93 protein-coding genes and 1 pseudogene (1 of these 94 only partly in view) are annotated in these 115,343 nt (G+C 45.1%); 41 read left to right on the forward strand and 53 right to left on the reverse strand.

Features of this window, described 5'->3' with window-relative positions; all coding sequences use genetic code 11:
* Window positions 1-6, forward strand: the 3' end of a protein-coding gene (locus ACEN8J_RS20710) for a hypothetical protein (RefSeq protein WP_318628188.1). The gene continues 564 nt to the left of window position 1, outside the view; only the last 6 of its 570 coding nucleotides appear in the window; the start codon falls outside the window, past its left edge; the stop codon is at window positions 4-6.
* A gap of 205 nt (window positions 7-211) precedes the next feature.
* Window positions 212-757: a GNAT family N-acetyltransferase gene (locus ACEN8J_RS20715; protein WP_165149216.1), complete on the forward strand. Its 546-nt coding sequence runs from the start codon at window positions 212-214 to the stop codon at window positions 755-757.
* Between the two features lie 50 nt (window positions 758-807).
* Here ACEN8J_RS20715 and ACEN8J_RS20720 read toward each other — a convergent pair whose 3' ends face one another.
* Entirely contained in the window at window positions 808-1,140 is a 333-nt protein-coding gene (locus ACEN8J_RS20720) for a hypothetical protein (protein ID WP_029516858.1), read from the reverse strand.
* Window positions 1,141-1,327: 187 nt separating this feature from the next.
* Between ACEN8J_RS20720 and ACEN8J_RS20725 the strand changes: the two genes are divergently transcribed.
* Complete coding sequence (locus ACEN8J_RS20725; protein ID WP_340931204.1) at window positions 1,328-2,149, forward strand: alpha/beta fold hydrolase; 822 nt, start codon at window positions 1,328-1,330, stop codon at window positions 2,147-2,149.
* Window positions 2,150-2,254: 105 nt separating this feature from the next.
* Here ACEN8J_RS20725 and ACEN8J_RS20730 read toward each other — a convergent pair whose 3' ends face one another.
* From ACEN8J_RS20730 to abnB, 3 genes are all read right to left on the reverse strand, one after another.
* Entirely contained in the window at window positions 2,255-2,470 is a 216-nt protein-coding gene (locus ACEN8J_RS20730; protein ID WP_013308357.1) for a cold-shock protein, read from the reverse strand.
* A gap of 131 nt (window positions 2,471-2,601) precedes the next feature.
* Window positions 2,602-2,802, reverse strand: coding sequence for a cold-shock protein (locus ACEN8J_RS20735; protein ID WP_007428290.1), 201 nt, complete (start codon window positions 2,800-2,802; stop codon window positions 2,602-2,604).
* A gap of 386 nt (window positions 2,803-3,188) precedes the next feature.
* On the reverse strand, window positions 3,189-5,624 hold the full coding sequence (gene abnB / locus ACEN8J_RS20740; protein ID WP_495593909.1) for an arabinan endo-1,5-alpha-L-arabinosidase AbnB: 2,436 nt from the start codon (window positions 5,622-5,624) through the stop codon (window positions 3,189-3,191).
* A gap of 430 nt (window positions 5,625-6,054) precedes the next feature.
* On the opposite strand from abnB, the gene ACEN8J_RS20745 reads away from it, so the two are divergent.
* Together ACEN8J_RS20745 and ACEN8J_RS20750 are read left to right on the forward strand one after the other, a co-directional pair.
* On the forward strand, window positions 6,055-6,399 hold the full coding sequence (locus ACEN8J_RS20745) for a DUF805 domain-containing protein (RefSeq protein WP_318628183.1): 345 nt from the start codon (window positions 6,055-6,057) through the stop codon (window positions 6,397-6,399).
* Window positions 6,400-6,718: 319 nt separating this feature from the next.
* On the forward strand, window positions 6,719-7,117 hold the full coding sequence (locus ACEN8J_RS20750) for a hypothetical protein (RefSeq protein ID WP_029516862.1): 399 nt from the start codon (window positions 6,719-6,721) through the stop codon (window positions 7,115-7,117).
* A gap of 128 nt (window positions 7,118-7,245) precedes the next feature.
* Here ACEN8J_RS20750 and pyk read toward each other — a convergent pair whose 3' ends face one another.
* Entirely contained in the window at window positions 7,246-8,661 is a 1,416-nt protein-coding gene (gene pyk / locus ACEN8J_RS20755; protein ID WP_029516863.1) for a pyruvate kinase, read from the reverse strand.
* 179 nt (window positions 8,662-8,840) lie between these two features.
* Between pyk and ACEN8J_RS20760 the strand changes: the two genes are divergently transcribed.
* Entirely contained in the window at window positions 8,841-9,629 is a 789-nt protein-coding gene (locus ACEN8J_RS20760) for a helix-turn-helix domain-containing protein (RefSeq protein ID WP_029516864.1), read from the forward strand.
* A 351-nt stretch (window positions 9,630-9,980) separates the two neighbouring features.
* On the opposite strand, the gene ACEN8J_RS20765 is transcribed toward ACEN8J_RS20760, so the two are convergent.
* The 9 genes and pseudogenes from ACEN8J_RS20765 to ACEN8J_RS20805 form a co-directional block, all read right to left on the reverse strand.
* The gene (locus tag ACEN8J_RS20765; RefSeq protein WP_025722578.1) at window positions 9,981-10,928 is read right to left on the reverse strand and encodes an NAD(P)-dependent oxidoreductase; all 948 of its coding nucleotides are present in this window, start codon (window positions 10,926-10,928) and stop codon (window positions 9,981-9,983) included.
* A 101-nt stretch (window positions 10,929-11,029) separates the two neighbouring features.
* Window positions 11,030-11,296 (reverse strand): annotated as a pseudogene (locus ACEN8J_RS20770) (transposase); the annotation flags it as partial.
* Window positions 11,297-11,341: 45 nt separating this feature from the next.
* Window positions 11,342-11,572 carry a transposase gene (locus tag ACEN8J_RS20775; protein WP_307353791.1) on the reverse strand — a complete coding sequence of 77 codons (231 nt, stop codon included), beginning with the start codon at window positions 11,570-11,572 and terminating at the stop codon, window positions 11,342-11,344.
* A complete protein-coding gene (locus ACEN8J_RS20780) occupies window positions 11,569-11,904 on the reverse strand; it encodes a hypothetical protein (protein ID WP_340931199.1) in 336 nt (111 codons plus the stop codon). The genes ACEN8J_RS20775 and ACEN8J_RS20780 overlap by 4 nt, the downstream gene beginning before the upstream one ends.
* Before the next feature lie 192 nt (window positions 11,905-12,096).
* On the reverse strand, window positions 12,097-13,515 hold the full coding sequence (locus ACEN8J_RS20785; protein ID WP_029516869.1) for a sucrose-specific PTS transporter subunit IIBC: 1,419 nt from the start codon (window positions 13,513-13,515) through the stop codon (window positions 12,097-12,099).
* 67 nt (window positions 13,516-13,582) lie between these two features.
* Window positions 13,583-15,058 carry a glycoside hydrolase family 32 protein gene (locus ACEN8J_RS20790; RefSeq protein WP_495593911.1) on the reverse strand — a complete coding sequence of 492 codons (1,476 nt, stop codon included), beginning with the start codon at window positions 15,056-15,058 and terminating at the stop codon, window positions 13,583-13,585.
* Between the two features lie 180 nt (window positions 15,059-15,238).
* Entirely contained in the window at window positions 15,239-16,261 is a 1,023-nt protein-coding gene (locus ACEN8J_RS20795) for a LacI family DNA-binding transcriptional regulator (protein ID WP_165149230.1), read from the reverse strand.
* Window positions 16,262-16,428: 167 nt separating this feature from the next.
* Window positions 16,429-17,271, reverse strand: a complete 843-nt coding sequence (locus ACEN8J_RS20800) for an aldo/keto reductase (RefSeq protein WP_495593912.1) — start codon at window positions 17,269-17,271, stop codon at window positions 16,429-16,431.
* A 31-nt stretch (window positions 17,272-17,302) separates the two neighbouring features.
* Window positions 17,303-18,499 carry an MFS transporter gene (locus ACEN8J_RS20805; protein ID WP_029516873.1) on the reverse strand — a complete coding sequence of 399 codons (1,197 nt, stop codon included), beginning with the start codon at window positions 18,497-18,499 and terminating at the stop codon, window positions 17,303-17,305.
* Between the two features lie 189 nt (window positions 18,500-18,688).
* On the opposite strand from ACEN8J_RS20805, the gene ACEN8J_RS20810 reads away from it, so the two are divergent.
* On the forward strand, window positions 18,689-19,054 hold the full coding sequence (locus ACEN8J_RS20810) for a winged helix-turn-helix transcriptional regulator (RefSeq protein ID WP_013368959.1): 366 nt from the start codon (window positions 18,689-18,691) through the stop codon (window positions 19,052-19,054).
* A 78-nt stretch (window positions 19,055-19,132) separates the two neighbouring features.
* Here ACEN8J_RS20810 and adhP read toward each other — a convergent pair whose 3' ends face one another.
* Complete coding sequence (gene adhP / locus ACEN8J_RS20815) at window positions 19,133-20,149, reverse strand: alcohol dehydrogenase AdhP (RefSeq protein ID WP_318628177.1); 1,017 nt, start codon at window positions 20,147-20,149, stop codon at window positions 19,133-19,135.
* Window positions 20,150-20,366: 217 nt separating this feature from the next.
* On the opposite strand from adhP, the gene ACEN8J_RS20820 reads away from it, so the two are divergent.
* Complete coding sequence (locus ACEN8J_RS20820; RefSeq protein WP_341038387.1) at window positions 20,367-21,203, forward strand: carbonic anhydrase; 837 nt, start codon at window positions 20,367-20,369, stop codon at window positions 21,201-21,203.
* 111 nt (window positions 21,204-21,314) lie between these two features.
* Here ACEN8J_RS20820 and ACEN8J_RS20825 read toward each other — a convergent pair whose 3' ends face one another.
* Window positions 21,315-22,601: a Gfo/Idh/MocA family protein gene (locus tag ACEN8J_RS20825; RefSeq protein WP_449292521.1), complete on the reverse strand. Its 1,287-nt coding sequence runs from the start codon at window positions 22,599-22,601 to the stop codon at window positions 21,315-21,317.
* Between the two features lie 138 nt (window positions 22,602-22,739).
* On the opposite strand from ACEN8J_RS20825, the gene ACEN8J_RS20830 reads away from it, so the two are divergent.
* From ACEN8J_RS20830 to ACEN8J_RS20845, 4 genes are all read left to right on the forward strand, one after another.
* Window positions 22,740-23,576, forward strand: a complete 837-nt coding sequence (locus tag ACEN8J_RS20830; RefSeq protein ID WP_495593914.1) for a helix-turn-helix transcriptional regulator — start codon at window positions 22,740-22,742, stop codon at window positions 23,574-23,576.
* A 491-nt stretch (window positions 23,577-24,067) separates the two neighbouring features.
* The gene (locus tag ACEN8J_RS20835; protein ID WP_318628174.1) at window positions 24,068-24,763 is read left to right on the forward strand and encodes a response regulator transcription factor; all 696 of its coding nucleotides are present in this window, start codon (window positions 24,068-24,070) and stop codon (window positions 24,761-24,763) included.
* A 1-nt stretch (window position 24,764) separates the two neighbouring features.
* Window positions 24,765-25,820: a HAMP domain-containing sensor histidine kinase gene (locus ACEN8J_RS20840; RefSeq protein WP_495593915.1), complete on the forward strand. Its 1,056-nt coding sequence runs from the start codon at window positions 24,765-24,767 to the stop codon at window positions 25,818-25,820.
* 222 nt (window positions 25,821-26,042) lie between these two features.
* On the forward strand, window positions 26,043-27,203 hold the full coding sequence (locus ACEN8J_RS20845; RefSeq protein ID WP_307353774.1) for an alpha/beta hydrolase family protein: 1,161 nt from the start codon (window positions 26,043-26,045) through the stop codon (window positions 27,201-27,203).
* A gap of 282 nt (window positions 27,204-27,485) precedes the next feature.
* On the opposite strand, the gene ACEN8J_RS20850 is transcribed toward ACEN8J_RS20845, so the two are convergent.
* The 3 genes from ACEN8J_RS20850 to ACEN8J_RS20860 form a co-directional block, all read right to left on the reverse strand.
* Window positions 27,486-27,635 (reverse strand): hypothetical protein, encoded by a 150-nt coding sequence (locus ACEN8J_RS20850; RefSeq protein WP_322252990.1) that lies wholly within the window; start codon window positions 27,633-27,635, stop codon window positions 27,486-27,488.
* A gap of 38 nt (window positions 27,636-27,673) precedes the next feature.
* Entirely contained in the window at window positions 27,674-28,972 is a 1,299-nt protein-coding gene (locus ACEN8J_RS20855; RefSeq protein ID WP_495593916.1) for an ABC transporter substrate-binding protein, read from the reverse strand.
* Between the two features lie 251 nt (window positions 28,973-29,223).
* Window positions 29,224-29,781, reverse strand: coding sequence for a GNAT family N-acetyltransferase (locus tag ACEN8J_RS20860; RefSeq protein WP_340931191.1), 558 nt, complete (start codon window positions 29,779-29,781; stop codon window positions 29,224-29,226).
* 164 nt (window positions 29,782-29,945) lie between these two features.
* On the opposite strand from ACEN8J_RS20860, the gene ACEN8J_RS20865 reads away from it, so the two are divergent.
* Together ACEN8J_RS20865 and ACEN8J_RS20870 are read left to right on the forward strand one after the other, a co-directional pair.
* Entirely contained in the window at window positions 29,946-30,821 is an 876-nt protein-coding gene (locus ACEN8J_RS20865; RefSeq protein WP_029516883.1) for a S16 family serine protease, read from the forward strand.
* Window positions 30,814-31,428, forward strand: a complete 615-nt coding sequence (locus tag ACEN8J_RS20870; protein WP_340931188.1) for a hypothetical protein — start codon at window positions 30,814-30,816, stop codon at window positions 31,426-31,428. The genes ACEN8J_RS20865 and ACEN8J_RS20870 overlap by 8 nt, the downstream gene beginning before the upstream one ends.
* Before the next feature lie 69 nt (window positions 31,429-31,497).
* Here ACEN8J_RS20870 and ACEN8J_RS20875 read toward each other — a convergent pair whose 3' ends face one another.
* From ACEN8J_RS20875 to ACEN8J_RS20915, 9 genes are all read right to left on the reverse strand, one after another.
* Entirely contained in the window at window positions 31,498-31,953 is a 456-nt protein-coding gene (locus ACEN8J_RS20875) for a hypothetical protein (protein ID WP_340931187.1), read from the reverse strand.
* A gap of 49 nt (window positions 31,954-32,002) precedes the next feature.
* Entirely contained in the window at window positions 32,003-32,971 is a 969-nt protein-coding gene (locus tag ACEN8J_RS20880) for an ABC transporter ATP-binding protein (RefSeq protein WP_318628167.1), read from the reverse strand.
* A complete protein-coding gene (locus tag ACEN8J_RS20885) occupies window positions 32,958-33,995 on the reverse strand; it encodes an ABC transporter ATP-binding protein (RefSeq protein ID WP_165149269.1) in 1,038 nt (345 codons plus the stop codon). The genes ACEN8J_RS20880 and ACEN8J_RS20885 overlap by 14 nt, the downstream gene beginning before the upstream one ends.
* A 75-nt stretch (window positions 33,996-34,070) precedes the next feature.
* Window positions 34,071-34,916 (reverse strand): ABC transporter permease, encoded by an 846-nt coding sequence (locus ACEN8J_RS20890; RefSeq protein WP_165149271.1) that lies wholly within the window; start codon window positions 34,914-34,916, stop codon window positions 34,071-34,073.
* Between the two features lie 4 nt (window positions 34,917-34,920).
* On the reverse strand, window positions 34,921-35,871 hold the full coding sequence (locus tag ACEN8J_RS20895; protein ID WP_165149273.1) for an ABC transporter permease: 951 nt from the start codon (window positions 35,869-35,871) through the stop codon (window positions 34,921-34,923).
* 73 nt (window positions 35,872-35,944) lie between these two features.
* Complete coding sequence (locus ACEN8J_RS20900; protein WP_318628166.1) at window positions 35,945-37,564, reverse strand: ABC transporter substrate-binding protein; 1,620 nt, start codon at window positions 37,562-37,564, stop codon at window positions 35,945-35,947.
* Between the two features lie 157 nt (window positions 37,565-37,721).
* Window positions 37,722-38,084 (reverse strand): DUF1304 domain-containing protein, encoded by a 363-nt coding sequence (locus ACEN8J_RS20905; RefSeq protein ID WP_013308326.1) that lies wholly within the window; start codon window positions 38,082-38,084, stop codon window positions 37,722-37,724.
* A 130-nt stretch (window positions 38,085-38,214) separates the two neighbouring features.
* A complete protein-coding gene (locus tag ACEN8J_RS20910; RefSeq protein WP_318628165.1) occupies window positions 38,215-39,726 on the reverse strand; it encodes a methyl-accepting chemotaxis protein in 1,512 nt (503 codons plus the stop codon).
* A gap of 258 nt (window positions 39,727-39,984) precedes the next feature.
* Entirely contained in the window at window positions 39,985-41,238 is a 1,254-nt protein-coding gene (locus ACEN8J_RS20915) for a cation:dicarboxylate symporter family transporter (protein ID WP_069010145.1), read from the reverse strand.
* Window positions 41,239-41,450: 212 nt separating this feature from the next.
* Between ACEN8J_RS20915 and ACEN8J_RS20920 the strand changes: the two genes are divergently transcribed.
* Together ACEN8J_RS20920 and ACEN8J_RS20925 are read left to right on the forward strand one after the other, a co-directional pair.
* A complete protein-coding gene (locus ACEN8J_RS20920) occupies window positions 41,451-42,755 on the forward strand; it encodes a sensor histidine kinase (RefSeq protein ID WP_029516894.1) in 1,305 nt (434 codons plus the stop codon).
* Between the two features lie 5 nt (window positions 42,756-42,760).
* On the forward strand, window positions 42,761-43,690 hold the full coding sequence (locus tag ACEN8J_RS20925) for a response regulator (RefSeq protein WP_013308322.1): 930 nt from the start codon (window positions 42,761-42,763) through the stop codon (window positions 43,688-43,690).
* Between the two features lie 81 nt (window positions 43,691-43,771).
* Here the strand turns inward: ACEN8J_RS20925 and ACEN8J_RS20930 are convergent, their stop codons facing one another.
* Both ACEN8J_RS20930 and ACEN8J_RS20935 read right to left on the reverse strand, forming a co-directional pair.
* A complete protein-coding gene (locus ACEN8J_RS20930; protein ID WP_495593917.1) occupies window positions 43,772-44,275 on the reverse strand; it encodes a MarR family transcriptional regulator in 504 nt (167 codons plus the stop codon).
* Between the two features lie 103 nt (window positions 44,276-44,378).
* Window positions 44,379-45,878 carry a monooxygenase gene (locus tag ACEN8J_RS20935; RefSeq protein WP_165149282.1) on the reverse strand — a complete coding sequence of 500 codons (1,500 nt, stop codon included), beginning with the start codon at window positions 45,876-45,878 and terminating at the stop codon, window positions 44,379-44,381.
* Between the two features lie 307 nt (window positions 45,879-46,185).
* On the opposite strand from ACEN8J_RS20935, the gene ACEN8J_RS20940 reads away from it, so the two are divergent.
* Window positions 46,186-46,683, forward strand: a complete 498-nt coding sequence (locus tag ACEN8J_RS20940) for a DinB family protein (protein ID WP_165149284.1) — start codon at window positions 46,186-46,188, stop codon at window positions 46,681-46,683.
* A gap of 205 nt (window positions 46,684-46,888) precedes the next feature.
* On the forward strand, window positions 46,889-48,088 hold the full coding sequence (locus tag ACEN8J_RS20945; protein ID WP_495593918.1) for an MFS transporter: 1,200 nt from the start codon (window positions 46,889-46,891) through the stop codon (window positions 48,086-48,088).
* A gap of 20 nt (window positions 48,089-48,108) precedes the next feature.
* Here the strand turns inward: ACEN8J_RS20945 and ACEN8J_RS20950 are convergent, their stop codons facing one another.
* On the reverse strand, window positions 48,109-48,930 hold the full coding sequence (locus ACEN8J_RS20950; protein WP_495593919.1) for an endonuclease/exonuclease/phosphatase family protein: 822 nt from the start codon (window positions 48,928-48,930) through the stop codon (window positions 48,109-48,111).
* A 5-nt stretch (window positions 48,931-48,935) separates the two neighbouring features.
* Window positions 48,936-50,600: a PTS transporter subunit IIBC gene (locus tag ACEN8J_RS20955; RefSeq protein ID WP_029516898.1), complete on the reverse strand. Its 1,665-nt coding sequence runs from the start codon at window positions 50,598-50,600 to the stop codon at window positions 48,936-48,938.
* A gap of 242 nt (window positions 50,601-50,842) precedes the next feature.
* Here ACEN8J_RS20955 and ACEN8J_RS20960 point away from each other — a divergent pair, with 242 nt between their 5' ends.
* The 9 genes from ACEN8J_RS20960 to ACEN8J_RS21000 all read left to right on the forward strand — a co-directional run bounded on the left by ACEN8J_RS20960 (window position 50,843) and on the right by ACEN8J_RS21000 (window position 64,244).
* Window positions 50,843-51,850 (forward strand): LacI family DNA-binding transcriptional regulator, encoded by a 1,008-nt coding sequence (locus tag ACEN8J_RS20960; RefSeq protein WP_029516899.1) that lies wholly within the window; start codon window positions 50,843-50,845, stop codon window positions 51,848-51,850.
* 154 nt (window positions 51,851-52,004) lie between these two features.
* Window positions 52,005-54,287: a glycoside hydrolase family 65 protein gene (locus ACEN8J_RS20965; protein ID WP_029516900.1), complete on the forward strand. Its 2,283-nt coding sequence runs from the start codon at window positions 52,005-52,007 to the stop codon at window positions 54,285-54,287.
* A gap of 25 nt (window positions 54,288-54,312) precedes the next feature.
* Complete coding sequence (gene pgmB / locus ACEN8J_RS20970; RefSeq protein WP_483594985.1) at window positions 54,313-54,978, forward strand: beta-phosphoglucomutase; 666 nt, start codon at window positions 54,313-54,315, stop codon at window positions 54,976-54,978.
* A gap of 236 nt (window positions 54,979-55,214) precedes the next feature.
* Complete coding sequence (locus ACEN8J_RS20975) at window positions 55,215-56,693, forward strand: spore germination protein (RefSeq protein ID WP_029516902.1); 1,479 nt, start codon at window positions 55,215-55,217, stop codon at window positions 56,691-56,693.
* Window positions 56,694-56,697: 4 nt separating this feature from the next.
* Window positions 56,698-57,855 carry a Ger(x)C family spore germination protein gene (locus tag ACEN8J_RS20980; RefSeq protein WP_340884051.1) on the forward strand — a complete coding sequence of 386 codons (1,158 nt, stop codon included), beginning with the start codon at window positions 56,698-56,700 and terminating at the stop codon, window positions 57,853-57,855.
* Window positions 57,855-58,973 (forward strand): GerAB/ArcD/ProY family transporter, encoded by a 1,119-nt coding sequence (locus ACEN8J_RS20985; RefSeq protein ID WP_069010152.1) that lies wholly within the window; start codon window positions 57,855-57,857, stop codon window positions 58,971-58,973. Before ACEN8J_RS20980 ends, ACEN8J_RS20985 begins: the two co-directional genes overlap by 1 nt.
* Window positions 58,974-59,170: 197 nt before the next feature.
* Complete coding sequence (locus tag ACEN8J_RS20990) at window positions 59,171-60,826, forward strand: SWIM zinc finger family protein (protein ID WP_029516905.1); 1,656 nt, start codon at window positions 59,171-59,173, stop codon at window positions 60,824-60,826.
* Window positions 60,823-63,786, forward strand: coding sequence for a DEAD/DEAH box helicase (locus ACEN8J_RS20995; protein ID WP_495593920.1), 2,964 nt, complete (start codon window positions 60,823-60,825; stop codon window positions 63,784-63,786). The genes ACEN8J_RS20990 and ACEN8J_RS20995 overlap by 4 nt, the downstream gene beginning before the upstream one ends.
* Before the next feature lie 113 nt (window positions 63,787-63,899).
* Window positions 63,900-64,244, forward strand: a complete 345-nt coding sequence (locus ACEN8J_RS21000; protein ID WP_016820169.1) for a hypothetical protein — start codon at window positions 63,900-63,902, stop codon at window positions 64,242-64,244.
* Between the two features lie 90 nt (window positions 64,245-64,334).
* Here the strand turns inward: ACEN8J_RS21000 and ACEN8J_RS21005 are convergent, their stop codons facing one another.
* Window positions 64,335-66,428: a pectate lyase family protein gene (locus tag ACEN8J_RS21005; protein ID WP_209949926.1), complete on the reverse strand. Its 2,094-nt coding sequence runs from the start codon at window positions 66,426-66,428 to the stop codon at window positions 64,335-64,337.
* A gap of 375 nt (window positions 66,429-66,803) precedes the next feature.
* On the opposite strand from ACEN8J_RS21005, the gene ACEN8J_RS21010 reads away from it, so the two are divergent.
* The 8 genes from ACEN8J_RS21010 (at window position 66,804) to lacZ (ending at window position 78,255) form a co-directional block, all read left to right on the forward strand.
* The gene (locus ACEN8J_RS21010; protein WP_029516908.1) at window positions 66,804-67,325 is read left to right on the forward strand and encodes a ClbS/DfsB family four-helix bundle protein; all 522 of its coding nucleotides are present in this window, start codon (window positions 66,804-66,806) and stop codon (window positions 67,323-67,325) included.
* Window positions 67,326-67,400: 75 nt separating this feature from the next.
* On the forward strand, window positions 67,401-68,036 hold the full coding sequence (udk, locus tag ACEN8J_RS21015; RefSeq protein ID WP_013308305.1) for a uridine kinase: 636 nt from the start codon (window positions 67,401-67,403) through the stop codon (window positions 68,034-68,036).
* A gap of 259 nt (window positions 68,037-68,295) precedes the next feature.
* Window positions 68,296-69,855, forward strand: coding sequence for a response regulator transcription factor (locus ACEN8J_RS21020; protein ID WP_318628149.1), 1,560 nt, complete (start codon window positions 68,296-68,298; stop codon window positions 69,853-69,855).
* A 38-nt stretch (window positions 69,856-69,893) separates the two neighbouring features.
* Window positions 69,894-71,708 carry a cache domain-containing sensor histidine kinase gene (locus ACEN8J_RS21025; RefSeq protein ID WP_029516910.1) on the forward strand — a complete coding sequence of 605 codons (1,815 nt, stop codon included), beginning with the start codon at window positions 69,894-69,896 and terminating at the stop codon, window positions 71,706-71,708.
* 340 nt (window positions 71,709-72,048) lie between these two features.
* Window positions 72,049-73,338 (forward strand): ABC transporter substrate-binding protein, encoded by a 1,290-nt coding sequence (locus tag ACEN8J_RS21030; protein ID WP_029516911.1) that lies wholly within the window; start codon window positions 72,049-72,051, stop codon window positions 73,336-73,338.
* A 101-nt stretch (window positions 73,339-73,439) separates the two neighbouring features.
* Window positions 73,440-74,336: a carbohydrate ABC transporter permease gene (locus tag ACEN8J_RS21035; protein WP_013308301.1), complete on the forward strand. Its 897-nt coding sequence runs from the start codon at window positions 73,440-73,442 to the stop codon at window positions 74,334-74,336.
* Window positions 74,333-75,157, forward strand: a complete 825-nt coding sequence (locus tag ACEN8J_RS21040; RefSeq protein ID WP_013308300.1) for a carbohydrate ABC transporter permease — start codon at window positions 74,333-74,335, stop codon at window positions 75,155-75,157. The genes ACEN8J_RS21035 and ACEN8J_RS21040 overlap by 4 nt, the downstream gene beginning before the upstream one ends.
* Before the next feature lie 53 nt (window positions 75,158-75,210).
* A complete protein-coding gene (lacZ, locus tag ACEN8J_RS21045) occupies window positions 75,211-78,255 on the forward strand; it encodes a beta-galactosidase, LacZ type (protein WP_495593921.1) in 3,045 nt (1,014 codons plus the stop codon).
* A 181-nt stretch (window positions 78,256-78,436) separates the two neighbouring features.
* On the opposite strand, the gene ACEN8J_RS21050 is transcribed toward lacZ, so the two are convergent.
* From ACEN8J_RS21050 to ACEN8J_RS21060, 3 genes are all read right to left on the reverse strand, one after another.
* The gene (locus tag ACEN8J_RS21050; RefSeq protein WP_069010160.1) at window positions 78,437-79,255 is read right to left on the reverse strand and encodes an alpha/beta fold hydrolase; all 819 of its coding nucleotides are present in this window, start codon (window positions 79,253-79,255) and stop codon (window positions 78,437-78,439) included.
* Between the two features lie 229 nt (window positions 79,256-79,484).
* Window positions 79,485-80,423, reverse strand: coding sequence for a YwqG family protein (locus ACEN8J_RS21055; protein ID WP_340931174.1), 939 nt, complete (start codon window positions 80,421-80,423; stop codon window positions 79,485-79,487).
* Window positions 80,424-80,576: 153 nt separating this feature from the next.
* Complete coding sequence (locus ACEN8J_RS21060) at window positions 80,577-81,470, reverse strand: AraC family transcriptional regulator (RefSeq protein ID WP_029516915.1); 894 nt, start codon at window positions 81,468-81,470, stop codon at window positions 80,577-80,579.
* A gap of 130 nt (window positions 81,471-81,600) precedes the next feature.
* On the opposite strand from ACEN8J_RS21060, the gene ACEN8J_RS21065 reads away from it, so the two are divergent.
* Window positions 81,601-83,859 carry a beta-L-arabinofuranosidase domain-containing protein gene (locus ACEN8J_RS21065; protein WP_495593922.1) on the forward strand — a complete coding sequence of 753 codons (2,259 nt, stop codon included), beginning with the start codon at window positions 81,601-81,603 and terminating at the stop codon, window positions 83,857-83,859.
* A gap of 160 nt (window positions 83,860-84,019) precedes the next feature.
* Here ACEN8J_RS21065 and ACEN8J_RS21070 read toward each other — a convergent pair whose 3' ends face one another.
* Together ACEN8J_RS21070 and ACEN8J_RS21075 are read right to left on the reverse strand one after the other, a co-directional pair.
* Window positions 84,020-85,168 carry an RDD family protein gene (locus ACEN8J_RS21070; protein WP_495593923.1) on the reverse strand — a complete coding sequence of 383 codons (1,149 nt, stop codon included), beginning with the start codon at window positions 85,166-85,168 and terminating at the stop codon, window positions 84,020-84,022.
* A complete protein-coding gene (locus ACEN8J_RS21075; protein ID WP_340953758.1) occupies window positions 85,152-86,018 on the reverse strand; it encodes a LysR family transcriptional regulator in 867 nt (288 codons plus the stop codon). The genes ACEN8J_RS21070 and ACEN8J_RS21075 overlap by 17 nt, the downstream gene beginning before the upstream one ends.
* Window positions 86,019-86,153: 135 nt before the next feature.
* On the opposite strand from ACEN8J_RS21075, the gene ACEN8J_RS21080 reads away from it, so the two are divergent.
* Entirely contained in the window at window positions 86,154-87,143 is a 990-nt protein-coding gene (locus tag ACEN8J_RS21080) for a zinc-binding dehydrogenase (RefSeq protein WP_495593924.1), read from the forward strand.
* 87 nt (window positions 87,144-87,230) lie between these two features.
* On the opposite strand, the gene ACEN8J_RS21085 is transcribed toward ACEN8J_RS21080, so the two are convergent.
* The 3 genes from ACEN8J_RS21085 to ACEN8J_RS21095 form a co-directional block, all read right to left on the reverse strand.
* The gene (locus tag ACEN8J_RS21085) at window positions 87,231-88,622 is read right to left on the reverse strand and encodes an MATE family efflux transporter (protein ID WP_069010166.1); all 1,392 of its coding nucleotides are present in this window, start codon (window positions 88,620-88,622) and stop codon (window positions 87,231-87,233) included.
* Window positions 88,623-88,897: 275 nt separating this feature from the next.
* Window positions 88,898-90,268 carry a glycoside-pentoside-hexuronide (GPH):cation symporter gene (locus tag ACEN8J_RS21090; RefSeq protein ID WP_029516920.1) on the reverse strand — a complete coding sequence of 457 codons (1,371 nt, stop codon included), beginning with the start codon at window positions 90,266-90,268 and terminating at the stop codon, window positions 88,898-88,900.
* Between the two features lie 27 nt (window positions 90,269-90,295).
* The gene (locus tag ACEN8J_RS21095; protein WP_495593925.1) at window positions 90,296-92,239 is read right to left on the reverse strand and encodes a glycoside hydrolase family 127 protein; all 1,944 of its coding nucleotides are present in this window, start codon (window positions 92,237-92,239) and stop codon (window positions 90,296-90,298) included.
* Between the two features lie 193 nt (window positions 92,240-92,432).
* On the opposite strand from ACEN8J_RS21095, the gene ACEN8J_RS21100 reads away from it, so the two are divergent.
* Complete coding sequence (locus tag ACEN8J_RS21100; RefSeq protein ID WP_209949919.1) at window positions 92,433-93,308, forward strand: helix-turn-helix transcriptional regulator; 876 nt, start codon at window positions 92,433-92,435, stop codon at window positions 93,306-93,308.
* A gap of 110 nt (window positions 93,309-93,418) precedes the next feature.
* Window positions 93,419-94,816: a phytase gene (locus ACEN8J_RS21105; RefSeq protein WP_495593926.1), complete on the forward strand. Its 1,398-nt coding sequence runs from the start codon at window positions 93,419-93,421 to the stop codon at window positions 94,814-94,816.
* A gap of 102 nt (window positions 94,817-94,918) precedes the next feature.
* On the opposite strand, the gene ACEN8J_RS21110 is transcribed toward ACEN8J_RS21105, so the two are convergent.
* From ACEN8J_RS21110 to ACEN8J_RS21145, 8 genes are all read right to left on the reverse strand, one after another.
* Window positions 94,919-98,668, reverse strand: a complete 3,750-nt coding sequence (locus ACEN8J_RS21110) for an alpha-L-arabinofuranosidase family protein (RefSeq protein WP_495593927.1) — start codon at window positions 98,666-98,668, stop codon at window positions 94,919-94,921.
* Between the two features lie 223 nt (window positions 98,669-98,891).
* Window positions 98,892-99,884 carry an SPFH domain-containing protein gene (locus tag ACEN8J_RS21115; RefSeq protein WP_029516925.1) on the reverse strand — a complete coding sequence of 331 codons (993 nt, stop codon included), beginning with the start codon at window positions 99,882-99,884 and terminating at the stop codon, window positions 98,892-98,894.
* Window positions 99,885-100,025: 141 nt separating this feature from the next.
* Window positions 100,026-100,820, reverse strand: a complete 795-nt coding sequence (locus tag ACEN8J_RS21120) for a TPM domain-containing protein (protein WP_495593929.1) — start codon at window positions 100,818-100,820, stop codon at window positions 100,026-100,028.
* Complete coding sequence (locus ACEN8J_RS21125; protein ID WP_495593930.1) at window positions 100,817-101,851, reverse strand: TFIIB-type zinc ribbon-containing protein; 1,035 nt, start codon at window positions 101,849-101,851, stop codon at window positions 100,817-100,819. Before ACEN8J_RS21125 ends, ACEN8J_RS21120 begins: the two co-directional genes overlap by 4 nt.
* 26 nt (window positions 101,852-101,877) lie before the next feature.
* A complete protein-coding gene (locus ACEN8J_RS21130; protein ID WP_495593931.1) occupies window positions 101,878-102,537 on the reverse strand; it encodes a PspA/IM30 family protein in 660 nt (219 codons plus the stop codon).
* A 184-nt stretch (window positions 102,538-102,721) separates the two neighbouring features.
* On the reverse strand, window positions 102,722-103,564 hold the full coding sequence (locus ACEN8J_RS21135) for an aldo/keto reductase (RefSeq protein WP_495593932.1): 843 nt from the start codon (window positions 103,562-103,564) through the stop codon (window positions 102,722-102,724).
* 273 nt (window positions 103,565-103,837) lie between these two features.
* On the reverse strand, window positions 103,838-106,222 hold the full coding sequence (locus ACEN8J_RS21140) for a phosphoketolase family protein (RefSeq protein WP_495593933.1): 2,385 nt from the start codon (window positions 106,220-106,222) through the stop codon (window positions 103,838-103,840).
* Between the two features lie 294 nt (window positions 106,223-106,516).
* Window positions 106,517-107,239: a GntR family transcriptional regulator gene (locus ACEN8J_RS21145; protein ID WP_023986502.1), complete on the reverse strand. Its 723-nt coding sequence runs from the start codon at window positions 107,237-107,239 to the stop codon at window positions 106,517-106,519.
* A gap of 352 nt (window positions 107,240-107,591) precedes the next feature.
* Between ACEN8J_RS21145 and ACEN8J_RS21150 the strand changes: the two genes are divergently transcribed.
* On the forward strand, window positions 107,592-108,743 hold the full coding sequence (locus tag ACEN8J_RS21150) for a glycosyltransferase (protein ID WP_495593934.1): 1,152 nt from the start codon (window positions 107,592-107,594) through the stop codon (window positions 108,741-108,743).
* Between the two features lie 118 nt (window positions 108,744-108,861).
* On the opposite strand, the gene ACEN8J_RS21155 is transcribed toward ACEN8J_RS21150, so the two are convergent.
* The 4 genes from ACEN8J_RS21155 to ACEN8J_RS21170 all read right to left on the reverse strand — a co-directional run bounded on the left by ACEN8J_RS21155 (window position 108,862) and on the right by ACEN8J_RS21170 (window position 113,011).
* Complete coding sequence (locus tag ACEN8J_RS21155) at window positions 108,862-109,812, reverse strand: ring-cleaving dioxygenase (RefSeq protein ID WP_495593935.1); 951 nt, start codon at window positions 109,810-109,812, stop codon at window positions 108,862-108,864.
* A 74-nt stretch (window positions 109,813-109,886) separates the two neighbouring features.
* Window positions 109,887-110,285: a DoxX family protein gene (locus tag ACEN8J_RS21160; RefSeq protein ID WP_029516933.1), complete on the reverse strand. Its 399-nt coding sequence runs from the start codon at window positions 110,283-110,285 to the stop codon at window positions 109,887-109,889.
* Window positions 110,286-110,351: 66 nt separating this feature from the next.
* Window positions 110,352-110,579 (reverse strand): DUF896 domain-containing protein, encoded by a 228-nt coding sequence (locus tag ACEN8J_RS21165; protein ID WP_029516934.1) that lies wholly within the window; start codon window positions 110,577-110,579, stop codon window positions 110,352-110,354.
* A 344-nt stretch (window positions 110,580-110,923) separates the two neighbouring features.
* Window positions 110,924-113,011 carry a carboxypeptidase regulatory-like domain-containing protein gene (locus ACEN8J_RS21170; RefSeq protein WP_208332763.1) on the reverse strand — a complete coding sequence of 696 codons (2,088 nt, stop codon included), beginning with the start codon at window positions 113,009-113,011 and terminating at the stop codon, window positions 110,924-110,926.
* 1,557 nt (window positions 113,012-114,568) lie between these two features.
* Here ACEN8J_RS21170 and ACEN8J_RS21175 point away from each other — a divergent pair.
* Window positions 114,569-115,309, forward strand: a complete 741-nt coding sequence (locus ACEN8J_RS21175) for a hypothetical protein (protein WP_495593937.1) — start codon at window positions 114,569-114,571, stop codon at window positions 115,307-115,309.
* The last annotated feature ends 34 nt before the right edge of the window (window positions 115,310-115,343 follow it).

The following is a 115,343-nucleotide window of genomic DNA, read 5'->3' on the forward strand; positions in this document are numbered from 1 at the left end:
AAATAGCTACAGCTCCCGTTTGGGCACATCCACTCATGTATAATAAATCTCCGTCCGGCTTCCCTGTACGGATAGAGACGACAATAAGCCTGTCCCCTGCTGCGATACAACATAAGGAGATAGGCTTATTTATCATGTAAATAAGATAATATGGTAGACTAACATGATCCAGAATTCATTTTTCACTCTAATCCATAAAAAGGAGAACGTAATGAAAATAAATCAACAGGAATTTGATGTGCAAGGAATGCGCTATACGATCAGATCAGCCATGATTCAAGATGCGAAGAATTTGTCTGAAATCCGTTTGCTGATTGATGGAGAAACTGAAAATTTAGACAGAGAGAAGGGAGAAGCATTTATAAGTACATCCGGTTTTGAACAGCTCATCGAAACGGATACAGAGAATAACAGAAACCTATTTTTAGTTGCAGTAGTTCATGATAAAATCGTCGGATTTTCAAGATGTGAGGGCCATGTTCTGAGCAGATTCTCTCATAAAGTTGAATTCGGCGTATGTGTACTAAAGGATTTTTGGAGTTACGGGATCGGGACGAATCTTTTAAAAAAATCTATTTCCTGGGCTGAATCCAATGGCATCAAGAAAATGACTCTACAAGTTTTGGAAACGAATGATAAAGCCATTGAGCTTTATAAAAAACATGGTTTTGAAATCGAAGGGTTATTAAAAAACGATAAGGTTCTTTCAGATGGCAAATACTACAACACCATTATCATGGGGAGATTTCATAAATAAAAAAAGACCCTGTTCAACAGGATCTTTCATCTTCGTATCAATCACTTACCCTAGTAGCGATAATCATCATAAGGATTGCGATTACGATACTGATCACGCGGCTGCTGAGCTGCGGTAATCATCAAAAATATGCCTGAGAGCAAATGCATCAACCAGCCCACAATCGGAATCCATCCAATAACCGAGGTCACGATCCCTAAAATAGATCCATAATAAGACTCTCTATTCGTCACCGATAGTACCAACGTAACAATGTGGAAAATCAGCATAAAGAACAATATAGTATACGCGGAATTTACGACGAGTAGCCCGCCCAAAACGGGAATAGCTAAAAATAGCTCCAATCCGCCTGTAATCCATTTTAATGTTTTTGATGGTGTCATTGTTCCACTCTCCCGATGCTGTTTCATTCCATAATTATATCCTATCCCTATACAGGATGACATACATTTTTTAACATACTATATGCTTATATCGTGACAGTCCCATCCCTTTCTCGAATGAGCTAAGCCCTGGCTACATATATGTGAGAGAGAACGAAATTCCGTGATTTCTAAAGGGGTGAACACGATGGGATATTATATTGAGGTGGGACGCGGCGTGAAGCTGTATGTCGAGGATATTGGAGAAGGCATCCCTGTTCTGATGGTGCACGGCTGGCCGCTGGATCACCGAATGTACGAATACCAGGCCGCCTTGTTGCCTGCTTACGGGTATCGCTGTATTCAGGTCGACCTTAGGGGGTTCGGCAAGTCTGATCGACCATGGCATGGATACAATTATGATCGATTGGCAGACGATCTGCTGGCTGTGATGCAGGCACTTCAGTTAAACCAGGTACGGCTGATCGGTTTTTCCATGGGGGGAGCTGTGGTTACACGCTACATGAGCAGGCACCGGGGATTTGGCGTCAATCAGTTGATCTTGATCGGAGCAGCTACGCCTCGATTCACCCCAACCAGCGACTTTCCTTATGGTACTCCTGTCACAGAGGTAGATAAACTCATCAAACAAGCCTATACAGATCGTCCACAACTGGTAACTTCTTTTGGCGAAATGTTGTTTGCTAATCCCGTCAGCCAGAGCTTACGCGACTGGTTACGTGACCAGGGCTTTGCGGCAACAGTTCATAGCATGGCTTGTACTTTGTACTCACTACGTGACTCTGATTTGCGCCCTGATTTGCCATGTATACACGTGCCCACCTGGATTCTACACGGCAAGCTGGATCGGGTCTGTCCTTTCCCCCTGGCTGTCCAAACTCAAAAAGGAATTGCCGGATCAAGACTTATTCCTTTCGAACGAAGCGGCCACGGTGTGTTTTACGAAGCGCTACCCGAATTTAACTCTATCTTACTGAGCATACTAGCCCCATCCTCCGCACATAATTGAAAACCTGTTCATCCTTATGTATAATTTATATTTATAAAAAACAAAAAAGACGCCTCAGCGCCGTTAATGGCTATGGGGCATCTTTCACTACAAACATTTATCCGCTTAGGATTGTTTGGTATGGTTGAAGCTCGTATTATTTAAAACAGCCAGCTTTTTCTCGCCCTTCACCATGGCAGAACCGCAAATGGGGCATGTCGGCTCGACAGAAAAAGCGAAGTTATCTCGCATCCAGCCGTTACATGTATCGCTGGCGCAATTCCAGACAGTTGTAATTTCCTCAGGAATCTCATCCATTGGCTTTTTCCGTGAATTGTACATAAACATCCCTCTTTCTTCATGATTTATAAAGCGATAAGATGTAATCAGTTCAAAAACGGTCTTATGAACAGATAAAAACAAATGCCCCAAACGCTATGTTCGGGGCATCTGAAGTAGGCTGTAATTTAAAATTACAGTTTTACAACGTTCTCAGCTTGTGGTCCACGGTTTCCTTCAACTACGTTGAATTCTACGCGTTGGCCTTCGTCCAAAGATTTGAAACCTTCGCCTTGGATTGCGGAGAAATGTACGAATACGTCGCTTCCACCTTCAACCTCGATGAAACCGAAACCTTTTTCTGCGTTAAACCATTTAACTGTACCTGTTTGCATGGAATTACCTCCAAAATGTATTTATATGACCTTTATTTTTTACAAATAAAAATTCACATATTGCACAAGGTTATTTCAACCTAAAACAATAGCCCTCTACAATATGCGAATCTCAGGTCACAATCTCAATATACTCATATTACCATAAGTGTATTGAAAACGCAAGCACTGGTGAATTTAATTTATGCAGAGTGCTTATGTTCTCTATTGCTGCTTCAAAGCTGTGTTCATTCGGCGGGAGCGAGTCATTAACGCCTACTTAAAACATTATATCCGCAGTTGCTACCTATTATACCAGCAATCAAGAAATAAATATACAAAACATTGCGCAGGAGACGAACTTCTTAATAAAAGCCCATCTCCTGCGTTTATTTGCTTATTTTGAACTACAATTCTGCCAGTGCTTTAATTTCCTCTGCTGTCAGCGCTTTGTTATACAATTGAACTTCATCCAGGCTGCCATTGAAGTAAGCATCGGCGGCAAAGCGGCTTTTGCCGAGATAAGCCTCGCTCGTCAGCAACTCATTGGGATTAAAGGTAATACCGTCATTAACAGCTACTTCCTCACCATTTACATACAATTTCCCTGTATTCCCTTCCAGTGTAACCGCTACATGTGTCCACTGGTTTAGCGGTAATGATGATTTGGAAAGCAAGCTTTGATCCGTACCTTCATGGATTGTAAACTGGAGTACACCGCTACCTTGGGAAGGGGTAAGAAACATATGCCGGGCTTGGCCGTTGCCGAAGTCAAAAATCCGTTGCCAAGCTGCACCGCCCTTCCAGTTCACCCAAGCGGAAAAGGTAAAATCCTTCGCATCTGTTACTGTATTTGGTAGTTGCACGTAACCATCCTTACCGTTTAGGACAAGCGCACCGCCAAGCTTCCCGTCTTTATCCCATGCAGCACCACCATAGGTCTTACCATCAAATTGATTGTATGTGCTGTCGACAACCGTAGTTCCTTGATCTTCATTCCACGAATAGCGTGCGAGCTGAGGACCTTGGGCCTGCCCGGGAACAATGGCTGTAAAGCTTTTCTTAGCGGTGGCTTTGTCCTTTTTAATGGTCGCCGTCAATGTAACTGTTACAGGCTGAGAACCGGCTTCTGGACGGTATACATCACCTGTCACAGAAATATTCTCCGGGTGGGTGGACTCCCATGAAATAGTGGTATCTTGTGCTGCTTGAGTAGGTAGCGTCAGATTATAAAGAACATTGCTCGTATCGCCCAGACTAAGGTCCTTCTGCACAGCAGTTACAATCTTGCTGGCCTTCAGGTCAGGCTTTAGCGAACCCCATACCGCAACACCCTTGGAGGACAACGCGGTAAAAGCAAGCGTCTTGGCACCTGTGTCTGGATCACGGTGCCGCAGGAATACACCTTTGTACTTCGTGCCCTCTGCTGTAATTTCCAACTGATTGTCTGCCCCCAACTTCCATGTACCGTTCACTCCACCAGACAGTTTGCCACCGCGATCCAGATTGACGATAACAGCTTGCTTAATATTTGCCGAAATTTCCTTTCCATGATTTACATACGAGTATTGACCGAGGACATCTTTTTCTGACAGCCTTTTCAGTGAATCCTCATCTCCCGAATAACGATAAGGAGCAACCACAGGCCAACCGTCAGCGTTCATGAACATTTCATGTACCCGCACTTCAAACTGTTCGCCTCTCCCAGGGAAACGTGAATGAAAAATGACAAAATGCTTTTTCGTCTTGGGATCATAATAAGCCGAGTTGTGTCCGGGCGACACATAGCCTGCACCCAGTCCTGTACCCGGATCACCAATTTCTCTTGGAATCAGGTAATTACCTATCAGTTTGACACCGTATGGTTCAATGGAGGCGTCATCAAAAAGTGGTTTGTCCGGATTCGCCTTGACCTTGATCATATCGTTGCCTTCAGCATCGTAGAAAGGACCATCCGGTGTTTTGGACCGAGCCACCCGCAGGTTGTATCCGCCATCCGCTGACAATCCACCATACGATAGGAACAAGTAATAGTAGTCCGTTTGCGGACTGTATTGTATGTACGGCCCTTCCATACGAGCATGGTTGCCGCCTGTCAGCTTTTTCCCGTAGCCTTGACCTGGGAGCGGCTTCCCTGTTTTTTCATCCATCTGCATAATGAAGATGCCTCCTGAGTAGGAGCCATATACCATCCACAGCTTGCCGTTCTTATCGTAAAAGGTGTCCGGGTCCACGGCGTTCGGATGCTTGGTTGCGTCATAGATCGTCCCATCCTCACTCGGTTGGTCCCACATACCGGATTTTAGAAAAATCCCTTTATTCTTATACGGCCCTTCAATTTTATCAGCAACTGCTAGGCCCATTGCTGAACGAGGGGAGTCACCTTTACAAGCGTTATAATACATATAGAACTTGCCATCTGCCAGTTGAATGACATCAGCTGCCCACAGCGTGTCTGTCTGCGCCCAATCCAGTGCTTCCTTTAATTCTTCTTTAACGTTGGGAATTAATGCATTACCATTCGCCACTCCTGTAGCAATCGTATCCCAATTCATGAGGTCTTTGGACTTGGCAGCCGCCAGATGGGAGCCAAAAATGTAAAATGTGTCTTTCACTTTCAGGATGGATGGATCATGTACGGAAGTCTCCTTGAAGGAAACGACCTTTTTACTTTGGATTGAAAGGTTCCCCATATCTTGAGCTTGAAGGGAGGTTTGACCCACACTTTGAGCCTCAACTGTATCTAAATTGAGTGTTTGCTCGGCGCCTACCAAAGAAGCAGGCAACAACAGCGCACCTGCGAGTGAAGCTGCCGTTACTTTACGAACAAATAAATGCTTCATAAATTAATCTCCTCTCGTTTTGAACATCCCTGATAACATAAAACAATTTTGGGAAAGCGGTCAGGATTATGTTTGTATTAACTTCTTCGCCCTCGAATTTAAAGTTACTTATCCCTCCTGTCCAATTTAAAGCGCTTTCAATAGATTTGAAAAATAAAAGCACCTTCTGTTAAGAAGGCCTATTCAAACCCGACGGTTAACCGTACCTCTATATTATTCAATGGATATGGAAAATTCAATATGTAATTTTATATTTTTATAAATTATTCACTGTATTATTAATTATAATAAATGTATTGCTTTAATTCCTAGTTTAAAGTTATAATTTGACAAGTAAAATTCTATATGTTACCTGCCGATATATTTAAAAACAACTGTTTTATGATGATTATAATACAAATATTTACATTTTATGAGGAGGTGAAAATATATGCAATGGTATTTAAACGGATTAAAAAACTATGTAGGATTCCAAGGTAGAGCAAGACGTACCGAATATTGGATGTTTGTTCTATTTAGCGTAATTGCCAGCTTTATAGTCGGTCTGATCGATGGTCTTGTGGGCTTAACTCCGATATTGACGTACATTTACTCTCTGGCAGTCTTGCTGCCATCCTTGGCCGTTCTGGCCCGTAGACTGCATGATACAGGCAGAAGCGGATGGTGGATTCTAATCGCTCTGATTCCTCTTGTAGGGTCAATTATTTTGATTGTATTCGCATGCCAAGACAGTCAGCCTAACGACAATAAATATGGAAAAAACCCTAAATTGTAATGGTTGTAGTTGTCTAAAAACCTCCTTCACTTTTGTGAAGGAGGTTTTTTTCATATCCGGCAGAATTCAAAGGGTAAAATTACTTCCATTATTCACATCCGTGAATTTTTTTAGCTTTACCTGTTTACATTCTCCTCTTTTAGTTTATTTTAAACGAGTATTAAGCTGGCACTAAGATTGGGTGTGTATGATGTATATTAGAATCTGGTAACTACATAAGCCGGATCGGCTAAAGGCATAAACATTACTCCCGTTGGATATCCATATAAGGCTCCACTCTGTCAGAAATTGAATGAAACACAAAGGAGATTTTACACTTATGAATCGAAAACGAATGTTGGTCATCTGTACACTGTTGCTGGCGTTGTCTATTGGGCAATCTTCTACTTGGGGAAGTCGGGCTAATGCTGCTACACTGGCTCCAGAGAGAGCCCCTCAGGTACAGGATAATGAAGCTTCCAAGGATGATGAACTGTTGAAAACATTGGGCGCATCCTCGGATGAGCAATTATATGAAGCGTTGTATAACGGTCAAACCTTGGCAGATATTGCACACACCAATAATCAGGATGCACAGGCTGTCGTTGATTTACAAGTAGCTCAGTTAACGGAGCAGTTGGATCAACGACTGGCTAATAAGAGCATTACGCCTGAGCAATATCAAGCCCATAAAGCAGAATTGACACAAGTCGTTGCTAAAAGTGTGTTCGGGCTGTAAGTCAGTGACGTACGTGGCCAGCTATACGCCGTAGTTCATGACACCCTCAGAGGTGCTTCTTAATTCATGTCAAAAAGGCGCTCCCCCGACGGGATGGCGCCTTTTTGCTGTCTATATTTTGTTGTAAATTACACTTGGTATACTCGGATCAAGTTAGTGGTGCCCGCCTCAGCGACTGGAACACCCGCCGACAGGACTACAGTGTCACCTTTATGGATATATCCTGCATTCAGAGCGTTACGGATGGAGGATTCGAACATTTCATCCGTTGTAGCTACTTTATCCCCTTTGATCGGGAACACACCGGATAACAGGCAAATTTTAGCGAATACCGTATTATTCGGAGTAACCGCAATAATAGGCGCCTTCGGACGATATTTGGATACCATACGTGCCGTGAATCCACTGGCAGTCGAGGTAATAATCGCTTTGGCATCCAGCTCCAGAGACGAACTTACCGCACCCTGACTAATCACTTCGGTAATGTTGGTGCTCTGACGTGCTCTGCGCTTATCGAACTGCTCCTGATAATCCAATTGTGATTCTGCACTGGCAGCTACCGCAGCCATGGTCCGTACAGACTCGACAGGATATTTACCTGCAGCAGATTCACCTGACAGCATAACAACATCGGCTCCTTGCATAACGGCATTAAACACGTCACTAACTTCAGCTCTCGTCGGACGCGGGTTCACCTGCATGGATTCCAGCATGTGGGTAGCTACGATAACGGGCTTGCCGACCAGATTACACTTGTCGATCATTTCTTTTTGCATCACAGGCACATCTTGAATCGGCACCTCGACGCCCAGATCGCCACGGGCTACCATAATGCCATCGGAAGCTTCGATAATATCATCCAGGTTTTCCATGCCTTCAGCATTTTCAATTTTGGAATAAATTTGGACATGCTCCGCATGATGGCCCTTCAAAATCTCACGGATTTCGCGGATATCGTCGCCTTTACGCACAAAAGAAGCCGCAATAAGCTCAACGCGCTGCTCCACCCCAAATTGGATGTGTCTCACATCTCGCTCCGTCACGCCTGGAAGGGTTGTATGAATCCCTGGCAGGTTTACACCTTTTCTCGGCTTCAAAATACCGCCGCTTACAATATTACAAATCATTTCCGTACCTTCGATGGAGGTTACAGTCAGATCAACCAAACCGTCGTCAATGAGAATGCGGTCGCCTGGTTTGATGTCCTTCGGCATATCCGGGTAATTCACTGAAATACGATGCTCGTCCCCTAGAATCTCTTCTGTGGTCAGAATGAGCTGGCTACCTGGCTTCAGCAGACAAGATGCCTCTCTCAGCTTGCCAATCCGTATTTCCGGTCCTTTAATATCCATCATGACAGGGATAAAGGTATTCATTTCCTTCGCAGCCTGACGCACATTTTCGATACGTTTAACGTGATCTTCCAGCTCACCGTGAGCCATATTCAAGCGGGCTACAGTCATACCAGCCTGGATCATTTCTTTTAACAAATGAATGGAGTCACAGGCAGGTCCCATAGTACAAATAATTTTCGTTTTAAGCATAGTAATGTCATCCTCCTGAATGTCTTTACTGTATGGTTTTCTATTCCACTTTGCTTCTCTATCTACATTAAACTTATATGGCTCTATTCTACCTGTACCCGTGCACCAAGACTATGAACTATAGTATGATGAATGTACTACAGTATAATGAATGTTGAAGACATCGGAGAGTGAGTTTCGTGATTACATTGGTAGATATACGGCAGGACAACGGAGTGGACTGGTATGAAAAGGCTAGTGCAAATAGCGACAACGATGACTTACTGTTCATTTTGGTCACCTTTGGCAAATGTGTATATTGGGTGAACGATTGCAAATTCATTCTCGGTAAAGGTGAAACACTGCTTTTACCCAGTCATCTGGATTACTATGGCAAGAGCATTCCTACGCTTTTTCATACCAAGTATGTGATACATTGCCGCAAAACATGTACGAACAGCACACTTCCCATCCTGAATACTGACAAGCCGTTGTTGATCAAGCCCGGATGCTACGACATGCTGCATGAACGGATCAAATCGATGTACTATCAATGGACTGAACACCCAAGCTACTACACCATGATGGCTGACTGTCTGCTGACCGAGGCCATGATATATATGAATCAGGAATGGGACAAAGGCGCCATTTCTTGCGATCGAGAGCGACATGTGGAACATATGAAACAGTATATCCAGAACCATTACCGGGAAAAGGTAACCAAGGAGGAGCTTGGCGACGCCATCCGTAAAACCCCCAATTATGCCGCGACGCTGCTGCGTGAGGTAACACGCCAAACGATCAGTGAGCATGTACATACGCAACGTATTAAAACCGCCATCTATATGCTGACCGAGTCCCGGCTAACGATTCGTGAAATTTCGGAGTATGTGGGATATAGTGATGTGTCCTATTTCCATCGAATCTTCAAACGGTTAACAGGCTGCTCACCGTCCGAATTTCTGGATGAACGTTCCTCCATCGTTTAGAACTACAGAAATAGGATTATGGGAAGATGATACGAAGCAATTTTGAATTTGAAGCTAGGGTGTGTACGCAAACTGTGAAGCCGTCCTCTGGGTTGCCCGTACCGGTGCTTCATGGCATTATTTACCCGATTATAATGGCCCTTGGTCTTCAGCCTACAGCTTTTTCTGGCGTTCGTGGTTGATGCACTGGCGAATCTGCTCCGCTTTGAGTTGACACCGGGACAGGCAGATGATTCGGTAATGGATTCCGAGCAAGGAGACCGGAGGAGGAAGCGGGCGTATGACCAGGACACGTATAAAGAGCGGCCAATTGATGAACTGCTTTTTTAATAAAATGAAAAATTATCAGAACTATAACACCTGATTAAGCTTGCTTTCGGGTTCTTCACCGTTTTTTATATGCTTTATATTATTCACAAAGAAATCATATCTTTTTTTATGCAACTTGACGCCATCTGGCATGCCAGCAGTATGGGGAGTAAGTATGACATTACTCAGATCCCTTAGTTCACTGTCAATTGAAAGCGGTTCAGATTCAAACACATCCAAGCATGCTCCTGAAATTTCTTTATCTTTTAAAGCAGCTATTAAGTCATTTTCATTGACAATCCCACCGCGAGCCGTATTGATAAAAAGTGCGGTATTCTTCATCTTTTTGAATACTCCTTTATCAATCAGTTGTTTGGTTTGCGGATTCAGTGACGTATGTACAGTGACTATATCTGATACGCTTACAAGATTATCGAAATCCGTCATTTTTACAAAGCTGTCAGGTTGTACAACGGCATGTCTAGCATTAACCAGCACATTCATATCAAAAACCCTGCAAAACTCAGCTACTTTTTTACCGACAGCACCAAAGCCGATAATTCCTATCGTTTTACCTTTTAATTCACTTCCTGTATAATCCAACTGTTTTTCATCTATTCTGGTTTTCATGAATCTATCAAGGTAGGGTATGTTTTTATAATAAGACAACATCAGCGCCATTACATGCTCGGCCACTGCCTGCGCATTCACTCCTGCAGCATTAGCTACCCAAATACCAAGTTGCGTACAGGCATCAATATCTACATTATCATACCCTGCACCCGTCTGTACCAGCTTCAATTTTTTTGCCATGGAAAGTAAGTCGCGATCCACTTTGATATGTTCAGGTATGATTACCTGGCAGTCTCCAATATGATGCAGCATTTCTTTTCCCGGCGGCACAATTACAATGTCCCAGTCATTAGGAAAATATTTTTTAATATTTGATTTTGAAATTTGTGTAAAATAGCCTACTATAAGAATTTTCATTGTCAAGCCACCTCCAATTTCTTTATTTTTACAATAATATGTTTATTGATATTTGTAAAATTGATCGTTTATATAAATTCTACATAGACTGAATTTTTGAATTACATTCGTATTCCCAAGCGATCAATGACCTCAAACGATTTGTCATTGACGCGTTTCATGAAGGCTGCGACATTGATTCGAATATGATAAAACTTCTTGTAAAATACGTTGTGAACGACATCGCTCTTTAGCCACTTCCATAAACCTTCAATCAGGTCAAGGTCAGGCGAGTACTTCGGCAGAAAAACAAATTGTAATCGGTGATGCTGCTTCAAGAAATCTTGCACTTGGGCTGCATGATGAATGCGGCCGTTATCCAGGATCATCCACAATATCGACCTAATTAGATTGATTAGAGCCTATACGCAAACCTATTTGAGCCACATCCTTATCGAAATCAACGCCAAAAAAGCCTTGAACATGCTCGCTGTCTTGTCATAGCGGGTTGCCCAGCGCCGATACTGTTTCACTCGATTAAAAAAGCTTTCGATTAAATGCCGTTCTTTATACGTATCCTTGTCGTATTGAATGACGGTTATAACCCCTCCGATAAGAACAGTTAGACCTAAGACAACAACACTTGTTCTTAGTCGCTTGTTCACACGCACACACCTCCCTTCCCAAAAGATGTATTACGTATTTTAGAAAATATTAGTATTATAACGAGTTCATAAAAAACATAATAATCGTGGTTAAGTACCATTACCTGATATTCTCCAAAACCTGAAGCTTTAATTTGAAAATTTCTATTTTCATCTGTATATCTTCCATAAACGGCAAAAACTTCTTTTTCAACAGCAATTGATTCTATGGGTTTCGCATTTTTGATAACTACGTTATATTCTTCAGGCGTCAAACCGCTCAATAATGAATTCGAATTAGCAATTGAAGAATATGGTGGGAAGTCCATTTCATTGAGATGCTCTGAAACCATTGCGTTATGAGCCGATTGTTGGCCAAAGCCAAATTACGTATCCGGATACGTAATGATAAAGTCTATAAAAAACGGTCTCCCCACCTGGAAGCTTCTCTAGCATCCCTTTTCAACAAGGGCCTAGAGCGCTCCAAAGTAGGGCGACCGTTATAGTTCATTTATATGCGAATCTGTGCTTATTCCGAAATCATATTAAGTTGAAGAACCCGCTGTTTTGACCTCTTCCAGCATTTTATCGTTATAGCCAAACATCCAGGTCAGGACAAAGGCTACAACCATAGCAGCCAAGTTCGCCAAAATGTAAAGCGGAAGCTGATGGTTCATGTAGAGCAACGTGCCTGGAATGACTGTAACTGCCATACCTGTAGCCGCCAAATGGAAGAGTGAAGCGATAAAACCGCCAACCGCACCACCGATAAGCCCCATGACAAAAGGCTTCATGTATCTCAGGTTGACCCCGAAAATAGCCGGTTCCGTAATCCCCAGAAAAGCAGACAACGAGGAAGGAAGTGCTAACGCTTTTAGCTTGCTATTCTTCGTTTTCAGTCCAACCGCCAGACAGGCAGCACCTTGAGCAGCCATAGCGCAGGTAATGATGGCGTTAAAGGCGTTCGCGCCGTTCTTTTCAAGCAGTTGAATCTCCAAGAAATTAAAGATATGATGCACACCTGTAACAACGATAATCTGATGCAAGAAACCGATGACAATCCCTGCAATACCGAAAGGCAAATCCAGCACAAACGTTGTTCCGTGCAGCACCCATTCTTCGAGTGAATGGAAAATTGGACCGATTGCAAACAATCCCAGGGTGATCATGATCAACAGTGTTAAAAACGGTGTAAGAATCAAATCTAGCGCTTCAGGCACCCGTTTGCGCAGCGCCCGCTCCAGCTTGGCTCCGATCAAGCCCACGAAGAAAGCTGGCAATACCGAGCCTTGATAGCCCACCACAGGAATGAATCCGAACATCGTCAACGGGTGGGCTGAACCGTCCGCAACACTATAAGCGTTGGGCAAGGCTGGATTTACCAGCATCAGACCGAGAACGATACCCAGCACTGGACTACCACCGAATACTCTAAAGGCTGACCATGCGACTAACGCTGGCAGAAAAGCAAAGGCCGTATCTGTTAATACTTGTGTGTACAATAGAAAATTGGGTGAAATGTCCTGTGGCGTCATGCCAAGTAGAGCGAGAATTTGCGGCTGAGTGAGCAAGCCACGTAGCCCCATGAACAGCCCTGTAGCGACCAGCACAGGAATAATCGGTACAAACACATCACCAAAGGTACGGATGGAGCGCTGGAAGACGTTCCCTTCCTTTTTCGCCTGACTCTTCACCTCTTCTTTAGATGAACCAGTCACGCCAAGCTTTTCAACCTCTTCGAAAATTCGATTTACCGTACCTGTACCAAAAATAATCTGATATTGCCCGGAATTGAAGAAAGCACCCTTGACCTTGTCGATCTCCTCAACTTTTTTCTGATCAATTTTCTCCTTGTCATGCACCATAATCCGCAAGCGCGTCGCGCAATGAGCAAAAGATGCAATATTTTCTTGCCCACCGATTGCCTGGATCACTTCTTTAGCTATTTCTCTGTTCTCCGCCATGATGTTCATCCTCTCGTTGATTCCGTTATGTTTGATGATTAACGATCCACTTGATGTTTTAGCCTACTCATGTAAAATCCCATTTCACCGCCTGGAAGAGAGCCTCTCCCTTGTCGGCAAAAAAGCGTATTTCGTCACTCTCTGGATGCGGAAAAATACGACTGGTGAACACCTCTTCCCCATCATTGACGAAAATCTCAACCGAAGACGTATCTACAAACAAATGAAGTTTGATATGATCTTTATCCCATGAACACTGCCGTATCTCACCATACGAAGTGGCTACAGGCTCACCTGATTGCGAACGATCCAATACAAGTTTGCGACTGATGGCATCATATTTAATTACCGTTTTCTCAGTCTCACTCGCACGGAATTCAATACCAAACATCTTAGCGCTTAAAAGATCTACCTCACAGATCAGCTCATAGGCCGTACCTGTAAATCCTTCATAGGTTTTGCTCTCTGAGAATAACGTGTCAGCTACCCGATCCTCACGATTTCTGCGTAGCGTAGTCAGCTCAGGAATTGGCCGCTGCAAGAGTTTGCCCTCATGAAGCGTAAGCTCCCTTGGTAATGTCAGACAATGAGCCCATCCGTTCGGATCTGTGGGATAGTCGATATCCGGCAGACCCATCCATGCCACCATAATACGCCGCCCCTGCGGGTCAATCATCGTCTGTGGCGCATAGAAGTCAAAGCCTCTGTCGAGCTCGTGGAATGCGCCGTGCTCCAGTATTTTTGTACCGGTATCTAACGGCTTGCCGATTACGTAGCCCGATTGATAAATATTGTGATTTTCATCCCCGGAAGGCTCCAAGCCCTGAGGAGAAAAGATCAAGACACCTGCTTCGTTCAGTTCAAAATAATCCGGACATTCCCACATGTAGCCAAACGACTCCAGCCCTGTGCACAATTCTCCCTCAAACTCCCATGAATGAAGGTCGGTTGATCGGTAGAGGACGGCGCAGCCTGTTAAATTCGTTCTTTGGGCACCAATCACACAGTAAAAGCTATCGCCGTCTTTCCATAGCTTGGGATCACGAAAATGGTCTGTATACCCTTCTGGCACATTGGAAATAACGGGGTGCTTCCATTTAGTAATGCGACCGTTCTCGTCCATAACAGCCATGCATTGATAAGGATGTCTGATCCAATCTTCATCTCGTGCATTTCCCGTATACAGCATGTATAATTTGCCCTCATGCTCCAGCGCGCTGCCTGAGTAAGCCCCATGTGAATCAAAATAATCCCCAGGTGCAATGCCAATGCCTGCACTATTCCATGTGGCCAAATCTCTGGATTTCAAATGATACCAGTATTTCATCCCATGATCCGTTCCGAGTGGAAACCACTGATAAAATAAGTGGTATTCACCTTGGTAATACGAAAAGCCATTGGGGTCATTGAGCAAACCTGTCGGTGGCTGGATATGAAACCCCTGCCGCCAGTGACATTGCTCCACTTTCTCCTCCAAGCTGGCTATTTCACCGGGCTCTGCCTGCTCGATCACTCGATACTTTTGTTCTCTTGTCATTTTCATAGTTGTACCTCATTTTTATTAAAACTTCGCCTCAGGAACCGGTTCCAAATTAGTGAAAAAATATTCCTTCGGAACCGGTTCCCATACGATTAAAAAAATGCTCATCCATGGATTTGCAACCGATTCCATTTATGTCCGCATACTATGGAACCGGTTTCGAAGAAATTATAATCCACTTGTTCAGCGTTTGTCAACGCTTTCTCTTTCGATAAGGGAATAATTCATGACCGTCACTTTTTCTACCGATTTATGTTCTACCAGCCGCATAATATTTTGCGCTGCTACACGTCCAGCATCCATATACGGATATTGAACGGTTGTCAGCGCAGGGTGAATGACCTCCGTAATATCGTATCCCCCAAAGCCAGTTACCGACAAATCCGACGGAATGACAATCCCTCTGGAATAAGCCGCATTGATTACGCCCAGCGCAATATTATCCGTAGCACACACCATTAACGTTGGCTTGAAATTGTCCAAAATAGCGGATGCAGCAATTCGTGCATCGGACATTTTAAATCCGGTCTCATAGTATCTGATATCATACCCTGCTGCTTGCATCGCATCGTCCGTACGAGACTCAGTAGGCAATGCATCGCGTACAGCCTGCCTAAAGCCCTCCTTGCGCTGCACACCGACGGCAACATCCTTTTCAGTAACACCAACGTAGGCAATTTCGCGGTGTCCCTGAGACAAAACGTACGTGCCAATATCATATCCTGCACGATAGTCATCATGGATAAGGCTATGAAGCTGCTCGTGCTGCTGGCCCACCAGCAACACTGGAATACCGATGTCACGAATCGCGGTCAGATGGTCGTCTGTAATTTGAGCAGCCAGCAAAATGATACCCGAAATCTTTTGTCGGCCCAGCTCATAAATGGCTTCGATTTCACGCTGTACATCCTGGCTCGTATTGGAGATCAGCATCTGATAATGCTGAGAACGCAGTTCCTCATCAATCCCCATCAGCGTATGGGATGTCGCAAAAGAATCCAGACGCGGCACAACGGTGCCGATAATGTTGGTCCGCTTCGCCTTAAGACTCTGGGCAAAGGCATTGGGCACATAGCCCGTGGCTTTAACCACTTTTTCAATTTTTCGTTTCGTATCCACGCTGACAGACCCGCCGTTCAAAAAACGGGATACCGTGCTCTTGGATACACCAGCCATTTGGGCTATATCTGCAATCGTCTTATTCATGAAGTCCCCCGGAGATTTTTCGTATTCACAAGCTTCCAAAACGTCTCTATTCACATAACCCTATAATACCATATGGCGGGATTGGATTGCTGTGGCTCCAGACCCATCATGCACAAAACGCCGTCCCTTAGTGAAGAAGGAAACGGCGTCTCATGATGAATGTAATTTTAAAAATCAAAGTTATCCGGATCTGGACCTACCCGAAGATCGGCATTTAACGCCTGAATTCGATCCATATCCTCGCGCGTCAGTTCGAAGTCAAAAATATCGGCATTTTCGACGATCCGATGCGCCTTGGTAGACTTGGGAATGGTGACAACTCCCTGCTGCACATCCCAGCGTAAAATCACTTGCGCCACCGATTTACCATACTTGGTCGCTATGTCTTGCAGTACCGGATGATCCAGCAATTGGCCTTGCATTAACGGGGACCAGGCTTCCATTTGAATGTCGTTCTTTTGACAGAATTGCAACAGCTCGGTTTGGGTTAATTGTGGATGGAACTCCACCTGATTGATCATTGGCTTGATTTCAGCATCTTTCATGAGATCTTCCAAATGATGAATCTGGAAGTTGCTGACTCCAATTGCCTTAATCCGTCCTTCTTTATACAAGGATTCCAACGCTCTCCAAGCTTCTTTATACTTTCCCTGAACTGGCCAATGAATCAGATATAGATCCAGGTATTCCAGACCCAGCTTACCCAGACTGGCTTCATAAGCTGCTCGTGTCTCTTCATAGCCTAAATCTGCATTCCACACTTTGGACGTGACGAACAGTTCTTCTCTGGACAGATTATTTTCCTGAAGGGCTTCCTGAATAGCCTGCCCTACACTGCTTTCATTCGCATAGATTGCAGCTGTATCTATACTGCGGTAGCCATGCTTTACAGCAGCCTTTATAGCATCGACCAGCTCCGAACCTTCCTCCACTTTAAATACCCCGATGCCAAACCAAGGCATACGAACTCCGTTGTTTAACAATGTTGTGCTTTGTAAGTTTTGTGTCATTTTGTATCTTCCTCTCTATTTTTTAAAAGCTTTAACCTGTAATGGTGGTTGTATCCCTTTTTTCGAGCATACGACTCCAGCCTGTGAGCAGAACCGCAACGAAAACCATAATGCTCCCGATCCAGGCTGTATGAATGAGACCGAGTGAATCCGTTACAATCCCGCCTACATAAGCTCCGATGGCTATCCCTGCGTTGAAAGCAGCAATATTAACAGCAGAGGCAACATCGACAGCTTTGGGTGCAAACCGTTCGGCTAACATGACTACATATACCTGTAACCCGGGCACGTTCATAAACGCAAGCAATCCCATAAAGAAGATCGTAATCAGTCCTGCCGTTTTAAAAGGTGCCGTGAACAACAGGAGAAAAAGGATCACTGCTTGAATCAGAAACATGTAAAACAAAGCTGAAAGCGGCTTACGGTTTGCTGCTTTTCCGCCAATGACATTCCCGATGGCAATCGCAATTCCATACAGCAAAAGAATAAACGTTACCGTACTTTGCTGAAATCCGGTTATGTCGTGGAGTAATGGAGATAAATAAGTAAACACCACAAATGTGCCTCCATACCCCAAAGCTGTAATGATAAATGCAAGTAGCAAGCGACCATTGGTAACCAGTTTGACCTGCTCGCGGAAAGGAGTCTTGTTCCCTTTGCGCAGTGTAGATGGCAGCAGAATCAGATTGGCGATGAGTGCCACTACACCGACGACCACAATCGCCATAAATGCAGCCCGCCAACCCCATTGCTGCCCAATATAGGTACCCAAAGGTACACCTGTGACTGTGGCTACGGTCAACCCGGAGAACATAATGGAAATCGCACTCGCTCGACGATCATCCGGCACAAGATCGGCCGCGATGGTGGAACCGATGGACATGAACACCCCATGGGCGAACGCCGAGATCACACGTGCAATCAGCAGCAAGGCAATTCCACTAGAGACCGCAGCAAGGCTGTTACCTGCAATAAATATAATCATGATCCACAGCAGCAACGTTTTACGGGGAACACTTGATGTTAATGAGGTCAAGACAGGTGCCCCGATGGTAACTCCTAATGCATACAGCGTTACAGTTAGTGCGGACATCGTTACAGATATGTGCAAGTCTTCAGCAATGAGGGGAAGCAGTCCCACGCTGATGAACTCAGTTGTCCCAATCGCAAAGGCGCTTACGGCTAGAGCCAGTAATGGCCATATACTTCCTTTTGATTCTGGCGACATGTTTTTCCCTCCTATCTATAGAAATCTTCAACCAACAGATGTTATTATGAGTTATTCAAGCAATTATGAACAGTACGTACTTTTTAGTGATATAGGTACCAAAAAGTACCCTAAATAAAGTCCTTTTTGATTAAAACAGGATGTTAAGGTATGTATAACAGAAAAGCGATACACATGGAGGGATCGGCATTGGGGAAGAAAAAATACAATATCTCTGTTGAGGCGACGTTAGAGGTGATCGGGGGGAAGTGGAAATGCGTGATTTTGTGTCATTTGACACATGGAAAGATGCGGACAAGCGAATTAAAACGGATGATGCCTTCCATAACACAAAAAATGCTGACTCAGCAGCTTCGTGAATTAGAGGAAGACGGCATTGTCAATCGGATTAGCTATAATCAGGTTCCACCCAAAGTGGAGTACGAGCTTAGTGAATATGGATGTAGTCTGAAAAGCATTTTAGATTCTCTTTGTGCCTGGGGAGAAAGACATATCATCAAAGAATATGGGGATAAATCTGCGGTTTTGGAAGATAACATTCTGAATAAGCTGTAAAGCCAAAAAGAGCGCCTGCAATACATCAGCAGGCGCTTCCTCTCTCTGAATTCCAAGGGTTACCAATTCGATTTCATTTTATTTTGTGAAATCAATGACCATGCGCCCTTGGATTTTGCCATGCTCCATCTCCTCGAAGATCTCATTAATGTCTTCGAGCGGACGTTTTTGTACAAGAGGGACGACTTTACCTTCTGCAGCGAACTGGAACGCTTCTTTAAGGTCTTCACGAGTGCCGACCAAGGAGCCAATAACTTGAATGCCGTCCAGAACCAGACGAGGAATGTCCAGATCCATCTTATCGGTTGGAAGACCTACAGCTACAACACGCGCGCCAGCTTTTACAACGTCGATGGCCTGGTTGAAAGGTGTTTTGGCAACAGCAGTAACTACGGTTGCATCCAGACCAGAACCGTTTGTTAACTCCTTGGCTCGGGCGACCGGATCTTCTTTCATACTGTTAACGGTATAGTCAGCACCAATTTGTTTGGCCAGTTCTAGTTTTTCATCACTGATATCAAAGGCTACAACTTTAGCATTGAATACATTTTTGGCATATTGCACCGCCAGGTTACCCAAGCCGCCAATGCCGAAGATACCGATCCATTGGCCTGGTTTGATTTCACTTACTTTAACTGCTTTATATGTTGTAACCCCTGCACAAGTTACACTACTTGCAGCGGCAGGATCAAGACTATCTGGTACCTTGACCGCGTAGTCAGCTGTGACAATACATTGCTCTGCCATTGCACCGTCTACCGTATATCCGGCATTTTTAACTTCACGACACAGCGTTTCCCGCCCAGTTAGGCAATATTCACAATGACCGCAGCTTTCGAACATCCAGGCAATACTTACGCGATCACCAATTTTAAGACTGGTTACTCCTTCACCTAATTCAATGACTTTTCCAATACCTTCATGCCCTAGAACTCTGCCTGTGACATCACCGAAATCTGCATTTTTCACATGTAAATCTGTGTGGCAAACTCCGCAGTATTCAACTTGGACTAACGCTTCTCCATGCTTCAAGGAACGCAAAGGTCTCTCTTCTATACTGACTTTCTTGTCTTTTGTAACAATTGCTGCTTTCATGTAGATCTCTCCTTTAAATAGATATGGAATTATTTTGTAATGTACACTCATTATTATAGTAATTTTTGCCCAAAAAGGACAAATATAAATCTAACTTAAAACTATTTAATCCAAAAACGCTTCTTTCTAAGTCCTTGGACCCTTGTAGGAACTTTGTACAATAATTTACAATGTAAAAAGTTTCACATATTCTATTTTGGAAGAAGGATAAAGAAACATGAAAAAAAACTGGAAAGGTTGCCTGTTCAGCATATTTGCCATTATCTTGGCTGTATCGGTAACAGGATGCAATTCACAGCCCGCCATTTCTAGTACCACTAGCACTTCATCCTCATCAGTTAACAACGCTCATGCAGTTGTTCAGAAAGGCCCACACTGGTCCTATGAAGGAGATCAGGGACCGGAACATTGGGGAGAGCTGGAAAAAGATTTTGTTGCTTGTGGTAACGGCCACGAACAATCTCCTGTCAATATAGAGCATACCCATCTGGAAGCATCGCAAACACAGCAACCGCTGCAAGTTCATTACACTAAAACGAAAGCATCCATTTTGAATAATGGGCACACTGTGCAAATCAATGTTGCCGATGCCAGCAATAACATCATGCTGGACGGTACTAAATTCACTTTAAAGCAGTTTCACTTTCACCACCCGAGCGAACATCAAATTGATGGTAAAAATGCTGAAATGGAGCTTCATTTTGTCCATCAAAGCGACAACGGAAGCACAGCTGTCTTAGGGGTCCTTATCCAAAGTGGCAAAGAAAACAAGGCTTTCAACCGCATTTGGTCCAAACTGCCGAAGGATATTTCCCAAGAAGCGGCTCTGGATGAAGAAATAAATCTCGCTGCGCTGCTGCCAAAAGACCTGCACTCCGTTCGCTACAACGGATCGCTGACTACCCCGCCATGCACAGAACATGTAAATTGGACAGTGCTGGAGCAGCCTATTGAAATGTCCGCAGACCAAATCAACCAGTTTGCTGCCATTTTCCCCGATAACCATCGTCCTGTACAACAACTGGGGACCCGGGAACTGACTGCCGATAAATAATAAAATAAAGTGCCGTAAGATGTAAGGTGCATTCTATATTTGAATACCAAAATAAGACCCCTCTGTTCAATCTAGTTAGAGGGGTCTTTTCGGTATTAAATTTACTACTCATTACAAGCGCACCAGTTCCTCCACCTTCACTGGCTGACCTGTACGCATAGAGCGGTTGGCGGCGATGCCAGTTAAAATGGACCATGCACCGTCGATATGTGAGGCCGCACGATGAAACCGATCCTCTGCCGGCTTATCAAAAATATCCCGCAGCATAACTGGATCTCCTCCGCCATGACCACCTACGCCTTCTTCTACCTCGACCTCATAAGGTGCTGCAAAGTGGGGATAGATGGTGATAGTCTTCTCTTTGAGCGCACCCTCATCTGCCTTGCTGCCACCGGAATTAACATAGGATTGCTCGGATACCCGAACCTCCATCCGTCCCTTCGTGCCATTAAATACGATGATAAAGCCCTCCCAAGGCATATAAGCATTCAGTGAATAGTTCATCACCGTCTTGTTCTGATACTTCACCATGACACTCAGCGTGTCTTCTATGCTGATATTGTCGCCAAATACGCTTTGATCCCGCACATAGCCATCCTCATGCTCAGCATCCAGATACATACTTTTTAGATGCTCATTACGGTCCAGGTGTAGCGCAAAGGGGTCATTCTCCGCTGCCTTGCTGCCGTAAGCCCGTTGATAAAACTCCGTCACGCCACGCTGCTCCGCATTTTCCCGGCCGTAAAATTTCAGATCTCCCATCGCATACACCGTCTCCGGTTTCGAGCCAAGCCAGAAGTTCATCAGATCAAAATGATGCGTCGATTTATGCACTAGCAGACCACCGCTATTGCGCTTGTCACGGTGCCACCGACGGAAATAATCTGCGCCATGCTGTGTATTCAGCAACCACTCGAAATTGACTGACAGCACCTCTCCGAGCGTTCCGTCCATAATAATCTCGCGGATTTTCGTATTATGCGGCGCATAGCGGTAGTTAAAGGTGACGCGCAGCTTCCGTCCCGTGCGGTCTATGGCATCCAGAATGTCTTGGCATTTGTCCTCATCCACCGTCATCGGCTTCTCGGAAATGACATCACAGCCCAGCTCCATCGCCCGGATAATATACCGATGATGCACCCGGTCAATGGTCGTGACAATGACGATATCCGGCTTCGTCTCCGCGATCATCCGATCAAACTCGTGAGCTTTATAGGTCGGAATCGGCTCATGCTCGTATTTCTCCTGCAACAGCCGATTGGCATAATCCATTCTCGTCTGATTGACGTCACAGAACGCGATCAGCTCCGAGGTATCTTTGAAAACCGTAACAACTTCACCGTAAAAAAATTCGGCTCTTCCTCCGGTACCCACAAGCGCATATTTGATTTTAGCCAATTGGCTCACACCCTTTACATGAATTGCTTTTATTTTATAGTATAAGAAAGAGCGAAATCTTCGCTTTTATTATGATTTTTCCCAAAAAATATACATATATTATCCTTATGTATTCTTTCATTAAAGGAGACTATCGATATGATCGCTACACCCCGCTTTGCCATTGAGCAAGCGCTACGGACGGTGCCATTCAGCATGTCCGCCGACCATGTCCACCAAGCGCACGAAATCTATTATTTGCTGGCAGGAGAGCGCTACTACTACATTAATCAGCGGGTATACGCGCTCCAGAAGGGCGATCTGATTTGGATTAGCAAACATGATTTTCACCGTACAAGTAACAAGGGTAGCGGCAGCCATGAACGGATTTTGATTAACTTTGATGAAGAATTTGCAGCCTCGCCAATGACTGTCTCTCCCTCCAGCGATCAGAACCAGCCTCTTCTGCCAGAAAAAAGCTTTCTGCTTCGCCCCTCCGCGGAAGAACAATGCGAGCTGGAGCATCTATTCCAGCAAATGCTGGATGAATACTACCAAGAACATGCCTACCGCCAACTATATCTCCAAAGCTTGCTACTCCAGCTCCTTATCCGCATCCGACGCATACAATCAGCCACTGCCGATACCATTGCACCGGAACGTAGCGAAAAGCAGCAACGCGTGTACTCAGTCATTGCATACCTGCATGCTCATTATGCCGAGAGCCTGTCGCTAAATCAGCTGGCTGAGCATTTTTATATTAGCAGCACGTATTTGTGCCGTATTTTCAAGCAGACAACAGGTTTTACCTTAGTAGAATATCTTCAGGATGTGCGGGTCCAGCAGGCTCGTGTGTACTTGAGAGAAACAAACTGGAAAGTGACTTCCATTGCTGAAAAAACGGGTTTTGACAGCATTGCTCACTTTGGTCGTGTATTCAAGCTTCTTACCGGGCACACCCCGCTACAGTACCGAAAAAAATACAAAAAGGAGTAGCCATACGAAAAATCGGCATCTCCTGTTCCAAAGGTTCTCGGAGTTTTAAAACCCGAAGGGTTGGTGTAATCCAAAATGTGCGTTACATCTCCCTTTACATTACGATAATAGCTGTTACTATAGAGCCATGATCCCTTACTGATTTCAATCAGTAAGGGATTTGGAGCGGAATACCCATTTGAGGTATACCATGTTTCATGATCTTCCCATTTGAGTCCTATCAAAGTCATGTGGAGTGCGTAGCTCGGATGGACTTTATCGGAAAAGGCTGAAAACCAAAACTTGTGATGGTTTTCAGCCTTTTCACACCGCCTTTTGATTAGACACACTCCCGGACATTACGTCAAAAGCTATATGCAGGTCTTCAAGCTGGAATATGTGCATAGCTCGACCGCAGAGACGCTTTGAACGCTACTTTTTTCAATGCGAGAGGATCATGCGGCTCTTGTTTTATAAATTCAGTCCACTTAAAGCGGCTGGGAGGTATAAATATGCTAAAAACGATATTAGTTGTAGACGACGATGAAGAAATCGTAAAACTCATCACAAAGAGTTTAAGATACGAGCAATTTGCAATAATTTCGGCATATTCTGGGAAAGAAGCCTTATCCGCATTGGAAGAAAATCACATTGATTTCATCGTTCTTGATATAGTGATGCCTGATATGGATGGACTTGATGTCTGCAGAAGTATCCGAAATTCTTATAATGTTCCAATTTTGTTTTTAAGTGCGCGTGATAAGGACATTGATAAAATCGTCGGGCTCGAAATAGGAGCAGACGATTACATGACCAAACCTTTCAGTATTCAGGAGCTTGTCTCCAGGATAAAGGCTCACTTCAGAAAAGTGGACAGGCTTTTTAGAGAGTGGGATGAACTTAGTCCCAGTAACGAAAAGGCGGATTCTCCGCTCATTTTGAACGATAAGACGTTTGAAGCATTCCTGAATAGCAGGAAGCTCGACTTATCAACGAAGGAATTTCAGATTCTGTCTATCCTCATGCGCCACCCCAATAATGTATTGACTCGTGAGCAGATATATGAAAACGTCTGGGGAGACGAATACGGAGAAATAAATACCGTAACGGTTCATATAAAAAATATCCGTAAGAAACTTGGTCCTGAATATGACTTTATTAAAACAATATGGGGCATAGGATATAAATACACGGAAAGAGAGCAATAGTATGAAACTGAAAATAAAGCTTCCTCTTTTGTTCCTGCTGATGTTTATAATATTCATGTTTTCGATTGGAATGTACCTGAAGCTTGTCTTTGCAGTATATTCCCCTATACGCAGTTCATTGCTGGACTCGCGATATATAGCATTGCTCCTGCCCATATTTGCAATTGCCTGTTTCATATTTATTATTCTAATTATCTATATTCATTTTTGCATAGAGAAACCCATTCAGCTTCTGAATACCAGGCTTGAAGAAGTAAATATTGTACATCCACTGCCTCCGCTAGCTCTGAGAAGTAATGACGAGATCGGAGAACTTTATAAACACTTCAATAAGATGGAGCACCGGCTTCAACTCGCGCACAAAGAGCAGATCGATATGATCGCGGCAATTGCCCACGACTTGAAAACACCCTTGACATCTATTAATGGTTTTACTGAACTGCTGGCTACGCACAAGGATTTACCAGAAACTGAAAAGCAGGAATATTATGATTTGATTCAAAAGAAGTCAGGATATATGGTTGAACTCATCAATGATTTTTCCAGCTTCACCAAAGAAAAATTGGAGTTGGAATCTATGGTAGCTACACCTGTAAAAGCATCAAAATTATTTGAAAACATTGCCCTTGAATATGAGTATGAGTTGGCAGGACTTGACAACGAGCTTACTTGCCGCCATTCATTTACGGAAAATATATTGCTGATGGTCAATGAACCGATGATACGTCGGGTTTTCGGCAACCTCTTTAGTAATGCTGTAAGATATGGAGGGAAAAGTAAGCTGAAAGTGTATATGACCGGATACCCGCTAGGACAGTATGCCTTTTTTCAAATCGAGGATAATGGAATTGGAGTGCCGGAAAAGGATATATCTTCTCTGTTCCTCAAATTTTTCACTGTGAATAAATCGCGGCAAATCCAAAAGGGCGGACTGGGGCTGGGGCTTGCAAGCTGTAAATCCATTATTGAACATCATAGGGGCGAAATTTGCGCCTACCCTTCCGAATATGGCGGTTTGGGGATAAGATTCAGTCTTCCCTTGGCCGCACAACACTGATTTTATTTGTGCACATTTTCTTTTACTACAGGAGTTAAAGGCTACTGCCAGGTGTGAACACCCAGGCAGCAGCCTTTTTTATTTTTTCAGCGGTTTATAGTTTTTTATATTCTCTTTACAAACATTTATTTTTCTTTTAACGAAGCTTTATCTTTGTGTTGTAAAAATTACTTGTAGTAAAAAAAACTACAATCACTAGAACTGGAAAAGGAGGATGTTACAATGTCAATTGAGTTCAGCCGTTGGCCCAATCACTACATGATGTCATACCAAGTCACCAAAGCTTTAGGTATGGCAAGCCTCGGTGCTACGGACGTCACCGAGATCTACGAGGCCTGCAAAAAAATCGACCCCGATGACAAGGACACGTGGCACAGGGAATGGCTCATAACGGCTCAGGCATTGGAAAGACACGGCAAGGAGGCCGAAACGGCTGGAAACTGGTATACAGCACGAAACTGCTACATTCGTGCCTGCAATTACTACAGAATTGCGGAATATTCGGTGATGGATGATGACACCGAGAAAATCCGTGTATTTAAGAAAGTAAATGAACTCTTCGAAGCTGCCGGAAAGTACTTCGATGTCCAACCGGAGAAGATCCAAATCGATTACGAAGATGTCAAGCTGGATGGTTACTTCTTCTCCCCTTCCTGGATAAAAGGTCCGAAGCCGACCCTTTTTGCTCTCAACGGTGGCGACGAGTGGTCCATTGAAAACTATTTCTGGCTAGGTCCCGCTTTTATTTCGTGTGGATATAACTTTCTGGTCTATGACCAGCCTGGCACCGGCCTCTCGCTGTACGAAAAGGGAAAAGGAAGACGAGCGGACAGTGAGGCTTTCCATTCCCGAGCAATCGACTTTCTTCTAACGCGGCCGGAAGTCGATCCCGATAAGATTATCGTGCACGGTGAGAGTTTTGCAGCTTACGACTCTTTGCGATTCGCTTCGTTCGATCACAGGATTGCTGCCGTCATCTCCGACGGCGGTACGCACGCCTTTGATTGGGATGCAATGCTTAAATGGATGCCATCGAGTCTGGCCGCACATGGCATGAGAATTCTGGGGGCAAAAAGCTTGGAGGACTTTGCGGGTAATCCGCGTTTTGCCTATGATCTTGAGGGCGTGCTCCACCAGATAGAATGTCCGCTTCTTGTAATGCACGGAGCGGAAGAGATATTGGTTCAGCCAAATCCGCTGACACAAGCCTTGAAAAATTATGAGCAAGCGGGTTCGAAAAACAAGACGTTCTTCCCGATAGAGGATAGACGACTTGGCGGATTAGAACACTGTCAGGTAGACAACATCAACGTGCTGCATGAGGTAGCGCTGAATTGGCTCTGCTCAATTGGGCTTGGGCCAGCCGCACCTCGCCCTGAGTGATTGCCAAGACGTCATAACGTAAAAGTCTATTTCACTCGCATTCTCCTTTCGTAGTTTTGAATATGAGTCAATCGTTTCTTCTGTTGTGTCTAGATTAACAAATAGTACAGAAGAAACTTCAATGGACTGGCGTAGATAGTATGTTGATGACGTAAACAGCATGAAATACGAGTACATTTCCGTCCGGACAACTAAAAGAGGGTGTCGCAAATCAGCTGTAAATTAGCTGTTTCGCGGCACCCTCCATTCATTTGGGCATGCCTCTCTGATGATTCATAATATTCACGGCAATACATCATCTGAGTATACCTCAAGCAGGTTATTAATATAATTTCTGCTCACGGGAAGATTGGTAATCTCATGACCATTAAAAATATCGACGTTCCTTGCTTGTTTATAAGGCCCCCACAGCGCTTGATGCTTTTTCTGCATCTGGTCACCTTCCTCCCCGGCCACGGGTCATCCCGTGCCTACTTGACCGCCTTGGATATGATCTGATTCAACTTTTCAATAGTTGCCGCAGCATCCTGCTTGCCCAGAAACATCAGATCAATGGTTTCCGTGATATCCGAGTTCAACCCCGGCACCTGAGCATCAAAGGCCAATGCAGATCCATGAGCATGCCCTATGTCACGTCCCTCGGTCAAATAGCTTGAGTGCTCAATGGTCGCCTTTTTCATAATGCTCTTATCTGCGGCAGCAAGCGTGCCCATAGCATTCCCACCTTCAACCAGCCGCGCCTCCTGCCCCTTCACAGAGACGTAAAATGCTGCCAGCTTCATGGCCTCTTGCACATGCGGACTATTTTTGTTCACAGCTACGTAGGCAACTGGTATGGCGACAGGTTCATTTTTACCAGTGTTGGAAGGCCAGTAGATATAATCAAAGTCGAGGCTTTTATTTTGACTAAACAAGGGTTCCAGCCATCTTCCCGCCGCCAGCATACCGACTTGATTGGACATGAACATCGCGTCAGCCTCTTGCCCTTTGGGAAGCGAGCCGAGATATACCGCATTTCCCTTTTTCACCATATCGTACATAAAACTGAAGGCTTCCTTGCCCTTTTCATTGTGGTCCAGCACATATTTGCCTTGTTCATCAAAAATCTGACCGCCATTCGACCACACCCATGAATACCAGTGAGCCCACCAGTTTTCCGCAATATAACCCTGCTTTCCAGCTGCCTTCAGCTTAGATGTAACCTCCTCAAAGGCATCCCAGTTCCACTTGCCTTCGTCATAGTATTCTTGCGGCGTCTTCACGCCTGCTTCCTTGAATACCTTTTTGTTGTAATACATGACCATCGGGTTTGAGTCGGGAGTGACCCCATAGATTTCCCCATCACGCTTTGCCGGTCCCCACAATCCTTCTGGAAAATCCTCAGCCTTCACATCACTCGCATCACTTTTTAAAAACTCACCCAAAGGCTGTACCTGCTTCGCCCCAATCAAACGCGTAATCGTCGGTTCATACGAATAAAACACATCCGGGCCGCGACTTCCCTGAAGCTGTGTCAACAGCTTTTGCTCATATTGGTCTCCCGGTACAGGCACCAGCTTAACCTCGATATTCGGGTTTTCCTTTTCAAATGCATCCAGTGCCCGCTGATACACCTTTACCTCCGCAGGATTACCCCAAGCCTGCATCGTAAGCCGCACTTTTTGCCCGTCTGTGTTCTCTATTTTGGGAGAGGTACTGCATGCCGCTGCAAGTAAAAACAGAACGATGAGGAAAAATCCAATCTTTATCCAGCTCATGTAATCGTCCACTTTAACCGCCTCCTGTAGCTTCGCATGGTTGTATGTCATCCTTTTTTTGAAGCGTTTACAAAACTTTCCCTATCATCATATGTAGAAGGGGGAGACACGATATCCCCATTTTCATTTTTATATAATTTTCATCTTTTGGAGGGCTCTGATATGACAGCGATCAAGGGAAAGTAAAGGCTGCACAACAAAAAAAGAAGAATGCAGATCACCTGCTTCCTTCTTTCGTATTCCTTGAGCTATAATTCAGTTTTCTAAATCTTTATTAGCATCTTTTCAAAAGTATTATAGCCGTTCGTTTCGCCTATATACGTATAACCGCATTGTCTGTAAAACTCGCTAAGTTTTTCATTGCCCGCAATACAGTCTAAACGGATTCGATCCTTGCCTGCGAAGCGGATGCCTTGCTCAATCCACTGCATGAGCTCACTGCCCAGTCCCTTCCCAGTGTTATCGCGATTCACAACCAAACGATGCAGATATACGGAGGTTCCTCCTTCAGAATCCGTTTCGTCTAATTCCCACAACTTACGGTCCCATGCACTGGGCTGCTGCTGCAAGATCACTGCGCCAGCCAAGCCATGATCCTCTGATGCTCGGAAAATAATCACTTCTCCGCGTGCAATAGCGCCGCCTAGGTTGTGATCATCTTTTCCTTTTAGTAAGCGTCCCCATTGTGTGGAGCCTTTGCTATACAGCCATCTGGCCGTCTTTAAAATTAACTCCTGAACCTCAGCCTGATCTTCAGTGCTTGCCTGAAAAGCCATTAATCCTGGTTTGACGGATGATTCGACAATAGTCATTGATGTCATGCTGCACCTCAGCTCTCTAATTTTCCTTATGTATAAAATATAGCATAAAAAAAGAGCGTCGGTGATCTGGCAGAGCGTTAAAAATATGTATACTACTATACTCTTATCGGTCATTTATGGTGAAAAATGTAACCTTTCTAATCTTTTCAACCGATGATATCCGTATGAGAACAGTTGGAAAGGTTGTGAATGAGGTGCCAAGCCGTAATCCATATCTCCTCAAAAAGATATTTGGCATTAACAAAGAACGTATACTCATTTTCGCGCTGCTGCTGATCCCGGCTATCGCCGCCTTTATTGGAACACGGCCTATGCCTGCACAGTATATTTTGCAAGGAGAAATGCATCCGGTCAAAGATCTTGGCGTTCAGGGAAGCGTGTTTTTTGCGTCTGTTCAAACGGGTATTGCTAACAATCTCCTGGAGCGTTGGAATGTATACTCCAGTGAAAATGTATCCGGGGGTGCGATTAAGTTTGAACCCATTGCCCCTGATGAAGTGGACTCTTATTTGAAGGACCTTTCAGAGACGGACACGCTAAAATATTCTGCTATGCAAGCTGTACATGCAGCGACGGAATTAAGTGTAGACAGCGAAACAGGTGGTGATTCAACAACTTTCTCGAATCTTAGCAAATTGGAGGATGCTCGCTATGCGGAGCTATTGACTCATTTGCAGGATCTTGCGGGGAATTCCTTGGGTCTGATGACAGGCATCGGACTGTATGAGGAAGCCAATAACATCGACTTTTCAGATGGCGGACGTCACAAAATTGCAGGCACTGGCACGATGGAAGAATACGGGGATGTCGGATCGGTCGGTGGGCTGGAGCAAAAACTGCTGGGAGCCGAGGCGGCAAAGGTTGATCTATTTTTCGTACCGGCAGATTATGAATGGTATGGGGAGGAAGGCAACGAAGCAGAGGCTGCCCGAGTCCAAAAGGAACATGGACTCAAGCTGCGCATTATCCCCGTAGAAACACTGGAGGATGCTATCGTGTATTTGAAGCAACTAGACTGGGAGGAAGTACATCTTGAATGAATCAGATTCCAAAGCATTTCCATCCAAGACAGCTGGCAGCGTACACCAAGCCTTGCTAGCGGTGGGCACTATAGGTGAATTTATTATCCTTATTTTTACGTTAGTGTATATTTACGCAAATGATTTTTATTATGATCATCTATACGAATTGGAGCAAAAATTTACAGTCTTTAGCTTTGTTCTGTACTACATGTGTTTTGTAACCTATCTGATCTGGCTAGTTCAAGTACATAAAGCCATCCGGCAAAAACATTCCGATTATCCGATTCGTACCGTGGGAGCCATTGCTCGCATGATTCCTTTTATTAACTTGTGGGGATTCTCCAATACATTCACCCATATTTATAGGTACTTTGCGCTCCACCCCGAATTGGAGCGTAAAGCTCGTTATATTCAAAAGATGATTGTTCCGCTATATTTTGTCTGGTTTGGTGAAGGAATTATTAACCCGATTCTTATCTTACATTTCTCCCACATGGAATCGATGTCCATGTTGTTGGGAGCTATTATGCAAACCACCAGAATGGCCTTCTTTTACTGCATGACACGAATCATTCACAATAGTCTGGTTATGCTGAATAAAAAAGATGAAGAAGGATTGCATTAAAAAACGAGCTGGCCTCCACGGTCAGCTCGTTTCAATTTCTGGTAAAGTATATTACTTCATCCCCAGGATTTAATGCGTCTGTGAAGCAGGTACAATTCGGTATAATCCTGAAGTCTCGCCAGCCGCGGGACGTACTTCCTGGATGACCCAGCCTAATGAAAGTACCCGTTCTAGCCGATCATACTCAGCCTTCGTCAGTTCGGATGTAACGGCTTCGCTTCCTTCCTCCAGTGACAGCTCAGGCTCCCGCCCGAACGCAACGGCAATCCACGAACGAATGCCCCGGATCGTATTGTACTTGATCTGATATCCGTCCGTTACCGCGCTGACAAACACCTCCGGTTCTTGGGACGCCAGCCCAGTGACAAGCTCTGTATAATCAAAATCGGATGGTCCGTCCGTTGGCAGCTCATTTTGCTGCACCCGACGGATTAATTCCTCTTGGGACCAGCCTAAAGAGCGTAATGATTCCAGCAAGAGCGCGTCCCATTGGGAAATACGTACTCTTTTCGTCGATTCAGTCATCGTTTTTTGCCTCCTTTGGGTCATGCACATCGTACAACCGATCTTAACCCTAACGGTTAACCGGGTATGCTACATAATGGCCGGGACTGATTTCTCTCAGCTCGGTTGCACTGTTGTTATCCTTGTCCCATACTAATGAACCGTCTGGTTGGGCCAAGCTTCCCCCCAGTCCCTCGCGCTCTCCGACTGCTCTCGGATCAGGCACAGGGATAGAGGACAACAGCGCCTGCGTATAAGGATGAGCGGGCTGCTCATACAATTCATCTGCATCAGCTACTTCTACCAGTCGCCCATGGTACATCACACCGATTCGGTCTGAAATATGCCGCACCATCGACAAGTCATGGGCGATGAACAGGTACGTCAGCCCGAACTCCTGCTGGAGATCCTCCAGCGTGTTAATGACCTGCGCCTGGATGGACACATCGAGTGCCGAAATCGGCTCGTCACAGACGATGAACTCGGGGTTCACGGACAGGGCACGAGCGATGGAAATCCGCTGGCGTTGTCCGCCGCTAAATTCATGCGAATAGCGGTACAGATGCTCTCGCTTCAGCCCTACCTTCTCCAGTAAAGCCACTACGGCATCCTTACGCTCACTCCCCTGATGCAATCTGTGAATATCCATCGGCTCACCGATCAGGTCAAGCACGTTCATACCCGGATTAAGAGAGGAATATGGGTCCTGAAAAATGCTCTGAATGCGCCGACGCAGCGGCTTGAGCTGTTTATCGTTCAGCTTGGAAATATCCTGGCCGTCAAAGCGTACCGTACCTTCTGTATAATCGTATAACCGCGTCAGACAGCGTCCAACCGTCGATTTCCCACTCCCTGACTCACCGACCAGTCCGAACGTCTCGCCACGCTTGATTTGAAAGCTCACGCCATCCACCGCCTTGAGTATCTCAGAGCTACGCCCTAACAAATCCTTTGCGGTCACAAAATGCTTCTTAAGCTGGTGTACCTCTACCAAGGGCTGATGCTCGCCCAATACATTATGTGCTTCACTCACCGTCATTCCCCTCCTCTGCATGGCCCGCTTCGGGCGTCTCGTAGACTCCAGCAGGCACGGCGTCTGGCTCGTTCAACCAGCAGGCTGCTCGCTGATCCGGTCGCAGCTCTACCATCGGCGGCCGCTCCACACAGCGGGCAAACGCGTGCGGGCACCGTTCCATGAACGGACAGCCCGATGGCGGGTTCAGCAGGTCCGGCGGCGTGCCCTCAATCGGCACCAGCCGCTCTCGGAAGCCGTTCGTACGCTGGGGCACAGAGCGCAGCAGGCCCTGCGTATACGGGTGGCCCGGACGATAAAAGATATCGTCCACGCGTCCCTCCTCCATCACCATGCCGCCGTACATGACGATGACACGGCTGCACACCTGGGCGACGACGCCCAGATCATGGGTGATTAGAGCAATCGACATGTCGGATTGCTGCTTCAGCGTCTTGAGCAGTTCCAAGATTTGCGCCTGAATCGTTACGTCCAGCGCTGTAGTCGGCTCATCTGCAATCAGCAGCTCCGGGCTGCACGAGAGCGCCATAGCAATCATCACCCGCTGGCGCATCCCGCCGCTGAATTGATGCGGGTATTGGTTCATTCGGCGCTCCGGCTCGGTAATGCCTACTTGTCGCAGCAGTTCTACAGCTGCTTGCGTAGCCGCTTCCTTGCTCAGTCCTCGATGTCTGCGAATTACCTCGACCAGGTGATAGCCAACCTTTTTGACCGGATTCAGTGAGGTCATTGGGTCCTGAAAGACCATCGCAATCTGGTTTCCACGTATTTTGCGCCATTGCTTTTCCGTCAGAGCGGTCAGACTTTGTCCCCGGTAACGGATATCGCCATTCAGCCGCTTACCGGGTGGTGCAATCATCGACATGATCGCTTTCGCTGTCACACTTTTGCCGCTCCCGGATTCTCCTACGATTCCTACCGTTTCTCCAGCATCAATATGAAAACTAACCCCTCGAACTGCCTGATTTTCCCCTTCACGAGTGAAAAAGGAGACCTCCAGCTGTTCGACGGACAGTAGATGTTCTGTCATTGTGATTTCGCTCCTTCCTGTCGCTCCTGGAGCCATTTGTAATGGGCCTGTACTATGAATCTATGAAACTATGAATCATCGTTTTACTAATTTGGGTTCAAAGCCTACACGCAGCACATCACCCAAAACATTAAAGCTTAACACGGTCAGTAAAATAAGCAGACCCGGGAATAATGCCATATATGGGGCCTGTGCAATATATCCTTGGGCATTATTCAGCATACTCCCCCACGTAGCGTTCGGCAGCTGAACACCAAAGCCGAGAAAGCTCAGTGACGATTCCATCATAATCGCTGAAGCGATATTGTTCGTCGCCCCTACGATAATTACTGGAATTAGATTCGGTACAATATGCTTCACAATAATACCAAACGTACTTTGTCCCGAAGCTTTGGCGTATAGTACATACTCCCGTTCGCGCAACGTCATCGTTTCTGCACGGACCACCCGGGCAATGTTCATCCACATGAGCAGGGCGATAATGACAATGATATTGCCGACGCCCGGCTTCAAAAATACACTCAGTAGCAAAATAACCAAGAAAGACGGAATCGACATGATCAGCTCCAAAACCCGCATAAGCAGATTATCGATCCAGCCTCCAAAATATCCACTCACAATCCCTACCACTGCACCAATACTGGTCGCAATAATCATGGACGCGAAGCCTACCAGCAATGATACACGTCCGCCGTACAGTGCTCTTGTAAAATAGTCCCGCCCATAATCATCCGTCCCAAACCAGTGTGCCGCTCCCGGTGGCTGGAGACGCTCCAGCACGTTCAGCTTATTCGGGTCCTGTGGCGATAAAAATGCGAAAATCGCCCCCAGCGAGAATACGATCAATAGTATGAGTGCGACGGCGCCCATTTTGCTCGTCATCAGCTCGATCCCGATGTTGCGCCATTTGCTCCGATTCATGAATTCACCTCGTTGATTTAATTCTCGGGTCCGCAATGCTGTACAAGATATCCGCAAGCAGATTACCCAGGATCAGCAGCAGAGCAGAAAATAAAGTAATCCCCATGATGACGGGATAATCCATCCCTTTCACCGCCGTCATGCCCAGCGAGCCAATGCCCGGCCAGGAAAATACCGTCTCCGTCACAATGGCTCCAGCCACTAGGTCCGCAACCGACATTCCGAGTAGCGTAATGATGGGCAGCAGCACATGCTTGAGCACATGTCGAAACAAAACCAGTCCTCTTCCAGACCCGAACGCGTATTGAATCTGCACGTACTCTTCCTTGAGCTGCGTAATTGTGCTGGAACGAATGTACCTCACATACACAGACAGAAAACCGAAGGCCAGTACAAAACATGGTAAGATTCCATGCTTGATCACATCCAGCACCGAGTCCGTACCGATGGTACGCATCCCTGTACTCGGAAGCCAATGCAGATAAATCGCAAACAAATAAATAAGTAAAATACCGAGCCAAAACAGCGGAACCGAAATGCCGATGTACGACATCAGATTAATCAGCTTGTCGATCCAGCGATTCCGATTAGCCGCAGCCGTCAAACCGAGTGGAATGGCAATCAGCACAGCCAGTATGATGGATGCGCCCATTAACCCGGCTGTTGCCGGGAGACGATCGAGAATCTGATCCAGCACGGGCTGGTGATTAATTAGCGAGTAGCCGAGATCACCCGTTAGGCTCTTTTTAAGCCATAATATGTACTGCACATAAGCGGGCTGGTCCAGCCCCAAGCTATGCCTCATGCGTTCAATGTCTTCCAGATGCATATTCGGTGTAACAAAAGAGAGAACCGGATCACCTGGAGCCAGCTTGATCAAGCCGAAGCAGACGATGGACACAAAAAATAGCATCGGTATAACTTGCAGCAACCTTCTGGCGATGAGTTGTCTCATACGTTTCCCTTCCCCTTGCTGTTTTCGAAAAAAATAAGCTGGTTAGCCCAGCTTATTTTTTGAAAACCCTGTCTTATTTGTGATAAATTTTGGACAAATCCTCGAAAATCACAACCGGCTTTAACACAGCCTGATCAATACCGCCATACTGCTTGTCGAAGGCTACAATAGTCTTGGTGTAAGCAATCGGGTAGATGACTGCATCATTAGCCAGCAGCTCTTGTACCTTTTTATAAATTTCGCCACGTTTAGTCGTATCCGACTCACCCGCGCCCTCTTCCAGCAGCTTATCCACTTCTTTATTTGAATAATGCGAATAGTTGGAGGATGATCCGGTGCTATACAAAATACGATACGCGTCCGGGTCATAACCCATGATATAGCCGCTGATCGCCAAGTCGAAGTCCTTGGCATTGGTGTCCACAAATTTTTGCGACCAAGCTGAGGAATCCATGCTGTTCACGTCCAGCTGAACGCCTATGTCCTTGAACTTCTGCTGGATATAGAGCGCTTGTGCTTCCTGTACCTTGTTGCCGCCCGGAATGATAATGCGCAGCTTCAGTCCTTCAGCGCCAACCGATTTCAGCAACTCTTTTGCCTTGTTCACATCATTATTAAAAAATGCAACGTCGTTCGTGTGATACAGTACGTCCTGTGTCAGAGCAGATTTCGCAGTGTCTGCGTAATCCTTGGAGCCATAGGAAACTTGAATCAACTCATCCTGATTCAGCGCGTAAGAGAGCGCCTGACGCACTTCTTTTTTGTTCAACTGCTTCGTATCACTGTTTTCATTAAACATCAGATAAGCCAAGCGACCTTCGCTGTAAGGGAAAATGTCAAACTTATCTGTTGCTTTAATGGTCTCCACATTTTGCGGATCTAGATAGTTTACATTGATCTCACCATTTTGAAGAGCCAAATTCGCAGCATTCGAATCTTTAACAATCCGATATGTTACTGAATCCAAATGCGGCTTGCCACCAACATAGTTATCGAACCGTTCAAGTGTAACGTACTCACCGGTTTTGTACTCTTTAAATTTGAAAGGACCTGATCCAATCGGTGAGTTGTTTTTCGTGCTTTTCTCAATATCCGCTTCATTCTCGAAAATGTGCTTCGGAATCGGGGATACCTGTACCAATGCTGCCTCAAAAGCAGGAGCTGGCTGAGGAAGCTTGAAATCCACTGTTGTATCATCAACCTTGCTTACCTGAACCGGTTTGCCATTAACCATAAAATTACTTCTCAAAAAGCTGTGCTGCTTCTCATCCAAAATTTTGTTAATGGTGAAAACAACATCGTCAGCTGTCAGCTTCTCTCCATCATGCCAAGTCAGATTTTTTTTCAGTTTTAGTGTATACGTCAGCTTGTCTGCTGAAGGAGTCAGACTGTCTGCCAAATAAAATGTCTTTTTGCCATTGTTCACTTGAAATAATGGTGCGAATATCGCCTGGTCTATCGTCAGACTTACCCGATCACCCGCATAGTTCGGATTCAGCACCACCGGATCAGCTTGTACGCCAATGATCAGGCTGCCACCATCTTTAGGCTGTCCGTTATCAGCTGTTGTGGTAGCTGCACCAGTCGTATTTCCATTCGTCTCAGACGTAGATCCAGAATTACCGCCGGAGCATGCACTTACAACCAACATCAATACAATGAATACCAATACACCAGTCAAATTACGACGCATCGCTCTAGCCCCCGTGTTCTCCTAATATGTAATAAATTTATTATAAATCGGAATAGTCGGATTTACAATCGGTCAAAAACTGTTTATTCCCCTTGTCATTAGCATTCCAGACATTATGTGATCGAATCTAGAAAAAAGACACCCGGTAAGGGTGTCTTCAGAGTATCCACAAACTGATCAGTGCCAGGATGGCAGGCAGGCCTTGCTTTAATAAAATAGACTTATTGGCAGTTAATGCACCATACACCGCAGCCACTACCACACAAATGACAAAGAATAATTGGATTTGCCGCCCGATCACAGGTTCCGGATAGAACAAGCCCCACACCAATCCGGCTGCCAAGAAGCCGTTGTACAGCCCCTGATTTGCAGCCAAGGATTTGCTTGCTTCCGCCAGCTCCTTCGAGGTGCCGAACGTACGCATCGCCCGCGGAGTCGTCCACAGAAACATTTCCAATATTAGAATGTACACATGCTCCAGAGCTACAATTCCGACCAATATTGAACTAAGTAAGCTCAAGTATATTCCTCTTTTCCACATAAAGTTACTATGAGGTGACTTTTAGATCTATCCTCGAAAAGTATAGTTCATCTTCCAAAAACAGTAAAGAGACCGAACCTAAGGCCCGGCCTCATTTCTACATGAAGCCTTACATTGTTCTCGCAAAATCCAACAAAGCTTTGGACATGCTGTTGATCTCGTCCGTAGATGCATTCACTTGCTGCGTTAGCGCTGCTTGTGTTTGTGTCAGCGTAGACATATTACCGATATTGTGCAAAATCCGCTCAATGAGTGTCTTCATTTCGTCCAGACTGGTCTCGATATTTCCGGTCGCATCAGCACTGTGAATGGCAAGTTTTCTCACTTCATCTGCGACTACCGCAAACCCCCGCCCCTGCTCGCCCGCACGTGATGCCTCAATGGCAGCATTCAGACCCAACAGATTCGTTTGATTCGCAATCTCTTTAATGAAGTTGGAGATGTTTTGGGTCTCTTCTGCACTGACTTTGGCTTGATTCGCTGCCTCTGTCGATTGCTCCTGAGCCGTAGCCAGCTCCTGCGCTTGGTTACTAACCGAATTAACACCATTCACCATTTCCGTAATGGAATCGGAGAGATGCTGGATCTTGAGCGTGAGTTCATCCGCAATAGCCTGCTTTTCCTTTTCTATTGTAATGTCACGAATGGTACCCGCAATCCGAATAGGCACTCCCTTGCTATCGCGCAATGTTTTTCCACTGCAATAATACCAGCGATGCTCACCATTCTTACGCACCAAACGACATTCCATTTCATAAGGTGTGCGCCCTGTATAATCATTTAAATGATCATTCAAAACTTTAATCGCCATTTCGGCGTCCTCAGGATACAGAATTGAAGCCCAACTGCTAAGCTTGCTTGGGAAATCTTGCTCATCCTTAAAGCCCAGCGTAGCCCGGAATTGCGGTGACCACCAAAATATACTATCCGGATTCTCAATGTCTCCTCCAATAATGTTTACATCGTAAGGAGCCTCCACCAAAACACGATTAATGAGATCGTATCTTGTAACCAATGCCTGAAGCTCCTCAGACTTAATCTTCTGATCGTGCACATCCAACAGAGCGCCTGCAATCCGAAGCGGCACTCCCTGCTGGTCACGGATCGTCGTTCCGGTAGCCCGGAACCAACGATATTCTCCATGCTTCAGCCTCAAGCGATACTGTACGTCATAAGGGGTCTTTCCCGTAAAGTCCAGTAAATGATCAGACAATTCTGCCAAAGACCTGTCATAATCTTCGGGATGCAGCCGAGATGACCAGCTATCTAATACATTAGGGAAGTCCTTTTCGCTCTGATACCCCAGCATAGAACGGAATTCTTCTGACCATGTGAACGTATTACTTGGATTGACAGGATCACCCGCAATGACCTCCATGTCCCATAAGCCAATCTCTATAGCCTTGGTAACAAGCTTCAAACGGATATCAACATGTTGAGCATCATTTTTCATGGACTCTATCGCTTGGTTAACATTGTTTGCGATTTCTTGAACCTCAGGAGAAGCTGAGGAAACCTGTATTGCAGCAGAGTAATCTTTTTGCTGTATTCTTTGTGAAAGTTTGCGGCTTTCTTCTACTAAAGGAGCAAGTGATTGAGACTCATTTTTCTTGAGAAACATATATGATCTTCCCTTCTAAGCCAATATATAAAACGGTATAATTTAATATCGGAATTTTATTAAGAATCATTATAATTAAATCTTTAATTACATAGGCATTAAGACTTATTTTTCATGTCCATATACCTATAATTCCATACAGAAAACATCGAAAAATGTCGAAAAAGGAAGAATTCTAACAAGTCTGGAAACAGAAAGGGCACCTTTGCATTACTGCGCAAAAGTGCTCTTTCTGTCAACTATTCAGTTCGTTATATCTTATTTAATTGAAGCAACGTATTCCTCGCCCTTTTCTTTATCATATTGGCCTTCCCATTTGGACATGACCACAGCGGCAAGCGAGTTACCTAATACATTAACTACCGTACGCGCCATATCCAGAATGCGATCAATACCAGCGATAAAAGCCAAACCCTCCAGCGGGAGGTTCACTGCTCCAAGCGTAGCGAGCAAAACGACAAAGGAAGCACCCGGCACACCTGCAATACCTTTGGAAGAAATAATTAATACTAGTACCAGCGTGATCTGTGTCGTGATTGGCAGATCAATACCATACATTTGGGCAATGAAAATCGCAGCCAGTGCCTGATACAGGGTGGAACCGTCCAGATTAAAAGAATACCCAATCGGAATGACAAAGGACGTAATTCCTTTAGGACATCCGAACTTCTCCATCTTCTCCATGATCTTAGGCAAAACACTTTCCGAACTGGCCGTCGAATATGCAAGCAACAGCTCACTTTTCAAAATTTTAATCATGGTCCAGAGACGGGTACCGCACAGCTTGGCGATAATTCCGAAAACAATCACAATGAACAGCGCCATGGAGCCGTACACCGACAAAACAAGCTTCAATAACGGCCATAATGAAGCCAACCCAAACTTGGCCACTGTCGTTCCAATCAGTGCAAATACTCCGAACGGAGCCAGGCGCATGACCTGATTGGTTACCCAGAACATGGCGTCGGCTACGCCTTCAAAGAAATTCAGCACAGGCTTGCCCTTGTCACCAATCGCCGCTACCCCTAGTCCAAACAGTACGGAGAAGAATATAATAGCGAGCATATCTCCCTCGCCCAGAGCTTGAATAACATTGGTAGGAACAATATGCACAATCGTATCTATAAAGCTATGGCCTGACTTCTCTGCAGTCTCCACATAGGAATGGATATCACTCTTCGCCAGGTGGGACATGTCCACACCGTCACCAGGTCGAACCAGGTTGGCAACAAGCAGTCCGAACAGGATGGCGACTGTCGTTACAATCTCAAAGTACAGAATGGACTTTCCGCCAAGTTTACCTAGTTTTTTCATATCGCCCACGCCGGCAACGCCGATAATGAGCGTTGAGATCACAATAGGCACGACAATCATCTTGATCAAGCGGATGAAAATATCGCCGATTGGCTTTAAGTAGACTTCCACCCCTGAATTGCCGTAAAATAAGGCACCAATAATAATACCTAAAGCCAGACCGATAAAGATTTGCATCGTCAAATTAATCTTTTTCACTTCGTGTCCCCCCCTGGCTGATTTGTATATTTTTGCAGTATGCTGTTCTTAATATTCAAATGATGTTATTTATACTACAATCTGATCTATAAAAACCGACAATTATCTACAGCTGCATTTATTTTTTTCTATAAATTCACAAACTTTAACGACGAGCCTGTGAATTTAGCTCACATTGCCTTTCTGACTGAATACCCAGGAGGTGAATATGAATGAAGTTGAACACGCTCCTTTTCCTGCTCATGCTTGTATTTGTACCGCTCGCAGGTGAGCTGAATATTCACCCGTTCGCTAATACATTCCGTCTCAGCTTTGGTACGCCTGTATTTTTTTTCTTTCTGTTATCTATTCGTCATATTCCGCCTGCATTATCGGGAGTGCTTGCAGGGATAGCGGTAGTCGCCTTTCGCATCTTACTCAATCATTACACTCAGTCCAGTCTTCTCTTCGAAGAGTTGCTGATCTTGCATGGCCCTACCTTTTTTTATTACATGGTCTACGGTCTGCTCTTCCAGCTCCTTAACATTAATGCTGAGCCTTACCGCGCACTCCGTGTGGGTATCCTCTCTGTAGGGATTGAGGTTGCCGCAAGTGTGTCGGAACTTAGCGTCCGGTGGAGTATTGACGGCGATTTCTGGGACATCATTAAGATCAGTAAAGTAGCTTTTATGGCTATGATCCGCAGCTTCTTCGTGCTTGGGTTTTATAATATGATTCGGTTAAATCAATCGGTCCAGCATGAAGAGGCACAAAGACAGCAGACGGAGCGAATTTTACTTCTTGTATCAGACTTGTATGAGGAGTCGGTCCAGTTAGGCAAAACGCTGTCACATGCAGAACAAATCACTCGTGAAAGCTACGAGCTGTACCGTGAACTGCAACAGGATGAATCTCTGAAGGATAGAGAACATTACGCCAGACAGGCACTTCGTATTTCCGGACAGGTTCACGAGATTAAAAAAGACAGCCAGCGGATTTTTGCTGGTTTGTCCAAGCTGATTGATGCCGAAAGCGGAGTGCATTACATGGCTTCTCAAGAGCTTGGGGAGCTCATCATCCGAACGAACAGCAAGTACGCCCAATCACTGGACAAGTCTATTCGTTTTACCCTAGATGTCGATCCTTTGTTGCCCAAGCTACATGTTTATACCGTTCTGACACTTATTAATAACCTGACAGCCAATGCGGTTGAAGCCATGAGGGACGACGGAAGGATTGACGTTTCTATTCGCTGTCTTCCGGGAAAAGAGGATATAGCTTCCTTTAGTGTTACCGACAACGGTCCGGGTATTCCTCAGCGGAAACGGGAAATGGTCTTCACACCAGGGTATACGACCAAGTATGATGAGGAAGGACAACCGTCGACCGGTATGGGATTGTTTTATGTACGTGAGGTCGCGGAGAGCCTTGAAGGAACGATTGAACTACAACAGATTGAGGAAGAGAATACAGATAGATTACAGACCACTTTTAGAATTACATTGCCTTTACGGAAACTGACGGAGAAAGGAAGATAGCCCGGATGCGTTTTTATATTGTGGATGACGATCAAGGGATTCGTTCTATGCTGGCAGACATTATTGAAGACGAAGGTCTAGGGGAAGTCATCGGGGAAGCGGAGGATGGTTCCTATGTGAATAGCGGCCTGCTGGAGCTGAACCGGATTGATGTATTGCTAATTGACTTGCTGATGCCGCTTCGTGACGGCATTCAGACCGTGCGTGCACTCGGCGATCAATTCAGCGGCAAAATCATTATGATTTCTCGCATCGAATCCAAAAACATGATCGGCGAGGCGTACTCGCTCGGTATTGAATATTATGTGGCCAAGCCTTTGAATCGACTGGAGATTATTGCAGTTATTCATAAGGTGGCTGAGCGTCTGCGCATGCAGCAGTCGATTACGGATATCCAGCGGACGCTTCAAGGGTTGTCGATGTTCACATCGAATAACCCAACGGCAACGATTGAACCGACCCGAAACATCGTAACTTCCGGGCAGTTTCTGCTCTCCGAGATGGGAATGATCGGCGAAGCTGGGAGTATGGATTTGTTGGACATGCTGGAATTTCTGGACCAGTATGAGGAGGAAACAGGCAATCTGTCTCCCTATCTGTTCCCGCCGTTGAAGGATATATTTGCTAATGTAGCATCCAAACGGTTAGGGGCTTCAGCCTCAGCAGTAGAGCTGAGTAAGGAAATTAAAGCATCGGAGCAGCGTGTCCGCCGCGCTATTTTCCAGACGCTAAGCCATATAGTATCGCTCGGGTTGACTGACTATACCCATCCTAAATTTGAAAATTATGCATCCAAATTTTTTGACTTTACAGAAATCCGCAAAAAAATGCTGGAGCTACAAAACAATGTGGAGCCTTCACTGTCCCAAGCCCGCATTAATACGAAAAAGTTCGTACAGGTGCTCTATATGGAAGCAAAACGACTATTGCATTAAGAGAAAACGCACCTGCATCTCCTCATGTATCTATTACTCGGAGATAAAACAGGTGCCCATCGTTGATGATTAGATATCCCTTTAATCCAGACTCTTTCCCTGCCACTCCATAGCTTCCAAGAGATCTACACCATCGGACAGCAGACGTTTCAAGACATTCAGTTCTTCCGAGCTGTAACGATTTAAAAATTGAAATAACTGCTGCTGTACCTCAGCATGCAGCCGCTCATGTACAAGAAAGAGTTTTTTTCCCAACGGGGTTAACCGAAAATAAATTTCTTTTTTGTTGTCGTTAAGCTGGGTTCTGCGAATCCAGCCTTCCTTGAGCAGCTTGGTGCTGACTTTCGAAACTGTACCCTTGCTCAGCTCAATTCGATCCGCTAATGTCGTAACATTAATCGGCTCATGCTGCCCGATACAATCCATAACGTGTACATCCGTCATATTGAGCGAAGTCATTCCATCAAAGTGCTCGCGGATTTCTTCGAGAAAGGTCATGCTCTCTCTTTGCTGATGCTGCTCCCACTGATGATTCATCTTAATAAGCAAATCATAGACATGCTGAACCGATGTCGCCTTTTCCATACGAACAAGTAGTCACTCCTTTGGCATACTCCTCCTTTCATTATAGCCCACATTTGTTTCACAAGAAACAATATGGTCATGTTATGAACATACCCTTTCCCCTTTATACCAATGTGGCAATGCCTTCCTTAATCACACTCAATATATCCGTTTGTTTCATAGAAATGGCCCAAGCGATATACCCATCCGGACGGATGAGAACCGTATGCACATCTCTCCATCCCACGGGCACTTCCTCGGCTACGGCCTCCACATATGAAATATGTGAAAGTGAGCTATGGTGAAACTCATTCGATACCTCATTATCCTGTGCAAGATGGAGAAGTACAAAGCGGCCTTCATGAAGAAGATCGTAAGCATACGTTGTCATTCCGTCAGGCAAATGCAATTCAAAATCAGCAAACCGTTTCCCGTTCAGTGGATGCTGCGGTATATTGCTAGCCGCTGGATAGCATACATCCAGTGCACTAATCTGCTCTGCCATAGATTGATTAATTTCCGGATGGCGGAACCATTCCTCATGCAATTGGCGGTGTGCCAATACAGCAGGCGTAAAGTCCAATAAGCGGGTCTGAACCTCGGTATTCCGTAAGAACTGCGTATTAACCGGATAACGTTCGTCATGATAGCTACTCAGCAGCGTGTCTGGAGCCCAGCCACGAATCACTCCGGCCAGCTTCCATCCCAGATTTGCCGCCTCTTGCAAGCCAACATTCATTCCCTGTCCACCTGCCGGGAAGTGGATATGCGCAGCATCACCTGCTAGCAGGATTCTCCCTTTACGATAGGTCTGCGCCTGCCGCGTTGCATTCCCGAATCGAGATAACCAGCGAGGATTGGATACGCCAAGATCTGTACCGAGCAGATCATACAGTCCTGTCTGCACTTCTTCCAGCGTCACAGGTTCGTCCTTCGGAATCTCCATCATTCGCGGTGTAGTCAAAATAACCCGATAAATATCTGGATACACGGGGGCAATCATCACCCCACCTCGTTCACTATATTCGGAATGTACGCCACTTTCAGGCGGATTGGCTAACTCTACATCCGCCAATACAGCGGTCAGAGTCGTATCCGTGCCCGGAAAAGCAATCCCGGCTTGTTTACGCACGATACTCCCAGCCCCATCCGCTCCTACGACATAAGCAGCATTCATTACCGATACATTGGCTTGTGGTCCAGATGCGCATACACTCACCACCTCTACGCCCTGCTCGTGCTCTCGCACAGATACCACTTCCATGCCACGATGGACGACAACTCCCAGCTTGAGCGCATGCTCCTCGATCACTTGCTCTGTAATCACCTGTGGAATAAACAACGTATAATTAGAAGAACTATCAAGCACAGAAAAATCCAAGCGGGTATTCAGCATTGAAAAGTGACCCGTACGTATAGGTCTGCCGCACTTCATAAACCGCTCCTTCAATCCGCGCATATCAAACATCTCAAGCGTCCGTGGATGTAGCGTAAGCGCACGCGACTGACCACTAGGCTCCTCTAAACGTTCAATTACACATACGCTTACGCTTGCTAATGCCAACTCAGCAGCTAACCACATTCCAACAGGTCCGCCGCCTACTACAATCACTTCGTAATCCATGTTCACACCCCTATCTAAAATCTTTATTTCCACCACCTAATTGTTTCACACGAAACAATATATACATACAGAAAGCTCCCCTTAACATTTCCGCATGTACGAAACAACATATACATCCGTCGTTTATTGTTTCTATCGAAACAATATTATTGTAATTTAATCGAGAACAATTATCAACCACTTTATTAAAAACATTTCTACCCTTTACATTAAATCATGCATCCATTTACATTTTATAAAATATAATTGTATAATCGTTAAATGAGACTAAGCTAGAACAAACTCTCCATAGAAGGGATGATCATACATGTCGGATGCCAATCAATTATTCGGTCAAGCACTGGTTAAATCACTGGTCGGGGAACGTGGACATATTCGAGTAGCTCGGGCTTTACCAGACATTGACGTTGAGCTGGCAGGGAAGAAACATGCAGAAATGCCCTACAGCATTTATCAACTACTGAAGCATATGATTTACTGGCAGCAATTTATGCTGGAGCATTTGGAAGGACGGAAGCCCCAGCTTCCGGGCAATGTCATGGAAAGCTGGCCCGAAGAGACTGGACCGCAAAGCGAAGAGGCATGGCAGGCTGTCATTAACGAATTTTTACAGGGCGTAGATCAAGCTGTGCAGATTGCCGAAACCGCGCAACTGGATGATTCACTAGCTCATTTCCCAGGTGAAACGAAAGCAGGACTGCTGCGGAATATCGCTTCCCACAATTCATATCATTTGGGTGAAATCGTACTGCTACGCCGGATCTATGGAGCTTGGCCACCACCAGGAGGCGGCTTTCCAGCTTAAAGGCAACACCACCGCTCTAATCAAGATTCCTTCCATCCGCCGCTTCATACCTCCATCATTGCATTGGGATTTAGGCACCGCGAGGAACTCGCTCGCGTACCTTATATGGGAACCCGCTAACTCGACTTGAAGCCGTTTATCCGTAATCAAGTGCAATCCGAATAACGGTTCCCATGATGCAAGATCAAAGAGAGGTTTCGAGGTTATGGTGAGACACTTATACTTAAATCGTAATATCGCCTGTATGATCGTGATCAGCCTTATTGCTAACATGAGTGGAAGTATGATCCTTCCACTCTTTGCTATTTATGTAGAGCAATTCGGGATATCCGTACTCGGCATGAGCATTTTATTTTCTCTGTTTTATGTGGGGAGATTTCTTGGTGGAGGCTTGGCAGGACGAATTTATGAAAAGATTGGCGCAAAATGCTTGGGGTTGAGCTTGCTTATTGCTGAAATCGCTTGTATGCTCCTGTTTCCAATTGCAACAAGTTTCATCATTCTATCCATACTGAGACTCCTTCAGGGCTTGGTAGCTATAGGGCTAACCGTCTTTGTAAGAGTCACGATCAACCATATGAGCACCCTAGAGAATCGAGGTACGCTCAATGGATATATCAGCAGCAGTGAAGGCGCCGGTATGATTTTGGGGCCTCTTATGAGTGGAGCTATTGTTTCTTATTTTTCTTTATCCATTCCGTTTTATTTCGTTGCTATTTTCTCATGTATATCCTTCGTTGCCGTTTCAAGAATGACTTTCCTCCGTTCTCCCTTAAAGCCACAAGAACAGCATTCGCCCCATCTAGAACCCAAAGGAAAAACCATGTTAACGAAACAGTTACTTGTCTATTCTACCGTTCATTTTCTTGAAATGAGTGCATTCGCTATATTTTTAACGTACTTCTCCATATATGCAACCTACAAGCTCCATTGGAGCCCCGCAGAAATTAGCTTAGCTTTTACAATTATCGGCATATCGACCTTCATCTCAGCGCCCTTTATTGGCAAAATATCTGATCTATTTAAGGATCGCTTGATGCTTTGTATCCTCGGTCTATTGTTGATCATGGTGGAAATCATCTTATTTCTTTGGTTCACAGAACCGTGGATCGTATACTTAGGGATGTTCATCGGAGGTATAGGAGGAGCCAGCTATCTGGATTCCTTTTACTCACAACTAGGGGACGTTATTCCTGAGGAGAATAGAAGCTCATTTATTGGCAATGTCGTATCTTTGTCCGAATTGGGGGCCATTGTGTCTCCGATCATCGCAGGGGCACTCATGGAACGATTTAGCATCAACACTCCCTTTTACTACAATTTGATTTTGGTGTTGATTGCTATGGTTATCCAATATGTTATTCGTTTCAATTCAAAATCTATAAGAAAAAGGCCAATTGCATAAGCAAATGGCCTCCTTTTTCATCACAGCTCCAACTCAACTGCAACCCCAAAATGATCCGATACAACTGGTCCTGTTTTTCCGTTCAGTACAACGGTTGAGGATTGTACCTGTGCAGCCTTGTTGGAGAAGATAAAGTCAATGCGGAGCGGCTCCGCATTACTTTCCCAGCCAGCAATAGCTTTAATCACCGTGTGGCCATCATCACGTACTGCTGCAATCGGATAGGTGTCCGACCAGCCGGATTGCAGTACATAGTCATACCCTTCTCCGCGCACTTCAGCCGCGTTGTTGAAATCACCCATCATAAACACAAGCGTCGAAGCAAAAGAATTTAGCACTTTGGTTGTACGATCCCATAGTCCACGGAAGGATTCTTCATCATTCCACCAGTTAAAATGTCCACTTACAAACCAAGCCTGCACTCCGTCCACCTCAGTTTGAATACCGACAATTTTACGTGAGCGGTAGTTGTCATAATCCTGTAGCGAGGAAACATATTCGTTCACCGTAGCTGTAATCGGTGTTTTCGACAGAATCGCCAACCCCTCGTCGTATTTGGCAAAACCAACATGCGCGGGAGCCCACGTCCAATGATAGCTATCAGACAATAGCCCGTTCAGCACATAAGCATAGTTATCACGCTTAATGACAACTTCAGGATCTGCGCTATGGTAAGTGCCCAAATCGTCCGCTGACAAAGGAGCCTCTTCCATAGACTGGTTCACTTCCTGTAAAGCAATGACATCAAACTGCTGTTCATCAATAAAAGCAGCCAGTTGCTTTAGCTTATCGTGCTGGTTTTCTTCCATCCAAGCATGTGCATTTAAGGTTAACAACTTCAAAGTAATCACCTGTTGAGTATGTCTTGTATATCTGATTTAAGCACATCAGCCTTCGGTCCGTAAACCGCCTGCACCCCATTATCTACTTTTATCAAGCCCAAGGCACCCAGCGCTTTCCACGTCTTTTCATCCCCAACGGCATCTGTATCCTTCACCGTCACACGCAGACGGGTCATGCAAGCGTCCACCTCGACAATGTTCTGCTCACCCCCAAGTGTCTTGATGATATCCGTAGCCAGTTGATTTTGAGTGGAAGTAGCTGCCACACCCTCTGTCTTCGTACTCCCTGCCTCGGAAGTCCCTTGAGGCTCCTCATCCGTATAGTTCCCCAGTCTTCCCGGCGTAGCCATTTGGAATTTACCGATCATAAAATAAGCGATAAAGTAGGTTGCTACCGCAAACACCACGCAAGTCAGCACGAAGTTAATAATATCCTGCACCAACCCCGCATTTATAGACAACGGCATTCGGGTCAGCAGTTCAATCATACCAAATGAATGTAAACGCAAATGTATGATGTCGGCCATTCCGAACGCAATACCGGTAAGAATAGCATAAACCACATACAGCACAGGCGCCACGAACATAAACATGAATTCCAGTGGCTCCGTTACCCCTGTTAAAAAGACAGCTGCGGCTGCCGAAAAGATCATCGACTTGTACTTGCCGCGTTTGTCTTTGTCTACACGGCGATACATAGCCACCGCTAGTCCCATAAGGATACCTGCCCCACCAATCATTTGTCCTACCTTGAAGCGGGCAGGCGTCACGCCTTCCAACAAGCTATTGTAGGCTGTCGGATCGGTACCACGAAGCGCACTCAGGTCACTTGCCCAAGCCAGCCACAGCGGGTCTTGCCCGGCAACGACACTTCCTGCCCCGGAACCTGTAAGCGTTGTGTAAACGCCTCCAAGTTGAGTATAGTTAATAGGGACGGTCAGCATATGATGAAGTCCAAAAGGAATCAGCAGTCTTTCCAGTGTACCATAGACAAATGGTGCTACAAAAGGAGCCGATTCTCCCGAAGTCGCCAACCAAATGCCGAACTGATTAATCCCCCCCTGGACAAATGGCCAGATGGCAGACATGATCAAACTTACGATGACAGACCATAAAATCACGACAAAAGGAACAAAACGTTTACCGTTAAAAAAGGCTAAAGCGTCCGGCAGCTTGCGGTAATTATAGTACTTGTTAAATACCACCGCCCCGACGAATCCGGAGATGATACCGACAAACACGCCCATGTTGAGTGCAGGTGCTCCTAAGACAGAGGTGAAATAACCACTGACCGGAATCGATGCACCGAAGAGTGTATGGGTGGTTGCTCCCTCCTGGGTTAACATCTTCGATGATACGCCCAAAATCGTCCCTGTTGAAATATTGATGAGAACAAAGGCAATTAAAGCCGCAAAAGCCCCGCCCGCCCGTTCCTTAGCCCAGGAACCACCTATCGCTACCGCAAATAGGATGTGTAAGTTATTGATAATACCCCAACCCAAATTCTCCATGACCCCGCCGACGGTCAACCAGAAATGAATATCGCCAGCCAACATCGCCACTACTTTACCAAGCGAAATCATAATCCCGGCCGCCGGCATAACAGCAACAACCACAAGCAGTGCCTTCCCAAGCTTTTGCCAAAAATCAAATGATAGAAGTTTTTTCATGCTCGTTCAGTCTCCATCCCTTATAGTATGTATAGCATGGGTAGTACTCAAAAAATATTATGCAATCGGTTGCACAATTATTATAATGATATCGCTTTCTATTAGCAATACCCTAATTGTAAATATCTTGGTTAATAATGATAGAAACACTCGAAAAAACCGCGAATTTGTTGATTTTCGAGCAATATCGTATGATAGAACATAATATTTCCTGCTTGAGATAGCAAAAGGAGACGAAGACGATGGCAGTAACCATCAAAGATGTCGCAAAACGTGCTAATGTTGCTACCTCCACCGTATCCCGCGTCATTCAAGACAGCCCCAAAATCAGCGAAGCTACCAAGTTACGTGTCCGTAAAGAAATGAAGGCGCTTGGCTATGAACCCAACTATTCAGCTCAGAGTCTGGCTAACCGAGTCACACAGTCGATAGGCATTATTATGCCTGAATCGGATGTGGCGATCTTTCAAAATCCTTTCTTTCCGGAAAGTCTTCGCGGGATCAGCGAATGGGTGAACGAGCACAACTATACACTGTCGATTGTCACAGGCAAAACGAATGATGAATTGCTATCCCGCGTAAAGCTGATGACCCGGACCGGACGCGTTGACGGCTACATTGTCCTGTACTCCAAGCAAAAGGATAGCATCGTGGAGTATCTTCACAAAGAAAAAATTCCCTATACCGTAATCGGCAAACCTCAACAGTTTGTCAGCGAAACCACCCATGTAGACAACGACAACTACCAGGCTGCCAAGGATGTGGTCACTTATTTGACTGGGCTGAATCATCAGCGCATTGCTTATGTTGGCGGTGATCAGGAACACATCGTGAATCTTGAAAGACTCCGAGGCTACCAAGATGCGCTACGAGAGGTTGGCTTGCCTCTACCGAAAGAATACGTGGTCAGAGAACCCTTTAATCTGGAGGACATGCGCGCGTTATTGCAGGCTACCCCGCCGCCTACTGCGATGATCGTTAGCGACGACCTTGTAGCCATGGCCGTACAGAAAATGCTTGCCCAGTTAGGCGTGTCCATGCCAGAGCAGTTATCCATGGTGAGCTTCAATAATCTAATGCTGGCTGAGCTGATGAATCCTCCTCTTACATCCGTGGATATTGATATCTTTACTCTGGGTTATCAGGCTGCCAAAAGCCTGATTGAAAAAATTGAGGATCCCAAGGAACTGACCAAACACATCATTGTGCCCCACCGAATCGTGGAGCGCAAATCCAGCCAGGTACTATGAATCTCTAAGAAATGGACAAGAACTGATTTTGTGGATATCCATAAAATCAGTTTTTTTGCGTTGACAGGGCAAACGGTTGCACTATATACTGAACTCGCTCATATATTGGTCTCGTTAAAACAACGATCTCATTTTCCGAGAGGGGTACGCACTCATGGTTTACAACCGATTATTTGACGTAGATAGTTGGAAGCTGACAACACACGCTCTACATAGCACACACATGCGATTACAGGAAAGCTTAACGTCCATAGGCAACGGTTATATGGGCATGCGCGGCAATTTCGAAGAAACGTATTCAGGGGATCATCATCAGGGAACTTATATCTCCGGTGTATGGTTCCCCGACAAAACAAAGGTCGGCTGGTGGAAAAACGGCTATCCTGAGTATTTTGGTAAGGTCATCAATGCCATGAACTTCATCGGCATCAATCTGATCGTAAACCAAGAGGAAGTAGACTTATTTACGGCACACATCAGCGATTTCGTGCAGGAGTTGGACATGAAACAGGGGATCCTGCGACGCACCTGCACCGTGAACGATCAGGTTCGTATCACTACGGAGCGTTTTCTGAGCATCACCACTCGTGAGCTATGCCTGATTGATTACCAAGCAACGAATATAAGTGAGCAACCTCTAACTATAGAGCTTGTCCCCTATTTGGACGGCAATACGAAGAATGAAGACACGAACTATGATGAGGTTTTTTGGCTGGAGGAGGCCCGAGAGGTTCAGGAACAATTCATTAGCCTGTCCACAACAACTATAGATAATCCCTTCGGTATTCCGCGCTTTACCGTAAACGCTACCATGGGTATTGTGACCGAGGGACAGGATCAGCAGACGACGGAAGAGGGCTTTCTGTATGCTGCTCGCCACTATCAATACAGCGTCGCTCCGGGCGACAGTATCCAGCTGCAAAAATTTGTGGCTGTTACAACTTCACGGGATATGGAAAAGGACGCACTGATTCCACAAGCTGAACGCATCGCCGTAGAAGCTGTGAACAAAGGCTACACTTCTCTTAAACAGGAGCATGTCGCAGCTTGGGCCCGACGTTGGGACAAAGCAGATGTAGAAATAGAGGGCGATACGGAGGCCCAACAGGGAATACGCTTTAACATTTTCCAGCTGTTCTCTACGTACTACGGTGAAGATGCCCGTCTGAACATTGGTCCCAAGGGTTTTACAGGTGAAAAATATGGCGGTGCCACCTATTGGGACACAGAAGCATATGCCGTACCTATGTACCTGGCGCTCGCAGACCCGGATGTAACCCGAAATCTGCTGTTGTATCGCTATCAACAACTTGAAGGTGCCAAGCATAACGCGACCCAGCAAGGACTTCGGGGTGCACTGTACCCTATGGTCACTTTTACGGGTGTGGAATGCCATAACGAATGGGAAATTACCTTCGAGGAAATTCATCGTAACGGTGCCATTGCCTATGCCATTTACAATTACACCAACTATACGGGTGACTTGACCTATCTGCATGACTACGGCGTAGATGTACTGGTCGAAATTAGCCGTTTCTGGGCCGATCGGGTCCATTTTTCCAAAAGTCAGCAGCAGTATATGATTCACGGGGTTACCGGGCCAAACGAATACGAAAATAACGTCAATAACAACTGGTATACCAACACGCTGGCTGCATGGGTTTTGAAATATACATTATCGGTCTTGCCTCAAATTTCGACTGAGAAAGCGCAGCGCCTGGCAGTTACGGCTGATGAGCTTGCACATTGGCAGGATATCGTCACTCACATGTATTATCCCTATGATGAGGAGCGGGAAGTCTTCGTACAACACGATACCTTTATGGATAAGGATTTGCAGCCTGTATCCGCCCTTGATCCCAGCAACCTTCCACTAAACCAGAAATGGTCATGGGATAAAATCCTGCGTTCATGCTTCATTAAGCAGGCAGATGTGCTGCAAGGACTGTATTTCTTTGGAGACCAGTTCACACTGGAGGAAAAAGCGCGCAATTTTGCATTTTACGAGCCCATGACTGTTCATGAATCCAGTCTGTCTCCTTCTATACACGCCGTGCTGGCCGCCGAACTCAAAATGGAGGAAAAAGCAGTCGAGATGTATAAGCGGACGGCCCGTCTGGATCTGGATAACTATAATAACGATACCGAAGACGGCCTTCATATCACTTCCATGACGGGAAGCTGGCTGGCGATTGTACAGGGATTTGCCGGGATGAGAACCTATAATGAAACATTAAGCTTCTCCCCCTTCTTGCCTCAAGACTGGACCAAATATACGTTTAAAATCAACTATCGCGGTCGCTTGCTAAGTATTCTCGTACAGGAAAATGAAGTGATCATTACCCTGTTGGATGGAGAACCGCTGACGCTGGAGCTGTATGGACAGCCAACGCACATTACCAGTGGGCGGCCGTTAATGACGAACAGCGTTTCATAAATCGGGTAGACAGGGGGGAAAGCAAATGAAGGCAGTCATTTTTGATCTGGACGGAGTCATCACAGATACCGCCGAATATCATTTTCAGGCATGGGGCAGCTTGGCGGCAGCGTTAAACATCCCTTTTGATCGGGAATTTAATGAACAGTTAAAAGGAATCAGCCGTACGGAATCGCTCGACAAAATACTGGCGCGCGGTAACCTGTCCGATACGTTTTCAGAAGAAGGCAAGCAAGAACTGGCCACACGGAAAAATACGGAGTATCAGCGGCTCATCTCAGCTGTAACTCCCTCGGACATTCTTCCAGGCATTAAAGCGCTTCTGACAGAACTTCGTGAAGCCCGAATCGGCATCGCTCTGGCCTCTGCAAGTAAAAATGCAGCGTTTATCCTGGAGCGACTGGAGCTAGCGTACTATTTTGACAGTGTGGTGGATGTTACCGCCATTCGGCATGGCAAGCCTGACCCGGAAATTTTCCTCACTGGAGCTGCAAATCTGGGCGTTCAGCCTGCCGATTGTATCGGTATAGAGGACGCACAGGCTGGCATACAGGCGATCAAGGGCGCCGGGATGTTTGCGGTCGGTGTAGGAACACCTTCACAAATGCAAGGGGCAGATATCGTGGTAGCCACGACTGCCGAGCTTTCTCTGAGCATGTTGGAGGCACATTTTTACGAGTTCAAAAAGTGACTCCACTCGGAGGAATTTATATGGCGTTATCTCTAGGATAGAGTACCCTCGCCTCATAAGTATGACCAAAAACGGACACCACTGGTGTTCGTTTTTGTTTACATATACCCAAAAAACTCCCTCTGTCTCTCGCGTCTTCAGCTCCTCTATCGTTGAACACATTAGATTACCATTCCATGAATATTTATTACCATTTTACACATATTACATGCATAACTTTTGAAGGAGGAGGAGTCATGGCAAGATCACTCGAGGCGAAATTGGACCATCTACAAAAGACCCTGGGTCATCTTCCTGATGTCGTCTTCAAGAAAATGAATGTGGGTCAAACGGGAATTCATGTAATTATGATCTATCTCTCTGGTATTGCGGATACGAGCATCATTAACGAACAAATCGTCAAGCCGCTCATTTTAACTGGAATTCGTGAAAGTCACTCCCAAGTTAATCCCGAGAAAATAAAGGAGGAGCTGATACAGCAGACAGCATTTACGATCGATATGGAAGAAGAGACAGACCTTGAGACGTGTGTACACGAAGTGTTATCGGGAAATACCTGTCTGCTGATCGAAGGAACCGATGAAGTCTTTTTTGCGTCTACGGGCCAGTTTCCGTCGCGAAGTGTCGATGAACCAAGCACTGAAACTTTGGTTAGAGGACCGAGAGAAGGTTTTATTGAAGATTTGCAAAGCAACCTGGCAATGGTAAGGCGGCATATCAAAGATCTAAGTTTCAAAATAGATAAAATGACCATAGGAAGGAGATCCTCACGGAAGTTAGCGATCCTGTACATATCAGATATCGCAAATCCCGAGCTAGTTCAGGAAGTTAAACGGAGAGTCGAAACGATTGATGTGGACGATGCTTCCGATACCGGGATTATTGAGCAATGGATTGAGGAACATTCATGGTCTCCGTTCCCACAGATCCAAGCCTCTGAACGCTCGGATAAAGCTATAAATGCTTTAATGTCCGGAAGAGTTGTCATTATGCTTGATGGCACTCCTTTTGTCCTGATTGCTCCCATGACCTTCTGGATGCTGGCTCAATCCCCAGAGGATTATTACGAGCGTTTTCCTTTAGGAACATTTTTCCGCATGCTTCGTTTAACGGCTCTGTTCATTGCAACATTCCTGCCTTCGCTGTACGTTGCACTTATTTCTTTTCATCCTGGATTAATCCCACCTGAGCTAGTGATGTCTATCGTTGCCTCAAGGGAAGGGATTCCTTTTCCCGTTTTTGTGGAAGCTCTAATTATGGAGTTAGCATTGGAAATACTGCGCGAGGCAAGTCTACGGCTACCTAAAGGCATAGGACAAGTCATCGGGATTGTAGGCGGTCTTGTGATTGGACAAGCCGCTGTCGAGGCGGCGATCGTAAGTGCTTTTCTGATTATTGTCGTTGGTCTTACTGCCATTGCGTCCTTTGCAAGCCCGCAGTACAGCGGCAGTATTGGAATCCGGCTTCTTCGTTTCCCCATTATGATGATCGCAGGGATTTATGGGCTGTATGGAGTAATTTTAGCCTTTATTTGTTTAGGCGTACACATGGTCCAGATCAAAAGCTTTGGAGTTCCTTACATGTCACCCCTAGCCCCAATTCGGCTAAGAGATCAACAAGATACTTTGGTTCGGGTTCCTTTTAAATATCTCAAAAAACGCCCTATGATGCTAAAGACACAGGACGAAATACAATCTAACAGAAAAAGGAAGTAAACCTATGCTCTCTTACATCTTTCTGTTTCGTCGAACCCTATGGGCGCAAAAATGCTTTGCTGCATGGATCGCATGTGCTGCTCTCCTCACCGGTTGTTGGGATAGCAGAGAGATCGATAACTTGAGTATTATTCAAGGCGTCGCCATTGATACGGATCAGCAGGATATGCTGGAACTTACCTACCAGCACTTAATAGCGCAGAAATCCAGAAAAAATATGTATAGCAACGTAACAACCTTTAACAAAGATTCAATCCAGTCTGCTTCCAGGGAACAGGCCAAGCAGGTATCCCGTGCTCCTTTATATAGTTTTATTCGCTTAATTTTGATTAGTGACCAAGCTATACAAAAAACAAGAATCGACCAATTGTTAGATACGTTTACTCGCTCCTATAAACCGAGTCGAAAATCACTTGTTATGATCGTAAAAGGCAATGCGAAAGAAGCGCTCAATAAGATTGGCAAACATAAAGAGATACCTTCCATTGACCTTGAAGCATTGGCCAAAAATAGTGATTTCAACTCAAAAATACCTTATAGAATAACATTAGGGGAAATGTCTACACATATCTCACAAGGAGCTGACTTCCTCATTCAATGCCTAGAAAGCAATGACGGCAATCACTTCTCAGGAGCAGCTCTGGTCAGCGGCAAAACGAAGAAATTTGCTTATTGGCTGGACGAAGAGGATGTTATCGGGATCAACTGGATGCTGGGAAAAACGAAGGGTTCCATTATTAAAGTTGAGGACCCAAAGACGAAACAACACATGGTCTTTGAAGTTGAGGATGCCCATAGTAAACTTATTCCCCACCTTAATGGACAGGATCTCTCATTCACAGTTCGTATCAAAACAGATATCAAGCTAAACGAAAACTCGGTTACTTCTGTGGACTTCCTGAAGGAATCATTCATCCGAACCGCCAAAGAAGCAGCGCAAGATGAAATCAAACAGACCATATCCCAATCGCTAAACACACTTCAGAAAGAAATGAGAGCAGATGTAGTCGGTTTTGGCACAAAAGTAAAAGTGAACTATCCCGCTTACTGGGATCGGGTAAAGGAAAATTGGCAAAATACATTCAGTCAAATACCAATCGATGTTCAGGCTGAAGTACAGATTAAACGAACAGGTGCTTATACAAAAGGAGAGGAAGAGTAATGTCCAACATACCTTCCATGAAACAGGAAAAAATCTCTACCCTTCAAGCCTTACTTACAGTCACTTCGACCGTGTACGCTGTGGGAATTGTCAGTTTGCCAAGAACCATCGCGGAAAAGACACAAACGCCCGACGTGTGGCAGGGACTTTTGCTGGCAAGTCTGCTTGGGGTAGGCATCGTTTTTATCCATTTTAAACTGTGCCGGAGATTTCCAGGGAAGACGTTCTATGAGCTCAATCCTGTGATCGCGGGTAAATTCATCGGCCTGCTCATCAATATTGCATTTATTGTACATTGCACGATGATATGCTCTTTTGTATGTAGAATGATGGCGGAATTCCTCAAAGGTCTTGCACTGGAGAGAACCCCAATAAGTATGATTCTCTTACCGTTTCTTCTGCTTATTGGGTATTTGACCTGGGGCGGTCTCCATGCAATGGTTCGATTGATCGAACTTTTTTTCCCTTTAACCCTTATTGTTTTTTTATTGTTGGTCGTTCTTAATGTCAACCATTTCAATCTTGATAATTTGCGCCCTGTTTTCCATAAAGGATGGCGACCGATCTTTGAATCACTTAAAGTTATACCTTTCTCTACATTGGGTTTTGAATCCATCCTTATATTAACTAATGTGATGACCCACCCCCAAAAAGCATGGAAGGCTGGGTCAATCGGCTACTCGATTGCAATGGGTTTGTATATTTTAATGGTAACGATGGTCGTCGGCTGTATGTCAGTTGAGGAAGTTTCCCGACTGCAATGGCCAGTCGTTTCTTTTGCACAGCAAATTGAATTCCCCGGCGCGTTCCTGGAACGATTTGAAATATTATTTATCATTTTGTGGACGATCAAAATTTTCATGACCGCCTCAAACTATTATTTCTATATTGTAACGGGGATCAGCCAGCTCACCCAAAAGTGGAACGGGTATATCTGTTATCTCCCGTTAATTATATTATTTTGCCTGAGCATGTATCCCCAAAATTTTGTTGAGATAGGCAACTTCGATAAAATAATAGGTTATTTTGGAATTGCTGTATGCGCAGTAGTACCCTTGGTGCTTCTTGTTATCTCTATGGTCTTCCATCGAACAGAGAATCCGGGTGGGAAACAATAGAGAATGCCTCCCCATTCTTGCTGATGAGACTCAAGCCTTCTTACGCCACAGCGTAAGAGGGCTTTTTACTGCACTTGGCGGTTATACTTCGAAATTTTCCAACTGCTCCCTCCACTCAATTTATATCCGTGAACTGATATAATGGAAGAGTTAAGCAGTCATCGGATTAACTATTCTCTCTTAGGAGACTAATGCATATGAAACCAACCTATCTTATGGATGATATACAGTGGCAACAGCTTATTCAAAACGTGGCTGACCATTTTAATGATGTGACGATCAAACGAGGTTTCCAATATTTTAAGCAAGGAAAGGTAAAAGAATTCGTAATGCCTGATGCCGATCATATTGCAGCTGTCGTGGATGGAAGCGAGCTATACGAGGTGGATCTCCACTTGAGCGCTTTTGCTGCCAGCAGATGTACATGCCCTGTCCACGCCAACTGCAAGCATATGATCGCCGTACTACTGAATTACGCGAATGAACAGGAACGTTCTGTACATGCTTTAGTGAACGCTCATTCGGCGGGATTCACTCGATTGTCGACAAAAGCTGACACGCGTAACACACCTCCTTCCCGGTCGAATCTTTCACCGGATCACAAGGAAACAACAAGAAACGCCCTCAGTAAAACTGCAAGTAAAATACCGGACATGCCCATTTCAGAGTGGCATGATCTGTTCGATCAGTGTATCGCCCTTAATCGTGTGAACACACAAAACTCCCAATTTGTCCAAAGCGCTTTAGCCTCGATCTATGCTGTGAAGCCACCGCTTTCACCTGGCATGCAACAGCTATACGGACTGCATGCTCATCTGCGTGTGCTGGAAAAGCTGGTACCTCAGTCTTCCATGCCAGGCTATCCCTCTCATACCTATATGGGGTATTACACGCAAATTGCTGCCGATGAGCTTAAAGAAGCGATCGATCGTGATTTTGAGAGTCCACTGGAGCTGACCGATGAACCGATGCAAGAAGCCCGTATGGCAGAAACCTTAGCCTATTTACGCCGAAAAATGCTGACAGAATCGCGTAACGGTACTTATTTTTCAGACGCGTATTATCAGTTTTGGCTGTACTGGGTGCATCCCGTAAGACAGGACTCCAGCATATATACGGAGGAATTACAGCATTTGCAGGCGGCTGAGGAGGATCTCGGCACTACTTTAGCAAGGCTTCCGTGGATGTTGGCTCGCAGCTGGATGCATATTTTCCAATCGCAGGATAATGAAGCCTGGGTACTTCTTCAGGAAGCGGAACGAGCTTTTCCACTAAAAATCTCCTCCAACCAATTGCTTTTGTTCTTACAGGCGTTGCGTAAAGCTGAGAATTGGGCACGCCTCAAGGACGGACTGCGGCATATCGGTCCCCTGCTTCACAGTCATCGGGATGACCATTTACAGGATTATATGCATGATTGGGATGTGGTTTTGCAGCACCTTCCAGAAGCGGAGCAGGACATGTGGGACACGCTGGTGGGTATGCTTCCATTTGCCGGAGGAATGTATGAAGAGGCACTGCTTGCTCACGAGAAATGGCGGTCATGGATCGACTATCAGCTAAGCATACGCAGTGAACCTTTGAGTTTTCGAGTGAGCGTGTTACAGCCCATTGAAAAGAACGCGCCTGAGTTACTACTCCCCTTTTACCATCAAGCGGTAGAACGCTATGTGCTAGAAAAAAACAGATCCAGCTATAAAGCAGCAGTCAAGCTATTAAAGCGGCTGTTCAAGCTGTACAAGAAAATGAAGCAAGAATCACGCTGGGAGCTGTTCTTTACGACCTTCACCAGCCGTCATAGCCGCCTGCGGGCGCTACAGGAGGAATTGCGGAAAGGGAAATTGTTATCATGAGCCAATATACCGAAACGATTACTGTGCATATCCAATTAACTACCTATGGAGACGCGCTGATCTATGGCGATTCCTCCATGAACTATAGCATTTCCGGTCAAATTCTGAAGCAGCGTTTGTTTGCTTGGCATGAGGCTTCGTTTTATGGCACCGAACTGGAGATTCAACATGTTCAAGACACGGATATTATCCTGCTGCCTTCAGAGCAGGTGATTCCTTTTCTGGCAGAGTGTGAGCTCCTGAAGCATATCGAATGGATCTGGGACGAGGCCAATGCCTCGTGGCTTCGGCTGATCCCTTTACTTGCTCACTGTATTGAAGCGAAAGCCTATGTGCCTAGCTTCACGGCGTTCCAGACGGGGAAGCTGCAATGGAAGTGGGATGCGGAAGCACTGGAAAACATTCAACCGGCAGAGCTTGCTTTGCTCGACCGCTTGGAGAAGGACGAGCAGGAAGGGCTGATAGCGGCGTTCTCGGCTGCCGTATTTCAGCGCTGGTACGGCACCGAAGCGGAAGCCGCCGATTTGCGAAGAGAATATCCGATTCTCTTCGCCCTCAACCGCCCGGCTGCAGCGGGTCTAGACGCGCAGGCCTGGCTCATCGCCATCGGCTGGAAAGCCGATACCGCGCCCTTTCGGCCGCTTCTGCAACTGCTGGAGCCAGAGCTGGAGGACGACGAGCCGTCCTGGCAGCTCAAGCTTGTGTTGCAGGACAAGCAAGACCCAGCGTTGCTGGTGTCTGTACAGCTCGCCGATGATGGGTACGCATCCGGCTCATGGCCCGATGTCTGGACAGCACATGTCCGTGAGCGCTCAGCCGGGTGGCTGGAACGCTTGACCTCTATTTTGCCTGTCGGGCAGCGTGCCGGAAGCCGCGATGACGTGCTGAATCGCCCGCTCTCCGACGAAGTAGCGTGGCAATTCTTGACGACCGACAGCCAACGTTTGCTGGAAAGCGGTTGGCAGGTGCTGCTGCCAGCTTGGTGGGAGGCAGCCACCCGCAAGAAGCCAAAGCTGCGGGCCAAGGTACGCCCGGGCGAAGGGGCGGGAGAGCGCACGAAGGGCAGCTCGCTGTTCGGACTGGACTCGATTGTCCAGTTCGATTGGCGCGTTGCCATTGGCGATGCCGATCTGAGCGAGTCAGAATTCGCCGAGCTGGTCGCTCGCAACGAGCGCTTGGTGCGCTTCCGCGGGCAATGGATCGCGCTCGACCCTGCGCTGCTGGCGCAGATCCGCCGGGCCATGGCCGGGATCGACAGCGCTCAGGGGTTGTCCTTTCAGGACATCTTGCAGCTGCACCTGCTCGGCAACGCCGACGAGCCTGAAGGCGACGCCTCGGGTGAGCAGCCGGAGGATGCGGCACGCTTCCGGCTGGAAGTCGAGCTGAATGCCCATCTGCTGAAGCTGATCAGCCAGCTCGGACGGCAGTCAGAATGGCCTGCATTGGACGTGCCGGACGGGCTGCAAGCCGAGCTGCGGACGTATCAGAGGGACGGGTACGCATGGCTTGCCTTTTTACGGCGTTTTGGACTGGGGGCCTGTCTGGCCGATGACATGGGACTTGGTAAAACGGTGCAATTTATTACTTATTTACTGCACTTACAGGAAATTGCCGCTGAGACGGGTGTCCGCTCCAGTTCGCTGCTGATTTGCCCGACGTCGGTGCTGGGCAACTGGCAGAAGGAACTCAGCCGCTTCGCCCCTTCATTGAAGGTGATGCTGCACTATGGAAGCAGGCGGAAGCAGGGAGACTTGTTCCGTGAAGAAGTAGAGCAGGCTGATGTCATCCTGACCTCCTTTGCTACGGCAACCCTGGATCAAGAGCTGCTACAAAGCATGACCTGGGATTCGGTCTGCCTGGATGAAGCGCAAAACATTAAAAATGCGCAAACCAAGCAATCCACAGCCGTGCGCAGCTTTCCTGCACGTCATCGGATTGCGTTGACCGGGACACCTATTGAAAATCGATTGTCCGAGCTGTGGTCCATTTATGATTTTATCAATCCAGGTTATCTGGGCAGCTCACGCGCCTTTAGCAATCGTTTTATGAATGCTATTGAGAAGGAACATAACGAGCAGCGCACATTAGATTTGCAAAAGCTGGTTCAGCCCTTCATGCTGCGGCGCAAGAAGAAGGACCCTGCTATACAGCTTGATTTGCCTGACAAGAATGAGATGAAAACCTACATTCATCTGACCTCTGAGCAGGGCGCGCTCTATGACCAGATTGTCAAAGAGTTGATGGAACGGATGCAGAAGCTGGAAGGGATTGAACGGAAAGGAGCCATTTTATCCGCCCTTACCCAGTTGAAGCAGCTTTGCGACCACCCAGCCCTCTTAACCAAGGAAGCACTCCCGGATGCAGCGGCTTCCGGTTATAGTCAGTCCGATCTTGAGACGGTCATTAGCCGTTCATCCAAGCTAGAGCGCATTCTGGCTATGGTCAAGGAACTGCGGGAGGAGGGCGAGCGCTGCCTTATTTTTACACAGTATATTGGTATGGGGCAGATGCTCCAGCGGGTACTCGCTCAGGAGCTGCAAGAGCCTGTGCTCTATCTGAACGGTAGCACGTCCAAAACGGCGCGTGACCGAATGATTGATCAATTCCAATCTCACACGCTCCCCCCTGCCGAGCAGCCATCCGTGTTTATTTTGTCGCTCAAAGCCGGGGGGGTGGGTCTGAATCTGACGGCAGCCAACCACGTCTTTCACTTTGATCGCTGGTGGAATCCGGCTGTTGAAAATCAGGCCACAGACCGAGCCTATCGGATGGGACAAACGAAGGATGTACAGGTGCACAAATTTATCTCGCTGGGCACGCTGGAGGAACGCATTGATGAAATGCTGGAGAGCAAGCAGCAGCTTAGCGACCAAATCATAACCAGTACCGAAGGCTGGATTACTGAGCTGTCTACAGACGCGTTAAAAGACCTCTTTACGCTACGGCGCGAGTGGGCATAATGATGTCCCAAGTTCAATATATACCTATTTTTAAGAAGCAGTAGTTTATAGCACGGTCCAAAACTCCTTTGTGTGCATTTACTATCTCATCACAACAAAGGAGTTGATTTGAAGTGGCCATTCGTCCTCCACAAACGCTGAAATCTACGGGCAGAAAGGTTCCTGTTACGAGATATCGCAATGTGAGTCCAACACAAACCCTTCGTAGATTTACAGTTATCTGGGCTAACAATGATGGTGTACCTTTTAACACGTCTGGATTTTTTGCAACACTCCGGCGTTTAGATGGAACCTTTGTCCAAGCTGCAGGCTTCGACCGCTTTGGTACTGCCCGATTCAACAGAGTCCGCACACCTACGAACCAGCCTTATATTCTGCGTACTTTTAGAGATGATGGAGTATTATTCCGCGTTAGATCCGTACCTGCTGGCGTATCCTCATTTGTCGTTATTGGTTAAGCTCATACCGAACGCAGCCTAAACGTGGGTAACCAAAAAAGCAACCAGAAACAGAGCATATCTGTCCTGGCTGCTTTTTTATATGCCTACCTATTCGGAATCTTCTTCCACTATTGCATCTTTCGTAGCGGCTGTATTGTACACCGTTTTGAGCCAGTTTTCACTCGACCAGTTCAGCTTGCCTGCACCCGCTCCATCCTTGGCCTGCAATTGAGCAACCAGGTTAGCAGGGTCTTCGGCAGTATAGCTGTATGGCAACGTTGTGAACCCATTCCAAGAGAAGCCCTTGGCCTTCGCAGGATAAGGGGCTAACGGGCTATTCGCAGCTTCACTGCCTCCTCTGAATACGGTACCATTGTCGGAAAAGATAACGTCTTCGGCTTTGATTTTACCTGTATAATCTGCTTTGTTAGGATCTTTTTGATTATTACGCACTGGAGAAAACACATCAATTAAATAAGACTTTTCTAGCAATACCGCGCCGTTTTCTGTTGAAATTGCACCATTACCCACGACATCAAAATGGTATCCCTTGGCGGCAATTGCTTTAGCCATGTCAGAAGTAATTCTTTTTTTAGCTCTGGCCAATCCGGCATCGTCCATAACGATGTTATATGCATGAGCATTACCACCACGCAAACGTGGCATACGGTCCTGAATATCCAGATAGTAATTATGATGCAGCGTCACTTCCAAATCTGGATTGTCGGAAGCCATTTCCGTAGCACCGATCAGATGCGCCTTCTTTTGTCCTGCTGCAATATCAATGATATCTTCTTTACTCATGCCTACTGCATTGCTTCTCAGATAAGCGTACATAGGATAGGAAGACTTGTCTGCTTCCATCGCGTTGACTTGTTGGGTTACCCAGCTGTTGGAGCTGCGGTCATCTCCTTTGAACAAGGACCAGGAAATCGTAACTCCGTTACTCCCTTTTTTCACATCTACCAGACCATCATAGGCTTTGTTAAATGTGCAATGGTCGATCCATACCTTGGAGCTTGCACCTTCGACAGTAATATAGTCCCAGTCATTCTTGTCATAGTTCCCTTTGGTTGCTTCATCCCACTCCCAAAGTTCATCAAATTCGAGGTTACGGAAAATCAAATTGGAGCTTCTTTTGATAACAAAGCCGGCATGTTTGATTTTCACACCATTGGCCGAGAAAATCGTAACCCCATTCATATTTTCGATATAGACTTTGCTCACACCTGTCTTTTTCAGAACAGGATGTGTTTGTACAGGATTGTTGGCACTAAAAGGCATTACTTTGGCAGCACTAGGAATTTCATTCCAACCGAGATCAAGATCGTTCATAATCTCAATCACTTTGACTTTGCTGCCTTTCTTCAGTGCTTCGTTGAGATCTACAGCGTTGTAAACTTTTTTGTAGTTGGCATCTGTATCCGCAATGTTGCCACCACCTGTATTACCATACGAAAAGCCAGTCAAATTATAGTTACTTTTAGAGGTTACATCAGGGTCCACTCCAGGAGTCGGTTTTTCTGTACCTGGTGTTGGATTCACAGGCGGTGTTCCTGGATCTACCTCAGAAGAAGCACCGGATACAATCACATTATCGAATTCGGCAGCTGCTTTGGAGGTCACCAAACCAATGGCTCCAGCAGTGAGGCTGGTGTCTGTTGCGGACAGCTCCAGTTGATCATTGACATACATTTTGATTTCCGAACCGGATAGTTCCAGCTTAACTCTGTACCATGTATTCGTGTCCAGTTTGTATTTTTTATTGGTAGCCAGTGTCTTCATAGAGCCTTTGACTTTTTTTCGAATCTCAAGCGCTCCGTCATTCTTGTTGTACAACGATGCTGCGTAGAAGTTGTTGGAATCTGTGTATCTACCTGCAACGTAGACTCGATTGGAGCCATTAAAATCATTTACATATACATCTGCTTGCACGCTATAGTTCGTCCATGAGGCATTACCCTTAACGGAATGGCTTTCGCTTCGACTAGATTGCTGGTATGTAGAGCCATTCCCATCCTTGACCACAGACCAGTTCCCCGAATCCGCGGTCCAGCCTTGAGCTTTTCCTTGTTCGAAATCATCACTTATCTGTAAATTCCCATCCGCATGTGCATGACCTAGCAACGGTAATGATAAAGACAGTACCAACGTACTGCTTAACATTACACTTGCACATTTTCTTAGCAAACTCGATTTCATATAACAATCCCCTTCTTGGTTAGATTCATGAATACTAAAGCAAAGGTTGCACCGTTCATCGGACATGACCTGCCCCAACGGTATATAACGTACTGATGAAGAGAATAATATCCCAACACCAATGAGGGCCCTCAAACGCTATACTCCAATAATTATAGGCATTTAAATATATATTAAAATATGTATAATTACTTATCTTTTGTCTTAATTTTTCAATTAATTTTGCATCCTGTTTCGTGAACACGCCAAATTCTGTTTCATAAAATCACAAAAAACGATATTTTTTTATTTTTGAATAAGACATACAGTTGTCATATTGGGAATGGTACATATAAAGGGGTGAGTATCATCCATATCATTTAAAGGAGCGATGAGATGTCCAGCTACGACTACGCTTCCAAATCGGAGTTAAAGGAAGCCATTCATGCCTCCTACTTACGATTTGACGGTGAGTTTCAGGAGATCGACGAGAGCCAAAAAGATATTCGTATCCCTGAAGTAGATAAAACACCCGCAGAGATGATTGCCTACCAGCTCGGATGGCTTCATCTTGTCATGACATGGGACAGAGACGAACGGGAAGGAAAAACCGTCATCATGCCCGCCCCCAATTATAAATGGAACAGACTAGGCGAACTATATCAATCATTTTACAAGACTTACTCCCACCAATCTTTACGCGAATTACGCGATATGTTCAAGTTGACTGAGCAAAAGTGGCTGGATTGGATCGACACACTTAGCCACGAAGAGCTCTTCACTCAAGGCGTTCACAATTGGACGGGTACGAATCCAAACTGGCCCATGGCAAGATGGATTCACATCAACTCGGTGGCACCGTTTAAAACATTCAGAGCCAAGATACGGAAATGGAAGAAATACAAAGTTCAACAGTGATGAAAAAAAGTGTGCATTGTGCTACAATACTTGAGTTGTATCGGGATACATTTAGGGAAGGGTAAGTGAAACGCCATGCTTATTATTGGTATTGCCGGCGGTACAGGTTCCGGTAAATCGACGGTAGCACGCGCCGTCGTTGAGCGTCTGGGATCTAATAAAGTGACTTTCATATCTCAGGATAACTATTATAAAGACCATTCACATCTGAGCTATGATGAACGTGCTTTGGTCAATTATGATCATCCGTTTGCCTTTGACAACGAATTGCTTATTGAGCATCTCCAATGTCTGAAAAAAGGACAAGCGACACAAGCGCCCGTGTATGATTTTACGGTTCATGCCCGCTCCACGGACGAGACGGTAGAGCTTCTGCCAAATCATATCGTTATGTTGGAGGGTCTGCACGTACTGTCAGACGAAAAGCTCCGCAGCCTGCTTGACATCAAAGTATTTGTGGATACGGACCCTGATGTGCGTATTCTCCGTCGGGTTCTTCGCGATATTGAGGAACGCGGCCGCACCATCCATTCGATCCACGATCACTATCTGACTACGGTTAAGCCGATGCATGAGGCATTTATTGAGCCTTCCAAGAAATACGCTGACCTGATCCTTCCTGAGGGAGGACACAATGAGGTTGGCATTCAACTGCTGTCTATTTTGACTGAAAAATATTTGGCAGGAGATCGGACTTGGGGTACTGTATAAGGTAATCCCGGTTGTTTAAGGCTGTCGAGGTTTTCTCGGCTGCCTTTTTTGTGTTTTATATGCCATTTGGACTAATTTTTTTTGGAATCCCCGTGTGGTTTATGTTAGCATGTAAAGGTTAAATGCTTTAGATTCAAGCTAAGTTGGAAGCGTTATCAAATATGTGCCTCAGATGATATGACGTCCACGTGGTGGAGGTCTTTTTTGAATCAGGATTTTTACAAATCCTCGAATAGGTATAATTACGGAGAGTGCTGCCATGAATGAGCTATGCAACATTTTGATTGTGGATGATGAGATATTGGTACGGCAAGGAATTAAACACCATTTATCGTGGGAACAGTATGGATTTCGAATTGTAGGTGAGGCCTCCAACGGGAAAGAGGCGCTGGAGCTGATTGAAGCCTTGCGTCCTCATATTGTCATTACAGATATCGTGATGCCGATCATGGATGGCGAGGAGCTGACGCGCATAGTCAGACAGAATTATCCAGATATTGAAGTCATCGTGCTTAGCAGTTACGGTGAATTTAATTACGTGCGATCCACCTTTCAACAAGGGGTTGCTGACTATATTTTAAAGCCCAAGCTGGACACGGATGAACTACTCCAAGTCCTCCAGAGAACCGCTCGCAAAATTCCATCCATTCAATATCAGGCGGATGCTGGGAATAGTCAAATTACGATAGATCATGTGATCGAAAAGCTGATCTCCGGGTATAGCATGGACTATGACGCCGAGCTGCTGAAGCAAGCATTCCCTTATACTCGTTTTGCGCTCATAGGTATAGAACAGTCGGTACAGCAGGATAAAGGGCGCTCCATCTCTGCCTCGGACCTATTTTCCAAGCTTACAGATCGAGTATCCTCTGCCTGTGAGCGCATCGTACTGCGACAACTGCCGTCTGATGCCTATGCGGCTGTGTTTTTAGCCAATCTTGATCCACGGGAAGTAGACGCCTGGATGGCTGCGGTTAGGGAAGTTGCTCAGGAGACAAAGCGAGTCGATCCACAGACAGGCTGGGCAGTTAGCCATTTATTTGATGAGTTCAATCAGATTAGTGACGTCTATCAGGATGAACTGCCAAAACTGCTGAGTTACCGCTTTTATTTCCCAGGAACAGCGCTGTTAATAGAAGACGAACTCCCTCAGCCTGTACAAGTGAACAGCTCGTTTAACTTAAAACAATTTACAGAAGAGATGAAGCGTGAGCATTTTGATACAGCTTTTCAGGATTTGAGGTCCTATGTAGCCGCCATGTCCGGTAACTATACCTCTACCGCTTTTGAATTCAAATCGCTTCTTGGAAATATCGTGTTCAACATTACGATTTTGCTCGGGAATCAGGGGTATGATATGAAGGAGTTGGATGCGGCGAAATATTCCTATTTCAAAACAATTAATGATGCCCCTCATGTACATGAAGCTGTGCGCCTTCTGGAGGCCTTTTTGGAGGAAGCGAACAGGCAGATCATGGCCAAGACACAGCCGGGAAGTAGCGCAAGCATGAAAAAACTGCTGGAGTATATTGAGGAGCATCATGCTGAAACACTCAATTTGACGACACTTGGGCAATATTTTCACTTTAACCCTTCCTACTTGTCCAGTTATTTTACGGCACACCATACAGAAGGTTTTAGCGAGTATCTGAACAAAATTCGGGTTGAAAAAGCCGCAGAGTTACTACGGTCGGGGACGATGTCCATTTCGGATATTAGCAGCATGGTAGGCTATTCGGACCCCAGCTATTTTACCAAAGTGTTCAAAAAGGTGAAGGGTTCCTCGCCCAGTCAGTACCGCCGGGAGCATCTCTATTAGAGAGTAAGTCACATCTGCCAGCAGAAAAGAGATTGAATATGAAAAGATATATGCATAAGATCAAATATCAAGGTCTGTTCTTCAAAATCTTTATTGTTATGGTGGTCAGCATCACTGCGGTGTCCTTGCTGACCTCTTTGGTGACAATTCGAATGTCTGAACGACTTTTTGCGGAGACATTCAGTATTACAAATGCCAAGGTACTCAGCCAGATTCAATCCAGCTTTGAATCCTTCAATGATTCCATCGTGAATGCCGTAACCCATGCTTCGGAAAATGGAACGGTCAAGAACTATCTGACTGGCGGTCAATCTGACTCGATTAACTCGGCGAGGACTTACTTCGGAATGGCACAGCAAATGAAGCAAATTAAATCGAACGTCGATGCCTATGATGTTGGTGTCGCTGTAACTGGTCTGAACGGTCGGAGCTTTTACTCTGACTCATCCTATTGGCCTGTAACTGCGGAAGAGCTTAAAAGCAGTGCGATTACAGCCCAAAGTGTAGCACGACCGGCACAGCTTATGTATCAATTGGATACTGAATTATTTCAGCAACAAATGAATACCACCGCGCAAAAGCCAACACCCTATATCATCGCCTCCAAACCATTTATGGAGCGGACCAGTGGCACCCTGTACGGCATGATCTACATCGCTATCCGAGAGCCTGAATTTCGCCGTTTCTACAACAATTTCACGAGCAACGGCAATGATGTGCTTATTTTGGACAAGTCGGGATTAATTGTATCAAGCAACCGCCAGGACCTGATCGGACAACGCTCCAGTGAGCTGCTAGGCTATGCCACAAAAATCAATGAACAGGGATTGAACTACATTAATGCGGATGTGATGAATAAGGAGAGTATCCTCCTTTCCAACTATATCCCTTCATTTGATTTTTATCTGGTGAACATGATCGACAGACAAGCCGCGATTGGGCAAATTATTGACGTTAAATCCGTTGTCTGGATCTGCATTGCCATCGTACTGATTGCTTTGGTGATCGTTTTTCTGATATCCCGTCGACTAATTCGTTCCCTGACTCGACTGGTGAAGCAAATGTCGACCATACGTGAGAAAAATTTTGATAATTATATCCCGGTAACAGGCAGCTATGAGGTTAGACAATTAAGTCATGCTTACAACTACATGTTGGATGAACTAAATGACTATATCCGTAAGCTTTTAGAGACGCAAAAAGGCCAACGAAACGCAGAGCTTGCTGCACTACAACGGCAGATCAATCCGCATTTTCTGTACAATACACTGGCTTCGATCAAAATGCTGGTACTCAAAGGAAACAAGGAAACAGCCGCCGAAACGATCAATGCGCTCATTTCCTTACTGCAAAATACAATCAGCAATGTGAGTGAAACAATCACCATCGAGCAGGAAATGGCCAACATGCAAAATTATGTGTTCATTAACCATGTGCGCTACGGGCAGCGGGTACAAGTGAATTATTTTGTATCACCCGATTGTCTGGAGTACCATGTGCCCAAGCTCATCATTCAGCCTTTTATCGAAAACTCTTTTTTCCATGCGTTTAATGAAAAAAATGTAGGCCACATCTATATATTGGTGTCCAAAACGGAGGATACATTGATCTGTGAGGTGGTCGATGATGGGGACGGTATGGATTTGGACGGGCATACGGCGCAAGACGGACTGCCGAATCCCAAGAGCAAGCGCCAACTGTTCACAGGCATCGGCATCCAGAATGTGCACAACCGCATTACCCTTTTATATGGAGAAGAATACGGCGTGACCATCTCCAGTAAAAAAGGCGAGGGCACCAAAGTGAGAATGACCCTCCCACTGATCGTAAAACCCACCCCACCTACCCCATAAAAAAATAGGCTGAACTAAACAAAGAAGGTGGAACAAGAACGGAGTGGGCGGAATGGTGCTGTACAAGCAACAGCGATGGGAAGCACCATCCGGCCGCGCAGTGGCGCTTCGTGAACAACTTTAGTTCAACCTAAAAAAAATACCTAAATCAAAATAAAACACAAATGTAAGCGGTACCTTTTTTCATAAATCATAATAATAAGACCAATCCGTATAAAGATATTCCTAACACCGACAAAGTATGGATGGTACACTAGATTTATAAATAAGGTAACCGCTTTCATTCGAGAAGTTTAGAACTAGCAAGCAACATATAAAAAAAGAGTAGGGGTTGAACAAAATGAAAAAAATGACTTTCCTTCTGCTGATTGCAAGCTTGATCTTGCTATCCGCATGCTCCAGCAATTCCGAGAAAGCAGCTACAACCACAGATTCAGGCAAAAAAGAAATCACCGTCTGGGCTTGGGACCCGAATTTTAATATCGCAGCCCTGAAGCTGGCAAAAGATCGCTACGTTGCCAAACACCCAGATGTAACCGTAAACATTGTTGAATATGCTCAAAACGATATCGTACAAAAAATGAATGCCGGCCTTAACTCCGGATCTACTAAAGGATTGCCGAACGTGGTTCTGATCGAGGATTATCGGGCACAGAACTTCCTGCAAGCCTATCCCGATTCTTTCCATGATATGAGCAGCACGATCAAAGCATCCGACTTCGCTGATTATAAAATTGGACCGACTAGCTACAATGGCAAGCAGTACGGTGTTCCATTCGACTCCGGTGTTATGGGACTGTATGTAAGAACGGACTATCTGGAACAAGCCGGCTACAAAGTAGCGGACCTGACCAATATTGATTGGGACAAATTTATTGAAATTGGTAAAGCCGTAAAACAAAAAACAGGCAAAGAAATGCTGACTCAAGATCCGAATGACCTCGGTCTGATCCGCGGTATGATCCAAACCGCAGGTTCATGGTACCTGAAAGAAGACGGTAAAACACCAAACCTGGCTGGTAATCCAGCTCTGAAAGAAGCTCTCTTGACGTACAAATCCTTGTTCGACGCTAACATTGTTAAAATGAATGCCGACTGGAGTCAGTTCTTGGCCGCATTCAACAGCGGTGCAGTTGCTTCCGTACCTACAGGTAACTGGATTACACCTTCGATCAAAGCAGAAGCTTCGCAATCCGGTAAATGGGCTGTTGTTCCTTTCCCTAAGCTGAAAAATATACCTGAATCCGTGAATGCTTCCAGCCTCGGCGGCAGCTCCTGGTATGTCCTTAACTCGGACGGTCAAGATACCGCTGCTGATTTCCTGAAAGAAACATTCGGAACAGATACAGAGCTGTATCAAGATATGCTGAGCAAAATTGGAATTGTCGGTTCATTGAACGCAGCTTCCAGCGGTAAAGCTTATGACGTGGAGGATCCGTACTTCGGAGGCGACAAAGTATATAAGAAATTTGCAGAATGGACTAAACAAGTTCCAAAAGTCAATTATGGTCTGCACACGTATGCCATTGAGGATATCATGACCGTTGAAATTCAAAACTATCTGAACGGAAAAGATGTAGACGCAGTTCTGAAAGATGCTCAAGGACAAGCGGAAGCACAGCTTAAATAAGACAGTCCATCTAGCCAAGGCTAAATAATAAAACGAAAAGCACTTAAAACCTTGGGCTTGCGAGTTCAAGGTTTTATTGCTGCACAGGGAGTTGACATGGTATGAAGACAGCCGCGCCCAAAATAACTACAACACGTCTCAAAGCAGGTATGACAGGATGGTTGTTCATATCCATCGCAGTGATCATGATCGCCGCTTTTTATTTCTATCCGATGATTCAGGCGCTTATCTTGTCCTTTAAGACAGGTACAGGGTCTAATCTGAGCTTTAACGGCATTGATAACTACAAGCGACTCTTCACCGATAAAATGTTTATAACCGCCGTGAAGAATACGTTTATCTATTTAATTTTCCAGGTGCCTTTGATGGTCATTCTGGCTCTGTTCATTTCGGTATTGTTGAATGATAAAAACCTGAAATTCAAGGGCTTTTTCCGCACCGCTATCTTCTTGCCGTGTATCACATCCCTTGTAGCCTATTCCGTTGTCTTCAAGTACCTGTTCTCGTCCGACGGTCTGGTAAACTCCTTATTGCTGAATCTGCACGTGATTGGCACGCCCATCCAATGGATTACAGATCCTTTCTGGGCCAAGGTTACGATTATTATCGCGATCACATGGCGCTGGACTGGTTATAATATGATCTTTTACCTGTCCGGTCTTCAGAACATTGACAGTTCCATCTACGAAGCGGCCCGTATTGACGGAGCTTCCCCGATCCGACAGTTCTTCAGCATTACGGTTCCACTGCTTAAGCCGATTATCCTGTTCACTTCGATTACATCAACGATTGGTACACTCCAACTCTTCGATGAAATTATGAATATTACCAAAGGTGGGCCAGGGAACGCGACATCTTCAATTTCGCAATATATTTACAATCTGTCCTTCAAGTATTCATCCGACTTTGGTTATGCGGCGACCGTATCTTATTCCATCGTCATTATGATCATTATCTTGTCGATTATCCAGTTCAAAGTGGCAGGTGAGAAAAAATGATGAAAACAAAAAGAGCATTTACGTACGCCTTTCTGATCCTTGTGTCGTTCGTTTCGATTTTCCCGTTCCTGTGGATGCTATCCAGCGCCACGAACCTGTCGGTCGATGTGACCAAGGGCAAGCTGCTGCCTGGCTCCCATCTGATGGATAACATGCACAATTTGCTTGAAAAAGTGGACATCGTTACCGCACTCAGTAACTCTGCAAAAGTCTCCATCTCAACTACGCTGCTGGCTATGCTAATCGCGTCATTGGCTGGTTATGGCTTTGAAATTTACAGAAGTAAAGCGAAAGACGTTGTCTTCAATATCCTGCTGATGTCTATGATGATTCCGTTTGCGGCGATCATGATCCCGCTCTACCGGATGTTCGGCAGCATTTCTAATGTCATACCGTGGATCGGTATTGATACGCTCTCTTCTGTCGTCATTCCGACCGTAACTACGGCGTTCCTGATCTTCTTTTTCCGCCAAAGCACCAAGATGTTTCCCAAAGATCTACTGGAGGCAGGTCGTATGGATGGATTGTCCGAGCTGGGTCTGTTCTTCCGGGTATACATGCCTACAATGAAAACAACCTATGCCGCTGCCGCGATCATCACATTCATGTCCAGTTGGAACAACTACCTCTGGCCTCTGATTGTGCTGCAAACGCCGGAAAATCAAACGATTCCGCTGTTGATCTCGAACCTCGGCTCCAGCTATGCACCGGATTACGGTGTCATCATGATCGCCATTGTCCTGTCCACACTTCCGACTGCACTGGTATTTTTCCTGATGCAGAAACACTTTGTAGCGGGCATGGTGGGTTCGGTAAAATAACAGATTTCTGTGTACGTTCTTCATTTCAATTTTAAAAATAAGGAGTGTTCGCCTTGACCATCCAACCCCCTAGTCTGGACTGGCTGACCGACGTAACCAAATTTGCTGTACATCGGCTGCCCGCCTATTCCGATCACAAATATTACGCTACGCTTCAGGAAGCGGAGCAGCAAGCTGATATGGCTTGGCGTCATAGCCTGAATGGGAGCTGGAAGTTTAACTATGCAACAAATCCAGCCAGCCGTCCGGTAGAGTTCTATACTCCTGGCTTTGAGTACGGCGGCTGGAGTGATATTCAGGTGCCGGGTCACATTCAGACGCAAGGCTTTGGCCAAATGCAGTACGTGAATACGATGTATCCGTGGGACGGACATTCGGACGTTCGCCCACCCCATATTCCGGAGGATCACAACCCGGTCGGGAGCTATATCAAAAGCTTCGTTTTGCCGGAAAATATGGCTTCCGACGCGCAGCCTGTGTTCATTTCTTTCCAAGGTGTTGAGTCGGCTTTCTATGTATGGTTGAACGGACAATTTGTCGGTTATAGCGAGGACAGCTTTACACCATCTGATTTTGAACTGACACCGTTCCTGCAAGCAGGCGAAAACAAGCTGGCGGTAGAGGTTTATCAAAGAAGTACGGGGGCGTGGCTGGAGGATCAGGACTTTTGGCGTTTTTCCGGTATTTTCAGAGATGTGTACCTCTATACCATCCCTACGCTTCACGTACGTGACCTGCATGCCAAGGCAGATCTGGATGCTTCCTACACGCAGGGCCTTCTGGAACTGAAATTGACCTTGGAAAAGCCGGCAACGGCCTATGCAACTGTCGATGTGAAAGATGCTACCGGTCATGTTGTAGCTTCTTTGAAAGCTGACTTTACGGATGGCACGGCTTCACTGTCAGCAACCTTGGAGCAAGTGCAGCGGTGGAGCGCGGAAAAACCCTATTTGTACACGTTGTTCATTCAAATTTATGATGCCAGTGGATCGCTCGTGGAAGTCATTCCACAAAAAATCGGCTTCCGTAAATTTGAGCTGATCAACAAGGTCATGCATTTGAACGGCAAACGTATCGTCTTTAAAGGTGTGAACCGCCATGAATTTAACGCTCGCACCGGACGTGCCATTTCCCGTGAAGATATGCTGTGGGATATTCGGACGCTCAAGCAGAATAATATGAACGCTGTCCGCACCTCTCATTATCCAAACCAGACTCTGTGGTATGAGCTATGCGATGAGTACGGAGTCTATGTAATTGATGAAATGAACTTGGAAACACACGGTTCCTGGCAAAAACTCGGTGCCGTCGAGCCATCGTGGAATATTCCTGCCAATCTGCCTGAGTGGCAAGATATCGTCATGGATCGCGCCATTTCCATGCTGGAACGGGACAAAAACCACGCGTCCATTCTGATCTGGTCCTGCGGCAATGAGTCGTATGCAGGCGAAGTGCTGCGCAATGTAGCTAACTATTTCCGAACCACCGATCCGAGCCGTCTAGTGCATTACGAAGGCGTGTTTCATAACCGTACGTACGATGATACTAGCGATATGGAGAGCCGGATGTACGCCAAGCCTGCAGATATCGAGCAATACTTAAACGATAATCCACAAAAGCCGTATATCAGTTGCGAATATATGCATGCGATGGGCAATTCCGTAGGCGGCATGCACAAGTATACCGAGCTGGAAAACAAATACGAGCTATATCAGGGCGGTTTTATTTGGGATTATATTGATCAGGCTGTTATGAAAAAAGATCGCTATGGACGCGAGTACCTCGCGATCGGCGGCGACTTTGACGACCGTGCTACAGACTATGGCTTCTGTACGGACGGAATTGTCTATGCAGATCGGAAGGTTTCGCCGAAGATGCAGGAGGTCAAATTCCTGTATCAAAATCTGAAGCTCACCCCGGATCGCAGCGGTGTAACCATTCGCAATGAAAACCTGTTCGAAGGAACGGGGGACTACGAGCTTGTATACAGCCTGCTGCATGAGGGCCAAGAGATCGCACGTAATGCCATTCATGTGGATGTGGCGGCTCAGACCGAAGCGTATATTCCACTGACGTTCCCAAGCACAGACGAGAAGCCCGGTGAGTACGTCATTCACACCGCTCTGGTTTTGAAGGAAGCGACGCTCTGGGCTGAGGCTGGACACGAAGTGGCCTTCGGACAGCATATTTTCATCGTGGAAGATCCAAATCCGCTGCAGCTCCCTACGGTCGGTGCCTTACGAGTGGTGCATGGCGATGTAAATATTGGCGTTCACGGTGCAGATTTCAGTATCATGTTCTCCAAAGGAGCAGGTAGCCTGACTTCACTTCGCTACGCCGGACGTGAGATGATCGCTACACCTCCTGCTCCATTGTTCTGGCGGGCGACCACAGACAATGATCGGGGAACCGCACTGGGCTTTGAAGCCGGTGGCTGGTTCGCTGCAAGTCTGACACGTAAATGCGTGGGCATCGAGGTCACGGAAGAGCAGACAGACCGTGTAACTGTTGCATTCCGCTACACGCTGAGCATTCATACGGACGCACAGGTAACGGTAGCCTACACCGTCTTGGCAGATGGCAGTCTGAACGTAAAATCGACTTATGAAGGCGTCTCAGGACTGCCTAACCTGCCGATCTTTGCCCTTTCGTTCAAGGTTCCGGCAGACTACCGCCATCTGGACTGGTACGCGATGGGACCGGAAGAGAATTACATCGACCGTGCCTTTGGCGCGAGACTAGGCGTATTCCGCAACGAAGCTGCGGATAACGTATCCGGGTATGTCGTGCCGCAGGAATCCGGCAATCGTACAGGCGTGCGCCGTGTCGATATTACTGATGATTCCCAGCGGGGCATTCGCATTACTGCACCTGCTACCGCACCAGTGGAATGCAACATTTCGCCGTATACAGCGTTCGAGTTGGAAAGTGCATGCCATCTGTATGAGCTGCCCAACGTGTACTATACCGTTGTCACCGTAGCTGGCAAGCAAATGGGCGTAGGCGGCGACGATAGCTGGGGAGCCCCGGTACATGAAGAATACCAAATTACAGCCGATCAAATGCTGGAATTCGAGTTCACCGTGCAGCGGATATAAATAAACTCCCCGTATAGGCAAGTATATATAACAAAAGCCCTTCCGCTGCTTCCCTGATGGAAAGCCAGAAGGGCCTTTGCATTTTATCATTCCAATCATACTGTCAGCAGAAAATAAAGTCCTAGGTTGTCGTTGTTTCATTGAATCAACGTTTCCCGTTAGTTCATGGATTAATATACAACTAAAATCCAAACTCTGTTACTCTTTCAAGCCACTCACGCATAAGTGACTCAAATAATAGAGCCTGTTCAATCTGAAGATTATGCCCTGCTCGATCTAAAACGGCGAAGGTTGCTCTAGGATAATTATCTAAAATTCTAAAAGCATCTATGTAACCAACGACTGCATCTTGTCGCCCAAGAGTAAATACTGTTGGTTTATCAAAAACTAATTTATCTATATTGGTGGAAAACCCATAGTTTCTTTGAATCTTGCTAAGAAAACCGTAGTCAGCGATCTTACAACCTGCCACTATCTCTTCAGAATACCTTTTCCAATTATATTCATTGAGAACGACTTGATTTGCGCTAAAATCACTTATTTGCTCTTCACTTAAGGTGCCCATAAACTCGCGATCACAATGAACAACAAAATGCTCGGGCAGTATTCTTCTTTTGTGTTCAGGAATAATTAATGGACAAATCAGAGCAGCTCCACCAATACGATCTTTATGTCTATTAATTATTCCCCTTGTAATATATCCACCGTACGATTCGCCTGCTATGAGATAATCCTCGTTTGGGACAAGAGTTTCAATAAAATTTATAACTGCTTCTAGCATATCATCTGAATTACATATTTGATCGTAATCCTTTGTTTGTCCCATTCCAGGCAGGTCAAGATAGATACGACGCCAATCGGAATTACCTTCAAATATCGGTTCCATGCACCCACTCATTAACCGATGGTCTGGTGTAAAACCATGAATCATTATAATCGGTTTGCCTTTACCAATTTCCTCGTAATATATATTGGCATTCTTGACTTTACAATATGGCATACAGACCCTCCAAAATTGAGTTATTTATAAAATTCTTACACCAAAGAAGAATCTACATTGTTTTATCAAAAAAAACAGATCTCCGGTTCGTTTTGATTATATACTCATATATAACACATGTAAAGAACGCTTGTTCCCTTTTCTTATTTCTAGAGTTAAACTAACCTGCCCGTGAGCTGAATGAAGCAACGTCCGTCTAATACTTTATTTTCCCAGTCTAGAACTTTAGCTAGCTCGTAGCCAGATTGACATACGTTCGCGTGAAATCAAGGTTCTTCAAGTCCCTTTGATCTATAAAAAACTCCAAATACCCCGCGTCCCACCAGCACATACCAACCTCGTCCAAAGAAGAGACCGAGAGCAGAACATGCCAATTTTCCGAAGCCTGATCGTGCTTTTCCCGATTCGTTTGATATTCTTGTAGCTGAGGCAGCACTTCGGATCGTAAATGCTCCGCATAATCCGTACTCCCCCTATGCGTAGCTTGCTCGATTTCCTTATGAATCTGACTCTCACTCTTATGCCAGTTAAACAGAAGACCCTCAAGCCCGTTTCGGCGTAGATAAGCATCCCGCCGGGTGTTCCCTGCAAAAGATTGATGCTGCCCCCACACCGTGTCACTTTGTTCACATACAAGCTCATACAGCTCTTCGTACTGATCTACAAGAATATCTCCTAGCTCACCCTCCGACCGAATGGTAATAATCGGCTGAAAGGAAATCGCATAGGCGGTGAAATCTCGTTGCTCTGCCGAAACCTCTACGCACCCAGCGGGCGGTAATGTTTTCTGCAAAGCGCTGCTGTCACCGTTATAGTAAAAGATTTTATGGTCAATATCATAGGCGGGCTCATCCAGCCCAAGAAAAAAGTATAGTATGCCCTGATGAGGCAATCCCTCAAATGGTGAAAAAGGCAGCTCACTCAAATTAATTTGAGCAATAAACGTATAATATTCCCCGTCTAAATTACAAGGCCACTCTATCGTGGGTGGCAGATCTGGATAGCCGGCGATCCGACTATTTCCAATGTGTTCGTAGTTTTCCTCATGCTCCACATGAAATTGTATAGCAGATTGAGCTTCCTGATGAATCTCTTCTTTTAAATCTTCATCCAGTGAATACCCTTCCAGTATTCGAGTCAGTTCATCCTTTAATGGTGGTTGTAGCATCTCGCTCGCCCCTTTTTCATCAAGTAATAACATAGCCTGCAACCATTTAAACCCTTCCCTCAGATTACCATATTAAGTGATTCCGTCAATTGACCAAATACTGCACCAGTTGCCCCCTATGGACGGTCGCACCCAACTTTTAGTAGAAATGCACTAGACATTGTTCATAAATGTTTTGTGATAGGCATTCCGGTATTGGGAAGGAGTCATGTGGGCTCTCTTTTTGAACAAACGCATAAAATACTTCTCATCGGTATATCCGGCCTCTTCGGCAACCTGCTTAATGCTCATATCTGTACGGGAAATCAACTCTTTGGCTTTGTTGATACGAATACTGTGAATGAACTCCAAGGGGCGCATACCTGTGTTTTGCTTGAACAAACGAGAGATATAATCCTTGTTATAATTGAATTTTCGAGCTAAATCCGTCACGGTCAGCGGCTCTTCGGCATGAATTCGGGTCCACTCAATAATTTTGTTAAAACTCACATTCCCCTGTGAATGAGCAGGATTGGAAAGCAAGCGGCTAAGCGCCAGTTCTGATATCTCGATCAGCAGCGAGGTGAACAAATAATTGGCACTGTGATACGTAAGATAATGTGAGTTGGCTACATGCAAAATCTGATTGACGATAATATGAATCCGATCCCCGTTGTCTGCCTGTACACATTGCGGTAAATAGATATCCCGCATCTTGCCATGACGCTGCAAAAGTCCATTCATAGCACTTGTTTCCTGCTTCATTTCCTCATTAGATAGTACATTCGGGGTCGCGGGAACATCGAAATGAAACCAATAAAATTTTACACCCGGCAACGATTCCCGGTATCCTTTATGCGTACGACCGGGGTAAAGCAATAGAATATCTCCCTCGCCTACTTCAAAATCCTCCCGTTCCTCTCGTATATATACCGTCTCTTGGACACCCAGGATCAGCTCAAAATTATCAATGGAGCGACTCATATGCTTCCAAGGCACCTCGGAAACAAACTCGCCTGCGGAGATCAGTTGGATTGGAGCATCTACATTTACTTTTAGATAGGTCATGTTATCGCCTCTTTAGATTCATGTTCGGATTTGTCCACCCATTGTATGGTTAAGCTACTGACATACCGCGATTCCAATGCTAATGTAGTGGAGAAATATACACTTTCATCTTAGCTAAGGAGCGATGATTTTGAAAGCTAAAGCTTTTGACTTGCATAAAGTAAGAATTGATTCCGGCCCACTTTTACATGCGATGGAACTGAATACGGCCTACCTGCTGAGCTTGGAACCCGACCGTTTATTATCGCGCTTTCGTGAATATGCGGGACTGGAGCCCAAAGCGGCTCACTATGAAGGCTGGGAAGCGCGTGGCATCAGCGGACATACACTCGGTCACTACCTGTCCGGCTGTGCACTGATGTTTGCCTCCACAGGCGACGAAAGACTGTTGGAACGCGTGAACTATGTAGTCGACGAACTGGAGATATGCCAAAACAGTCATGGAAACGGATACATTTCCGGCATTCCACGTGGGAAAGAGATTTTTGAGGAAGTAAAAGCCGGAGATATCCGCTCCCAGGGCTTTGATCTGAACGGTGGCTGGGTGCCGCTATATACCATGCACAAACTTTTTGCGGGCTTGCGTGATGCCCATCTGCTGGCGCATCATCCCAAGGCCCTGTCTATAGAAATCAAACTCGGCAACTGGCTGGAGGATGTACTTCAAGGACTGGACGATGATCAGGTGCAGCAGGTGCTGCATTGCGAGTTTGGCGGTATGAACGAGGTGCTGACCGATCTGGCGGAACATTCGGGAGAAGAACGCTTTTTGAGTCTGGCGGAACGCTTTTATCACGGAGAGGTGTTAAATGATCTCGCAGATAGCCAAGATACGTTGGCAGGGCGACATGCCAATACGCAAATCCCCAAAATCATTGGCGCTGCACGGCAATTTGAAATGACGGGGAAACCGCAATATGCGGACCTATCTCGCTTTTTCTGGGATCGGGTGGTTCACAAGCATTCCTACGTGATCGGCGGCAATAGTTATAATGAACATTTCGGTGAACCTGGCAAGCTGAATGACCGTTTGGGCGAAGGTACCTGTGAAACTTGTAACACCTACAATATGCTGAAATTAACAAGACATATGTTCGAGTGGGACGCCTATGCAGCCTATGCCGACTACTATGAACGAGCGATGTTCAATCATATTCTAGCTTCACAGCAGCCTGTAGATGGACGTGTGTGCTATTTTGTATCGCTGGAAATGGGAGGACACAAGTCCTTTAATTCTCAATATGAGGATTTCACATGCTGTGTCGGGTCCGGTATGGAAAGTCACTCCATGTACGGCACTGCAATTTATTTTCACACGCCAGAAGCGATCTATGTCAATCAATATGTCCCTTCTACTGTGACATGGGACGAGATGGGCGTACAGCTCAAACAAGACACTCTCTTTCCGCAAAATGGACGGGGAACGCTGCGCGTTATCAGCAAGCAGCCCAAATCCTTCGCAATCAAGCTAAGATGCCCGCACTGGGCGGAGCAAGGGATGCTGATTAAAATCAACGGGGAAGAGTGCGTCACAGAGGCCTGTCCTACCAGCTACGTTGTAATGGAACGGGAATGGAGCAATGGGGATACGATCGAGTACGATATTCCTATGACCGTGAGAGTCGAGGAAATGCCGGATAATCCACACCGAATTGCTTTTATGTACGGCCCGCTTGTACTGGCTGGGGACCTTGGCCCTGTTGAACAGGAGTCCAACGAGGAACGTCTGCTTGCGTCTGTTCTGATCGGATCGACCGATTCCCTGACAACGAAGCTGATTGCTGACGGGAACGAGCCTAATACATTCCATATGACCGACTTAGGCTATATCGGAGACTTGCAGCTTCGTCCGTTTTATCAGATGTATGATCGTTCATATACCGTCTATTGGGATCTCTTTTCCAAGGACGAATGGACAGCAACCGAGGCAGAATATCGTACCGCGTTAGCGTATCAGCTAGAGCTGGAACGACTTACAGTGGACGTTGTGCAGCCTGCCGAAATGCAGCCTGAACGGGATCATGCCTTTACTGGAGAGCATGTAGGTCTAGGGTCCATCTATAACCGCAAATATCGCGATACCTGGCCTGGGGGCTGGTTCTCTTTTGTCATGAAGGTGCTTCCGGATGAGCCTGTCCAATTGGCGGTTACTTATTTGAAGGACTTGAGCCGTCCCCATAGTGAGTTTGACATCACTGCGGATGGCCTGATTTTAGGGGAAGGCAAGCTGGAGTCTGAGGAAATGAATAAATTCGAAACGTTCGTCTATGAGCTTCCTCTATCTGTGACGAACCACAAGAATGAAGTTACGATTCAATTCAAGGCCCATCCACAAGGCAAAGTGGCGAAAGTAGCTGGATTACGAGTGATTAGACACTCTATTGTATGATCAAATTATCTATATAAATCTACTATTCCGCCTACTGCGTTTTGATGTTCGTTTTTTAAAGGAAGTTTATAAAACAACAAGCAGACGCTTCTATAAGCTGTCTGCTTGTTCCACTTACTTCCTTATAACTTCGATTCATCGTCATTGCTTCATGTTCACTTCACAGCATGTTCATTTCGCGGAAACTGTCTCTAATCTTGCGCAGCTCTTGCTGTGCTCGACCATAGCGGGAAGCGTAGGTCCAAGCAAGCACTTGATGATAATGCGAAGGTGTTTCAATCGTGGTCACGTTATACATGGCCAGATTCCCATCTATTTTTCCTTTTAGGGTAAACTCAATGGCAGGATATCCGTTCACCACCATATCTGAAGCGGTCCCCAATTCAGGGTCCGTAATTCCTGACACCAAATGATCCTCAATGATTCCTTTATATTCTTGAAGAGTCATACTGCTGTCAAAATCGCTTTTCGGTTCAGACAATACAATCAGATATCTTTCGGTAAATTCATTTTTAATGGCGATGTCCGCATCCTCATTAATCCTATTATCTCGTGACCAATTCCAGGGAGCCGTAACCGCAAACTGGCTATCCTTACTGGTAAATACCTCAGGCTTCATGATTTGCGTAATGAGCATAGAAATTAAAGATACAGCAAAAACCATTGAAATGATCGTCGTCAGGATGATTGCTCCTGCAATAATCCCGGTTTTCTTTCTGCCCACCTTTCCCAAATCCCTTACCTTAACCACATATGTATTCGCAGCCATATCTCCAATCCGTTGTTTCCGAGGTGTCACCAGCACACATATACCGGCGGGCAGTCCCATGAAAAGCAGCGGATTCGTATCCACCAGATGTATGAGAGTGCGGATCAAGGATTTAACCATGCCTGGCGGCCTTCCTTCTCCATTCACAACCTGAATACGAAGTACAAACTTGCCCAGCGTATAGCCTGTAAGTCCTTCCAGTAACAGATAATAGCAGAAGGAACCGATCAGGAAGAGCATCACTACCATACCCATATTTGGGGTTTCCGCTTCAGCTACTTTTTCCGTTGTAAAATATACCAGCCCTCCGTACCCAAAGACGATAAGAATGAAGTCAATCATCCAAGCCGCCCATCTTCTGAAAAAAATAGAGGCACCGTATGTTTCTGATAATACTGCCATCTTATCCGGTTCTCGTCGCTGATAACCGCCATTCCTCACAAATTCTCCCGGAGCTACTGTAGATGGATTTTTCAATAAATTAGGTTCTTCCAAATGATACACCCCTGATGTCAATTTAATCCTAGTTAAGTATAGCATCCTTTTTCATCCAATGGAGCAAGCCTGACAGTGCACTGGAGTAAACCGAATCCCGCCGATGAACAAACCACACCTCTAATTTACGATATTCCTCAGGTAAACGATGAGAAGCAATACTTCCCGTCTCCTCTGCCTTTGCAATCGACGATTGTGGCAACATGGACACTCCCAAACCAGAGGCTACTCCACCCAAAATGACTTCCAAGGTTCCGAATTCCATAATCTGATACGCATCCACACCTGCATCGCTCAGAAAACTTTCCGCTCTTGCCCGATGTGTGCAGCCTACATCGAAGAACAGCATAGGCTTGGCAAGCAACTTGCTCATATCACTTTCTCCCGGTTCCGAAATAAGCACCAACTCCTCTTCAAACGCCGCAACATGCTCTATATGCGGATCATCGACGGGGCCATAGACGAACGCTCCATCTAATTCGTAATTTAATACCTTTTGTACGAGATCATGGGTGCTGCCTGTCATAAGCGATAGATGGACATCAGGATATTGAGCGTGATATTCCATCAATAAAGAGGTCAGATGCGTAACCGCCGCCGTCTCAATCGAGCCTAGTCGCAAAGGTCCCGCGGGCTGGTCTGAATATTGAGTGGACTTTACAGCCTCGTCCAGCAAGGTCAGTATGGTATCCGCATATTTCAGCAGATTCTCTCCTGCTGGCGTTAACGTCATTCCCCGGTTAGATCGGCGAAATAGCGGTACGTTCAATTGTGCCTCAAGCTGCTGAATCCGCGAAGTCACATTGGACTGTACATAATTCAAAACTTGCGCAGCCTTCGTGATACTGCCCTCGCGAGCGACGGCCCGAAAAATTTTCAAATCACTGCTTTCCATGTATACGTCACCTGCTTGGTATGATCATTTGTGATACTCACGTTCGATTTTGTTCATTTTACCGGATGCTTGCCGCTCTGTACAATTCAATATACATGCAATTGCATCTAAATTCGCACCACGGGAGGTTTTAAAATGAAAGCCGTGATACATGCCAGCAAAAACGGCCCTGAGGGTCTGATGTATACAGACGTTACGGACAGACAGCCAGGGAACGATGAGGTGAGGGTAAAACTCAAAGCCGCAGGCTTGAACCATCGAGACTTATTCCTCATGGCAGATCGAGCTGCCAACGATGCTCCACTCATTCTCGGATCCGATGGAGCAGGTGTGATCGAGGCTGTGGGTGCTGGCGTCCCAACCTCGCTGGTAGGCACCGATGTAATGATCAATCCCTGTATCGGATGGGAGAATACGCATCATGTTCCCTTGGTTCCAGCCATTCTGGGCGGACCCTCGGATGGGACATTCGCTGAATCGGTTATCATCCCCGTCCAAAATGCCGTCAGTAAACCAGCATACCTTTCATGGGAAGAAGCAGGGGTACTGCCTTTGTCTGCTTTGACCGCTTACCGCGCGCTCTTCACAAGAGGCCAATTGCAGGAGGGTGAGCACGTCCTCATTCCCGGTATTGGCGGTGGTGTAGCCACGTATGCCATGCTTATGGCTTTAGCGGTAGGTGCACGGGTCAGCGTCACATCACGCAGCGAAGCAAAGAGGCAGGCTGCCCTCGCCCATGGCGCTAATCATGCATTCGACAGCCATAGCGGATGGAAAGAAAATATGAACGGAGACACCGTGGATCTGGTCCTTGACAGTATCGGTCCTGCTACGTTCGATAAATATTTGGATGTCCTCAAGCCAAACGGTCGGATTATTACATTTGGCGCAAGCTCAGGAGATCAAGTAGAGATTCCACTGCGGTCTATATTTTTTCCTCAAATCAGCATCATCGGCACCTCTATGGGTAGTGGCGAGGAATTCGCAGCTATGCTTCAGTTCATGGAGCACCATGCACTCCATCCGATTATAGATAGCGTATTTCCTCTACAAGACACAACGCAAGCCTTCAACCGTATGCAGCAGGGAGCGCAGTTAGGCAATATAGGGATCAGCATAGGGTAAGGAGCCTGAATGAAGTATTAGGAAGAAAAAAATCCACTACTGTAAAATGCCTTCATCCAGAAGTCAATTTTATGGTAGTGGACCTATTTAGTCGATCAAACGATGCTGGACCCATTTGTTGCCCCGGAAGCGCCAAAGGAAAACGAGTCCCCGCACGCCCCATTCAATATCCATAGCCAACCAGACACCAACAATCCCCAAGTTGAACACAATGCCCAAAATATACCCGAGCACCACCCGACACAACCACATGGACAGCATTGAGGTGAGGGACGTAAATTTTGAATCACCTGCTGCCCTTAGTGCAGAGGGTGTGATAAAGGCAATGGACCAGAGCGGAATCTGGGCCAACGTATTAATCAGTATGACAACAAATATGTCATCTACGATTTCGGCAGGCGGATGAAACAGCCCCACCATCGGCTCAAACAAAGGCATCAGGATTAATCCCATTACAATAAACGAACAAGACGACAGCCAAATAAACGATTTGGTAAACTTGCGTGCATCCTCGACATTTCGACGTCCCATGCATTGACCGACCACGGTTACAATCGTAAGAGCCAAAGCATTCGCAGGGATTTGGAACACGTTAGCTAGGGATGAGCAAATGGCATTCGTCGCCAACGCATTGGTTCCCAGACTCACAATGAAAATTTGGGTTAAAATTTTCCCCCCATTAAAAAACATCTGCTCCGCTGCAAAGGGAAGCCCGATAAACAAAATCTTTTTAAGCATGGCCAGATTAAAGTAAAGCATATCTCTAAGCTGAACACGCAAGTCATCATCTACCCTGACCAAATAGATCAGCGCGCACACTGCTCCTGCATATCTGGACACATTGACGGCAATCGTCATGCCCAGCACACCCATATCCAATACATTAATGAATACCACATTGAGGAGCACGTACGAGAGGTTCATGATGAGAGAAAGAGCCAGCGATGCCCTCGTCTTCCCGATCCCCCTCAGCGCTCCACACACCGCCTCAACGATTGCAATCCCCACAAAAGACATACAACTTCCCAGTAGATATACCTTACCGTTAGCTAATACATCAGGCGAGGCGGAACCAAACAGAACACTCAAAATCGGATTGTACAACACGATCATAAACAAACTGATACATAAGGCCAGCAAGGAAACGGAGGAAATGGTACCGGATGCGGCTTTAGAAACCATGAGGTCGTTACCGCTCCCCTTATACTGTGCCACGACAACCGTTCCCCCGGTAGACACTGCGACAAACACATTAATCAGAAAAATATTCAAAGAATCAATCATATTTACGGCACTGACTGCCGCCATCCCCGACGAGCTAATCATGGCCGTGTTCACCAAATTAAGACCCACGATAAAAGCCTGATCAATCAGCAGCGGGATAAACAGCGCAATCATCTGTCGATAATCAATAGACTCTCCTGAAAAATGCTTATTCAGAAAGCCATGTGTTCTCATCCTTACACTCAGTTGACTCATATCATCACATTCTTTTTCTCAAATTGAAAAAAACCCTTCAACAGAAGAGCCTTCATGGCGAAAAAATGTATAAAGTTGCAAGGCTAGATGTGTCTAGTTCTTGATTCTGTACACTTTTCTCTACATAGAAGTATTGCTCCAAAAGAAAATCCTGTCAATGGTCTTGCTCACATTTGAATAGAAAATAACAGAAAAACCTGCTCAGCTCAGTGAACAGGTTTTGCAGCAGTATTATAATGCCTTAATATGTCATTAAAACCTTGTTAAAAGAATGTCTATGATCTTCTCGCAATCAAATCTTGTTGAATAGAAGCTTCATTCTTTTCGAATTTTTTATAAAAAAACATAGGAATGATCCCGATCAAGAAGATGATAAATGGCAGCCAGATAAAGCTGAACTGAATGCCAGACAACGCCGTAGGGGTTTGAACTTGCCCAGCGATGTAACCGGTGCTGCCCATAATCCATGCTGGCAATAATCCGCCAATTCCGCTACCCGCTTTAATACAGAATGCGCTTCCAATAGAGGTCAGGAAGCCACTTGCCCGAATACCATTTTTCCATTCCCCATAATCGACTGTATCTGACAACATCGCAAACGGCATAGAACATGCAAAGCCTGATCCTAACGCACCAATAATCCAGCCGATAATAATGAGAGTTAAGTCTGTACTTCCCATTAAAATCACGACTTGACCCAGCGCAGCTAATATCAATCCGATAATCATAATCGCATTTTTACTTAATTTTCTGGCAAAAAACGGAATCAGAACCATCGAGATCAACTGTAAGGAGGTCAGTCCATTGATTAAAGGTACTAAGTCCTTACTGTCCAGATTGTATTGCAGATAAAAGATGAGCGTTGCTGAACGAATATTCAAACCGATCCAGTAACACAAGTTGGCAGCTACAACGAGCATCCAGGGCCAGTTTCGTTTGATCGCTGTGAAGCTTTTGGCAATGGGAACGGACTTCGTTTTCACTGCTGCATTTTCTCGCAAATCGGCAAACGCTATGAAAAACATAATAATCGCCATGATTCCAAATAAAACAAGCGTTAAGGAAAATCCTTTTTGATCATTCCCCTGTCCAAAGAAAGCAACCAAAGGTAACGTAAACGTCGTGGCGATGAAGAAGCCCACATTCCCCCCTACCATGCGGAAGGAGTTCAAGACGACGCGTTCATTAGAATTGGTGCTCAGGTTAGGCAGAATAGACGTAATCGGCGTACTAATTCCTGTGTACAGGATGCCGGCTATGATATACGTAATGGCGGCATATGCAATTTTGCCCGACTCACTCCAATTGGGCGTCGTAAACGTAAGGACCATGAACACAGCGAACGGGATTGCTAACCATAGAAAATAGGGTCTGCTCTGGCCGTATTTTGACTTCGTTCGATCAATCAGGATGCCCCAAATCGGGGCATCAATAGCATCAATAAAACGGGTGATAAATAGTAATGTCCCGGCAATCCCGATAGAAAGACCGAATACATCTGTATAAAAATATAATAGATAACTGGAAATGACACAGTACAACAGATTGCCGGCCGTATCCGTTAATGAATAGCTGATTTTACGATGAAAAGGAACGGTACTGGTTGCCTTTTCCGGTGGTTCTGTACTCACAATTCTCGTACTCATGATCTTTCCTCTCCCCATGCGAATGAATTATGATTCATAAACCCATACACGCATTTCCCCTTTAGCCCGATTGCACCAGGCGTAGTAAGGAATGGCGGTAATTTGTTGAGGAACAAATTCAGGGGGCTCCGAGCTGTATAATGCATTCGAATTTTTTACCCGGTGTCCCTCTATGGTCAGCTTTACAATGCCACCCAGCAGGTTTCCGCTGAACTCTTCCGTAATAAGACTATCCTTCGTCAATCTTAATCCTGCCAAATTCGCTCCATTATCCACTTCTTCCAGGCAAAACACGACTGGTCCGCGTTGGAGAGCAATTTGCTGCTGGTTCATGGAGACCAGCGGATTGCTCCGAATGCGCTCAACTGGCATAGCCAAATGCAGAGTTACCACATCTCCGTCCTTCCAAGTACGCTGAATCTCGATATAGCCTTTTTCCAGACGATCTAATGATATGGTTTCCCCATTCACCTTTACCTCTGCCTGCTTGCACCACCCTGGAATTCGCAGTGCCCATTTAAAGGGAGTTGGCTCTGTTACATGGATCGAAAAGGTTAGATCCGCATCCCATGGATAATGATGAGTTTGTGTAATTTCAACCTCATGACCAGATAAAGTCATGTTCACCTTGCTGGCAATGTACAGATGCGTATACAACGTATCGTCCGTTTGGGTGTACATATTGTCCTCAACCGATGCAATCATTCGTGCCAAATTGGGCGGACAGCAGGCGCAGAAAAACCATTTTTGCCGTTCTGTTTTTACATGCTCTTGATCTTTTCTGGATTTTTGAAAGGGATTAACCTCCAACGGATTCACGTAGAAAAATCGTTTCCCGTCCAGGTCCATCCCACTAATCGTCCCGTTGTATAGCGCACGCTCCAGCACATCGGCATATTTCCGGTTCGGCGCTAAGCGCAACATACGATTGGCCCAAAAGGCCAGCCCTACAGAGGCGCAAGTCTCACAGTACATGCTGTCATTAGGAAGATCGTGATGGCAAGTGAACGCTTCCGCGTTTACAGTAGAACCGATCCCTGCGGTGATGTACATTTTGTGATTCGTGACATCATCCCACAGCGTTTCACAGGCTTGTAACAGGGAAGCATCCCCTGTTTTCGCGGCCAAGTCCGCCATCGCAATATACAGGTACACCGCTCTTACTGCATGGCCGACTGCCTCTTTTTGTTCCCGCACAGGTTGGTGTGCTTGCTGGTATTCGAAGCCTAAACCAAAATTAATGTTGTTCTCATCATTCCAGGTGGGCTCTGTTTGAATATGTTTTCTCTGTTCTTGTTCCTCTGCAAAGTAAATAGGATGCTGTCCCCGCTGTTCAATAAAATATTGCGCTAATTTGAGATATTGATCCTTTGCAGTTACGTCGTATAATTTGATCAAGGCCAACTCAATTTCTTCATGTCCCGGGTAGCCTTTCCGTTTCCCTTCTTCCGTACCAAAAACCTGCTGAATCAGGTCTACGTATTTCTCCATAATGTGAAGAAACTTCGTTTTGCCCGTCGTTTCATAATAAGCAACAGCCGCTTCTATAAAATGCCCTGCACAATACAGCTCATGATTGTCTCTTAGGTTCGTCCAGCGATTATTGGGTTCCTTAAGCAGATAGTACGTATTCAGATACCCATCCTCAGCTTGAGCTCTGCCCAACAATTCAATCACTTCATCAGCCCGCTCTTCAAGCGCAGGATTCGGATGATCCCTTAAGCTAAAGGCAACCGTCTCCAGCCACTTGGCAAGATCACTGTCCTGAAAAACAGTTCCATAATACTCCCCACTGGATTCCCCGGCTGCAATCCTAAAGTTTTCAATCGCATGACTGGGTTCTGTATCTGGTAATTCATCATTTAATGCTTTCCACTGATAAGGAATAACCTCTTCCGCCACAACCTGCTTATACTTTTTCCAAAATAAATCGTCAACGATGACATGCTTAACTGGCTTTGCCGTTTTCATTGGATAAACATCCCTTCCTGTAAATAGAACGCTTTCATTTTTTGAAAAATAAGGATAAAGTATTGATAATATCGTACAAGCTAACCTGAGTTCCCCTTGCTACAGTCCTTATTTTATCAACCTGAATTTATAAAAAAAATCGCGATCTTTAACTAAAACTTATACGATTTCACACACAAAGGAGCTGGCTTCCATGAGCAAAACAGACTTTCTATCATTCCTTGTCCCTCCGCTGCCTTATTTCATTGAGGGGAATTTTACTACATATCAAAAAGGAGATTGGCATCCAAATAGGTATAATCTGGGTTATTTTGACGTAATAATCATTAAAGAAGGGTTGCTGCACATTGGCGAAGAGGACGAAGTGTGGAAGGTAACTGAAAATTACGCTCTCATTCTTGAACCGGATAAACATCATTTTCCCATTGAGGCATGTACAGAACAAACCTCCTTTTACTGGTTCCATTTTCAAACCAATAGCATGTGGTGCGCACAATCCTCGTCCAATCCTATTATACCCAGCACTCCCATTCCCGAGCTGCATTTTCATTCAGAACATACGACCATTCATTTGCCTAAAATTCAAAAAGTGGTGAATCCACATGAGCTATTTTCGAAATTAGACTATTTACTAGCCTCTACTTTAAAACCTAGAAAACTGGCACTATGGGAGGCCCAACAGACGTTTGTGAATGTTTTCCAGAGTTTGGAGTATGATCAGAATAATAAAGACAGCTCCTCTAAGTTGGCGGAACAGATCGAAATATACCTAAAACAGAATTACAAGAATACGATCACCAATAAGGATTTGGAAGCCCATTTTCACGTACATCAGAATTATCTTGCTAGATGTATGAAAGTCGCCTTCCAGCGCACACCGCTTGAGTATTTAATGGATTATCGCCTGGATCAAGGACGCAGTCTTTTGCTGCAAACTGACTGGTCTGTCCAACAAATTACGGAGGAAACGGGATTCTCCCAAGCAAGCTATTTCTCCAAATGCTTTAAAGAAAAATTCGGAATGTCTCCAAAGAATTATAGACAACAATACTGGAAACCAGTTCATTGAATGCTTACACCTCCTTTACACTCTCTTTACATTTTCATTGTATCCTTTTGATATTCTCGCTTTATACTGAGTCGGTTATATCATTTTCACTTCAGCAAAGGGGCATACATATGAAGTCAACTAAACTCGCATTATTAGCCATGTTAACAGGGGTTCTGATATCACCAGAACTGACCCATGCGGCAAACATTCAGCCGTCCGGGTATGCACCACTACGAACACAGGCAGATAAAATGGGGGCGACCATTACATGGGATAGTGATGACCAGTCTGTTTTGGTCAAACTGAAAAATGGCATTGTCGGAACCTTTACAGTGGGTGAGAAGGAATATCGTCTAGCTGGACTAACCGGAAAAGCGGACCAGGAAATTAAGATGATGAATGGAACTGTATATCTTCCTACAAAACTTCTTACAGCGCTTGAAGCAGAGAACAGCAAATATGCAGATCCTAAGGACGCAGTCCCCACCTATAAAGTGATCCCTTCTGCTGAAACAGAAGCTGTGGAGGATGGAGAAGACGCAGCCGACGACCCTGCAATCTGGCTCAACCCGGCCGATCCAGAGAAAAGTAGAATTTTAGCAACCAATAAAGGCGGCGGGATTTTAGTCTATGATCTGGAAGGCAAGCAACTGCAAAACATGAAGGTTGGAAAAATGAATAACGTGGATCTTCGTTACGGTTTCACCTTGGGTGGAAAAAAAATAGATATCGCAGGGGCGACCAATCGAACCAACAACACGATCGATATCTTTGCCATTGACGGTGCATCAGGAAAGCTGACCAACGTGGTTGGCAAACCTATTAAAGCATCTATGAAAGAAGTATACGGATTCAGCCTATACCATAGCCTCAAGACAGATAAATTTTACGCGCTCGTTTTGGGCAAAGAGGGTGAATTTGAACAATATGAGCTGACTGACGACGGAAGCGGCAAAATTGCAGGTAAGCTTGTCCGCCAGTTCAAGCTGAATACGCAATCCGAAGGCATGGTTGCTGATGATGAATATGGCACGATCTACATCGCTGAAGAGGATTACGCTATTTGGAAGTATAGTGCCGAGCCAGACGGTTCAACCGAGCCGCTGCGACGTGTGGATATTGCAGATGGGCGCAGACTTCACGATGACATAGAGGGACTTACATTGTATTACGGTAAAGATGGCAAAGGATATCTTATGGCCTCCAGCCAAGGAAACAGTAGCTATGCGATCTATGAACGACAAGGCGACAATGCATATATAAGCAACTTCACGATCAGCGCAAGCCCTACCGTTGATGGTACATCTGTCACAGATGGTATTGATGTTCTTGGCTACGGATTAGGTAGGAATTTCCCTCATGGTATCTTCGTTGCACAAGATGACGAAAATCTTCAAAACGGCAAAAAGTTAAATCAGAACTTTAAAATGGTGCCTTGGGAGCGAATCGCTACGGGAGCCCCTACCCCGCTAACGATAGACGATGGCATCAACCCGCGTGAATTGGTAAACAGAAGCACGCAGTAATGCCTGCCAGGGGAAATTGACTCAACATTCCGACTCTATTCATAGAAAAAAGGGGTGTCCTAAAAGCCATAAAACGGCTGCTTGGGACACCCCTTTTTGTTTTTAAGCGGAAAAAGGTTTAAGATCCAGCACCAGCACATTTACCGAGTTGGCTGGTAAGTCTAAGAGGACAGAATCCGTATGAAGCGTGATCTGCTGTTCGGTAGGCACTATCTTCTCATCATTCTTCTTGTTCACGTTAGGTACATGAACAAGCGAGGAATCGCCGGTTAGTGTAATCAGCTTAGCGTTGGACTCAACACTCAAATCTTGTAGATTCAGCTGTGTTACCTTATCCACGCTGTCGGCATTCACCAGCTTCACATATACATGCTCAGCATCTTGGGTTACCGAGTTGAACACGTCTCTGTTGTAAGCCTCCAGCTTATAATCCAGCACTTTACTGTTTGTCACGCCGTCGGTATATGAGCAAATCAGGTTGCTGCCTGTTTCACCGCCATAGTTCACTGTTATGGTGTAGTCCGTGTTGTCGGCCAACTCTTCATAGCTGGCCGCTCTCAAGTTACCTGCGGCTGTACTGGAAGAGTAGTCACCCAATGTGTAGCCTTCTATGCCTTGCTTGTAAACCTTCACGCCGGTAGCCTTGCCGCCATAGCCGATCGCGTATTCGACAACGTCCTTTTTCTCCGCAGAAATATCCGTGAGACCCGCACCCACATAAAAACCGTCCGTGCCGGAAATGCGGGAGGCGATCACCTCTACCTTGTAATTGCTCCAGCTGTCGTTCAAGATGTACAGACCATTCAGACCGCTATCCTGAGCTTTGAGCACAAGCCCCTTGCCTTCCTCCACTGTGTAGCCCACGGAACCAGGAATGACCTGCCAGGCCGAATTTAATTCCTGGGCGAAATCTTGATCCAGCAGCACACTGCCGTCCTGGTTAGAGGTAACGGTGACACGCTTAATCATAACGTCGGCATTGCCTGTCGCGATTTCAATTCCACCCTGAGGAATGAGATCCGTTGGCTTGCCATGTTTGTAAGTAGAGAAAGAAGTGCTCAATACTTTATTGCCCAAATATTTAGCATACATTTGCTGTACATAGTAGTTCGGCGTAAACCACACCGTTTCGTCATCGAACCAGATGCAGTCTGGCGTCCATCTGTAGGTTCCATCTGTCAGGACTTTGTTAAACAACGGCGCATAGGCAGCCAACCGAACGACATCGGCATTATTTTCGAAGCCCGTCATCACCGCAGCCTCTGCTACAGCGCCTGCCAATGTATTTTTATCCGTTGAGGCGTACTCCCCGACAAAAACCTTTGATGTCGCGTTCCAGTTAATACTGCCGTCCCCGTTGTAAGCTCTGTAGTAGTAGTTATAGCGGTCCGCGTTATTCAGCAGATATTCGTTAGAACGATAGTAGTGCTCGTCTGCAATGGTGTCCATATAGTCCTTTTGCTTCTCATACCAGGTTACCGTTTCTTCCGTCACCTGGTTACCATCTGCAAAAGCAACCTTAGCCGAACCGGTCATATTACCGCTTAAGAACTTCCAGCCCTGCTGATATGCATCGTCGTCTGCTTGAGCGCCAACTGTGGAGATGATATGCAGCTCATGACCCGGATAGTTTTTCTCCATATATTCATCAATCGACGTTTTGAACACTTCAAAGTTGGCAAAGAACTCTGTGCCCCAGTTCTCGTTACCCACACCCAAATAACGCAGATCGAATGGAGCTTCATGGCCCATTTTTTTACGCATAGCAGCCCATTCATTATGTTCAAAATCCACACTAATCGCAAAGTCGATCAGATCCGTAAAGTTCTTAATATAGTATTCTCTTAATGCGCCTCCAGCGGGATGAGCATAATCCGAGCGGGCTTGGCAGAGCACGCCGCAGGCCATAACCGGAAGCGGAGCTGCATTCAGGTCTTCTGCCAACTGGAAATATTCCATATAACCAAGTCCCATGGTCATCATATAGCCCCATACATTAAAGTTTTCCTTGCGCAGCTCGATATCCCCAATCGATTCCTTCCAATCGTATACGTTTTCCCATATAAACGAACCCTCGGAAATGCAACCACCCGGAAAACGCAAAAACTTCGGATGCATGCCGACCAGCGCGTTCACCAGATCTTTTCTCAATCGGTAGTTAGGATTACCCTGATAGTTGGCGTGTGCCGATGAAGATTGCTCTTCCTCTCCTGCACCCCATACATCTTGTGGGAATAAGGAGACCATATCAACCGAAATGTCCCCTTCAAATGTAAGCGCCAGCTGTCCAAGAACCGTAGCTGAGCCTATCAGCACAAGCCTGGAATCGATGCCGTACTTCTTCCACGTGTTGCCGCCTTCCACCTGTATCGTAATTGAATCACTAATGGCCTTTTCATTCGAGTCTTGCAGTTGCAATGTGATTGTGCCCGCTGAATCGGCCTTCGCCCAGATGGTAAACTCATATTTATCACCCTTTTGGATGGACATGGCACAATTCTGATTAGAATCCGAAAAGCCCTTGTTCCGAATCGTTGCACCATCCGCTACCGTCACATAATAGGAGTTCACTTCTTTGTCTTTTGCACCTAAGAACTCATTTAATCCACCGCTATGTTGTGGAGTCATCTTGTCCGTATCACCAGACCAGGCGAACAACGGGTTGCGGTTCCGTCCTGTAGAGCAGCCGCATTCACCGGAAGCATGGGAATACGTATCAAACTCGAAAGATTCAAAAGAGCGATTCTGAACGAGTTCCGCATATATCCCGCCATCTGCTGCGTTATTGATATCTTCATAGAACAAGCCGTACATCACTTCGCTGACATCCAGCACTTCCTTATTTCCATGAATGGTCAGCGTGTACGGAGGCAGCTGTTCAGGAAGAACGGATACTTCAAAGCTTTCTTCAATCTGGCTTAGGCCCTTCGTCAATAAAGCTGTGACGGTAACCCCTTGTGCGGAGGTAATCGCCTGCACCTGACCATTGTCAGAGAGTATACCAGGTTGGCTGGATTTCCAGGTCACTTCTACTCTTCCACCCATCAGAACGGTTGGCAGAGATAAGTCCTTGGTCACAATCGTCGTCGGAAAGGACAAATATTTATCTCTGGCAAGCTTCACGATCTCTTCATCTGTCAACGAATCGCACATGACCTCAATGACTTCATCTGCCGACAAGCCTGCTTTATAAATTCGAAAGTCTGAAACGGAGCCGGCAAAGTCTACATCCGCCGCATGCTGAGAGCGACCAATAAAATTGTTGCTGTAGTTGGACGAGTCTGTAAACGTTTCGAACCATTTACGCAGCTTGGCATAGTTACCGCTGGAAGTTTGACTGATGGAACCGTCCGCTACCACCTCACCATTGACATATACCACCGGACCCGCACTGCTTAATGTGCCGCCTTCTGTACCGATTACGGACAGAGCTATATGCATCCACTCATCCCTGACAAAGCCTCTTCCCGGGTCTACGGACAAATCTACCTCATTGAAAAGAGTTCCGCGCAGGTTCCGTGTCATGAACATATAGGGTCCTGTATGGGCTTTACCAAAGTCAAAAACACGTTCCCACATATCTGTGAATCTGCCGAAGTTGACCCAAGCAGTAACTGTCACACCGGTGTTATCGCTTACATCTTTGAATAGATCGGAAGGAAGCTGGATATACGAGGTACCGTTGGGGCCTCCCTCAAGCGTCAATGCCGCTCTACCGGTAGCATGGGAAATTGTGGGTGTTACTGTGCCTGAAGCAACCCCATCGTTACCTTGCCCTGAGCTATCTTTGCCGACGTTCTCTGCATCATCAAACTTGTAACGCGCAATGATTTGATCTTGGAATTTGGTCATCTTCGTTGCTCCTATACCTATAGTTTATTAATGTAATAACTAATTAGTTAATATAAATACATACCATACAGCTATAGTACCTTATCCTGAGTACCCTTTTCAATCCAATAAATCGGATTTATGAAGAAATTCCTTAAACGAGCTACATAAAAAGGCAGCCATCACAGAAGATACTCTGCGATAACTGCCCTTATGCTTATAAAGAAGCTTGACCGTAGCTATGTTATCCGTTCAGTTTTTGTCCACAATTCGGACAGAAGTTAGCTCCTTCGTTTTTTGTACCGCAATTCGGACAAAAATTGGGCTTATTCCCGTCTCCAGATGAAGGGGGACCAGCAGGTGTAGGCTGAGTCTCAGCCGAAGGCTTTGGGTTCGGGTTCAAATTTTTCATCATTTCATTTGCTATATTCATCCCCATCATCATACTCGCCATATCCGAAGCTGCACCGCCGCCTTTTACATTACCCGATGCAATCCCGTCCGTCATCGTCACTTGTTGGTACTTTTGCAGATTACCGATCATTTCATGAGAGGCTGTCTTCGTAATCATATCTTGGATTTCTTGAGGATAATTGAAGCTCATCACATGAAAGCCAGTAATCGTCATACCGTTGTCCATCACTTGCATATCCAGATCTTCTTGAATACCTTTTGAAATGTCAGAAGCATTCGCCTGCAGATTGAACATGTCCTTTCCTTCTCTGCTGATCCACTTCATCAATAACTGATCCAACACCGAAGTAATCCGTATTTTCACATCCTCAACGAGATAACTGTCCTTCACTCCGGCAATCTTATCGATGAGCGTAACATAATCGTTCACTTTAAAATTAAATGTGCCATTGGCACGGATCGGCATACCGCCTGGCAGCTGGGGAGTCGGGATCAGCACCGGATTCTGCGTCCCCCATTTGACAGTAAACTCCTTCGTATTAACGAATAAGACCTCTACCCTCATACCACTGTTAAAACCAAATTTAAACCCTTTTAAGGTGGATAGAAATGGAATAATGTCAGAGTCCATGTTATATGACCCTTCATTCTCAAAAATACCCTCTATTTTGCCGTTATTTACAAAAATCGCATCTTGACCGGAGCGGATAATTAACTTACTTCCTTTTTTAATTTCACGATTACTCCACTTCCAGAAAATCATATCATCTCTAAATTCTTCCCACTCTACAACATTTGCAAATTGATTTCTGAAGAACCCCATACTGTATCCATCCTTTCCGTTCAGGATTTTGCAAAATTCGATTCCAGTCGCTCCAAAGTGCAATATATAGATGAACTAGACCATTTCGATCTATATATTATTCATTGAAAGTCGCTTATTGGATTTCCACAAAATCCTCAGTTAAAATGATCCTCTGCTGCCACTATGCGAATGACCGCCGCTGGTAGTTCCGCCACCACCGCCTGAGCTGCTGCTACTGCTGCTCTTTTCAATCTTCCGTTTTGTTGTCGTTGTGTGAAGATACTGATCTCGATGCTCCAGAACTCCTGAAGCGTTCGCATCCTCGTAGGTCTGCCGATTTACCGTAACCCGACCGCCAGAATTGGAAACCATCTTGCCCACGATCAACGCTGCCAATCCCAGCGCCATCGCCAAATGAAGCCATCCTTTAAAAAATATACTGTCTGGATTCACCCCTGGACGGATGGCCAAATATTTGTGCGCGCTTAGAATATACTTTTGAAATGCCAGCCCATAGTTGCCGTTCGTCAGATCCGGGCTAATCTCATGGCGTATTTTAGTAAGCCTGTCATCATCCAGATACCGCTCTGCCTTATAAAATCCGGCCAAGTACACCTCTCTATTTCTCATATCCATCGTTAAAATAACCGCGTTCCCATGAGATCTGTCATACCCCGGACCATGGTCATCATAAAAATCCTGCGTCATTTTCATAACATCCATATTGTCGGGATTGAGGGTAGTATAAATAATAATGTCCGTTTCTCTTTCCGCTCCGTATTGATTAGCCATCGTGTTCAACACATTATACTCTTCTTGATTAAGCAAACCCGCTTCATCATAAATCAATGGCTTCATTTCTGTCGTAGCTGGTTCGCCCTTCATTTCCATAGGAACCGCCAGAAAAACAGCAAAGAACAACAAGACGGCTACAATGGCTCTATGCTTTTTCAATAGAATTCCCCTCCCATCATCAACCAAGTGATTAACCTTAATGAGAAGAGAGTCATGCCGAAAATGCCTACAAACCAAGCCGTCACTTTGAACTTGCTAATCGGAGGCTTACCGACTACCTTGCCCGTCTGTCCGTTCATAGCAAATGTATGCTCCAATTGATTATAGTCATAGTGTATGACCCACACGGGGAGCAGGACATAATCCGCTTGTTTTAATGTAGTATCAATTTGCTTTTCCGTATAACTCACGGCCGTATACTCTGACACCGTAGAATGAATATAAGCATCAATATATTCCTTCACTTTTTCTTTCACTCGCGGGAAAAGCTCTTCTTCGTTATAACTGTATTTCTCTGCAATATAACCTGCTAGATATGGCATTTTAAAGGGTTTTAGCTGATCGTATGGAAATGGCTCCAATTTATCCATCAGCTCGTCGTTCATTTTCTCCGCAGCATCAATCGGAACCTTTACATAATTCAAACGGATTTTCCGATATACATCAAAATGCTTCGTTTCCGTATATTCGTAGTCTCCACTCGTATAGGTTCGCACTTGGGTACCTTCACCTTGAACCTCAATTTTATTATGTAATTCATATAACCAGAAAGGCACATACATCCCGGTTATTCCCTTGATTCGGTCTGCTATCATGAACCGATTCGGCGTCAGACGGCCATTCTTGCACCATTTTTTGAAAGCAGCTATGGCTTCTTCCTTACTGATTGAAAAAGGAATAACCTGCGCTGGAGCCAGCTTCCCAGTCAGTCGATCCCCGAGAACCACGGCAGAACCACAAAAGCTGCACACCGTTGCACTCGTCTCCACTTCGGTCATAATCACCGCTCCGCAGTTATTACAATGATACTCATGAGCCTCATCTTCTGAAAAAATACGATTTATCAGAGGATCAGGAATAGATTCGATATTGTCCTCTCTTCCGCAACTATGACAGGATAACCTCCCTGTCTCACTGTCAAAGACCATACCGCTGCCGCAGTTGGGGCATTTGTATTCGATAACCGGCATCTGCTCACCTCTTCATGTAGATACTGTTATGATTCCTTAGGGTTGATTTTTTCTTTGATTGCAGCCAATTCATCTTCTGTATTCGTACTCTTCTCGTATTGTGCAAATAAGGCATCCAGGTCGTCCTTCGTTCCTGCCCGAAGCTCGGCTATAGCCATCGCTTCATCATACGCTCTGTTCACCTGCTCTTCCATAACCTCAAAAGCAGAATTCCCGTTGCCGATAGAATTCAAGGTTTGCTGTGCTTTGGCAACCGCCATCTTCCCTTTAAGTTCAGCGTGCCGCGCTTCTAGTTGCCCCATATCGGACACCAACTTCTCCTGCATTATCTTCATATTTACGGCGTTTGTCGAAGCTACATCATAGGACGTTTGTAATTGTTCCAATTTCTCCGCTTGCAAACCTTTTCTCTCCAGAAACTTTCGAGCTTCCTCTTCATTACCAGCTTCCACAGACTTACTGGCATAATGCTGGAGCTTTTTGATCCCGGCTTTGCATTCATCCAGTGCTCTTTTCGCCCTTCTCTCATCAGCCAATACTGATACCGTCTCCGCTTTCACCTTGCCTAGATCACTGTTCAAATTCCGCATATAATCGTTAATGGTTTTCTCCGGATCTCCCACCTTATCCATTAAGGCGTTAACATTCATTTTCATAATATCCCTAAACCTCGACAAAATTCCCATGATGACCTCCTTCGAAAGGACTACATTCCACCATATCATACATCAAATCCAGTAAAAAATGTTCATTATAGCTCTATATACTGACCCACTGATCACTTTCGGATGTGTGTTCGTTTTATGATAAAAGCAAAGGGTCCAAAAACCCGCTACAGATTTTTGAACCCCTTTATTTTATTATTCCTGATTATAGTTCTTCATAGGACTTGGGGTCCTGCCCCCAGATCCGTCCATCCTCACTGCTAAATGCCGAAATCATGTTCATTTCCTCTGGAGACAACTCAAAATCAAAAATATCCAAATTCTCCGTTTGGTGTTTCAAAGAAGAGGCCTTCGGGATCGGGATTGCTCCAAGTTGGATATGCCAACGTAAAATCGCTTGTGTATTCGTTTTACCATGAGCAGCAGCAATTTTCCCAATCTCTTCATTCTCCAGCATACTGTGACCACGACCCAAGGGGCTCCACGATTCCGTCACGATGCCCTGTTCAGCATCTTTTGCACGCTGATGTTCCTGATTAAATAATGGGTGCAATTCAACTTGATTTAAGCTCGGCGTGACACCTGTTTCCCGAATTAAACGTTCATTATGCTCGGGCAAGAAATTGCACACCCCAATGGAACGGATATAGCCCCTTTTCTTCGCCTCAATTAACGCCTGCCAGGCTTCAACATATCGATCAATTTGGGGATTCGGCCAATGGATTAGGTACAGATCATAATAGTCCAGACCTCCTCTATATAATGACTCTTCGATCGTTACAATGGCTTCTTGGTAAGCATGTCGGCGACCTGGTAGTTTGGAGCAAATCAACAATTCTTCTCTGGACACAGAGCTCTGCTGGACCGCTTTCCCGACAGCACCCTCATTTTCATAGTTGAACGCTGTGTCGATCAGACGGTAACCTGCATCAATCGCGCTGGTAATTGCCTTGACTCCATCTGCACCCTTCAATCCAGCAGTCCCAAATCCAATGACGGGCACCTTAGTGCCATCATTCAATACCTTCTCCGGAATTGGATCGTTCATATTAACAGCCTCCTTTACTATTCTCTTATACCGCAACACCTTTAATGCTCAGAAAAATACAGCAAATGACTCGGTTCCTCCTATACTTATTACCCACCAGTTCGTGACTTTCCTATTAAATTCTCTGTATGCTACATCAAAAAGTGCCTGATCCCCGTTGAAATCATACTTGAATTCAAGGAGTCAGGCACTCGTATACCGCTACCAAATCATATATTCCACTTCATGCTGAATTGCTTGGTTGTCCAACACAAAGTTGAAGCGTCTTAATTTTTATTTCAAGCCTTTCCATACCCAGTTCTCTACCTCTGGCAAGTCAATGCCCTCTTCGCGAATGAATTGATGATGTTTCTTAACCGTAGCATCCATTTCATCCACAATGTTGGTGTACTTCCCAGCGTCAGGTAAGTTGAGAACAGCTTCCTTCACTAAGTCAAAACGATCCATTTGATTCAATACACGCATATCAAATGGTGTCGTAATATCGCCGTTCTCACGGTAACCATGTACACGTAAATTATGATTGTGACGATCAAAGAACAGATCTTTGATCAGACCTACGTAACCATGGAAAGCGAAAACTACTGGTTTATCCTTTGTGAAAAAGTGATCAAACTCGGCGTCAGATAATCCACGCGGGTCTAGTTTTTGACTTCTCAGTTTCAGCAAATCTACCACGTTGATGTACCGAATCTTCAATTCAGGCAGTTTTTCATGCAAAATAGAAATTGCAGCTAAACTTTCAATCGTTGGTTCTGTGCCAGCAGAAGCAATGACAAGGTCAGGTTCTCCACCTTGATCTGTACTTGCCCAGTCAATGATCTTCAACCCTTTATCCACCAATTCTTTCGCTTCATCAGCACTAAACCATTGTGGACGTGGGTGTTTGGACGAAACAATCAAATTGATCTTTTGACGGTCGTTTAAAATAGTGTCGAAAACAGCCAACAAGGAATTGGCATCCGCTGGCAGATACTCCCGAATAAATTCCGGTTTTTTATCAGCCAAATGACCTAACAAACCTGGATCTTGGTGTGTATACCCATTATGATCCTGTTGGAACACCGTTGAAGTTGCTACGACATTCAATGATGGGATATCTGCACGCCATCCTTGATCCGTTGCTTTACGCAGCCACTTAAAGTGTTGGGTGATCATTGAGTCAACCACACGCAGGAAAGCTTCGTAACTTGCAAAGAAACCATGACGACCAGTTAACACATAACCTTCCAGCAATCCTTCAGCCTGGTGTTCGGATAATTGGGAGTCAATTACGCGGCCATAGGACGACAAAAATTCATCATTAGGTTCAATAATTTGGTCCATCCATTGGCGTTTGGTTACTTCAAAAACAGGAGCCAAGCGATTAGACATTGTTTCATCCGGTCCGAAGATTCTGAAATTACGATTTTCTTCATTTAAGACAACCACATCTTTAACGTATTTCCCTAAAACCGACATATCTTGCGCAATCACTTTACCAGGTACGGAATTATCCAGCGCATAGTTACGGAAATCCGGTAACTTCAAGTCTTTAATGAGGTTACCCGCATTCGCAACAGGGTTCATTCCCATACGTTTATCGCCTGTAGGCAGAATTTCAGCAAGCTCAGAGTTTAAACGACCGTTTTCGTCGAACAATTCCTCTGGTCTGTAGCTATTCAACCATTCTAACAAAGCAGGTGCGTGCTGCATATTTTTTTGATCGACCGGAATTGGAACCTGATGGGCACGGAATGAATTTGTATTCGGCACGTTGTCCCATTCCTTTGGACCCGTCCAGCCTTTAGGTGAACGGAATACAATCATCGGCCACGCTGGACGAGTAAGATCATCATTTTCACGCGCATTCTTTTGAATAGCTTCAATTTTCTCGATGGCCGTATCCAATACTTTCGCCATTTCTGGATGCATGTGATCCGGATTTTCACCTTCAACAAAGAATGGCTCCCAGCCCAAACCTTTAAAGTATGAGGTCAATTCTTCTTTCGATTGACGAGACATAATCGTTGGGTTACTAATCTTAAAGCCATTCAAGTGCAAGATTGGCAGCACTGCACCATCCGTGATCGGGTTGATAAATCTGTTAGAGAACCACGAAGCGGCTAGTGGACCCGTTTCAGCTTCGCCATCACCAATAACAACAGCCGAAATCAGATCAGGATTATCCAGAATGGCACCTACACCATGAGAAAGGGAGTAGCCTAATTCTCCACCTTCATGGATAGATCCAGGTGTTTCAGGAGCAGCATGTGAAGCAATACCGCCAGGGAAAGAGAATTGTTTGAACAATTTCTTCATACCTGGGATATCTTGCGTAATTTGCGGATAGATTTCGGTGTAACTTCCATCCAGATATGAATTTGAAACCATAACCTGACCGCCGTGACCAGGGCCCTCAATGTAAAGCATGTTCAAATCATATTTATTAATAACACGATTTAGATGTGCATAAATAAAGTTTTGTCCTGGAATTGTGCCCCAGTGTCCAATAGGCTTAACCTTCACATCTGAATCTTTTAAAGGCTCTCTCAACAAAGGATTATCTTTTAAATAAAGCTGACCTACCGAAATGTAGTTCGTTGCACGCCAATATGCATCAAGTTTTTCTAAATATGTTTTAGATGAATAATCTGCTAACACGGGTGATAATGACATGGTGTCCACTCCCTAAGTAGTATTGTTTGTAATTTATTTCCGGAAATTTCATCTACATGTACATCATAACGCCGCGCCGATTAAATTCAACCTTTTTCACAAGTGATACGGTCCAATTTTGTGAAATTTTGAACATACTATGAAATATAAATTAAAAAGACAGTAAAAAAGCTCTTACATTAAAATATATAGAAGTATAAACCAATAAAATTTGTAATAAACGTTGCAATCGCAGGCTCCAATCCTTTTCTCAAAATTATAAAAAAAAGACCGGAGAATTCTCCAGTCTTATCATTAGTGAACCGATACAAAGGTATTAAATTTTAAATATTTGTAATGAAATCGCATATGAGAAAACTCAAATGGCGTACCGTTATCTAAAAAGAACACACCTTCCATAATACCTACAGGCTCATTTTCATTTAAATGTAGCAGCTTTTGATCATTCTCTTGGGACGGTTCTGCAAAAATGGATAAAAAAGATTTGGTGACGGCCAAGTTCCGCGAGTCTTCCAAATAATTAAAAATGGACCCCTCGATAATAGTCTGATTTAAATTCTGAACAATTTTAATAGGGATATAGCCTGTTTCAATCATAAAAGGATCATCATCAAACAAACGTAAGCGGACAATTTTGTATACAAAATCATGAGTCTCCAAGAACAAATCGCGCTGTAATTCTTCTGTTGGCGGAATGACCTCAAAACTCAGTACTTTGATTTTTGGCTTTTTACCATGCATTTGAAAATTATCAGTGACTCCTAGATTAGAGCCTTCGTAGTTAAAGATAGATTCATTTCTTATGTATAATGGATTAATAAATGTCCCGGAACCTTGTTTTTTAAAAATAATTCCGACATTCTCCATTTTAGTCAGAGCACGTTTAATTGAACTACGACTAACCTGGTAAGTCTCACTAAGACTACGTTCATCTGGCAATCTCATATCTGCAAACTTTCCAGCAAAGATTTTCATCTTGAGATCGTCAATAATTTGCTTATAGACAAATTGTGTCATATAGTACTCCTCTTTCAGGTCTTCTATAACTCCATATAGTTTACCATAACTTGCCCATTTCATCTCATGTTTGTTTCTGTATGCTGAGTGGGCTTTCAGCGGATAGGAAACGCCCGCGCTTTTACTTTACATCTCTATGCATAATACCATGATTATACATACATAACACCACTGAACGTACCTGCAAATTAGCAGAAAATACAGAACTCCCACCTTAACTTCCGCGATAAGACCAAGCCTGTTTCGAACCTTGAGGGATGTTTGACTAGACCAGGCTAAAATCCTTGAATACATTGTTATTATTTATCTTGTTCATACGTTCACTAATAAAAATGGTGGGGGGGAGATCATATTGGCTATCCGCTACAGCGTCATCATTCCAACCTATAATCGAGTCCAGCAATTGTTGCTTACACTCGCTTCATTTGAGACACAAACCTATCCAAAGCAACTATTCGAAGTCATTGTAGCTGATGACGGTTCTACAGACGGAACGAGAGAAATGGTCGAAGACTTCAAAGCATCCTATCCTCTTATCTATGTGTCACATCAGGAACAACGCGGTCGATCTGCCGTTCGAAATTTGGGACTGCGCCGTGCAAGAGGGCTATACATCATCTTCTGCGACGCTGACTTTGTAGTATTACCGGAATTTATTAGGATCGTGAGCCGTTATCACCGTAAATATCCCAAGTCCGTGCTTTCAGGCATTCCTCACTCGTGGGACGATGCTTTTACCCATTATTACCCTGACTTTTCTCCTGAAGAAAAAGAACAATGTCGCAACATACTTACGCAGTCCAACTTATGGAATGCTGACTATGAAGCAGCAAACGAAATTACTCCGATCATAACCCCAGAAGATATCCTTCACCAAACGGGTGCACTGTCTAAAGTAGTTAGTCCCACAAGGGTTCCTCCGAATACGCAGAAACAATTTGCCTCAACGGACGTAGCCCCCTGGATGCTGCTGGTTACTCGTTGTGTAGCCATCAGACGCAGTCACTTGATTCGTATTGGAGGTTTCAATGAACGGTTTGTGCTCTATGGACTCGAAGACTGGGACCTTGGCTATAGACTGCATCGCTTGAAGATCCCTTTTTATTGCATCAAAGAGGTGGTCGGGTATCATCAGGAACATCCAACCTATCTCAGAGGAAACGTCTTAAATACGGAAAATCTGAGGATCATGTATGAAACCTACGGTTTCAATGACTCCTCGTTAAATTTATTTGCCCTTATCCCTCCATCCGAGGATTTCGAGACCTACAAAAATACATTGCGGGTATTGCGCAGGGGATTCCGCTCTAGGTTAACACGCTCATCAGCACTGTTATTAAGAAGAACACTACGCATTGCAGCCAAACAGTTCTACGATCAAAGCCATACTCTTGCATACAAAAAGTCATTACACTTGATAAAAAGGAAAGCAGCGAACCGGAAAAGTCGAGTCGCTCACGTATTACGAGAAATGCTGGTGAAGTCTGAAAAGCTGGTGGAATAGCAAGAGGCTGGAAGGTCCCGAGACACATGAATCTTTCCCGAAATAAAAAGACTCCTCCATATGAGAGCAGGCCAAACTCGGCAAGCTATCTTATGGAAGAGTCGTATGCAACTTTTACTTACTTTTGTTTTTCCGTTAATGTTCTCACTTTAATAGGATGCAGATTCGCCTCGATTTGAGCCCGCTGCGGTTCATACCACTCTGGCAGCATTAATTTCTGCCCCATAGATTCAGTAGGTTCATCGTTAGCAAATCCCGGTGGATCTGTAGCAATTTCAAATAATATGCCGCCCGCTTCTCTGAAATATATCGCATTAAAATATTGGCGGTCTATGATTGGAGTCGGCTGATAGCCATAATGCTGGACTGCGCTTCTCCATTCTTCATGTTGTTCGAAGTCTTTTGCACGCCATGCAATGTGATGTACCGTGCCTGCTCCACCAAAGCCTAGACCTATTTTGGCGAGTGGGACATCCACGATGTTGCCGATTTCTCCTACGGACTGATAACGCGCATATTCGGCGTCTTCAGCGATTTTCGTAAATCCGAGTATGCTCTCCAATGCATCCATCGTTCTCTGTGGATTGACACTAAATAGCACGGCACCTCCAAACCCCTTAATTGCTTTATCGGCTGAAATGCCACCGTAAGACCAAGTACTATTCGCTCCCTCTTCACGTTCAACAAGCTCAAGACGTAAACCCTCATTATCCTCGAATTGAAGATATTGTTCAGAAAAACGGCTCGTTTTCGTAACTTGAATATCCAAGCTTTGCAAACGATGCTGCCAAAAATCAAGTGAACCTGGGGGTACTACATACGAGGTTATGCCCACCTGGCCTCCTCCGATTCGCCCTTTGGGAGTTCCTGGTGCAGGAAAAAAGGTAATGATCGTTCCAGGACTCCCTGCATCGTTGCCAAAGTACAAGTGGTAAACCTCAGGAGCATCGAAGTTGATCGTTTTCTTCACTAACCGAAGTCCCAGGACGCCGGCATAGAAGTCGACATTTTCCTGCGGATTACCGGCAAAAGCAGTAATATGATGGATACCTGTAGTTTGAAGTGACATATGAAACCCTCCTTTAATCGTAGGAACCTTTATTTTTTGTTGTTGATGACTTTTAATGACCTAAACATCATGTTTTATCTAAGTATTGCATCAATGGAATATGAACCTGCTCCTGTCAACGCAATACCGATTACAACTGCAATAAGAACTAGCGGATATTCATAGCCATTAGCCGTTGCCCAGATCCCGTTTTGGCCATGTACTTTGAAAATTGCTCCGAGCATAGTCGCCGTAATCAACAATGCAGCCAGTGGAGTGAGCAATCCTACAGCAAATAGAGCTCCTCCCAACAATTCCATCAACCCAGCAGCCACTGCCATGAATACTCCGGGCTTAATGCCAATCGATTCCATCCAACCGCCCGTACCCTTTGGACCATAGCCGCCAAACCACCCAAAAAGCTTCTGCGCTCCATGCCCCACCAATAATAATCCAACCACCAAACGTATCAATAACAATCCACTTGCCAACATAAGAATCACTCTCCATATTATATTATTTTAAGATTATTAAATTAGAGATATTAAATAAAATTAAATCTATTGCTTAGCGACTCGAGCCTGTTCTTTTCTAAGTTTTTCAGGAGTAACATCATCTCCATTCGGATCATAGATCGTAGCATTCAAGAGAATGCTTTGTACAGAGCCCCGAAAGATTTGAAGGTATTCTTTGCGAAGATCCGTTTGTTCCATTTTTTCAATTTCAGTCAACCCAACTTCTTTCGCTTTTTTTGCAAGCTGATTAATTCTTTCTAAAATGGTAATCATGTATATACCTCCCTATTCAAAATTTTATGATCACTTTTATCTTTAATTTATTTATCTTGATATAAAGATATAATACTTTTCTATCCGTGTCAATACTTTTTCGAAAAGAAAAGCAGCCAGAACACTTAGAGACACCTTTAAGCTACAAGTTGTGTAAAACCTTTCAACTCAATTACTAGAGCCATAATAAAAAGCCACCAACCAGAATCACGGGCTGATGGCTTTCTTGTCTTACTCAAATGGAGGCGAGGGGAGTCGAACCCCTGTCCGAAGATAACGACACATAAGCTTCTACGGGTGTAGTCACAGTTTTGATGTCACCCGAGTATCGCCCCGTAACCGGCTTAATTTGGGTCAGCTGGATTAAGTATTAATAGTTCATTAAGCTTTACATTAATGCGTCGAGTAACTTCACCAATCGTGATATCATATTCTCCAACACTTAGTGGATATATCCACTCATCTTTTCCATAGACGATTCCCGAGTAGGTAAAGGTATTGTCTGCTCTTCTTATGGACAGATATGGATTTGACAAGGGTTTACCCTCAGCATCTTTGAATACGAATTTAACAAATCCACCGTAGCCAACCAGGTTAAAATCAGCTGTTTCATAAACACTAGAAGTAACACTCACATCTGATTTGGAACTTTTAATATACCCATTGGCAAAGGCATTCAACGTATATTTTCCGGAAGGAACCGAGAGAGTATATTCCCCATATACATCGGTCGTAGCTGTCCATAATTGATTGTACGTACTAGCAATTACCGTAGCTTGCTCCACTGGATAGCCATCAACTCCACTCACCTTACCTTTTATTACACTTCCAGCTTTAGAGTTCATTGGGTCAAAAATGTATAATTTATTTAGTTCAACATCAACAAGACGAGTGACTTCACCAATTGTAACGTTATATGTCCCAACACCTAAAGGATAAACCCATTCGTCTTTCCCATAAATTACTCCTGAGTAGACGGTGCTATTATCCATTCTTTTTATAGATATCATTGGATTTATTAATGCTTTGCCATCAGTATCTTTAAATACTAATTTAACAAATCCACCATACCCCACCAAGTTAAAATCAAATGTATCATACGCACTTGAAGTCACACTTACATTTGATTTTGAATTATCTACATAGCCATCTGCATAAACGCTTAATGTATAAATTTCTGAAGGAAGTAATAGTGTGTATTTCCCATACACATCCGTAGTCACCGTCCAAGATTGGTTATACGTGCTAGCTGTTACGGTAGCATACTCCACTGGCATACCCTCAATACCGTATACGGAACCTGTAACACTGTGGACAAGTTCATCACCAGGGAAATTCACCTCAACTGGTATGAGCTTATCATCAAGTGTACCATCACCTAACTGTCCATAATCGTTGCCGCCCCAAGCCCAGACCGATCCATCTTTTTTTATTGCTAGTTGATGACCGGGGTATTGGGCGTATGTTTTAGATATTTGAGTGACATCTGTTAATTCAACTGGAGTTACTTCAATTTGATTAGTGAATATGTCTTCTTTAATTAATACAACTTTCCCATCTGACTTCAATGCCATTCCATTTGATATAGCTACAATGTTATCTAGATTTTCAACTTGTGTAGGAGTTGATCTATAGTCATCCCAAACCCAGACAGTCCCATCCGCTTTAAGTGCCAGTGTAGCTAATGTAGAAATATTAGCGAGTGCTTTTACATTTTCTATTCCTAAAATTTGTGTTGGTGTGGTCTGATAATTTGAACCATTAACTAAGTATCCCCACTCCCACACAGTCCCATCTGATTTGACAGCTTTTGATTTTTCATAACTACCTGTGATAGAAATGACATTTGACAAATTTTTCACTTGAACTGGAGTATATTGATCAACATAAGATCCATCCCCCAAAATTCCATATGCGTTATAGCCCCAAGTCCATACTGTTCCATCTGATTTTAAAGCCAGTGAATGATGACTTCCAGCTGATATAGAAATTACATCATGTAGATTATGTATCATTACAGGTTTCGATCTGTAAGTATTTGTTCCGTCGCCTAGCTGACCTTCGCTGTTATATCCCCAGGACCATACAGTTCCGTCTGATTTCAAGGCAAGCTGAAAACTATTCATCCCACCAACAACTTTCGTTATTTCACTCACATTTGGAATCTTCACTGGAATTTCAACAAAGTTAGGGTAACCAACCAACTCGCCTCTTTCGTTCAACCCTGATCCCCAACCCCATACAGTTCCGTCTGATTTAACTGCATATGACCTGAGGGAGTCAGCTGCAACATTAATGAACTGATGTGAAGGATTAGATGCAGATATTTCGTTGGACGAAGCATAGACAAAACCTGAGTTATTAGAAGTCATCATAAATAACATTAAAAGTACCATGGTTATCAATCTAAATTTTTCAAACAGGTTAGACATCTCTCTCAGACCCCTTTTAGTAGATTGTGCAACTCAGTTATGAATTAATTTAACGGTTACTACTACTTAGTCGGTAATGGCAACACCTCTTCACTACAAAATCAGATACCTCAATATTCCCACACGATAAATATTCTGTCAAAATATTTTGTCGTCCTAGCTATATCACCTTATATCTGAATCTATCGTATTCGATGGCAGAGAAAATAGAAGCCATCGAGCCGAAGTGGTCCTCCCTTTTCGAGTCCACGAGAAAAAACGGACACCGAATGGTGTCCGTTACTGATACTACGTATGGAGGCGAACCGTGGCATGGCAAATCCACAATTCGCCGACACGTGATGCTTAGATTGTTCGAGGAGGTTGCTTAGGACCAAATTTTATATTGTGTCTGAACAGAAAAAATCAAAGCCCATGATGTGATTGAGCTCTAAACCATATCCCATACTCCCAATCTCAACTGGAAATGTTCTACACAAATCATCGATGTTAACCGTATTAAAGTTCTTCGTATACACGTATTCGATTCCGCAACACCTTGATGAATCCACTATTCCTCTGATTCAGGACCAATCCAATTCTCCAACAACACACGTGCTAGAGGAGGTTTTCTTTTTGATTCGATAACAAGCGTACCTGTCAATTCGAAACGAAATCAATTTCGCAACGCATCAACTAGGAAATGAAATTTTCGCGCTTAGTCCGCCTCGGGATCGTCCGATGCTTGTCTTGCCTCTTTTGCGCCTGATCCAGGCTGATGGATTCTTACAATTGTAGCATCAATCATTACGCTTTCTTCGTTAAGATCAAGTGAAACATACTCTAGACCCTTACCTCAAACCCCTTCCTCGCAGTACCAAAAGTAATTATACATAAATCCCCAATTGGGAAACGTGTATAGAAGATCTCTTCGTAAAGTGCTCAAATGAGCAACCCAAAGCATGGCATTTAACATCCGTTGATTATTCACAGCAGGCGTCCTCCTTGGGGTTCTCGTTCAGGTCGAAATGGATACTTGAACCAGCCGCCATTGTTTATCTTGGATTTCGTATCGTGTACTCATCTATATTATTTAAGCCTTGTTAAGGAATTTAGGAACACACCTTAATACAAAATGATGGCGCTGATTCTGATAAACGCAACCGGTGGTTCATGAGAGAATAACTCTCTCTCCACCCTCACTTGTAAGTTTTCACTTCCGACTTCCAATGTTTTCTTTCTCCGCAATAGAGAAAAAAATGCCGGGCGACTTCTCATCAAACTCATCTTCGATATACATGAAAATATTGAGTTGAGTTTCTAGCAGACCCACAGCCATGGGAGCAACCTTTTCTGTAATTCGTTCAGTAAATCAGCAACTCTCTTTAAGCAATCCCTTTAGCAATTGGGCATTATCATTTCCAGTGAAATCAATCAATATTACTGAAACAATTCGACTGCCTCGATAAAAGGTAAACGACAATTGAACTTTGGAAAATAAAAAAAAGATGCATAGACCAGATTTTACTGGCCATAATACCTTTGGTTCAAATAACAACTAAAAAAGGAGTTTTGCAAATGACTAGTTGGTTCGAAACTAATCCAAAAACCGTAAGTTCTCCGATCATCCCCCTCTCCACTCAGGACAAGAACTGGGCAGATATCGCAAAAATTCTATTGCCGTTGATCCCTGCATTGCTGTCCGCGAACTCCCAACCAACACTTCAGCCAGCGAGCTCGCAGCTTACAGCTCAGGGCATTGATTTTGAGGATATTATCAAAAAGATGTTGCCGTTGATCCCTGCATTGCTGTCCGCAAACTCCCAACCGACGCTTCAGCCTACGTTGACAGCTCAAGGCATCGGGGAGCTTGTAAAAATTATTCTAATGTCGACTGCGAACTCCCAACCAACACTTCAGCCAGCGAGCTCGCAGCTTACAGCTCAGGGCATTGACTTTGAGGATATTATCAAAAAGGTGTTGTTGCCAACATTTCCTAGATTGCTGTCCGCGAACTCCCAACCGACGCTTCAGCCTACGTTGACAGCTCAAGGTATCGGGGAGCTTGTAAAAATTATTCTAATGTCGACTGCGAACTCCCAACCAACACTTCAGCCAGCGAGCTCGCAGCTTACAGCTCAGGGCATTGACTTTGAGGATATTATCAAAAAGGTGTTGCCGTTGATCCCTGCATTGCTGTCCGCAAACTCCCAACCGACGCTTCAGCCTACGTTGACAGCTCAAGGCATCGGGGAGCTTGTAAAAATTATTCTGATGTCGTCCGCGAACTCCCAACCACAGGCAACACAAATACACTAGCAGCCAAAATCACGCAGAGCAATGAATTCTGCTT

The sequence above is a fragment of the Paenibacillus sp. Paensp38 genome (assembly GCF_059491915.1).

Bases quoted from the DNA above. Each gene is read 5' to 3' on its own strand.
- ACEN8J_RS20715 (WP_165149216.1), top strand. From the start codon at position 212: ATGAAAATAAATCAACAGGAATTTGATGTGCAAGGAATGCGCTATACG.
- ACEN8J_RS20720 (WP_029516858.1), bottom strand. From the start codon at position 1,140: ATGACACCATCAAAAACATTAAAATGGATTACAGGCGGATTGGAGCTA.
- ACEN8J_RS20725 (WP_340931204.1), top strand. From the start codon at position 1,328: ATGGGATATTATATTGAGGTGGGACGCGGCGTGAAGCTGTATGTCGAG.
- ACEN8J_RS20730 (WP_013308357.1), bottom strand. From the start codon at position 2,470: ATGTACAATTCACGGAAAAAGCCAATGGATGAGATTCCTGAGGAAATT.
- ACEN8J_RS20735 (WP_007428290.1), bottom strand. From the start codon at position 2,802: ATGCAAACAGGTACAGTTAAATGGTTTAACGCAGAAAAAGGTTTCGGT.
- abnB (WP_495593909.1), bottom strand. From the start codon at position 5,624: ATGAAGCATTTATTTGTTCGTAAAGTAACGGCAGCTTCACTCGCAGGT.
- ACEN8J_RS20745 (WP_318628183.1), top strand. From the start codon at position 6,055: ATGCAATGGTATTTAAACGGATTAAAAAACTATGTAGGATTCCAAGGT.
- ACEN8J_RS20750 (WP_029516862.1), top strand. From the start codon at position 6,719: ATGAATCGAAAACGAATGTTGGTCATCTGTACACTGTTGCTGGCGTTG.
- pyk (WP_029516863.1), bottom strand. From the start codon at position 8,661: ATGCTTAAAACGAAAATTATTTGTACTATGGGACCTGCCTGTGACTCC.
- ACEN8J_RS20765 (WP_025722578.1), bottom strand. From the start codon at position 10,928: ATGAAAATTCTTATAGTAGGCTATTTTACACAAATTTCAAAATCAAAT.
- ACEN8J_RS20780 (WP_340931199.1), bottom strand. From the start codon at position 11,904: ATGGTTTCAGAGCATCTCAATGAAATGGACTTCCCACCATATTCTTCA.
- ACEN8J_RS20785 (WP_029516869.1), bottom strand. From the start codon at position 13,515: ATGGCGGAGAACAGAGAAATAGCTAAAGAAGTGATCCAGGCAATCGGT.
- ACEN8J_RS20790 (WP_495593911.1), bottom strand. From the start codon at position 15,058: ATGAAAATGACAAGAGAACAAAAGTATCGAGTGATCGAGCAGGCAGAG.
- ACEN8J_RS20795 (WP_165149230.1), bottom strand. From the start codon at position 16,261: ATGAATAAGACGATTGCAGATATAGCCCAAATGGCTGGTGTATCCAAG.
- ACEN8J_RS20800 (WP_495593912.1), bottom strand. From the start codon at position 17,271: ATGACACAAAACTTACAAAGCACAACATTGTTAAACAACGGAGTTCGT.
- ACEN8J_RS20805 (WP_029516873.1), bottom strand. From the start codon at position 18,499: ATGTCGCCAGAATCAAAAGGAAGTATATGGCCATTACTGGCTCTAGCC.
- adhP (WP_318628177.1), bottom strand. From the start codon at position 20,149: ATGAAAGCAGCAATTGTTACAAAAGACAAGAAAGTCAGTATAGAAGAG.
- ACEN8J_RS20820 (WP_341038387.1), top strand. From the start codon at position 20,367: ATGAAAAAAAACTGGAAAGGTTGCCTGTTCAGCATATTTGCCATTATC.
- ACEN8J_RS20830 (WP_495593914.1), top strand. From the start codon at position 22,740: ATGATCGCTACACCCCGCTTTGCCATTGAGCAAGCGCTACGGACGGTG.
- ACEN8J_RS20835 (WP_318628174.1), top strand. From the start codon at position 24,068: ATGCTAAAAACGATATTAGTTGTAGACGACGATGAAGAAATCGTAAAA.
- ACEN8J_RS20840 (WP_495593915.1), top strand. From the start codon at position 24,765: ATGAAACTGAAAATAAAGCTTCCTCTTTTGTTCCTGCTGATGTTTATA.
- ACEN8J_RS20845 (WP_307353774.1), top strand. From the start codon at position 26,043: ATGTCAATTGAGTTCAGCCGTTGGCCCAATCACTACATGATGTCATAC.
- ACEN8J_RS20850 (WP_322252990.1), bottom strand. From the start codon at position 27,635: ATGCAGAAAAAGCATCAAGCGCTGTGGGGGCCTTATAAACAAGCAAGG.
- ACEN8J_RS20860 (WP_340931191.1), bottom strand. From the start codon at position 29,781: ATGACATCAATGACTATTGTCGAATCATCCGTCAAACCAGGATTAATG.
- ACEN8J_RS20865 (WP_029516883.1), top strand. From the start codon at position 29,946: ATGAGAACAGTTGGAAAGGTTGTGAATGAGGTGCCAAGCCGTAATCCA.
- ACEN8J_RS20875 (WP_340931187.1), bottom strand. From the start codon at position 31,953: ATGACTGAATCGACGAAAAGAGTACGTATTTCCCAATGGGACGCGCTC.
- ACEN8J_RS20880 (WP_318628167.1), bottom strand. From the start codon at position 32,971: ATGACGGTGAGTGAAGCACATAATGTATTGGGCGAGCATCAGCCCTTG.
- ACEN8J_RS20885 (WP_165149269.1), bottom strand. From the start codon at position 33,995: ATGACAGAACATCTACTGTCCGTCGAACAGCTGGAGGTCTCCTTTTTC.
- ACEN8J_RS20890 (WP_165149271.1), bottom strand. From the start codon at position 34,916: ATGAATCGGAGCAAATGGCGCAACATCGGGATCGAGCTGATGACGAGC.
- ACEN8J_RS20895 (WP_165149273.1), bottom strand. From the start codon at position 35,871: ATGAGACAACTCATCGCCAGAAGGTTGCTGCAAGTTATACCGATGCTA.
- ACEN8J_RS20900 (WP_318628166.1), bottom strand. From the start codon at position 37,564: ATGCGTCGTAATTTGACTGGTGTATTGGTATTCATTGTATTGATGTTG.
- ACEN8J_RS20910 (WP_318628165.1), bottom strand. From the start codon at position 39,726: ATGTTTCTCAAGAAAAATGAGTCTCAATCACTTGCTCCTTTAGTAGAA.
- ACEN8J_RS20920 (WP_029516894.1), top strand. From the start codon at position 41,451: ATGAAGTTGAACACGCTCCTTTTCCTGCTCATGCTTGTATTTGTACCG.
- ACEN8J_RS20925 (WP_013308322.1), top strand. From the start codon at position 42,761: ATGCGTTTTTATATTGTGGATGACGATCAAGGGATTCGTTCTATGCTG.
- ACEN8J_RS20930 (WP_495593917.1), bottom strand. From the start codon at position 44,275: ATGGAAAAGGCGACATCGGTTCAGCATGTCTATGATTTGCTTATTAAG.
- ACEN8J_RS20935 (WP_165149282.1), bottom strand. From the start codon at position 45,878: ATGGATTACGAAGTGATTGTAGTAGGCGGCGGACCTGTTGGAATGTGG.
- ACEN8J_RS20940 (WP_165149284.1), top strand. From the start codon at position 46,186: ATGTCGGATGCCAATCAATTATTCGGTCAAGCACTGGTTAAATCACTG.
- ACEN8J_RS20945 (WP_495593918.1), top strand. From the start codon at position 46,889: ATGGTGAGACACTTATACTTAAATCGTAATATCGCCTGTATGATCGTG.
- ACEN8J_RS20955 (WP_029516898.1), bottom strand. From the start codon at position 50,600: ATGAAAAAACTTCTATCATTTGATTTTTGGCAAAAGCTTGGGAAGGCA.
- ACEN8J_RS20960 (WP_029516899.1), top strand. From the start codon at position 50,843: ATGGCAGTAACCATCAAAGATGTCGCAAAACGTGCTAATGTTGCTACC.
- ACEN8J_RS20965 (WP_029516900.1), top strand. From the start codon at position 52,005: ATGGTTTACAACCGATTATTTGACGTAGATAGTTGGAAGCTGACAACA.
- pgmB (WP_483594985.1), top strand. From the start codon at position 54,313: ATGAAGGCAGTCATTTTTGATCTGGACGGAGTCATCACAGATACCGCC.
- ACEN8J_RS20975 (WP_029516902.1), top strand. From the start codon at position 55,215: ATGGCAAGATCACTCGAGGCGAAATTGGACCATCTACAAAAGACCCTG.
- ACEN8J_RS20980 (WP_340884051.1), top strand. From the start codon at position 56,698: ATGCTCTCTTACATCTTTCTGTTTCGTCGAACCCTATGGGCGCAAAAA.
- ACEN8J_RS20985 (WP_069010152.1), top strand. From the start codon at position 57,855: ATGTCCAACATACCTTCCATGAAACAGGAAAAAATCTCTACCCTTCAA.
- ACEN8J_RS20990 (WP_029516905.1), top strand. From the start codon at position 59,171: ATGAAACCAACCTATCTTATGGATGATATACAGTGGCAACAGCTTATT.
- ACEN8J_RS20995 (WP_495593920.1), top strand. From the start codon at position 60,823: ATGAGCCAATATACCGAAACGATTACTGTGCATATCCAATTAACTACC.
- ACEN8J_RS21005 (WP_209949926.1), bottom strand. From the start codon at position 66,428: ATGAAATCGAGTTTGCTAAGAAAATGTGCAAGTGTAATGTTAAGCAGT.
- ACEN8J_RS21010 (WP_029516908.1), top strand. From the start codon at position 66,804: ATGTCCAGCTACGACTACGCTTCCAAATCGGAGTTAAAGGAAGCCATT.
- udk (WP_013308305.1), top strand. From the start codon at position 67,401: ATGCTTATTATTGGTATTGCCGGCGGTACAGGTTCCGGTAAATCGACG.
- ACEN8J_RS21020 (WP_318628149.1), top strand. From the start codon at position 68,296: ATGAATGAGCTATGCAACATTTTGATTGTGGATGATGAGATATTGGTA.
- ACEN8J_RS21025 (WP_029516910.1), top strand. From the start codon at position 69,894: ATGAAAAGATATATGCATAAGATCAAATATCAAGGTCTGTTCTTCAAA.
- ACEN8J_RS21030 (WP_029516911.1), top strand. From the start codon at position 72,049: ATGAAAAAAATGACTTTCCTTCTGCTGATTGCAAGCTTGATCTTGCTA.
- ACEN8J_RS21035 (WP_013308301.1), top strand. From the start codon at position 73,440: ATGAAGACAGCCGCGCCCAAAATAACTACAACACGTCTCAAAGCAGGT.
- ACEN8J_RS21040 (WP_013308300.1), top strand. From the start codon at position 74,333: ATGATGAAAACAAAAAGAGCATTTACGTACGCCTTTCTGATCCTTGTG.
- ACEN8J_RS21050 (WP_069010160.1), bottom strand. From the start codon at position 79,255: ATGCCATATTGTAAAGTCAAGAATGCCAATATATATTACGAGGAAATT.
- ACEN8J_RS21055 (WP_340931174.1), bottom strand. From the start codon at position 80,423: ATGCTACAACCACCATTAAAGGATGAACTGACTCGAATACTGGAAGGG.
- ACEN8J_RS21060 (WP_029516915.1), bottom strand. From the start codon at position 81,470: ATGACCTATCTAAAAGTAAATGTAGATGCTCCAATCCAACTGATCTCC.
- ACEN8J_RS21070 (WP_495593923.1), bottom strand. From the start codon at position 85,168: ATGCTATACTTAACTAGGATTAAATTGACATCAGGGGTGTATCATTTG.
- ACEN8J_RS21075 (WP_340953758.1), bottom strand. From the start codon at position 86,018: ATGGAAAGCAGTGATTTGAAAATTTTTCGGGCCGTCGCTCGCGAGGGC.
- ACEN8J_RS21080 (WP_495593924.1), top strand. From the start codon at position 86,154: ATGAAAGCCGTGATACATGCCAGCAAAAACGGCCCTGAGGGTCTGATG.
- ACEN8J_RS21085 (WP_069010166.1), bottom strand. From the start codon at position 88,622: ATGAGTCAACTGAGTGTAAGGATGAGAACACATGGCTTTCTGAATAAG.
- ACEN8J_RS21090 (WP_029516920.1), bottom strand. From the start codon at position 90,268: ATGAGTACGAGAATTGTGAGTACAGAACCACCGGAAAAGGCAACCAGT.
- ACEN8J_RS21095 (WP_495593925.1), bottom strand. From the start codon at position 92,239: ATGAAAACGGCAAAGCCAGTTAAGCATGTCATCGTTGACGATTTATTT.
- ACEN8J_RS21100 (WP_209949919.1), top strand. From the start codon at position 92,433: ATGAGCAAAACAGACTTTCTATCATTCCTTGTCCCTCCGCTGCCTTAT.
- ACEN8J_RS21105 (WP_495593926.1), top strand. From the start codon at position 93,419: ATGAAGTCAACTAAACTCGCATTATTAGCCATGTTAACAGGGGTTCTG.
- ACEN8J_RS21110 (WP_495593927.1), bottom strand. From the start codon at position 98,668: ATGACCAAATTCCAAGATCAAATCATTGCGCGTTACAAGTTTGATGAT.
- ACEN8J_RS21115 (WP_029516925.1), bottom strand. From the start codon at position 99,884: ATGGGGTTCTTCAGAAATCAATTTGCAAATGTTGTAGAGTGGGAAGAA.
- ACEN8J_RS21125 (WP_495593930.1), bottom strand. From the start codon at position 101,851: ATGCCGGTTATCGAATACAAATGCCCCAACTGCGGCAGCGGTATGGTC.
- ACEN8J_RS21130 (WP_495593931.1), bottom strand. From the start codon at position 102,537: ATGGGAATTTTGTCGAGGTTTAGGGATATTATGAAAATGAATGTTAAC.
- ACEN8J_RS21135 (WP_495593932.1), bottom strand. From the start codon at position 103,564: ATGAACGATCCAATTCCGGAGAAGGTATTGAATGATGGCACTAAGGTG.
- ACEN8J_RS21140 (WP_495593933.1), bottom strand. From the start codon at position 106,222: ATGTCATTATCACCCGTGTTAGCAGATTATTCATCTAAAACATATTTA.
- ACEN8J_RS21145 (WP_023986502.1), bottom strand. From the start codon at position 107,239: ATGACACAATTTGTCTATAAGCAAATTATTGACGATCTCAAGATGAAA.
- ACEN8J_RS21155 (WP_495593935.1), bottom strand. From the start codon at position 109,812: ATGTCACTTCAAACTACAGGTATCCATCATATTACTGCTTTTGCCGGT.
- ACEN8J_RS21160 (WP_029516933.1), bottom strand. From the start codon at position 110,285: ATGTTGGCAAGTGGATTGTTATTGATACGTTTGGTGGTTGGATTATTA.
- ACEN8J_RS21165 (WP_029516934.1), bottom strand. From the start codon at position 110,579: ATGATTACCATTTTAGAAAGAATTAATCAGCTTGCAAAAAAAGCGAAA.
- ACEN8J_RS21170 (WP_208332763.1), bottom strand. From the start codon at position 113,011: ATGTCTAACCTGTTTGAAAAATTTAGATTGATAACCATGGTACTTTTA.
- ACEN8J_RS21175 (WP_495593937.1), top strand. From the start codon at position 114,569: ATGACTAGTTGGTTCGAAACTAATCCAAAAACCGTAAGTTCTCCGATC.